Here is a 109,354-nt window from a genome sequence, read left to right as displayed (position 1 = left end):
CCCCCCCCCCCCCCTTCTTCTTGTGGCCCGCGTCCCGGCCCGCGCCGGTGCGGCGGCCTTCCGCCCCTCGCCCCCCCCCCCCCCCCCCCCCCCCCCCCCCCCCCCCCCCCACTTCTCGACTTCTCGACTTCCGGAGAGGGACCTCATGACCACCGCCCTGGACACGGGAACGTACGAGGTGCTGCGCGACCGCCTCACCGCGCAGGCGGCCGAGCTGGCCCGCCGCGCCGAGGCGCTGAACGCCCGCCGCGTCGAGGAGTTCGGCTCCCTGCGCCTGGAGCTGGCCGGCACCGAACAACTGCGCACGGGGCCGGCGTGCGTGCCGCGCGACCTCGTGTCCGTCGGCGACGTGCTGCTCTTCGGCTACAACACCGTCCCCGGACGCGGCGCCGAGACCGCCGTCGGCGACGTCTTCGCGCTGCACGACCGCACGCTGGACCGGCTGTCCGACGACGCCGTGCCCGGCCTGCTCGACGACCCCGCCTTCGTCCGCGAGTTCGCCGCCCTCCACCGCTACTTCCACCAGGCCCGGCTCCTCCGGCTCCGCCGCGTCGACGACAAGGTGCTCGCCGTCTTCCGGACCGGCGAGAAGGCCGACGACATCCGGGTCCTGCGCTGGGCACTGTCCGACGACGGCCGGGCGTCCTTCCTGGACGCGCGCGGCGACCGCGACCACGTCCTGCCGCCCGCGCACGACTTCACGTGGACGGTGACGACCCGCGAGGACCACGTCCTGGGCCGGCACCCGCACGTCTCCCTCGAGGGCGAGGTGTTCGTCGAGACGCTGGGCGGGACCCTGACGGTCAAGACCGAGGACGACACCGAGACCGGCGAGGGCGTGTACGCCGAGCCGGTCGCCGAGCCGCTGCAGTCGCTCGCCGACGCGCACATCGCGTACGCGCGGGTCGGCGCCCTGATCCTGATGGACGTCCTCCCGTACAAGGAGGACACCCACCGCTACCTGGTGTTCAACACCCTCACCGGGACCGTCGTCCGCCTCGACGGCATCGGGCAGGCGTGCCGCCGGCTGCCCGACGACCAGGGCATCGTCTTCCCCGGTGGCTACTGCCTGGCCACCGGCACCCACCGGACGTTCGACGGCGTCGACACCGAGGGCATGGAGTTCGAGCGGGCGGTCCGCTCCCCGAACGGCGAGGACGTCCTCTTCGCCTTCCACGCCCGCGTGGCGGGCCGCAGCCTCCTCCTGCCCTACAACATCATCCGCAAGGAGGTCGCCACCCCGCTGTCCTGCCACGGCTGGGCCCTGTTCGACGACGGAGCCCTCCTCACCCTGCGGGCGGCCGGCACCGAGCCGCAGCGCGTGCACCCGGTGCAGCGGTGGACCTCCCCGTACGTCTCCGACACCCACGCCGCCGCCCGGCCGGCCGGCACCGGCCCGCTCGCCCGCGTCGGCAACGCCGACCTCGTACGCGGCATCTCCGACTGCCTGTCCGTCACGCGCGCGGTCACCGGGACCACCCCGACCGGCGAGGTGTACGAGGCGCTCGTGGCGGCCTGCGCGCGGGTCGCGGACTCCCACCACTGGCTGGCCGAGGCGGACCTCGGCGCCCTGCACGAGCCGCTCACCCAGGTGAGGGACACCGCCGAGCAGGTGCTGTCCGAGTTCGAGACGGTGCAGACGCTCACCCGGCAGGCGGCCGACGCGCTCACCGAGGCGACGGCACGCGTCACCACCGTCGTACGGCGGCTGCGCGGCGAGGCCCCGCGCGGCGCCGCGGCGTGGGTGTCCGGGCTCACGGAGCTCCGGCAGGCGCAGGGACACCTGCTCACCCTCAAGGACATGCGGTACGCGGACACCGACCGCGTCGACGAGCTGGCCGCCGACGTCGAACGCGACCTCGCCTCCTTCGGGCAGCGGGCCGTCACCCACCTGGCGCACGAGGACGCCTTCGCCGACCACCGGGCCGACATCGAGCGGCTCGTCGCCGACGCCGAGGCGATCACCACCGTCGCCGAGGCGGAGCCCCTCACGGCCCGCCTCGACGAGCACGCCGACGACCTGCGCACGGTGACCGACGTCGTCTCCGGCCTGGACATCGGTGACGCCACCGTCCGCACGTCCGTCCTGGAGCGGATCGCCGAGGTCCTCGGGGGCGTCAACCGCGCCCGCGCCACCCTGGACGGACGCCGCCGCGCCCTGCGGGACCGCGAGGGCCGGGCCGAGTTCACCGCCGAGTTCGCGCTGCTCGGCCAGGCGGTCACCGGCGCGCTCGCCGCGGCCGGCACCCCCGAGGAGTGCGATGAACAGCTCGCCCGACTGCTCGTGCGGGTGGAGGACCTGGAGTCCCGGTTCGCCGAGTCCGACGGCTTCCTCACCGAGCTGGCGGACAAGCGCGACGAGATCCACGAGGCGCTCTCCGCCCGCAAGCAGACCCTCGCCGACGCCCGTGCCCGCAGGGCCGAACGCCTCGCCGAGTCGGCCGGCCGGGTCCTGACCACGCTCGTGCGCCGGGCGTCCGCGCTCGCCGACGCCGACGCGGTCACCACGTACTTCGCCTCCGACCCGATGCCCGCCAAGGTCCGCCGCACGGCCGACGAACTGCGCTCACTCGGCGACCAGGTCAAGGCGGAAGAACTCGACGGCCGCCTGAAGTCCGCCCGGCAGCAGGCCCTGCGCGCCCTGCGCGACCGCACCGACCTGTACGCCGACGACGGCCGCACCGTCCGCCTGGGCGGCCACCGCTTCGCGGTCAACACCCAGCCCCTCGACCTCACCCTCGTCCCCCAGGGCGAGAACCTGGCCTTCGCCCTGACGGGCACCGACTACCGCGCCCCGGTCACCGACCCCGACTTCGCCGCGACCCGCCCGTACTGGGACCGCCCGCTGTCCTCGGAGTCCCCCGGCGTCTACCGCGCCGAACACCTCGCCGCCCGCCTGCTCGACGAGCACGGCCCGGCCGCCCTCGCAGCCGCCGAGGACCTGCCCGCCCTGGTCCGGCACGCGGCGGAGGAGGCCTACGACGAGGGCTACGAGCGCGGCGTCCACGACCACGACGCGGCCCTGATCCTCACCGCCCTGCTGCGCCTGCACGAGGGCGCCGGCCTCCTGCGCCACGAGCCGGCCGCCCGCGCCGACGCCCAGCTCTTCTGGGAGCACCGCACGACGGCCGGGGAACGCGACGCCTGGACGCGCCGCGCCGTCTCCCTGGCCCGGGCCCGCGACACCTTCGGACTCGCGCCCGCGATCGCCGACCTGGAAGCCGAACTCGCCGACGCGATCGGCACACGAGCGGCGGCCGCCTACCTCTTCGAGGAGCTGACGACCGGCCCCGACGGCTTCGTACTCGGCGCGGGCACCCGCACCCTGCTCGACAAGTTCCGCCGCACGGTGGGCGCCCGCGCCTACGACGACGACCTCACCGCCCTCACCGACCCGGCCGCCCGCAGACAACTCGTCGAGGCGTGGCTGACCTCGTACACCACCGCGACCGGCACCGACCTCGCGCCCGGGGACCTCGCCGAGGCCGTGGCCGCGGAGCTGTGCCCCGGCCTGCCCCGCTACGAGTCGGACGCGCCCCTGACCGAGACCGTCGAGGGCCTGCTCGGCACCCACCCGCGCGTCCACGACCGGACCCTGACCGTCCGCGTCGATGAACTCACCGCCCGCGCCCGCGAGTTCCGCGCCCGCGAGGTTCCCGCCCACCGCGCCTACCAGCGCCGCCGCGCGGCACTGGTCGCAGCCGAGCGCAGCCGCCTGCGCCTGGACGAGTACCGGCCGCGCGTGATGTCCGCGTTCGTGCGCAGCAGGCTCATCGACGAGGTCTACCTCCCCCTGATCGGCGACAGCCTCGCCAAGCAGCTCGGCACCACGGGCGACACCAGACGCACCGACACCGGCGGCCTGCTGCTGCTCATCTCCCCGCCGGGCTACGGCAAGACGACCCTCGTGGAGTACGTCGCCGACCGGCTCGGCCTCCTGCTGGTGAAGGTCAACGGCCCGGCCCTGGGCCCCACGGTGACCTCGCTCGACCCGGCCGAGGCCCCGAACGCCACCGCCCGGCAGGAGATCGAGAAGATCAACTTCGCGCTGGAGGCGGGCAACAACACCCTCCTCCACCTCGACGACATCCAGCACACCTCGCCCGAGCTGCTGCAGAAGTTCATCCCGCTGTGCGACGCCACCCGCCGCATCGAAGGCGTACGCGACGGCGAGCCGCGCACCTACGACCTGCGCGGCAAACGCTTCGCGGTGTGCATGGCGGGCAACCCGTACACCGAGTCCGGCAGCCGCTTCCAGGTCCCCGACATGCTCGCCAACCGCGCCGACGTGTGGAACCTCGGCGACGTCCTCACCGGCAGGCAGGACGCCTTCGCCCTCAGCTTCGTCGAGAACGCCCTGACCGCCAACCCGGTCCTCGCCCCGCTCGCCGGCCGCGACCGCGCCGACCTGGAACTCCTGCTCCGGCTGGCCGGGGGCGACCCGGCCGCGCGCGCCGACCGTCTCGCCCACCCGTACGCGCCCGCCGAACTGGACCGGATCACCGCGGTCCTGCGCCACCTGCTCACCGCCCGCGAGACCGTCCTCGCGGTCAACGCCGCGTACATCGCCTCGGCCGCCCAGTCGGACACCACCCGCACCGAGCCGCCCTTCCGGCTCCAGGGCTCCTACCGCACCATGAACAAGATCGCCCAGCGCATCCAGCCGGTCATGAACGACACCGAGCTGTCCGCCCTGATCGACGACCACTACACGGCCGAGGCCCAGACCCTCACCACCGGCGCCGAGGCCAACCTGCTGAAACTGGCCGAGCTGCGGGGCACCCTCACCACCGGCCAGGCCGCGCGCTGGTCCGAGCTGAAGGCGGCGTACGTCCGCACCCAGACCCTCGGCGGCCCCGAGAACGACCCCCTCACCCGTGCCGTCGCCGCCCTCGGACTGCTGGCCGACCGGGTCGCGGCCGTCGAGTCGGCGATCAGCCGCGCCGCCGACCCGCGCCACCTCGTCGCCAACCCGGCGGCCCGGCACGCCGCCCGCCCGGGGCCGGGGACCCGGGCGGACTGACCGGTCCGCGCGGTGGCGGCACGGGAACCAGTCCGAGGCGTCGGACACGGTCCCGTGGCCGGGAGCGTGGTGTACGTGCGGCCCGGCCCCGGCGTGCCCTTGCCGCCGCCGGCGGTCGCTTCGGCCGGCCGGCGCCACGCCGGGCACCCCGGCCCATGCGCCCTGCGCGGCGACGGCGCTGACCGCGCTCTACAGCGCTCTGCTCGTCGTCCACGCGGTCAAGGCATCCGCGGCGACGCGCCCGGGACGCGCAGGAGAGGGGCCGGTCGCCGGCCGGAGCGGCCGCCAGGCCCGCCCGGAGCCGCGGAAACGAGCACGGTGCGCGTACGCGAACGGGCCCGTGCTCACCAAGGCGCGAGGTGAGTACGGGCCCGTTCAGGAGCCGGTCCGCGTGAGGCGGGTCAGACGGTGGTCTTCACCGACTCCTGGCCTTCGTCGCCCCCGGTGTCCTCACCGGCGTTGCGGGCGCGGACGTACTCCAGGAACGAGTTGAGTTCGCGCTTGACGACGGGGGCGAGGAGGTACAGGCCGATGATGTTGATGACGGCGAGCGAGAAGAGGACCGCGTCGGCCAGGTCGATCAACGTCTGCAGCGTCAGCAGCGAGCCGGTGATCGCGAACAGCGTGTAGACGACCTTGTACGTCACCTCGCTGGTCCGGCTGCGGCCGAAGAGGTACGTCCACGCCTTGAGGCCGTAGTAGCCCCAGGTCAGCACGGTGGAGATGGCGAACAGCATCACCGCGACGGTCAGGATGTACGGGAACCAGGGCAGCACCGTCTCGAAGGCGTCGGAGGTGATGGTGACGCCGCCGATGTCCTTGCCGAGGCTGGCCGGGTCGGCGATGACGATGGTCAGCGCGGTCATGGTGCAGATGACGACGGTGTCGATGAACGGCTCCAGCAGCGCGACCAGACCCTCGCTCGCGGGGTGCTTGGTCTTGACCGCAGAGTGGGCGATCGGCGCGGAGCCCAGGCCCGCCTCGTTGGAGAAGGCGGCCCGCTTGAAGCCGATGATCAGCGCGCCGAGCACACCGCCGGCGACACCCTCGGGGTTGAAGGCGCCCTCGACGATGGCGGCGACGGCGTCCGGGACGGCGGTGACGTTGACCAGGATCACGGCCAGGCACGCGACGATGTAGATGCCGGCCATGGCGGGCACCAGCCTGCTGGTGACGTTGGCGATGGAGCGGATCCCGCCGAGGAGCACGATGCCGACCAGTGCGGCGACCAGGATGCCGAAGAGCAGCGCGCCGGCGGAGGAGCCTACGGCGCCGTCCTCGCCGCCGGTGACGGAGACCAGCTGCGCGTAGGACTGGTTGACCTGGAAGAGGTTGCCGCCGAAGAGGCCGAAGAAGAGGATCATGAAGGAGGCGAGGACGGCGAGGACCTTGCCGAGCATCCTGCCGTTCTTGCCGAAGCGTTCGGCGAGGCCCTTGGGCAGGTAGTGCATCGGGCCGCCGGACACGGTGCCGTCGGCGTGCACCTCGCGGTACTTCACACCGAGGGTGACCTCGACGAACTTGGTGGCCATGCCGAGCAGGCCGCACAGGACCATCCAGAACGTGGCGCCGGGGCCGCCGATGGAGACGGCGACGGCCACGCCGGCGATGTTGCCGAGGCCGACCGTGCCGGAGACCGCGGCGGTCAGCGCCTGGAAGTGGTTGACCTCGCCGGCCGAGTCCTTGTCGTCGTACTTCCCCCTCACCACGTCGACGGCGAGCCGGAACTTGCGGAGCTGGACGAAGCCGAACCATCCGGTGAAGACCAGACCGGCGACGACGAGCCAGGCGACGATGAGGGGCAGGTCCGTGCCGCCGACGGGAACGGCGTAGAAGACGACCTCGCCCAGCCACTTGGCTATGGGTTCGAAGAATCCGCTGACGGCTTCGTCGACGGACTCGGTAACGGATTCGAGTGACACTTGGCTACCTCTGGAGCGGTGCCGGCGGGCCGGGGAGTCTCGCCGGGTGAGCGGTCTCTGAGCGAACGTCGTTGTCCGGTGATCGAACCCGTGCGCACGGTCCGGTTCCGGACCGTGATCGTCCCGGGCTGTGGTGCGCGTACAGGCCGACCTTCCACGGAACGGCAGTCGGCCGATCCACCTGCGGAGTTGCGCAGTTCTACCACGCCTTTGCCAATCATTGAGTGACGCAGATCACATGACGGCCCGTGACGGGTGAAAGCCCCAGCTGGTGATATCGGACTGTTATACGACTCCGGGATGAGTGTCATGGGCACGTATCCGCCGGTCGGCCGGCGTCCCCCGGGGCCACCGACAGCACGCACCGTCCTGCCGCCCTCCGGGCGGCGACCGGCATGGAGGGCGTGCAGAAGACTGCCGGAAGCGGGCAACGCGCGAGGTGCTCTGCGTCGGCACCATGGGACGCGAGGGGAGCACACGGCCAGGTCCTGATGCCGGATACCGGCAGGTGGCGGCATCAGGACCCTGACGTGTCAGGACGGGAGCGAGCTCGACCGGCAACTTGCGAGGCTATGCGGGATTCCGGAAGTCGCCGCCGTCTGGCGCGGGCTCAAGAGGTACTGGAAGACATCCAGTCGTCGGTGTTTCGATGACGGCCCAGTCCCAAGGCCTCGAATTCGTCTCCACCGAGGCTCCTCTTCACGCCGAGCTGCTGAAGAGCCTGCGAGATCGGGCTGACCGCCCGCACCATCCACTTTCTCGCCGGCACATCCAGTGGCCCCACCGCCAGCGCCCCGTCAGCCCAGACGGCAGCCCGCTGCTCGCCGACGCCACCGAAGTACTCGGCCTCGACATAGGCGACAGGCCCTGCAGCGGACCACCGGGCGAGTGAGATCTCGAAGCCTCCCGGCAGCTTCCAGAATCCCAGAGCCCTCACGGCGCTGCCGTCCGTGACGGCACCGAAGACCTCATCCGTCATCGGCATCAGCGACAGGCCCTGCCGGAGAGGCACCACCCGAGCGCCGGCGACGCCCCGTGACGCGGCACGCAGCAACTCGTCCCCCGCGATCACTGCCTGCAACTCGTAACCCACCCCAGGGCCCTCCCCCCACTGATCGGATACCTCATCCTGCCTGACGCACCCCCGCGCGAACCCCGCGTGCCTCCTCACGCCAAAACCCGCCCCCGCCGGCGCGTTCCTGCCCAGACAGTCTTCGGCTTCCGCGAACCCGCTGGTTTCGGTGTTCCGGTGGCGTCCGGCCCCGGACAGGTGCGCCACCCGCCGCCAGCTCCGCGCACACGGATTGCGGCCCGGCGGTCAGGGCGTGGCCACGACGGTCGAACGGCCGCGCCGCCGCCGGGCCCGCTGATCGCCTACCTCGCCCGGACCGCGCGATTTCGGCCAACACGAAGAGACTGGAGACGGTCCGCCGGGGCGAGCGGTGGCCGCTGAACGGCAGGGCGCCGGGCCATGGCCCCCGCCCTTGCTCAGCGGAACCAGGCGACTGACCACGAGGCGTGATCGGAACCCTTTGGCCCTCTGTTTGGCCCCCGAACATGACAGAGGGCCTGGTGTCACTTGCACACCAGGCCCTCTGACCAGCGTCGGGGTGGCGGGATTTGAACCCACGACCTCTTCGTCCCGAACGAAGCGCGCTACCAAGCTGCGCCACACCCCGATTGTCGCTGCTTGTCGCGGCGACGTCGTTTACTCTAGCCCACCGGCGGCCGGAGGTGAAATCCGGTTTATCTGCGGGGGCGGAGCGGGTTCGGGCGGATGTGGTCCAGTGCCACGAGGAGGACGCCCAGGGCGTAGAGGGACAGGCCCAGGAGGAGGGCGTTGCCGAGGACGCCCTTGTAGCCGTGCCGGTCGACGTCGAGGAAGGGGTAGAGGTAGCGGTCCTGGGTGCCGGGGAGGAGGAGCTCGCCGCGGGCCAGGGAGAAGGCCAGGTAGGCCAGGGGGTAGAGGAGCCACGCGGCGGCCTGGCGCAGGTGCAGGCGGCCGGGGGTGGTGAGCAGGAGCCAGTCCAGGGCCGCGGCGACGGGGACGGCCGTGTTCAGGATGTGGGCCGCGGCCGTGTGCCAGCCCGTGCCCGTGCCGTCCGTCACGGAGAACGGGCTCGCCGCGTCGGCCAGGAGCAGGTGGTGGACGAGGCCGCCGGCGGCGACGTACAGCAGGACCGCGCCCGTGAGGGCGCCCGGCAGGGGATGGCGGGCGGACCAGGCGCGCCGGGCGGAGGCCGTCATGACCAGGGCCAGCACGATGCTGCTCTGGACCGTGAAGTGACTCAGGGGACTGGTGGCCGGGCCGCCGCCCACCAGCAGTTCGATGGTCACGCCCGTCAGTGCCAGGAGTGCGGTGAGGGCGCGGAAGCCGGCGACCAGCGGGCGGCGTACGGGGGTCAGGACGGCCGTGGCCGGGACGGGGGAATGCAGCAGTCTGGGCGGGCCCGGGAGCGCGGGGAGGTCCGGGAGGTCCCTGGGTATCGGGGCTGTCATGGCCCCAAGCTAGACAGACCGGACATGGCGGGCTATGCGGGAGGGCCGTGTGGGTTACCCGGCCCGCCCTCGCCCTCGGCCGGCAGTCAGCGCTCCCGTCCCACCAGCGTCAGCAGCGTCGCCTCTGGCGGGCAGGCGAAACGTACCGGTGTGTACCTGTTCGTGCCGCATCCCGCTGATACGTGGAGGTAGGCCGTACGGCCCTCGGCCGTGTGGGTGGACAGGCCCTTCACGCGCTCCGTGTCCAGGTCGCAGTTGGTGACCAGGGCGCCGTAGAAGGGGATGCACAGCTGGCCGCCGTGCGTGTGGCCGGCGAGGAGCAGGGGATAGCCGTCCGCCGTGTACGAGTCGAGGACGCGCAGGTACGGCGCGTGGACCACGCCCATCGAGAAGTCCGCCGTGCCGGACGGGCCGCCCGCCACCTCCGCGTACCGGTCCCGTTTGATGTGCGGGTCGTCCAGTCCCGTCAGCTCGACGGACACACCCTCGACCTTGAGCATGCCGCGCGTGTTCGTGAGGTTCTGCCAGCCGGCCGCGTCGAAGCCGTCGCGGAGGTCCTCCCACGGGTTGTGGACGACTCCGACGGCGGGCGCGTTGCCGTTCAGGCCGTGACGGCCCTGGGCCTTCTCGATCAGGTACCGGGCGGGGTTGCGCAGCTTCGGGCCGTAGTAGTCGTTGGAGCCGAAGACGTAGGCGCCCGGGAACTCCATCAGGGGGCCGAGGGCGTCCAGGACCTCCGGGACGCCTTCCGGGTCGGACAGGTTGTCGCCGGTGTTGATCACGAAGTCGGGGCGCAGGCCGGCCAGCGACTGCAGCCAGCGCTGTTTCTTGCGCTGGCCGCCGACCATGTGGATGTCGGAGACCTGCAGCACGCGCAGGGGGCGCATCCCGGGGGGCAGGACGGGGACCGTCACCCGTCGGAGGCGGAACGAGCGGGCCTCGAAGCCCGCCGCGTAGACCAGACCGGCGGCGCCAACCGCCGTGATTCCCAGGGGTACTCCGTATCGCGCGCGCATGCAGCCATCGTGTCAGAAGCGGTGGTGGGAGCCGACCGCACGGGGGCCGACCAAGGCACTCGCCGGATGCTCGCCGGCGGTCGTGGCGGAGGGCCCTTAAATGAGCAGGCGCTCTTCCTTCCGCACCTGCGACAATCACCCCATGACCACGCTCAAGTCGAAGCTGCACGACGACCTCAACGCCGCGATCAAGGATCGTGACGAGCTCCGCTCCTCGACGCTCCGGCTGACGCTCGCCGCGATCACCAAGGAAGAGGTCGCGGGGAAGGAGAAGCGGGAGCTCTCCGACGACGAGGTGCAGAAGGTGATCACCCGCGAGGCGAAGAAGCGCCGCGAGGCCGCCGATGCCTTCGCCCAGGGCGGTCGCCCGGAGCAGGCCGAGCGGGAGAAGGCGGAGGGTGTCGTGCTCGCCGCCTACCTGCCCCAGCAGCTGTCCGACGACGAGCTGACCGCGATCGTCGCGCAGGCCGTCGAGGAGGCGAAGGCGGCCGGCGCCGAGGGGCCGCGGGCCATGGGTGCCGTCATGAAGATCGTGAACCCGAAGGTGGCCGGGCAGGCGGAGGGCGGCCGGGTGGCCGCGGCGGTGAAGAAGCTGCTGGCGGGCTGACTCGGGTTCCGAACCGGCTGGGGTTCGGTTCCGGGCCGGCCGCGGTCCCGAGCCGGCTGAGGTCTTGGTTTGGCTGTGGTCCGAGTCGCTGAGGTCTTGGTTTGGCTGCGGTCCCGAGCCGACCGAGGTCTAGCTGGGTCCGGCTGCGGTCCCGAGCCGGCTCTGGTCCCGAACGGAGACGGTCCCTCCCCTCATGTCGAGGGAAGGGACCGTTCGTCGTGTCCGTGCCGCCCTGCCGGGGTGGCGGAGCGTCGGGTCAGCGGCGTCCCCCGGGGCCGTTGCCCGGGCCCTGGATGAAGCCCTCCGGGATGGTGATGCCCGGGTTCGGCGGGGTGCCTCCGTTGCCGCCCCCGTCGTTGTTTCCGTCGCCGATCAGGCCGCCGATGACACCACCGTCGGCGTTGCCCCCGTCACCGTTGCCGCCGTCACCGTTGCCGCCGTCGTCCCGGTCGCCCTCGTCGCCGCCCGGGCCCTTGTCCTTGTCCTTGTCGGCCTTCGGGATGTCGACGATGTTGAAGTCCGGGGATTCCTTGCCCGACAGGGCGCCGGTCATGGCGTCCTTCCAGATGGGGCCCGGGACCGCGCCACCGAAGACGAGTGCGTGGGTGACGCCGCCGATCGAGATGTTCTTCATCTCGACCTCCTGGGAGGCGCTGCCGACCCAGACGGCGCCCGACATGTTCGGCGTGTAGCCGGCGAACCAGGCGTTCTTGCGCTCGTCGGTCGTACCCGTCTTACCGGCGTTGTGCCGGTCGCTGAGGCCGGCCTCCTTACCCGTACCGGAGTCGACCACGCCCTGCAGCAGCGTGTTGACCGTGTCCGCGGTCTTCTCGCTCATGGCCCGCGAGCACGTCGACTTCGGCACCTCGAGCGACTTCTGCTGGTTGCCGACCTTCTGCGTGATCGACTCGATCGCGACCGGCGTGCAGTACATGCCGCGCGAGGCGAAGGTCGCGTACGCGTTCGCCAGCGTCAGTGGGGACATACCGACCGAACCGAGGGCGAGGGCGGAGGGGCTCTGCGGCAGCTTCTCGCCGTTGCCCTGCCGGACGTGCAGCTTGTCGGCCATGTTGGACACCGTGCACAGACCGATGTCGGAGAGCATCTGCACGAAGTACGTGTTGACGGAGAGGGCCATCGCGTCCTCCAGGCGGTACGGGCCGACCTCCGTCTCGTTCTCGTTCTCGACGCGGTAGCCGCTGTCGTTGATCCAGGGCTTGCCACAGGTCTGGACGGGGCTCGGGTACTCCATCTCGTACGGCGACGAGTACTCCTTCGTCGCCGGCACACCCTCCTCCAGCGCCGCGGCCGCGAGGAAGGGCTTGAACGTCGAGCCCGTGGGGAAGCCGAAGTTGGAGCCGCCGTAGGCCGCGTCGACCGAGTAGTTGATCTCCGTCTCGTTCTTGCCGTAGCCGTACGGCTTCGACTGGCCCATGGCGAGGATCTTGCCGGTGCCCGGTTCGACCAGCGTGGTCGCCGCGGACACCGAGTCCGACTGGTAGATGTGGTTCTTCAGGGAGGCCTGCACCGACTCCTGGGCCTGCGGGTCGAGCGTCGTGCGGATGGTCAGGCCGCCCTGGTTCCAGATCTTGGAACGGTCCTTGCGGGTCTTGCCGAAGACCGGATCGTTCAGGAACACCTCGCGCACGTAGTCGCAGAAGAAGCTCGAGTTCTTCACGGCCGTGATGCACCCGTTCTTGGGCCGGCTGACCTTCAGCCCGAGCGGTGCCGCCTGGGCCTTGTCGGCCTCCGCCTGGGAGATGTCACCGACCTGGGCCATGCGCTGCAGCACGGTGTTGCGCCGCTCGGTGGCCTCCGCCTCGTCGTTGACCGGGTCGTACCGGCTGGGCGACTGGACGATGCCGGCCAGGAGAGCGGCCTCCTGGAGTTCGAGGTCCTTGGCGGACTTCGAGAAGTAGCGCCGGGAGGCCGCCTCGACGCCGTAGGCCTGCTGGCCGAAGAACGTGATGTTCAGGTAGTTCTCGAGGATCTGCTTCTTGCCCAGTTCCTCCTCGACCTGGATGGCGAGCTTCAGCTCGCGGATCTTGCGGCCGAGGGTCTGCTGGGTGGCCTGGGCGACCAGCGTCGGGTCGTCGCCGGCCTCTTCCACGAAGACGTTCTTGACGTACTGCTGCGTGAGCGTGGACGCGCCCTCGGACACCCCGCCGCTGCGCGCGTTCTTGTTGAGCGCGCGCAGTACGCCCTTGAGGTCGACCGCGCCGTGCTCGTAGAAACGAGAGTCCTCGATGGCGACGATCGCCTTCTGCATGTACGGCGAGATGTCCTTCAGGTCGACCACCGTGCGGTCGCGCGAGTACACCGTGGCGATGGTGCCGCCGTCGGCGTCGAGGATGGAGGTGCGCTGGCTCAGCGGGGGAGTCTTCAGGTTGGCCGGGAGTGCGTCGAAACTCTCCACCGACCCCTTGGCCGCCAGGCCCAGCGCGCCCACCGCTGGCAACGCGATGCCGGCCAGCACGGCTCCCGCGAGGACACTGACACCGAGGAACTTGGCGGCCTGCTGCGTTGGCGACAGACCACCGCCCGAGCGCTTCTTTGGCATGGAGGCAGCCTAATCCGTAGTTGTGAACGATCCGCCGGAGCGGGTGTTCCCCGGAGCGTTCGAGTACCAGACTGTGACATCCGCAGGCGCCGGGCCCGGCGCGAACCCCTCGGCCAGGTCCGCCAAGTACGCAGGCCAGAAGCCCGGCTCAGCCAGGAGCGGGTGCCCGTCCACGACGGGCGACGAGGAGTACCAGTGCCGTGCCATCACCATGCCGGGGTTCTCTCCAAGCCCGGTCGGTACTGTTCGAAGCCCCCGGCCCCCACGGCCGACCGGCTCGACGGCACAGCGACGCGAGGTGTCTACGTTCTCATTCGCCGGACACGCGTCTATGCCTTGGCCTAAGCTGCACTCAACTGTCACAGCAGTGAGGCCACGTATCAATACGTCCGGCGACCCCGAATCGTTCCGGATCCGCTCGACTTTTTTCTGAAGGGCCCCGCTGGGGGCGCGTTGGTGTCTACGGGCGCGTGCCACGGCGTGCGGGATGCGCGTCCGAATCCGCCTCGTGTGTCAGCCGGTGTCCGTTGTGGCGTAGTAGGCATGACCCGAATGCCGGGATAATCACGCATGTCGCCAGCTCACTCCCCCGGGTGATCTGCCGCTTACCCATAGTCCGTTCGGGCCATTCAAGATTGGGCCCGAAGGGGGTGTTGCGCTGTGCCCGCCTTCCGTAACGTCCTCAACTGGCGGCGGTGAATATGCCGCTGCCGCCGTGGGGGAGCCTCGATTCGGGAGAGGACGGCGCCGGTATGGGCTGGGTAACCGACTGGAGTGCGCAGGCCGCCTGCCGCACTACCGATCCGGACGAACTGTTCGTTCAGGGAGCAGCGCAGAACAGGGCCAAGGCGGTGTGCACCGGATGCCCGGTGCGTACCGAGTGCCTGGCCGACGCGCTCGACAACCGCGTCGAGTTCGGCGTATGGGGAGGCATGACGGAGCGGGAACGCCGCGCACTGCTGCGCCGGCGGCCCACCGTCACCTCCTGGCGCCGTCTGCTGGAGACGGCGCGGACGGAGTACGAGCGAGGGGCCGGCATCATGCCTCTCGACGACGAAGAGATCTACGAGAACTACGTGGCGGCCGTGGGCTGAGCCGGCCCGGGAGCTCCTCCGGCGGCGCCTCGGTTCAGGCGTGTCGTCCGGGCGTGTCGTCCGGGCGTGGCGTTCGAGTGCTCCGGTTCGGACGCCGCGGCTGGATCAAGCACCCGTCCCGGGCAGCTCGGGCCGGTCCGTCGCGAGACGGACGCCGATGTCCCGCAGCCCCGCGAGGTCGTGCACGTCGCCCGGCAGCGCGGCCACTTCGGTGACCGCCACCTCGGGATGACGCGCGGTGAAGCGGTCACGCGTGCGCTGCTCGCGGGCGAGCAGATGCATACGGTCCGCGTGCAGCCGCAGCAGGCCCGCGGTGAGCTGGTCGACGGACTGATCCGGTGTGCCGGGAGCCTCGGGAGAGTGCTCAGGCTTCGGACCGGGGTCGGGATCAGGGTCGGGGTCGGGGTCGGCCTTGGATTCGGGATCGGACTTGGCCTCGGTTTGGGTTTGGGGTTGGGGCGCGGGCTCGGAAGAGTCGCGCTCGACAAGGTCAGGTTCGACAAGGTCGGGCTCGGGAGAGCCTGAACTGCCGTGCGTTTCAGGAGAGTTACGAACTCGAGCTTTCCCGCCGTCCTGATCCACAATGCGGGGTTCCTCAAGATTTTCCGCGGCGGCGAGCGCCCGCTCGGCCGACAACCGGTCGGCGCCGCTGCCATGGACCCGGTTGAGCACCAGGCCGGCGAGCGGCATGTCCTCGGCCGCCAGCCGCTCCACGAAGTACGCGGCCTCACGCAGTGCGTCCCGCTCCGGGGCCGCGACCACCAGGAACGCCGTCCCGGGCGCCTGCAGCAGCTTGTACGTCGCGTCCGCGCGCGTACGGAACCCGCCGAACATCGAGTCCATCGCGGCCACGAAGGTCTGCACGTCCTTCAGGAACTGCCCGCCCAGCACCTTCCCCAGAACGCCCGTCATCATCGACATGCCGACGTTCAGGAACTTCATGCCGGCCCGGCCGCCGACCTTCGCCGGGGCCAGCAGGACGCGGATCAGCTTGCCGTCCAGGAAGGACCCCAGACGCTTGGGGGCGTCCAGGAAGTCCAGCGCCGACCGGGACGGCGGGGTGTCGACGACGATGAGGTCCCACTCGTCCCTCGCCCGCAGCTGCCCCAGCTTCTCCATCGCCATGTACTCCTGCGTGCCCGCGAAGCCCGCCGAGAGCGACTGGTAGAAGGGGTTGCCCAGGATCGCCGCCGCCCGCTCCGGATCCGCGTGCGCCTCGACGATCTCGTCGAACGTGCGCTTCATGTCGAGCATCATGGCGTGCAGCTCACCGCCCGCCGAGTCGTCGACGCCCTTGACCCGGCGCGGGGTGTTGTCGAGCGAGTCGATGCCCATGGACTGGGCGAGCCGCCGGGCCGGGTCGATGGTGAGGACGACCACCTTGCGGCCGCGCTCGGCCGCGCGCAGGCCGAGGGCCGCCGCAGTGGTCGTCTTGCCGACCCCGCCCGACCCGCAGCACACCACGATGCGGGTTTCCGGGTCCTCCAGCAGAGGGTCGACGTCGAGCGTCCGCGCGGGTGTCAGGCGCCGCGCGCCCTCCTGGTGGCGGGCCGGGTCCGGACTCATGCGATCCCCTGCTTCCGCAGCTCGGTGGCGAGTTCGTACAGGCCCGCCAGGTCCATGCCCTCGGCGAGCAGCGGGAGTTCGTGCAGCGGCAGGCCCAGCTCGCCGAGGACGGTCCGCTGCTCCTGCTCCAGCGTGTACCGCTCGGCGTACTCCTCGGCCTGCGCCAGCAGGGGGTCCACCAGCCGCTCGGCGTGTCCGCCCCGCCGCGCCCCGCCGAGCCCGGCCCCCGACAGGGAGCGGGCGAGTGCCGTACGCGGCGTGCTCCGTACGAGGTCCAGGGCGGTCGCGTCCAGCACCTCGGGCCGGACCATGTTGACCATGACCCGCCCCACCGGAAGGCGCGCCGACCGCAGCTCGGCGATGCCGTCCGCGGTCTCCTGGACCGGCATCTCCTCCAGCAGCGTCACCAGGTGCACGGCGGTCTCCCGGGACTTCAGCACCCGCATCACGGCCTGCGCCTGATGGTGTATCGGCCCGACCTTCGCGAGGCCGGCCACCTCGTCGTTGACGTTGAGGAACCGCGTGATGCGCCCGGTCGGCGGGGCGTCCATGACCACGTAGTCGTACGCGAACCGCCCGCTCCTGTCCTTGCGCCGCACCGCCTCGCACGCCTTGCCGGTCAGCAGGACGTCCCTGACACCCGGCGCGATGGTGGTCGCGAAGTCGATCGCGCCGAGCTTCTTCAGGGCCCGCCCGGCACTGCCCAGTTTGTAGAACATCTGGAGGTAGTCCAGAAGTGCCAGTTCGGGGTCGATGGCCAGGGCGTACACCTCCCCGCCCCCGGGAGCGACGGCGATCTTCCGCTCCTCATAAGGCAGCGCTTCCGTCTCGAAGAGCTGCGCGATGCCCTGGCGGCCCTCGACCTCGACGAGAAGCGCGCGCTTCCCCTCGGTGGCCAGGGCCAGCGCGAGGGCCGCGGCCACCGTGGTCTTGCCGGTTCCGCCCTTGCCACTGACGACCTGGAGCCTGCTCACGTATTCGAGCGTAACCAGTCCGCGCGCCGAGTACGCCCGGGGCTGTGGACAACGTCGTCGCGGTCGGCCCGCCGAGGCGTCCCGGGCAACGGCTAGAGTCGGCCACATGACCAAGTGGGAATACGCAACCGTGCCGCTGCTCGTCCATGCCACGAAGCAGATTCTGGACACCTGGGGCGAGGACGGCTGGGAGCTCGTCCAGGTCGTGCCCGGGCCGAACAACCCCGAGCAGCTCGTGGCCTACCTGAAGCGGGAGAAGCAGGCGTGAGCGCCGTCGAGGCGAAGCTGGCCGACCTCGGTCTGACGCTGCCCGAGGTCGTTCCGCCGCTGGCCGCCTACCAGCCGGCGGTGCAGTCCGGCCCGTACGTGTACACCTCCGGCCAGCTGCCCATGGTGGAGGGCAAGCTCCCGGTCACCGGCAAGGTGGGTGCCGAGGTCACCCCGGAGGAGGCCAAGGAGCTGGCACGCGTCTGCGCGCTGAACGCCCTGGCCGCCGTGAAGTCCGTCGCCGGTGACCTCGACCGCGTCGCGCGCGTGGTGAAGGTCGTCGGCTTCGTCGCGTCCGCGTCCGACTTCACCGGCCAGCCGGCCGTGATCAACGGTGCCAGCGAACTGCTCGGCGAGGTGCTCGGCGACAAGGGCGTCCACGCCCGCAGCGCGGTCGGCGTGGCCGTACTGCCGCTGGACGCGCCGGTGGAGGTCGAGGTCCAGGTGGAGCTCGTCCAGGCGTAGGACGGCCCCGTACGGGCGGCATTGACCGCCCGGCGCCCCACGGGGCCGCGGTGCGTTGCCGGCCTGGCAAGAAACCTCGCCTCGCCGGCCACGCGCCCGCAGGATCGCTTCCGGTGCTCCGTGCGGAGCGGGAACCGGCCCGGTGCCGGCCCTGGCCCGCGCCGGCACCGGACCGACCGCACGTGCCAGGAGGAGCCATGCCCATGCCCATGCCCCAGCCATCCGTGCCCGACGGCCAGCAGTCCGCCGACGGGGCGGCCTCCCAGCCGGTCCACGGGTCAGCCGTTCAGCCGGTCCACCGCCTGGTGCCCGGTCCGGCCGGCCGGATCCACCTGGTGGAGCAGGGCAGCGGACCGCTGGTCCTGCTCGTCCACGGCTTCCCCGAGTCCTGGTACTCCTGGCGCCACCAGCTCCCCGCGCTGGCCGCCGCAGGCTTCCGCGCCGTCGCCGTCGACGTGCGCGGCTACGGCCGCTCCTCCCGGCCCGACGCGGTGGAGGCGTACCGGATGCTCGACCTGGTGGCGGACAACGTCGCTGTGGTGGAGGCGCTGGGCGAGCGGTCCGCTGTGATCATCGGTCACGACTGGGGTGCGAACATCGCCGCGCACTCCGCGCTGCTGCGGCCCGACGTGTTCCGCGCGGTCGGCCTGCTGAGCGTGCCGTACACCCCGCCGGGCGGCCCGAAGCCCAGCGACGTCTTCGCCGGCATGAGCGACCCCGCCGGCCCCTTCGCCGGGCAGGAGTTCTACGTCTCCTACTTCCAGGAACCGGGCCGTGCCGAGTCCGAGATCGAGCCCGACGTGCGCGGCTGGCTCGCCGGCCTCTACGCCGCCCTGTCCGGCGACACCATGCCCGCCCCGGAGGCGCCCGACCCGCACTTCGTCGCCCCCGGCGGCAGGATGCGCGACCGGTTCCCGGACGGCCCGCTGCCGTCCTGGCTGACCGAGGAGGACCTGGACGTCTACGCCGGGGAGTTCGAGCGCACCGGTCTGACCGGCGCCCTCAACCGCTACCGCAACATGGACCGCGACTGGGCCGACATGGCCGCCCACCAGGGCGCCCCGCTCACCCAGCCCTCCCTCTTCCTCGGCGGCGACCGGGACGCCTCCACCACCTGGCTGTCCGACGCGATCGAGGCGTACCCGGCCACCCTGCCCGGCCTGACCGCCTCCCACCTCCTCGGCGGCTGCGGCCACTGGCTCCAGCAGGAGCGCCCCGAGGAGACGAACCGGCTGCTCACCGAATGGCTGGCCGCCCTTCCCGGCTGACCGCCGGCGCGGGCCTCTTCCGGCGCCCTCCGGCCCGGCGGCCACTCGAACATCCGCCCGTCACCGGATAGCCTCCGGCCATGGCGAACGGTCAGACGAATGTCCAGGCGAATGACCAGGCGAGCGTCCGGGCGAACGGGCAGTGGTACCCCCCGGAGTGGCCGGACCGCATCCGCGCGCTGGCGGCCGGAACCCTCACCCCGGTCGCCCCGAAGCGCGCGGCCACCGTCATGCTCCTCAAGGACACCGGCACCGGTACCGGCCCCGCCGTGCACATGCTGCGCCGCCGCACCTCCATGGCGTTCGCCGGGGGTGCGTACGCCTACCCGGGCGGCGGGGTCGACCCGCGCGACGACGACCGCGACATCGGCTGGGCGGGCCCCCCGCGCGCGTGGTGGGCGGACCGGCTCGGGGTCGACGAGGCGGGCGCCCAGGCGATCGTCTGCGCGGCCGTACGCGAGACGTACGAGGAGGCGGGCGTCCTGCTCGCCGGGCCGGCCGGCGACTCGGTGGTCGGTGACACGACGGGCGCGTACTGGGAGCAGGACAGGGCCGCCCTGGTGGGCCGTGAGCTGTCCTTCGCGGAGTTCCTGGACCGCCGGGGCCTCGTTCTGCGCTCCGACCTGCTGGGCGCCTGGGCCCGCTGGATCACCCCGGAGTTCGAGTCCCGGCGCTACGACACGTGGTTCTTCGTGGCCGCCCTCCCCGAGGGGCAGCGCACCCGCAACGCCTCCACGGAGGCCGACCGCACGGTGTGGATCACCCCTGCCGAGGCCGCGGCCGGGTACGACAAGGGCGAGCTGCTGATGATGCCGCCGACCATCGCGACCCTGCGCGGCCTCGCGGAGTGCGGTACGGCGGCCGAGGCGCTCGCGTCGGCTCGGGGCCGCGACATGACACCCGTCCTGGCCCAGGCGCGGCTGGCCGGCGACGAGATCGTGCTCTCCTGGCCGGGGCACGACGAGTTCACCAAGCACGTGCCGAGCGCGGCGCAGGCGCCGGCGACACCTTCCGACCCGACCGGGGGAGCCCTCGCATGACGGACGCAGCAGCACTGCCCGGCCAGCCGCGGGGCGGCGTTCTCTCGGGGCCGGCCACCGCGCGCGCGGTGAACGTCCTCGCGCCGAACGCCTCCGCGATGACCCTGGACGGGACGAACACCTGGATCCTCGCCGAGCCGGACTCCGGCCTGGCCGTCGTGGTCGACCCGGGCCCGCTGGACGACACGCACCTGCGGAACGTCGTCGACGCCGCGGAGCGGGCGGGCAAGCGCGTCGCGCTGACGCTCCTGACGCACGGTCACCCGGATCACGCGGAGGGCGCCGCGCGCTTCGCCGAGCTGACGCGGACGAACGTACGGGCCCTGGACCCGGCGCTGCGGCTGGGCGACGAGGGGCTGGCCGCCGGTGACGTGATCGAGGTCGGCGGCCTGGAACTGAGGGTCGTGCCGACCCCCGGGCACACGGCCGACTCCCTGTGCTTCCATCTCCCGGCGGACCGGGCGGTCCTGACGGGGGACACGATCCTGGGCCGCGGTACGACGATGGTGGCCCATCCCGACGGCCGCCTCGGCGACTACCTGGACTCCCTGCGCAGGCTCAGGTCGCTCACGGCCGACGACGGGGTGCACACGGTGCTCCCGGGCCACGGCCCCGTCCTGGACGACGCCCAGGGCGCCGTGGAGTACTACCTCGCCCACCGCGCCCACCGCCTCGCCCAGGTCGAGACGGCCGTGGAGGACGGCTACCGGACGCCGGGCGAGGTCGTCGCCCACGTGTACGCGGACGTCGACCGTTCGCTGTGGCCGGCGGCGGAACTGTCGGTGCGGGCACAGCTGGAGTACCTGGGCGAGCACGGGCTCATCCAGCTGCCCGACTGAGGCCTGCCGGACCCTGCCGGGCCGAGGCCTGCCGGACCGAGGGCCGCCGGACCCTGGGCTGCCCGGCTGAAACCGGCCCGGAGTGATTCCGGCCCGGAGCGAGGGCTGCCCGAGCGGTGTGCCCGATCGGGGCGTGCCGGCCGGGGCCGGTCAGCGGGAGCGCTTGGCCAGCCGCTCCACGTCCAGCAGGATCACCGCGCGGGCCTCCAGGCGGAGCCAGCCGCGCTGGGCGAAGTCCGCCAGTGCCTTGTTGACCGTCTCGCGGGACGCGCCGACCAGCTGGGCCAGCTCCTCCTGCGTCAGGTCGTGCACGACGTGGATGCCCTCCTCGGACTGCACGCCGAAGCGGCGGGACAGGTCCAGCAGGGCGCGGGCGACACGGCCGGGAACGTCCGAGAAGACGAGGTCGGACATGGCGTCGTTGGTCTTGCGCAGGCGGCGCGCGACGGCGCGGAGCAGGGCGGTGGCCACCTCGGGGCGGACGTTCAGCCAGGGCTGGAGGTCGCCGTGGCCGAGGGCGAGCAGCTTGACCTCGGTCAGCGCGGTGCCGGTGGCCGTGCGCGGGCCCGGGTCGAAGAGCGACAGTTCGCCGATCAGCTCGCTGGGGCCGACGACGGCCAGCATGTTCTCGCGCCCGTCGGGGGACGTGCGGTGGAGCTTGACCTTGCCCTCGGTGACCACGTAGAGGCGGTCTCCGGGGTCCCCCTCGTGGAACAGTGTGTCGCCGCGGGCGAGGGTCACCTCACTCATGGAGGCGCGGAGCTCCGCGGATTGCTCGTCGTCGAGCGCCGCGAAGAGCGGGTTGCGCCGCAGAACGTCGTCCACGAGTTCTCTCCTTGTCGACCGGCTCAGAGGATCTTGTTCCCCCGGTGTACCAGGGGTCCGTGGTGCCCATTTTGCCGGACAGTCCAAACAGTGTGATCTGTCACAAGGATGCCGCACTGGTGTCCTGGGGTACGCGGCAGGGGTCCAATTGGACGCCGATCTTCGGGGTCCGGGGCAGATGTCGGTGCCGGGCCGTAGGCTGGCCGGGTGTCCAAATCGCCGGTGAGAGCACAGGCCGAGGGGGCTGCGCGGGTGGGTGTACGTCGCGATTCCGCCGTGGGCGAACAGGGCCCCGATGGCGGTAGGAAAACGGCGAGAGCGACAAAGAGGGCGACGCCTGCCAAGAGGGTGACTGAGGAGAAGGGTGCCGTGGAGATGAACGCCGAGAACGACCCGGCACCCGAGAACGACCCGGCGCCCGCGAGGAAGACGGCGCCCGCCAGGAAGACCGCGTCCGCGAGGAAGACCGCGCCCGCGAGGAAGACCGCGCCCGCGAAGAGGACCGCGCCCGCGAGGAAGGCGGCCTCGGGCAGGGCCCCGGCGCCCGTGAAGAAGCAGGCGCCCGCCAAGAAGCCCGCCGTCGTCCCCAAGAGGGCCACCGCCGCCGTCAAGGGCGTGGCCCCGGCGAAGACCGTCGCCCCGGAGACGCCGGGCGGCGAGTCGCGCACGGCGCTGGTCCGCCGCGCCCGCCGTATCAACCGCGAGCTCGCCGAGGTCTACCCGTACGCGCATCCGGAGCTGGACTTCGAGAACCCGTTCCAGCTGGTCGTGGCCACGGTGCTGTCCGCCCAGACCACCGACCTGCGCGTCAACCAGACGACGCCCGCCCTCTTCGCCAGGTACCCGACCCCCGAGGACCTGGCCGCCGCCGATCCCGAGGAGGTCGAGGAGATCCTGCGCCCGACCGGCTTCTTCCGGGCCAAGACCAAGTCGGTCATAGGGCTGTCCAAGGCCCTGGTGGAGGACTTCGGCGGTGAGGTCCCCGGACGTCTCGAGGACCTCGTCAAACTGCCCGGCGTCGGCCGCAAGACGGCCTTCGTCGTCCTCGGCAACGCGTTCGGCCGCCCCGGTATCACCGTGGACACCCATTTCCAGCGTCTGGTGCGCCGGTGGCAGTGGACCGGCGAGACCGACCCGGACAAGATCGAGGCCGCCGTCGGCGCGCTCTTCCCCAAGAGCGACTGGACGGACCTCTCGCACCACGTGATCTGGCACGGCCGCCGGATCTGCCACGCCCGCAAGCCCGCCTGCGGGGCCTGCCCCATCGCACCGCTCTGCCCGGCGTACGGCGAGGGCGAGACGGACGCGGAGAAGGCGAAGAAGCTGCTGAAGTACGAGAAGGGCGGGTTCCCGGGCCAGCGCCTGAACCCGCCGCAGGCGTACCTGGACGCGGGCGGTACCCCGGCACCTGCGCTGGGGGCCGGGTGACGGAACGGTCTCACGGAACGATCTCGGGGGCGTCGGGCGTTGATATCGGCAGGACGGGGGTGGCGATGACACGGGCGAGCGACACGCAGGGGCATACGCGGGGCGGGATCCTCAGCAAGGAGGGCCTGCCCGGCTGGCTGGATCCGGTGGTGCGGGCCGTCGAGACGGTGCAGCCCGGACAGCTGAGCCGCTTCCTGCCGCCGGAGGACGGTGCCGGACGCCAGTCCGCCGTCCTGATCCTGTTCGGCGACGGCGACGGCGACGGCGGGCGCGGCCCGGAGCTGCTGCTCATGGAGCGGGCCGGCACCCTGCGCTCCCACGCCGGTCAGCCGGCCTTCCCGGGCGGCGCCCTCGACCCCGAGGACGGTGACCCCCAGGGCGACGGGCCGCTGCGGGCCGCCCTGCGCGAGGCGGAGGAGGAAACCGGGCTCGACCCGGCCGGCGTGCAGATCTTCGGCGTCCTGCCCAAGCTCTACATCCCGGTCAGCGGCTTCGTCGTCTCCCCGGTGCTGGCCTGGTGGCGCGAGCCCACCCCGGTCGGCGTCGTCGACCCCAACGAGACCGCGCGGGTCTTCACCGTCCCCGTGGCCGATCTCACGGACCCCGCCAACAGAGTCACCGCCGTCCATCCCCTGGGCCATCGCGGTCCGGCGTTCCTGGTCGAATCGGCGCTCGTCTGGGGCTTCACCGCCGGCATCATCGACCGGTTGCTGCACTTCGCGGGCTGGGAGCGGCCCTGGGACAGGGAGAAGCAGGTCCCGCTGGACCGGCGGTCATGACAGGGTGACCGGTGTGAGCGTACGACGACGAGGCGGGGCTTGAATCGGTGAACGTGCTGGACATCCTGTTGCTGCTGGCCGCCGTCTGGTTCGCGATCGTCGGCTACCGCCAGGGTTTCGTGGTCGGCATCCTGTCGGTGATCGGTTTCCTCGGCGGCGGTCTCGTCGCCGTCTATCTGCTACCGGTCCTCTGGGACGTCCTGACGGACCACGCGGAGGTGAGTACGACCGCCGCCGTCGTCGCGATCGTCGTCGTCATCGTCTGCGCGTCCGTCGGCCAGGCGCTGACCACCCACCTCGGGAGCAAGCTCCGCCGGTACATCACCTGGTCCCCGGCCCGCGCTCTGGACGCCACCGGCGGTGCCCTCGTCAACGTCGTGGCGATGCTCCTGGTCGCCTGGCTGATCGGCTCGGCACTGGCCGGCACCACGCTGCCGACGCTCGGCAAGGAGGTCCGCAGCTCCACGGTGCTGCAGGGCGTCTCCAGGGCGCTGCCCGCACGGGCCGACTCGTGGTTCACGAACTTCTCCTCCGTCCTCGCGCAGAACGGCTTCCCGCAGGTCTTCAGCCCGTTCTCCAACGAGCAGATCCCCGACGTCCAGGCGCCCGACCCGGCGCTGGCCGGCAGTCAGGTCGCGGCCCGCGCCAAGCGTTCCATCGTCAAGGTCATGGGCACCGCCACCGGGTGCGGCAAGGTCCTGGAGGGCACCGGCTTCGTCTTCGACGAGCGCCGTGTCATGACCAACGCCCACGTCGTGGGAGGCGTGGACGAGCCCACGGTGCAGATAGGCGGCGAGGGCAGGAAGTACGACGCGACGGTCGTCCTCTACGACTGGCGGCGCGACGTCGCCGTACTCGACGTACCGGAGCTGAAGGCACCCGCGCTGCGGTTCTCGGACGAGGACGCGAGCCGCGACGACGGCGCGATCGTCGCGGGCTTCCCCGAGAACGGGGCGTACGACGTCCGCGCCGCGCGCGTGCGCGGGCGCATCACGGCCAACGGTCCGGACATCTACCACCGCGGCACCGTGCACCGCGACGTCTACTCGCTGTTCGCGACGGTCCGTCAGGGCAACTCCGGCGGCCCGCTGCTCACCCCGGAGGGCGAGGTCTACGGCGTGGTGTTCGCCAAGTCCCTGGACGACTCCGAGACCGGTTACGCGCTCACCGTGGACGAGATCCGCGAGGACATCGCCAAGGGCCGCACCGCGAACCAGCAGGTGGACAGCGACGACTGCGCGCTCTAGGAACCCGGGGTTCGGCGGCGCGCGTGTCGCGGGGTGTCAGCTCGCGGGGCGGCCGCCGGGTACCGGCTCGCGGGTGTCAGCTCGGCTCGCGGGTGTCAGCTCGCGCCGCGTGGATGGCGCAGGCGCACGGAGACCCAGCGGGCCCGGCGGCGCAGAATGCGCGGGATGCCCACCCGTAGGTCCGCCCCCGCCAGTTGCGGGGTGCCTCCTCGCCGGTGGGTGCTTACGCCGCTCGTGGAGCGGCCGTCGCGTGCTACGTCACTGTAGTCGTGCGTCCAGCCCATACCCCGACGTGTGCCCCCGCCCCAAGGTCGATAACCGTTCTCGGGGCCTCCAATTGGCCTATGCGCCGGGCAAGTGGCCGTTCATAGGACAAGCGTTCTGACGTGCGTGCCGCACGTGGTCGTCCGGTCACCGATCGGTCACCTCGGTCACCGATCGGGTTCGGGGTCCTTCAGCCAGTTGATCAGTTCGGTGGAGAAGGCGGCCGGGTCCTCTTCGTGCGGAAAGTGCCCGAGACCGTCGAACAGCCGCCAGCGGTACGGTGCTTCGACGTACCGGCCCGACCCGGCCGCGCTCCGGGTCCGCATCACGGGGTCCAGCGAGCCGTGCAGATGCAGGGTCGGCACACGCACCGGCCGCTTCATGCGGCGGTAGAACTGGATGCCGTCGGGACGGGCCAGGGAACGCACCATCCAGCGGTACGGCTCGACCGAGCAGTGCGCCGTGGAGGGGATGCACATGGCACGGCGGTAGGCCTCCACCGCCTCGTCGTCCAGTGGTCGCGGCCCCGACCAGTCGTGGAGCAGACGGCCGACCAGCGCGCCGTCGTCCGCGGTCAGTTGGCGCTCGGGGACCCAGGGGCGCTGGAACCCCCAGACGTAGGAACCCGCCCGGGTCTGCCGGACGTCCCCGAGCATGGCCGAGCGCCAGCGCCGGGGGTGCGGCATCGACGAGACCGCGAGCCGCCGCACGAGCTTGGGCCGCATCGCGGCGGCCGTCCAGGCGAGGTAACCGCCCAGGTCGTGGCCGACCAGCGCGGCGTCCGGCTCGCCGAGCGAGCGGACCACGCCGGTGATGTCGAGGGCGAGGCCTGCCGGGTCGTAGCCGCGCGGGGTGCGGTCGCTGCCGCCGACGCCGCGCAGGTCCATGGCGACCGCGCGGAAACCGGCGTCCGCGAGGGCCACCAGTTGGTGCCGCCAGGTCCACCAGAACTGGGGGAAGCCGTGCAGCAGCAGAACCAGGGGTCCGTCACCCAGCTCCGCGATGTGGAAGCGGGCGCCGTTGGCGGCGACGTCCCGGTGGGTCACCTCGCGCCCGCCCGGGACACCGAGCCGTACGACCGAGGTGGGATGCTGCGCCGATGGGGGTTGGCCCATAGGAGTGGCGGGGTCCGTCATGAGGACGAGCGTGCCACAGCCTCGATGGCTTCGGGGGACCGGTCCGCGGGCAGCTCCGGCCGCGGGTGCGGCTTGGCGTTCTGCAGCACGCCCGCCGACTGCTTCACCGAGGCGGCGACCTTCTGCGGGCCGCGGCCCTTCTTGGCCTTCTTCGCGAAGACGATGCCGATCAGCGCGAGGAGGGCCGCCACGAGGACGTTCGCCGCGAAGGACAGCAGGAAGCAGACCGCGAGATTCCAGCCGCTCCAGGTCCGGATGCCGTAGGCCAGTGCGAAGCTCAGCATCGGCAGCGAGAACACCAGGACGGCCCCGGCCAGCGAGAACGCGCCGCCGCTCGTCGCCCCGCGCTTGACGTCCTGCCTCAGCTGCGCCTTGGCCAGCGCGATCTCGTCGTGCACGAGCGCCGACAATTCGGTGGTCGCCGAGGCGAACAGCTGGCCGATGCTGCGTTCGGTGCCGACCGGGCTGCCGTCGGGTGCGCTCATCGCGGTCTCCCTCTTCTGCTGGCTCATCTGCGTACGGTTCCGTGGCGGTCGAGTACTGCCTGACTACGGCGGCCCGACGGCGTACGGTCCGTCTTTTGTACCGTCTCGTCAGATCATGCCGGACCGTCGCCCTCATCGCCTGCCCCGCCCGGCACTTCGGCAAGCCGCGCCGACTCCATCTCCTCGGCGATCCGGCGGTGCTCGGCGGCCTTCTTCTCGTAGACCGCGGCCACGCGCAGGTGGTACGCGGGGTCGTCCTCCTCGTAGATGTCGGGGACGCCGCTGAGGTCGTCGTCGCGCTCCTCCTCCGCGATCAGCTTGCGGTACTTGGCGTTCCGTATCTTCAGCAGCACGGTCGCCACGGCCGCCGCGATGAGGGAGCCGGCGAGGACGGCGGCCTTGACCTCGCTCGTCATCGCCGCGTCGCCTTCGAAGGCCAGCTCGCCGATGAGCAGCGAGACGGTGAACCCGATGCCGGCCAGGGTCGCCACCGCGAACACGTCGGCCCATGCGAGCTCGTCGCTGAGCGAGGCCCGGGTGAAGCGCGCCGTCAGCCAGGTGCCGCCGAAGATGCCCAGGGTCTTGCCGACGACCAGCCCGAGCACGACACCGAGGGTCTCCGGCTTGGTGAACACGTCGGCGAGCGCACCGCCCGACAGCGCGACACCCGCGCTGAACAGCGCGAACAGCGGTACGGCCAGGCCCGCCGACAGAGGACGTACGAGGTGCTCGATGTGCTCGCCGGGGGAGTGCCGCTCGCCCTCACGGGTGTGGCAGCGCAGCATCAGGCCCATCGCGACGCCGGCGATGGTGGCGTGGACGCCGCTGTTGTACATCAGCCCCCAGATCACGAGGCCGAGCGGGACGTACAGGTACCAGCCGCGGACGCCCTTGCGGAGCAGCAGCCAGAAGACGACGAGACCGGCGACCGCGCCGCCGAGCGCGGCGAGGTTGATCGACTCGGTGAAGAAGACGGCGATGATCAGGATGGCGAACAGGTCGTCGACGACGGCGAGCGTCAGCAGGAAGGCGCGCAGGGCGCTCGGCAGGGACGTGCCGATGACGGCGAGTACGGCGAGCGCGAAGGCGATGTCGGTGGCGGTGGGTACGGCCCAGCCGGCCAGGGAGCCGCCGCCGGAGGCGGTGGTGACCGTGTAGACCAGCGCGGGTACGGCCATGCCGCACAGCGCCGCCACCACCGGGAGGGCGGCGGCCTTCGGGTCCTTCAGGTCACCGGCGACGAGTTCGCGCTTGAGCTCGATGCCGGCCACGAAGAAGAAGATCGCGAGCAGTCCGTCCGCCGCCCAGTGCGCTACCGACAGGTCCAGGCCGAGGGCCGCGGGGCCGAAGTGGAAGTGGCTGACGCTCTCGTAGCTGTCGCTCAGCGCCGGTATGTTCGCCCACACCAGCGCGGCGACGGCGGCGACGAGGAGCAGGACGCCGCCGACGGTCTCGGTGCGCAGCGCGTCCGCGACGTAGGTGCGCTCCGGGAGGGACAGGCGTCCGAAGACTTTGCGGGGGGTGCGGGGCGCGGGCACGGGGAGGACCTCCGGTCGATGGGCAGCACAGAACACATGCCGACCAGACTTCCCGGCGCACCATGAGGATCTTCGAGGTCATCGTTTCGAGGGACGTGCCCCGAGGGTCTTGTCCCGAGGACCTTGAGGATCTTGTTGAATTTCTTACCTGCTTTTTAGCCTACCTAACCTGCGGCGAGGACGCCGGGTGATCTCCGTGACGGTGCGTAACGTGACGTATCGGTGCGGCACCCGCCAAAAGGGCACCCGGCGGGTGTCTCGCCGGGTGCCCTCGGAGCAGGCGGTTCAGTCCTCGCTGGGCGCCGCGGGGAGCTGCGTCTGGATGAGGTCCATGACGGTGGAGTCGGTCAGGGTGGTGACGTCCCCGAGCTGGCGGTTCTCCGCCACGTCACGCAGCAGGCGCCGCATGATCTTGCCGGAGCGGGTCTTCGGCAGCTCGGCCACCGGCAGGATCCGCTTGGGCTTGGCGATCGGGCCGAGGGTGGTGCCGACGTGGTTCCGCAGGTCGGCGACCAGGTCCTCGGTCTCCGCCGCCGTGCCGCGCAGGATCACGAAGGCCACGATGGCCTGCCCGGTCGTCTCGTCCGCCGCGCCGACCACGGCCGCCTCGGCGACCGACGGGTGGGAGACCAGCGCCGACTCGACCTCGGTGGTGGAGATGTTGTGCCCGGAGACCAGCATCACGTCGTCGACGCGGCCCAGCAGCCAGATGTCGCCGTCGTCGTCCTTCTTGGCGCCGTCGCCGGCGAAGTACTTGCCCTCGAAACGCGACCAGTACGTGTCGATGAACCGCTGGTCGTCGCCCCAGATGGTGCGCAGCATCGACGGCCACGGCTCGGTGAGGACCAGGTAGCCGCCACCGCCGTCCGGGACCTCGTTGGCCTCGTCGTCGACGACGGTGGCACAGATGCCGGGCAGCGCGCGCTGGGCGGAGCCCGGCTTGGCGTCGGTGACGCCGGGCAGCGGGCTGATCATCATGGCGCCGGTCTCGGTCTGCCACCAGGTGTCGACGACCGGGGCGGCGTCCGCGCCGATGTTCTTGCGGTACCAGATCCACGCCTCGGGGTTGATCGGCTCGCCGACCGAGCCGAGGACGCGCAGGGAGGACAGGTCGAACTTCGCGGGGATGTCGTCGCCCCACTTCATGAACGTCCGGATCGCGGTGGGCGCGGTGTAGAGGACGGAGACCTTGTACTTCTGCACGATCTCCCAGAACCGGCCCTGGTGCGGGGTGTCCGGGGTGCCCTCGTACATGACCTGCGTGGCGCCGTTGGCGAGCGGGCCGTAGACGATGTACGAGTGGCCGGTGACCCAGCCGACGTCGGCGGTGCACCAGTAGACGTCGCTCTCCGGCTTGAGGTCGAAGACGGCCCAGTGCGTGTACGCCGTCTGCGTGAGGTAGCCGCCGGAGGTGTGCAGGATGCCCTTGGGCTTGCCCGTCGTGCCGGACGTGTACAGGATGAACAGCGGGTGCTCGGCGTCGAACGCCTCCGGCGTGTGCTCGGCGGACTGGCGCTCGACGGTCTCGTGCCACCACTTGTCGCGGGAGTCGTCCCAGGCGACGTCCTGGCCGGTGCGGCGGACCACGAGGACGTGCTCGACGGTGCCGGCGCGCTCGACGGCCTCGTCGACGGCGGGCTTGAGGGCGGACGGCTTGCCGCGCCGGTAGCCGCCGTCGGAGGTGATGACGACGCGGGCGTCGGCGTCCTGGATGCGGGTGGCGAGGGCGTCCGAGGAGAAACCGCCGAAGACGACCGAGTGGGCCGCGCCGATCCGGGCGCAGGCCAGCATCGCGATCGCCGTCTCGGGGATCATCGGCATGTAGACGGCGACCCGGTCGCCCTTCTGCACGCCCAGTTCCAGCAGGGCGTTGGCGGCCTTGGACACCTCGTCCTTGAGCTGGGCGTAGGTGAGGGCGCGGCTGTCGCCGGGCTCGCCCTCGAAGTGGATGGCGACGCGGTCGCCGTTTCCGGCCTCCACGTGCCGGTCCACGCAGTTGTAGGCGACGTTCAGCGTGCCGTCCTTGAACCACTTGGCGAACGGCGGGTTCGACCAGTCGAGGGTCTCGGTCGGCTCCTCGGCCCAGGTCAGCCGGCGGGCCTGTTCGGCCCAGAAGCCGAGCCGGTCAGCCTTGGCCTGTTCGTACGCCTCCGCCGTGACGTTGGCGTTGGCGGCCAGGTCGGCGGGGGGCGCGAACCTGCGCTCTTCCTTGAGCAGGTTGGCCAAGGATTCGTTGCTCACGACATCTCCCGTTCTCAGGGTTGTCCGTTGTGTCCCAGGCCACAGCTCATCAGACCCGGGGGGCCGATGACAAGGGTCGACGGACAATTGGTTTAGACCTGTCTGGTGGTCGTTCGTCCTCGTGGCCAGTGGTCATCAGTACCCACGGACGCCGGCGGCGCGGGGTTCAGCGTCTGTTACGACGCTCACACTCCCGCGCCCCGGCTCCCTGTACGGCTCAGGCGGTCAGGTCGGTCTCGAGGACCAGCTCGAACACCGCGTCCTCGGCGTCCTCGGAGAGCAGGTACGCCTGGGCCTCGCCCACGTGGAAGTACATGCCGTGCAGTTCCAGCTCGCCGGAGCGCAGGGCCCGGGACACCGCGTCGTGGGCGCGCAGGTGCTCCAGCTGCTGGACCACGTTGGCCAGGCAGAGCTGCTCGGCCGCGTCGGTGGGGCGGCGTCCGGCCAGCCGGGGCCGGGCACTCTCGTCCTCGGGCATGCGCTCCAGGCTCGGCAGCCCGTGCCGCAGCCACCGCTTGAGCGGCGTCCCCGCACCCCCGGGCTCGGCGCTGAGCAGTGCCTGCATGGCCCCGCACCCGGAGTGTCCGCACACCGTGAGGGACCGCACCTTCAGGATGTCCACCGCGTACTCGATCGCGGCGGCCACCGAATCGTCTCCGCTCTCCTCGCCGGGCAGCGGCACGAAGTTGCCCACGTTGCGCACGACGAAGAGGTCACCGGGGCCGCTGGAGGTGATCATCGAGGTGACCACCCGCGAGTCGGCGCAGGTGAGGAACAGCTGGGAGGGCTGCTGTCCCTCACGGGCCAGCCGGGCCAGTTCGCCGCGTACCAGCGGGGCGGTGTTGCGCTGGAACGCGCTGATGCCACGCGCCAGTTCCCGTCCGCTGGATCCGGTGGGCCCGCCTGGGCCACCGGGCCCGGTGCGGCTGGCCGGACCGTCGGTGCCGCTCGGGCCGGTGATCGGCCCGGACGGCTCTCCGGTGCCGTCCTGCCGGCCGGTGCCGGGCGGGGGCGCCGGCTGCGGGCGCTCGCACTGGTGGTTGCGCCAGGGTGTCCAGGGGCGGCAACGGCAGCCGTCCGCATCGGCCGGTTCGGAGATGCGGGTGCCGGGACGGCGGCCGGTGATGTCGACGGAGCCGCCCTGCGCGGTGTGCGTCTTCTGCCAGTCCTGCAGCGTCTCGTACGCCGCGTGGTCCATGAACGACCCGTCCAGCTCCACGACGGTGTCGGCTCCCTGGGGGACGTGGTGCAGGACCCGGCTGAGTCTCGGCACGGCGAGGAACGTCAACTGGCCCCGGACGTGGACATGATGGACTCCTTCCGTCTCGTCATGCGTGATCCGGGTGCGGGACAGGCGGTGCAGGGCGACGCCGACGGCCACGGCGATGCCCAGCGCGACGCCCTCCAGGACGCCGAAGAACACCACGCCGCAGGTGGTGACCGCGTAGACCAGCGCCTCGCGGTGGCGGGTCACCGTGCGGATGTGGTTCAGGGACACCATTCTGAGGCCGACGGACATGACCAGGGAGGCGAGTGCGGCGAGCGGGATGAACTCCAGGGCCGGGACCATCAGCAGTGCGGCGACCACTACGAGAACGCCGTGCAGCATCGTGGAGTTCCGGCTGACGGCGCCCGCGCCCACGTTCGCCGAACTGCGCACGGCCACACCGGCGATGGGCAGTCCGCCGAGCGATCCGGAGACGATGTTGGCGGCGCCCTGCCCGAGCAGCTCGCGGTCGAGGTCGGAGCGTTTCACCCGGCCGCTCAGACCCGGCCGGGCGGCGACCAGTTTGTCCACGGCGACCGCGCCGAGCAGGGACTGCACACTGCACACCAGGGTGGTGGTGAGGACGGCGGCGACGAGGCCGAGCACCGGGCCGTCGGGCAGCGTGGCCAGGGCGTGGCTGCTCCAGGACGGCAGGTCGACCTTGGGCAGGCGGAGCCCGGCGAGGGCCGCGACCACGGTGGCACCGGCGACGGCGACCAGGGCGGCGGGGACCTTGCCCAGGAGCTGCCCGGCCCGGCCGGGAACCCGCGGCCAGAGCATCAGCAGGGTCAGGGTCAGCAGGCTCACCGCCAGGTCCGCCGGTCTCGGGCTCGCCAACTGGGCGGGCAGGGCCCGCAGATTGTCGGGCACGGAGCTCTGCGGGGTGCCGCCGAGGACGATGTGCAGCTGGGCGACGGCGATGGTGACGCCGATGCCGGCGAGCATGCCGTGCACGATGGCGGGGCTGACGGCGAGCGCGGAGCGTGCCACGCGCAGGCAGCCGAGGCCCAGCTGGGCGAGTCCGGCGAGCACGGTGATGGCACAGGTCGTACGCCATCCGTAGCGCACGATGAGGTCGGCGGTGACCACGGTGAGTCCGGCGGCGGGACCGCTGACCTGGAGTGGGCAGCCGCCGAGCCGTCCGACGACGATCCCGCCCACCGCGGCCGCGACGAGGCCGGCCTGGAGGGGGGCGCCGGTGGCGAGGGCGATCCCGAGGGAGAGCGGCAGGGCGATCAGGAAGACCGCGATCGAGGCCGACAGGTCGGCGCCCGCGACGCGGAAGCGCCGGGGGCCGTGGGGCGGTGGGCTGTGGGGCGGATGGACGTGCTTGGTTCGGGCCGAATCGGCCCGGGCGGGTACGCAGGCTGACATGTTTCCCGTCTCCTCCGGGGCTGCGCGGTCGCGGTCATGGTGGGTCCACCGCTGGGCGGGGACGGTCGCGGCCGTGGGTCACGGCGGGATGCCGAGCACTCACCGAGCACTCGCCGAGCGCTCAATCGTCGCGCTCGGTAAACGGATCGTAATGCAGAGTAAAGGGACGGCATAGATTTTTAGCGCAAATGGAGTAATAGGCCGCTCAAGAGAGTGAATGGGTTATTTCATCGGCTTGTCGTACTAATTCCTTCTCGCTTTCGTGCCACCTTGACGGCGCTGACGGCACATCCCGGCTCAGCACCCGACATCGCCTCGTCGGCGTTGGCCCGAGAGAAGGAAGAAGGTGGGCGGAACATGGCCGCCACCCACAGGATCGCCGCGCGTACCGCGATCGCCGCCGCGGTCTGCGCCGCGTCGCTCGCCGGTTGCGCGATCGGCAGCGGCTCCGGTTCCGGCGAAGGGACGAACGGTCCGCGGAAGGAGAAGGGGAAAGCGGCGCCCGCACCCGAGAACACGGTCCGGCTGATCGGTGACGGTTCGACCGCGTACACCGGGGCCCAGCCGCATCTTCCCGTACCCGAACGCCTCAAGCCCGGCCGGCGGCCCCCGCAGTTCGTGGTGTTCTCCTGGGACGGCGCGGGCGAGGACAGCCAGCGGCTGTTCTCCCACTTCCGTGAAGTGGCCAAGGAGAACGACGCGACGATGACGTACTTCCTCAGCGGCGTGTACATGCTGCCGGAGGAGAAGCGGGATCTGTACCGGCCGCCGCAGCACTCCCCGGGCCGCTCCGACATCGGCTTCAACGACGAGCAGGGCATCGCCGACACCGTCGAGCAGCTGCGACTGGCGTGGCTGGAGGGCAACGAGATCGGCACCCACTTCAACGGTCACTTCTGCGGCAGCGGCGGCGGCGTCGGCGAGTGGTCCGTCGAGGAGTGGAAGCAGGAGATCCGGCAGGCCAAGCAGTTCGTGAAGACCTGGAAGACCAACACCGGGATGAAGAACGCGGCGCCCCTCCCCTTCGACTACGACAAAGAGCTGATCGGGGCCCGCACCCCGTGTCTGGAAGGCCAGGAGAACTTCGTGCGGGCCGCCGGGGAGATGGGCTTCCGCTACGACAGCAGCGGAGTGAACAACCAGGTCTGGCCGAAGAAGAAGCAGGGGCTGTGGGACGTGTCGATGCAGCTGGTGCCGTTCCCCGGGCACACCTTCGAGCAGCTCACCATGGACTACAACTTCATGGTCAACCAGTCGGGCACCACGACGCAGGGCGACCCCGCCAAGCACGAGCTCTGGGGCGACCAGATGCGCGACGGCCTGCTTCAGGGCTTCCGGCGGGCCTACGACGGCAATCGGGCGCCCCTGATCATCGGCAACCATTTCGAGTCCTGGAACGGCGGTACCTACATGCGTGCCGTCGAGGAGGTCGTCGAGGAGGTGTGCACCAAGGACGAGGTGCGCTGCGTCTCCTTCCGGCAGCTCGTGGACTGGCTGGACGCCCAGGACCCCAAGGTTCTGAAGAAGCTGCGCACGCTGGACGTCGGTGAGGCCCCGAAGAAGGGCTGGGCGTCCTTCCTCGCGGCCGGTCCCGCACCGGCGCCGAAGGGCGTGCCGGGGGCGCCGGCCGCCAAGCACTGACCGTTCCGGCGGAGCCGGCGGGGGAGTCGGCAGGGGAGCGGGCCCGGTGGAGCGTGGGGCCGCTGTCCGGCGTGGGAACCGGGCCCGGCGGAGGCGGCGCGGCGGAGGCGGTGGTTCCGCCGGTGGCGGTGGGCGTGGGGTCGCCGAGGCTGTACCCGGTGGAAGAGGTGAGGGCGGCGGCAGCGGTGGTGGGGGTGGCGAGGGTGCCGTCACACCGGCGCGGAGACACCCTCGCCGAGGACGAAGCCGGGGTCGATCTGCGCTGCCAGGTCGTCCCCGGTGAGCTCGTTGCCCCAGCTGCGGGCGTTCTTCAGGTGGAAGTGGGCCATCTGGCGCGTGTAGCGCGCCCAGTCCCGCAGCTCGTAGGTCGCGGTGACGGCCGTGTGCAGGGTGTGCAGCGCACGGCGGTTGGGCTCCTCCAGGAGCTCGAACCGGGGCGGCCGGCCCTTCTCCATGGCGCGCACCCAGTCCGAGTGCCCGACGGCCACCAGCAGGTCGCTTCCGACCTGTTCGCGGAGGAAGTCGAGGTCGTCCCGCCCCTGCACCTTGTTGCCGACGACCTTCAGGGTGACGCCGAAGTCGCGGGCGTACTCCTTGTACTGGCGGTAGACGGAGACCCCCTTGCGGGTCGGCTCGGCGACGAGGAACGTGATGTCGAAACGGGTGAACATGCCGGAGGCGAAGGAGTCCGAGCCCGCGGTCATGTCGACCACGACGTACTCGTCACGGCCGTCGACCAGGTGGTTCAGGCACAGCTCCACCGCTCCCGTCTTGGAGTGGTAGCAGGCGACTCCCAGATCGGCGTCGGTGAAGGGCCCGGTGACCATCAAACGGACGGCCCCGCCGTCGAGTTCCACCGGCCGGGCGCAGGCGTCGTAGACCGGGTTGTCCTCGCACAACCGCAGCAGACGCGAGCCGTCGCCGGGCGGAGTCGTCTTGATCATCTTTTTCGCGGAGGGGATGCGCGGGTTGGTCCCGCGCAGGTAGTCCTTGATCAGCGGGAGATGGTCACCCATCGCGGGCAACGAGGCCGCCTCCTCCTCGTCGAGCCCCAGCGCGGCCCCCAGGTGCTGGTTGATGTCGGCGTCGACCGCGACGACGGGCGCACCGGTGGCGACGAGATGACGGACGAACAGGGAGGACAGCGTGGTCTTGCCGCTGCCGCCCTTCCCGACGAAAGCAATTTTCATGTTCACCAAGAGTAGTGATGTGATGGCTGTACGTGGTACGCGGTCCCAGGCGCACGTGAAGAAGACCACTCATTCGTGGGGTGTGGCGTCGGGATGCGTAGGGTCGTACTCATGAGTACGACAGGCGCGACCGCTGATCCGCTCGCGGCGCTCGGTGCACTGCCCGGCGTGGCCGAGTCCGTGGAGTCCGTGCGCAAGGCCGTGGACCGGGTGTACGGCCACCGGATCATGCGGCGCCGCAGCAACGAGATCACCTCCGAGGCCGCACTGCGCGGCGCCCGGGGCTCGGCGGCGCTGTCCGGGGCGGACTGGGCGCTGGAGGAGGTGCGCAGGCGGACCGACTTCAGCGGTGACGACGAGGCACGTGCGGTGGGTGCGGCCCTGCGGTTGACCGCCGAGGCGGGACAGCTGCTGTCCGTCTGGCGGCAGTCTCCGCTGCGGGTGCTGGCCCGGCTGCACCTGGTTGCGGCCGCGGCCAAGTCCGATCAGGTGGGACGGCCCCGCCAGAAGGGCGAGCCGGTGGACGAGCCGCTGGTCCGGCTGCCGCTGCCGGGCGCCGAGGAGGCGCACGGCCGCCTGGACGGCCTGGCCGGGCTGGTCATGGCGGGCGGTTCCGCGCCGGCGCTGGTGACCGCTGCCGTCGTGCACGGTGAGCTGCTGGCGCTGCGTCCCTTCACCTCGCACAACGGCCTAGTCGCGCGCGCGGCCGCGCGCATCGTCCTGATCAACAGCGGCCTCGATCCCAAATCCGTCTGCCCCGCCGAGGTCGGCCATGCCGAGCTCGGGCGCGCCGCCTACCTGACGGCGCTGGACGGCTACGTCTCCGCGACCCCGGAGGGGGTGTCCGCGTGGATCGCCCACTGCGGCAGGGCGGTCGAGCTGGGCGCGCGCGAGTCGACGGCGGTGTGCGAGGCGCTCCAGCGCGGGGCCGCGTAGGAACGCGGGCTGCGCCGAGGGGCGGGGAGCCCCCGGGAGTCGTCTCAGGGCCGACCCCGGGAGTCGTCTCAGGGCCGAGGAGCAGGGGTCCCGGAGCCGTGTCAGGCGCGCGGCGTGCCGGGCGGGACGGAAATGCGGCGGTACGAGTACTCGTACCGCCGCTGGCACGACCACCGGGTTACCAGGCGTCCTCGATATGTGCCCATCAGGTCGGGAACTTCGCCCGTCACCTGGTGCGGCTGGCCCGTAATCGACGGGTCGACGTCGCGTGGGTGCCCGATGTCCGTGCTCGGTCCGTGGGGCCAAATGCGGTTCTGAGGTGATCCTTTCGGATGTCCTTGGTCTCGCGGGCCGCTGAGTCCTTTGTACTCCTGGCCCGGGGCAAGCGGAAGGGCACGCTGCACTTCTTTACTTTCCCGCTCATACGCGGGTGAAAGGGCGTCTGCCGGGCCGGACCGCGGCGGACCGCCGCCGGCTCGCGTACCAGACGAGACCCGCGGTGGCCGCCGCGGCGCCCACCGCGGCGGCGGCCACGAGCGCCGGGCGCGGCGGTACGGAGAAGCCCCGGATCCGTTGCTTGAGCCGTACCGGACGATGGAAGTCGAGAATCGGCCACTCGCGCGCGAGAGCCTCGCGGCGCAGGGCCCGGTCCGGGTTCACCGCGTGGGGGTGGCCGACGGACTCCAGCATCGGCAGGTCGGTCACCGAGTCGCTGTAGGCGTAGCAGCGGGCCAGGTCGTACCCCTCGGACGCGGCCAGCTCGCGGATCGCCTCCGCCTTGGTCGGGCCGTACGCGTAGTACTCCACTTCTCCCGTGAAACAGCCGTCGTCGCCCACGATCATGCGGGTCGCCACCACGCGGTCGGCGCCGAGCAGCTCGCCGATGGGTTCGACGACCTCGGCGCCCGACGTGGAGACGATCACGACGTCCCGGCCGGCGGTGTGGTGCTCCTCGATCAGGGAGGCGGCCTCGTCGTAGATGATCGGGTCGATCAGGTCGTGCAGGGTCTCGGCGACGAGTTCCTTGACCAGCTGCACGTTCCAGCCGCGGCACAGTGCGGAGAGGTACTCGCGCATCCGCTCCATCTGGTCGTGGTCGGCTCCACCCGCGAGGAACACGAACTGGGCGTATGCGGTACGCAAGACAGCCCTGCGGTTGATCAGCCCGCCTTGGTAGAACGACTTGCTGAACGTGAGTGTGCTCGACTTCGCAATGACCGTCTTGTCCAGGTCGAAGAAGGCGGCAGCGCGGGGCATGGAGTGCGGCACGGAGTGGTTTTCCACGACCCCGAGCATAGGCGCAGCCCATTCGGCGTAAGGTGGGGCGCGTGGGTTTGCCTGAGATGGCTCTCGGGTACACCATGGAAGTCACGGATCGTTCGCGACCGTGCTAACCCGGTCCGACTCCTCCCCCCCCCGAGTCGGCCGTGGAGACGACCCCCGCTCTCCCCCCCGGCGGGGGTCGTCGCATGTCCGGGTGGGTTTTTCTGCTCATCTCATGTTCCAGGGCCGTGTGCCGTGACGGTGCCGGACGTGAAGTGTCATGCCCCTGACTCATGACGGACGGTAGTCGCCGCACTGCTCTCCGGGATGTGTGGGTGGGGTGGAGGGGGGGAGGGGCGAGGCTCCTCGGTTTGTGGGAGCGATATTCACAACCGTCGAGTTGTCCACAGTTTTTGACCAAGATCCACACGATTTCCCGGATCGCTGCACCGTGTTTCCCATGCGTCCGGGCCGCGCCGAGTTCTACGGCCGGTTCTGTTTGCAGGACGCGTATGGCCGGGATCGACCGAAGTTCGAGCCGACGTACAAGTCGGTGTTCACATCGGGCGTTCACGTCGGCCGTTCACGTGAGAACCGGTTTCCGGTTCTTCACGCGATTGCGAATCGCGGGGCCGCGAGGGCCCCGCGAGGCAGCCACGGATGTCGGGCGCGACCGCGGAAGTCGCAGCGAAGGGGGACGCACGTCATGACCGGAACCATTTTCGACGACCCGCCGCCTGCCGCCGAGGAGCGGCGGAGCGGGCCGTTGATCGTCACCGAGGACACCGAACTGCTCGACGACCTGTTGCGTCTGTGCGCGGCGGCCGGTGCCACGCCGGAGGTGCACCACTCGGTGCCGTCGGTACGGGCCGCCTCCGGAGGGCGGGGCAGCTGGGAAGCCGCGCCGCTCGTCCTCGTCGGCGACGACGCCGCGCGGCGTGTGCGCGGAGCCGTGCGGAGACGAGGGGTGGTCCTCGTGGGCCGTGACCAGGACGATTCGGGGGTCTGGCAGCGGGCCGTCGAGATCGGCGCCGACCACGTCCTGATGCTGCCCGACGGCGAGCAGTGGCTGGTCGACCGCATCGCCGACGTCGCCGAAGGCGTCGGCCGGCCCGCGCTCACCGTCGGCGTCATCGGCGGTCGGGGCGGCGCCGGAGCGTCGACACTGGCCTGTGCGCTCGCCGTCACCTCCGCGCGCCAGGGGATGCGCAGCCTCCTCGTGGACGCCGATCCGCTGGGCGGCGGCCTCGACGTCCTCCTGGGGGGCGAGACGGCCGAGGGGCTGAGGTGGCCCGCGTTCGCGGCCTCGCGAGGACGGGTCGGCGGCGGCGCCCTGGAGGAGTCACTGCCCGAGCTGCACTCGTTGCGGGTACTCAGCTGGGACCGGGGGGACCGCGTCACAGTGCCGGCCCAAGCCGTACGGGCGGTGCTCGCGGCGGCGCGGCGCAGGGGCGGCACGGTCGTCGTCGACCTGCCGCGCCGGATCGACGACGGCGTCGCCGAAGTCCTCGCCCAGCTCGACGTCGGCCTCCTCCTCGTCCCGGCCGAACTGCGGGCCGTCGCGGCGGCGGACCGGGTGGCCGCAGCGGTCGGCATGGTCCTGCGCGACCTCCGTGTCGCGGTGCGCGGGCCGTACGCCTCCGGGCTCGACGACCGCGAGGTGGCCCGGCTGCTCGGACTGCCCCTGGTCGGTGAGGTGCCCGTCGAGCCCGGGCTCCTGCGCGCCACCGAGAGCAGGCGCCCCCCGGGCACGTCCGCACGAGGGCCGCTCGCGCGTTTCTGCCGGGAGTTCTGGGAGCGGGCGCTGGCGGAGACGGGTGGGGCGGCATGAGGGCGCCTGTGGACCTCGCGGGAGCGGGTGGCGGCATGCCGAGTGGTGGCGTGCCGGCCGAGAGGACCGGAGCCGGGTGCACGGAGCCGGGCGCCGGGGAGTCCGCGGTCGTGTCGACCTCCCCGGTGCCCGGGGGGACGGGCTCCGGTGCGGCACCGGAGCCCGCCGACGCGCAATTGCCGCGCGGGGTTCCCGGAGGATGCGGAGGACCGACCGCGGGAGGGGCGCAGACACCGAGCCACCGGCTTCCCGGGACGGACGCAGGACCGACCGGGCGGGTGGCCCCGCGCTGGGCCTCACGGACGTCCTCCGGATCGGCTTCCCGGGTGGCTTCGGGACCGGACGCCGGGGGGTCCGCCTCGGGACCGGACGCCGGGGGGTCCGCCTCGGGACCGGACACCGAGAGCCCCTCCTCGGGACCGGTTTCGGGCGGGCGCTCGGGAGCGGTTTCCCAGGTGGCCCCGGGACGGGACTGCGGCTGGCCCTCGGGACCGGACTCCGGGTGGTCCCCGGGACCCGTGCCAGGGGAGCGCTCGGGATCGGCCGCCGGAGCGACCTCCGCGACGGCCAGTGGGCGGCCTACGGGGCGGACCGGGGGGCGGACCGCGGGGCGGCTTTCGACGGCTGTCTACGGGCGGCTTCGGGGACCGGCGTCCGGGCGGCCTCCGGCACTGGCGTCCGGGCGGCTTCCGGCACTGGCGTCCGGGCGGCTTCCGGCACTGGCGTCCGGGCGGCTTCCGGCACTGGTGTCCGGGCGGCTTCCGGAACCGGCGTACGGGCGCCCTCCGGCACCGGCTTCCGTGAGAGACCCGGGCCCCGCTCCCGGGATGCTCGACGGTGTCCGGCGATGGCTTGCCGAGAGTGGGGCCGAGCCGACGCCCGCTCGCGTGGCGCAGGCCCTTCGGGAGCAGGGGCGGGTGCTCGGGGACGCCGAGATCCTCGGTGCCGCCGAGCAACTGAGGTCGGAGCTCGTCGGCAGCGGACCGCTGGAACCGCTGCTCGCCGACCCCACGGTGACCGACGTCCTGGTGTCCGCCTCGGACCGGGTCTGGGTGGACCGGGGCGGCGGCCTGGAGCTGACGACGGTTTCCTTCCCGGACGCCGGTGCCGTACGGCGACTCGCGCAGCGCCTCGCCGCAGTCGCCGGGCGCCGGCTCGACGACGCCCGGCCGTGGGTGGACGCCCGGCTGCCCGACGGCACCCGGCTGCACGCGGTACTGCCACCGGTCTCCGTCGGTTGCACGAGTCTGTCGCTGCGGGTGGTACGGCCGCGTGCGTTCACGCTCGACGAACTGGCGGCGGCGGGCACCGTGCCGCCCGGTGGCGACCGCGTCCTGCGCGCGCTGCTGGGAGCACGGCTGTCCTTCCTGGTCAGCGGCGGTACCGGCAGCGGAAAGACGACGCTGCTGAGTGCGTTGCTGGGGCTCGTCGGGCCGGACGAACGCATCGTCCTCGCCGAGGACTCGGCGGAACTGCGGCCGGACCACCCGCACGTGGTCCGTCTGGAGACCAGGCCCGCCAACCAGGAGGCCGCGGGCCTCGTCACCCTGGAGGACCTGGTTCGGCAGGCACTGCGCATGCGCCCGGACATGCTCGTCGTCGGCGAGGTGCGCGGCGCCGAAGTCGCCCACTTGCTGGCGGCACTGAACACCGGTCACAGCGGCTGCGGGACGGTGCACGCCAACGCCGCTGCCGACGTACCGGCCCGGCTGGAGGCACTCGGTACGGCCGCAGGCCTCGATCGGGCGGCCCTGCACAGTCAGCTTGCGGCGGCGCTCTCGGTGGTCCTGCACCTGGTACGGGACCGAACCGGACGGCGCCGGATCGCCGAGGTGCACGTACTGGAGCGCGACCCGGCGGGGCTGGTGCGGGCGGTGCCCGCGCTGCGGTGGGGCACGGAGGCCTTCGTGGCCGAGCGCGGTTGGGACCGATTGCGGGAGCTGCTGCGCGGTGGCGGTCTCGAGGCGCGCGCCGACGGACGGGAGGCGTACAGGTGACGGGGACGGGTGAGCTGTCGACGGGTGTGGCCCTTGTCTGTCTGGCGACGGCGGCGTGGCTGGCCGGGAGCGGGTGGCACTCCGGGGCGCGGCGTGCGCGACGGGTGCTCGCCGACGGCGGGACGGCCGGTACCGGACCGCCCACCGTGCGCCTGGTGACGGACAGGCTGCGGTGCGTCCGCGGCCGGCTGAGGCCCGAGTGGTGGTCGTTGACGGTCGGGGTGGCGCTGGCGGTACTGGGCAATTCGGTGCTGCCGGTCGTCGCGGGTGCGGCCGGGGTGCCGGTGCTGCGCCGGACACGGCTCGCAGGCCGCGCGCGGCGGGCCCGGGAGTGCCGGCAGGACGCGGTGATCGCGCTGTGCGGGGTGCTCGCCGGGGAGGTGCGGGCGGGACGGCAGCCGGGCGAGGCACTGCTGTGTGCGGCGCACGACTCCGGAGGGCTCGGTGACGCCCAGGCGGCGGTGCTGGCGGCGGCCCGGTTCGGTGGGGACGTCCCTGGAGCGCTCGCGGCGGCGGCGCGGCAACCGGGTGCCGAGGGGCTGCGGGGGCTCGCGGCGTGCTGGCGGGTCGCCGTCGACCAGGGTGCCGGTCTCGCGGCCGGGCTCGACCGGCTGGAGGGCGCACTGCGCGCCGAACGTGATCAGCGCTCCGACCTGCGAGCCCAGTTGGCGGGTGCTCGCGCCACGGCGGTGATACTCGCCGGCCTGCCGGTCCTGGGCCTCCTGCTCGGAGTCGCCCTCGGTTCCGACCCGTTGCGCGTCCTGCTGCACACCGGGGCCGGGTTGGGCTGCCTGCTGGCCGGCGGGTTCCTGGAGGGCCTGGGCGTGTGGTGGGTGTCGCGGATCGTGCGTGGAGCGGAGTCGGTGTCGTGAACGGGGACGTGGTCCACGGGCTCTGGTCCGTGGTGTGGGCAGGGGCGGTGCTGGTCGCCGGATGGCTGGCGCGCGGGTTGGGAGCCGTGCGGCGGGAGCGGACGGTGCGCAGGCGGCTCACCGGGCTGCTGGCCCCCGAACCGGCCCGCGCCACCCCACGGCGTGCCGAGCTGCTGGACGCCGTCCGCGGAGGGCTGCCGCTGGTGGGCACGGTGGGTGCGGGGTGGGCTCTGGTCGGGGGTGTCGCCGGCGCCGTGGTGGGGCTGGTGGGCGCGGCAGTGCTGTGGCGTTGGCGCTCCCGGCGGTCGGCCTCCGGGACGGAAACGGCGGAGGCCGTGGCCGCGGACGCCGCTCGCCAACTGCCGCTGGCAGCCGATCTGCTGGCGGCCTGCATCGCGGCTGGTGCCGGTCCGGTGGCGGCGGCCCAGGCGGTGGGCGACGCCCTGGGCGGACCCGTCGGGGACGCGTTGGGGCACGGTGCGGCGGAGGTCCGGCTCGGCGGCGAACCGGGCGGTGCCTGGCGCGGCTTGGCCGCGCTTCCGGGCGCCGGTCCGCTGGCGCGGCTACTGGAGCGGGCCGACGTGTCCGGCCTGCCCGCGGCCGGTCCGGTCGCCCGGCTCGCGGCTCAGGCCCGTGCCGACTGGGCTCGCGCCACGACGGCCCGGGCCCGCCGGGCGGCCGTCATGGTCACCGCTCCGGTGGGGCTGTGCTTCCTGCCCGCGTTCATCGCGGTGGGCGTGCTGCCGGTGGTGATCGGCCTTGCGGGCGGCGTGCTGGGAGAGGGAGGGGGTGGTGGCTGACGGACCGGAGCGTGCGGGCGCCGAGCCCACGGGCGAGTGAGAGACGAACGAGTGAGCGAGCAACGACAACGGACCTTACGGGGGTTGTGATGTATCAGACGTATCAGGTGTGCCGGGTGTATCGGGCAGTACGGGCACGGCTGAGCGCCCGGGTGCGCGGAGCGGTACGTACGGCACGGCGGGACGCGGGAATGGTCACGTCCGAGTACGCGATGGGGATCGTCGCGGCGGTGGCGTTCGCCGTGGTCCTCTACAAGGTGGTGACGAGCGGTGCGGTCAGCGCGGAGCTGCAGGGCATCGTGAAGCAGGCACTCGATGCGCGGATGTGAGCGGGCAACGGGGACGGGATCCCGCCGAGGGACCGGCAGCGGCTGCGGCAGTGGCTCCGGCAACCGCCTCGGCGGAGGCTCGGACAGGGGGTTCGTGACCGCGGAGACGGCCGTGGTGCTGCCGGTGCTGGTGGTGTTCGCGCTGGCGCTGGTGTGCGGGCTGCTTGTCGTGGCGGCTCAGATCCAGTGCGTGGACGCGGCACGGACGGGCGCCCGTGCGGCGGCCCGGCAGGATCCGGCCGACGCGGTCGTCGAGGTCACCGAACAGGCGGCACCGCGCGGAGCGCGGGTCACGGTCAGGCGGGAGGAGGGCCGCGTCCGTGTGGTCGTGGTGGCCGAGCCACCGGCGTTTTTGCACGGTCTGCCCTTCGAGGTACGGGAGGAGGCCGTGGCTTCGGTGGAGCAGACGGTGGGGGCGGGGCCATGAGGGACGATGTGTCGCTCGGCTCGGCGACCGCCCAGGACCCTGGGCCCGGCCCTGAGCCCGGCCCTGAGCCCGCCTCTGAGCCCGCCCCTGTGCCTGTTCCTGGCTCGGTGCCTGGCTCGGGGTCTGGCTCAGGCTCCGACTTCGGCTCAGAAGACTCGGGCTCGGGCCTCAGCCCGGGCTCGGGCTCCGGCCTCAACGGTGGCTCGGATTCGGCCGCGGGGCCCAGCCCCGGATCAGGTGCGGGCTTGGGCGCAGGCCTCGACCCTGGCTCGGCTTCGGGCTCGGGCTCCGGCCTCGACCCGGGTTCGGGCCTCGACCCGGGTTCGGGCCTCGACCCGGGTTCGGGCATCGACCCGGGTTCCGGCATCGGATCGGTCCCCGGTCCCGGTGAGGGCTCGGGCATCGCCTCCGCCCCCGCCTGCGACCAGGGGTCCGCCACGGTGTGGAGCGTCGGCGCCATCGCTGTCCTGTGCCTGGTGTTCGGCATCGTGCTGGCCCTGGGCCAGGCTGTCGTGGTCCGGCACCGCGCGGCCGGCGGTGCCGATCTGGCGGCGCTCGCGGCGGCGGACCACTGGGCAGAGGGCGGCAGGGCGGCGTGTGCCCGGGCGGACCGGATCGCGCGTGCCCAAGGGACACGGTTGGTGCGATGCGTGCTCACTGGGCAGACCTCGGACGTGACGGCGGCCTCGGGCCGCGGGCCGTTCGCGGCGGAGGTCCGGGCGAGGGCAGGCCCGGGTACGGGCGTGCCGCCGACCGATGCCGCCCGGGCCGGTGCCGCTCCGACCGGGACCGTCCCGACCGGGGCCGTGCCGACCGGGGGCCCGCCGACGGGGCTCATGGCGGAGTTCCCGCCTACTCCGCCCCCGTACCCGCGGCAGGACCCGTCTCCGTCTCCGGCTTCGTATCCGGCGCCGTCCTCGGCTCCGCACCCCGTCCCGGCCCCTCCGGCGCCCCACGCAACAGCACCGTGAGCAGCCGTACGGCGCCCCGCTTGTGCAGCGGCTCGTTGCCGTTGCCGCACTTGGGGGACTGGATGCAGGACGGGCAGCCGGCGTCGCAGTCGCAGGAGGCGATGGCCTCCCGGGTGGCGGTGAGCCAGTCGTGGGCCGTGCGGAAGGCGCGCTCGGCGAAACCGGCGCCGCCCGGGTGGCCGTCGTACACGAAGACCGTCGGCAGCAGCGTGTCCGGGTGCAGGGGGACCGACACGCCGCCGATGTCCCAGCGGTCGCAGGTCGCGAACAGGGGCAGCATGCCGATCGAGGCGTGCTCGGCGGCGTGCAGGGCCCCGCCGAGGATCTCCGGGTTGATCCGGGCCGCGTCCAGCTGGTCCTCGGTGACCGTCCACCACACCGCGCGTGTGCGCAGCGTCCGAGGGGGGAGGTCGAGTTTGGTCTCGCCCAGGACCTCGCCGGTGATGAGGCGCCGACGCAGGAAGGAGACCACCTGGTTGGTGACCTCGACGGAGCCGTAGCACAGGCGTCCGTCGGCCCAGGGAACCTCGGTGTCGGTCTCGAGGACCGAGATCGCCGTTGTGTCGCGGGCGACCGTGGAGTACGACGGGGTGGCCTGCTCGACCAGCGCGACGGAGTCCTCCAGGTCCAGGGAGCGGACGAGATACGTGCGGCCCTGGTGGAGGTGGACGGCGCCCTCGTGGACCGTCGTGTGGGCGGCGCCGGCGTCCACCGTGCCCAGCAGCCGGCCCGTCCCGGCCTCGACGACCTGGACCGGACGTCCGCCCTCCCCGCGGATGTCGGTCAGGTCGGCGGCTCTCTCCCGGCGCGTCCAGTGCCAGGCCCGGGTCCGGCGGCGCAGCAGCCGGGCTTCCTCCAACTGGGGGAGCAGCTCCTCGCAGGCGGGGCCGAACAGCGTCAGGTCCTCGTCGGTCAGGGGCAGCTCGGCCGCCGCCGCGCACAGGTGGGGGGCGAGCACGTAGGGGTTGTCGGGGTCGAGGACCGTGGACTCCACGGGCTGGTCGAACAGGGCTTCGGGGTGGTGGACGAGGAAGGTGTCCAGCGGATCGTCGCGGGCGACCAGCACCGCGAGGGCCCCCTGCCCGGACCGTCCCGCCCGGCCCGCCTGCTGCCACAGGGAGGCCCGAGTGCCCGGGTAGCCGGCGATCACCACGGCGTCCAGGCCGGAGATGTCGAGGCCGAGTTCGAGGGCGTTCGTCGCCGCGAGGCCGAGGAGGTCACCGGAGTGCAGGGCGCGTTCCAGGGCGCGGCGCTCCTCGGGGAGGTAGCCGCCGCGGTACGCCGCCACGCGCCGGGCCAGCGAGCGGTCGACCTCGGCCAGGCGTTCCTGGGCGATCACCGAGATCAACTCGGCGCCGCGCCGGGACCGGACGAAGGTGATCGAACGCATGCCCTGCACGGTGAGGTCGGTGAGCAGGTCGGCGGCCTCGGCGGTGGCCGTGCGGCGGACCGGCGCGCCCTTCTCGCCCGCCAGGTCGGTCAGCGGTGGCTCCCAGAGGGCGAACACCAGTTCACCGCGCGGTGAGGCGTCGTCGGCGACCTCGACCACCGGCAGTCCGGTGAGCCGCCGGGCCGCGACAGAGGGCTCGGCGGAGGTGGCGGAGGCGAGCAGGAACACGGGCGACGCGCCGTAGCGCGTACACAGTCGGCGCAGCCTCCGCAGCACCTGGGCCACATGGGACCCGAAGACGCCCCGGTAGGTGTGGCACTCGTCGATCACGACGTACTTCAGCGACTTCAGGAAGGCGGACCAACGGGGATGGGACGGCAGGATGCCGCGGTGCAGCATGTCCGGGTTGGTCAGTACGTAGGTGCCGTACTGGCGGATCCACTCGCGTTCCTCGAACGGCGTGTCGCCGTCGTACACCGCGGTTCGCACAGATGTGCCGAGAGGTTGTGAAAGTTCCTTCACCGACCGGCACTGGTCGGCGGCCAGCGCCTTGGTCGGTGCCAGGTAGAGGGCGGTGGCGCCACGCCCGTTGGGGGCCTCCGATCCGTCCAGGAGCGTCGACAGCACCGGCACCAGGTACGCCAGGGACTTGCCGGACGCGGTGCCGGTGGCGACGACCACCGAGTCGCCGTCCAGGGCGTGCTCGGCCACGCGTGCCTGGTGGGCCCAGGGATGTTCGATGCCCGCGGCCCGTACCGCCGTGACGACCTCCGGCCGAATCCGGTCCGGCCAGGCGGCATGACGACCCGCACGCGGGGGCAAGTGCTCCGTATGAGTGATGCGCGCAGCCCGGCTCGGTCCCGCGGCGAGCCGGTCCAGGAGCATGCCCGGATCCGGCCGGGAGCCGGGCTCCGCCGGGGGTCGATCGGGTCGGTGATTCTTGGCCATCGGCACCGAGTCTGTCACTGGCGTGACGGACAATGGGACCAAGGCGTCGTGCACGCCTGCCGGTAAGTGATTGAATGCCATCGCGGCTGGCGAACCGTCCTGGGGGCTTCAAGCCGAGGTGTCCCGAGGGACGACCGCTCGATAGCAAGGTGCTGGAGGATCCGTGGACCTGTCCCTGTCGACCCGTACCGTCGGCGATCGTACGGTCGTCGAGGTCGGTGGCGAAATTGACGTATACACCGCGCCCAAGCTGCGAGAGCAGCTGGTCGAGCTCGTGAACGACGGGAGTTTCCACCTCGTCGTCGACATGGAGGGCGTGGACTTCCTCGACTCCACCGGGCTCGGCGTGCTGGTCGGCGGACTGAAGCGTGTGCGTGCCCATGAGGGTTCGCTGCGCCTGGTCTGCAACCAGGAGCGCATTCTCAAGATCTTCCGTATCACCGGCCTCACCAAGGTGTTCCCCATTCACACCTCGGTCGAGGAAGCGGTGGCGGCCACCGACTGACGACCGGCCCCGGGCCCCTGGGCCCGGGATCGCAGCAGTACAAGGGAGGTCCGGGCCGTCGGCGGCCCGGACCTCCGAAAGCACGCCCGTAGTTCCGAGGGGGATGCATGGCCACCGTCGAACTCCGCTTCAGCGCGCTGCCCGAGCATGTCCGCACCGCTCGTCTGGTGGCGGCGGCGGTGGCACGCAGGGCCGGAGTGGACGAGGCCGTCCTCGACGAGGTCAGGCTCGCCGTCGGCGAGGCCTGCAGCCGAGCCGTGGGGCTGCATCAGCACGTCGGCATCACCGCGCCGGTCACGGTGTCGCTGATCGAGGAGGAGAAGCAGTTCTCCATCGAGGTCGGCGACGAGGCGCCGCACGCGGTTCCCGGGGCCGGAAACCCGGGCCCCGTCGACGACGCGGAGGCCGAGGAGGACGAAATGGGTCTCGCTGTCATCAGCGGACTCGTCGACGACGTGGAGGTCACGGCCGGCGAGAACGGCGGACTGATCCGCATGACCTGGCCGACCGCACCGGCGATACTGCCGCCGGTCTGACACCCGCCTGGGCCCCCGGGCTCCCGGGACTCCGACCACCCCACCCCCCTGGGCTCCGGGCCATCAGCCCCAGCCCTGGGGCCACCTGCCCCGGTCACCCGGAACCCCGCCCCAGGCCCCCCGCCCGGGACACCGGCCCGGGACCCGCCGCCCTGGGCCCCCCGCCACGGTCACCCGGGAGCGCCCACCCCGGGCCTCACCGGGCCTCGCGCAAGTCACCCGCACGTCACTCGAAGGGCCCTGCCTCGTAGGGCCCTTCGTCATGTGCGGAAGGCGAGGCCCACGCATACAGTGGTGCCGTACGGACGTTAAGTGAATTCATTCACGATCGATCGTGCAAGAAAACGGATCACGGGCAATGCGAACGCCAGGTGATCGCCACTAATGCCGGAAGGGCATTACTACTTCTGGGCCCTTCGGGTTGACAGGTCAATTCCTTTTGTCGTGCACTGTTTTGATCAGGTTCCGGTACCTACAATCCCGTCCACATCTTGAGCTCAGTCCAAGCGTCAAGGAGGACGAATGGCGGAGCTTTCCACCCCTCATCAGCTGGGTGACACCTCGACCGTCGCAGCCGCCGTCCTGACCGATTCGAACCGTGCCCTGGTCGCGGTGATCGCGGTCGTCGCGCTGGCCGCGCTGGTGCTCGCGGGCGTCCTGGTGCGCCAGGTGCTCGCGGCGGGCGAGGGAACCGACAGCATGAAGAAGATCGCGGCGGCCGTCCAGGAAGGCGCGAACGCCTACCTGGCCCGGCAGCTCCGCACGCTCGGCGTATTCGCCGTCGTCGTGTTCTTTCTGCTCATGCTGCTGCCTGCGGACGACTGGAATCAGCGGGCCGGACGATCGATCTTCTTTCTGATCGGCGCGGCGTTCTCGGCGGCCACCGGTTATATCGGCATGTGGCTCGCGGTGCGCAGCAACGTACGCGTCGCCGCGGCGGCGCGGGAGGCGACACCCGCTCCCGGGGAACCGCAAAAAGACCTCACCCTCGTCTCGCACAAAGCAACGAAGATCGCTTTTCGTACGGGCGGCGTGGTCGGCATGTTCACGGTGGGACTCGGCCTGCTGGGCGCCTGCTGCGTAGTGCTGGTGTACGCGGCCGACGCCCCGAAGGTCCTGGAGGGCTTCGGCCTCGGCGCCGCGCTGATCGCGATGTTCATGCGCGTCGGCGGTGGCATCTTCACCAAGGCCGCCGACGTCGGCGCCGACCTGGTCGGCAAGGTCGAGCAGGGCATTCCGGAGGACGATCCGCGCAATGCCGCGACCATCGCCGACAACGTGGGCGACAACGTCGGCGACTGCGCGGGCATGGCGGCCGACCTCTTCGAGTCGTACGCCGTGACCCTGGTGGCCGCGCTGATCCTCGGCAAGGTGGCGTTCGGCGACGCGGGACTGGCGTTCCCGCTGCTGGTGCCGGCGATCGGCGTGGTCACGGCCATGATCGGCATCTTCGCGGTGGCACCCCGACGGTCCGACCGCAGCGGCATGAGCGCGATCAACCGGGGCTTCTTCATCTCCGCGGTGATCTCCCTGGTGCTGGTGGCGTTGGCCGTCTTCGTCTACCTGCCCGGAAAGTACTCCGACCTGGACGGCGTCACCGACGCGGCGATCGCGGGCCGGGACGGCGACCCGCGGATCCTCGCACTCGTCGCGGTGGCCATCGGCATCGTGCTCGCCGCCCTGATCCAGCAACTCACCGGCTACTTCACCGAGACCACCCGACGCCCCGTCAAGGACATCGGCAAGTCCTCCCTCACCGGCCCCGCCACCGTCGTCCTCGCCGGCATCTCGATCGGTCTCGAATCCGCCGTCTACACCGCCCTCTTGATCGGCCTCGGCGTCTACGGGGCGTTCCTGCTCGGCGGTACGTCCATCATGCTGGCGCTGTTCGCCGTGGCACTGGCCGGCACCGGCCTGCTCACCACGGTCGGTGTCATCGTCGCCATGGACACCTTCGGCCCGGTCTCCGACAACGCGCAGGGCATCGCCGAGATGTCCGGCGACGTCGAGGGCGCCGGCGCCCAGGTCCTCACCGACCTGGACGCCGTCGGCAACACCACCAAGGCCATCACCAAGGGCATCGCCATCGCCACCGCCGTACTCGCCGCCGCGGCCCTCTTCGGGTCGTACCGCGACGCCATCACCACCGGCGCGGCGGACGTCGGCGAGAAACTCAGCGGCGAGGGCGCGCCGATGAGCCTGATGATGGACATCTCGCAACCCAACAACCTGGTCGGGCTCATCGCGGGCGCGGCGGTCGTCTTCCTCTTCTCGGGGCTGGCGATCAACGCGGTGTCGCGGTCGGCGGGCGCCGTGGTCTTCGAGGTGCGGCGGCAGTTCCGGGAGCGGCCCGGAATCATGGACTACAGCGAGAAACCCGAGTACGGCAAGGTCGTCGACATCTGCACCAGGGACGCCCTGCGCGAACTCGCCACGCCCGGGCTGCTCGCCGTGATGGCGCCCATCTTCATCGGGTTCACGCTCGGCGTGGGCGCGCTCGGTGCCTTCCTGGCGGGCGCGATCGGCGCGGGCACGCTGATGGCGGTGTTCCTCGCCAACTCCGGTGGTGCCTGGGACAACGCCAAGAAGCTCGTCGAGGACGGTCACCACGGCGGCAAGGGCGGTGAGGCCCACGCCGCCACCGTCATCGGCGACACGGTCGGCGACCCCTTCAAGGACACCGCCGGCCCGGCGATCAACCCCCTGCTGAAGGTCATGAACCTGGTGGCGCTGCTCATCGCTCCGGCGGTCATCAAGTTCTCCTACGGCGCCGACAAGAGCATCGGCGTACGGGTGGGGATCGCCGTCGTCGCGTTCGTCGTCATCGCCGCGGCGGTCTACGCCTCCAAGCGGCGTGGAATCGCCATGGGCGACGGGGGCGACGCCGATCAGGAGCCCAAGTCGGCCGACCCGGCGGTGGTTTCGTAGATCCCGGCCGGGAGCCTTCCCGGAGGAGCAGGGCAAATGGCGGGCGTACGCCGCGTATTGACGCGTCGTACGCCCGCGTCGTGCGCGTGTGCGCCCTCCACCGTGAGCCTTCTCTCTCTTGATGCAAATGGCTGCAATACGGTCTTAACGGATGTTAGTCCTGCGGAGGTCCCCCGTCCGGCGTGTATGTTCCGGGGCCGAGAGCCATGGAAGGGACCAATCCGGTGAACAAGAAGCTCGCGGCCGCACTGTCCGGCGGTGCGGTACTGGTACTGGCGCTGACGGGATGCAGCAGCAGCAGCGACGACAACGACAAGCTGGACTCCTGGGCGAAGGAGGTCTGCGACGGGGTGCAGCCGCAGGCCAAGAAGATCGAGGCGGCCAACGCGGCGATCCAGAAGGAGACCTCGGACAACAGCACGCCGGACGAGGTCCAGAAGACCGACGCCAAGGCGTTCCAGGACATGTCCGACGCCTACAAGGCGATGGGCGGCGCCGTCCAGAAGGCCGGGGCGCCGGACGTCGAGGACGGCGAGAAGAAGCAGAAGGACGCGGTCGCCGAGCTCAACGGCCTCTCCTCGTCGTACGCCTCCCTGAGGAAGCAGGTGGAGGCCCTCGACACCAAGGACCAGGCGAAGTTCGCCGATGGCCTCAAGGACATCGCCACCGAACTGAACAAGCTCAGCAAGAGCGGCAGCGACGCGCTGAAGACCCTCGAGGAGGGCGACGTCGGCCAGGCGATGGCCAAGCAGGCCAGCTGCAGGTCGGCCTCGGTGACGCCGTCGGCCGCGGCCGGCTGACCTCCCGCCGCACGGACCCGGGGCGGGGCGCGGGCCGCAAGGCCCCGGCGGGATGCGGGCGCAGGACCGCGGCGATGTGCGGGCGCAGGACGCGGCGAGATGCGGGCGCAGGGCTCCAGCGAGGCGCGGGACTCCGGGCCACAATGGGGGAGTGAGTAACGCCAGCCTGTCCCCCCTGCCCTCCGCCGACCGCCTCGACGTCACCGCCCGGTTGCGGGACGCCCTGCTCGGAGCCTCCTTCACCGCCGACGGACTGCTGGAGCTGCTCGGCGCCCCCGCCTACGCGGCGCTGTCGCGCAGCGAGACCGTGCCCGCGCTCCGGGCCACCCGCGGCGACACGCCGCTGGAACTGCTCGTACGGCTGTTCCTGCTCCAGCAACCCGTCCTCCACGCGCGCGTGGGGGAGGTGCTGCCCGTCGACGCGTGCCTGGAGAGCGGATGGCTCGTCCGCGCGGGTGACGACGAGGTGGCGGCCACCGTGGACGTACGGCCGTACGGAGGACCCGGGGGCGAGGACTGGTTCATCGTCTCCGACCTGGGCTGCGCGGTCGGCGGAGCGGGAGGGGTGCGCGTCGGTGCTCCGGGGAGGGGCGACGGCGCGCGCCGGGCGGGCGGTACCGGCAGTCACGCCCAGGGCGTCGTCCTCGGTGTGGGAGGCGCCTCCATGACCCTCGCCGGCCTCACCGTCCGTACGCCCGTCTCCGCGGCCCTGGACCTCGGTACCGGCTCCGGCATCCAGGCCCTGCACGCCGCCGCGCACGCCACGCGCGTGACGGCGACCGACGTCAACCCGCGCGCGCTGCACATCACCGCGCTCACGCTCGCCCTGTCCGGTGCCCCGGCCGCCGAGCTGCGCGAGGGATCCCTCTACGAGCCGGTCCACGACGACGAGACGTACGACCTGATCGTCTCCAATCCGCCGTTCGTGATCTCGCCGGGAGCCCGCCTCACCTACCGCGACGGCGGGATGGGCGGGGACGATCTGTGCCGCTCGCTCGTTCAGCAGACGGGGGAGCGCCTGAACGAGGGCGGGTTCGCGCACTTCCTCGCCAATTGGCAGCACGTGGAGGGGGAGGACTGGACGGACCGGCTGCGCTCCTGGGTGCCGCGCGGCTGCGACGCCTGGATCGTGCAGCGCGAGGTGCAGGACATCACGCAGTACGCAGAGCTGTGGCTGCGGGACGCGGGCGACCACCGGGGCGACGCGGCCGATTACCAGGCGCGCTACGACGCCTGGCTGGACGAGTTCGAGGCGCGCAAGGTCAGGGCCGTCGGCTTCGGCTGGATCACGTTGCGCCGGACCGCGGCCGCCGAGCCCTCCGTCGTGGTCGAGGAATGGCCGCACCCGATCGAGCAGCCGCTCGGCGAGACCGTGCGCGCGTACTTCGACCGTGTCGACTACCTGCGCGCACACGACGACGCGGCCCTGCTCGAAGCCCATTTCACGCTGGCCGGCGAGGTCGTCCAGGAGCAGGTCGGCTTGCCCGGCGCCGAGGACCCGGAGCACGTCGTCCTGCGTCAGAACCGCGGGATGCGGCGGGCCACCCGGGTCGACACCGTCGGCGCCGGTTTCGCGGGCGTCTGCGACGGCACCATGAGCGCGGGCCGCATCCTGGACGCCATCGCCCAGCTGGTGGGCGAGGACCCGGTGGCGCTGCGCGACCGCACGCCCGCGCAGATCCGGCTGCTGGTGGAGCAGGGATTCCTCGAACCGGCGTAGAGACGGGGCCCGCGATCACCGCCGACGCCGTACGGGAACGAGCCACGGGCGGGGGACCGCCGAGCCGTCGGTTCCCCGTTCACCTCGGGTTCGCCTGCCCGCTGCCGTCGCGTGACAGCCTCCCGGGGGCTGGACACGCGCAAGCTGGAGAAAAGGGGCACGGGGACCATGGAGAGCGGGCCGGCGATCTTCGCTGGAATGGTGTTCGCCCTGTTCGGGGCCGGTCTGCTGGTGTGGACCGCGACGCGGGTCCGGCACGGCCGGCCCGTCGCGCACGGTGTGAGCCCCGTCGCATCGGCGACCGTGGCGAGCGTCGCCGGGGTGGTCGCCCTCGCTCTCGGGGCATGGTGCCTGACGCACGTGTGAGAGGCCGGTTCCGGCCCCCGGTCGCACCCCCGCCCGACTGATCGGGGGATCGCGCTCCGGATGCGCACATCAGGGCAGGTAAACACTCCGGGCGGCAGGAACGGGGTTCGTCGGGTTACCGTTCGAGTGGCCGTTGCGGGCTTTTCCCGTTTGACACGGGGGCGGGAGGTACCGTCACACTCCGCAGCGTCACGACCGAAATGCAGCACACCCCGACCCCGGGACCACGGCCTGGGGAGGCCCAGCGTCGACCGGAGAGAAGAGCGAAGTTGTCCCCGACCAGCGAGACCGCGAAGGGCGGCCGCCGACTCGTCATCGTCGAGTCGCCTGCCAAGGCGAAGACGATCAAGGGCTATCTCGGCCCTGGCTACGTCGTCGAGGCGAGCGTCGGGCACATTCGCGACCTTCCCAGCGGCGCCGCGGAGGTGCCCGAGAAGTACACCGGTGAGGTCCGCCGCCTCGGTGTCGACGTCGAACACGACTTCCAGCCGATCTATGTGGTCAACGCTGACAAGAAGGCGCAGGTCAGGAAGCTCAAGGACCTGCTGAAGGACTCCGACGAACTCTTCCTCGCCACCGATGAGGACCGCGAGGGCGAGGCCATCGCCTGGCACCTGCAGGAAGTCCTCAAGCCGAAGATCCCCGTGAAGCGCATGGTGTTCCACGAGATCACCAAGGACGCGATCCGGGCCGCCGTCGCCAACCCGCGCGAGCTCAACCAGAAGCTCGTCGACGCCCAGGAGACCCGCCGCATCCTCGACCGCCTCTACGGCTACGAGGTGTCGCCGGTCCTCTGGAAGAAGGTCATGCCGAAGCTGTCGGCCGGCCGTGTGCAGTCCGTCGCCACGCGGCTCGTCGTCGAGCGGGAGCGCGAGCGCATGGCGTTCCGTTCCGCCGAGTACTGGGACCTGACGGGCACCTTCGCGACCGGCCGGGCCGGTGACGCGTCGGACCCGTCGTCGCTGGTCGCCCGCCTGCAGACCGTCGACGGCCGGCGGATCGCCCAGGGCCGCGACTTCGACTCGCTGGGGCAGATCAAGAGCGCGAACACCCTCCACCTCGACGAGGCGAACGCCCGCGGGCTCGCCGCCGCCCTGGAGAACACCCGCTTCGCGGTCCGCTCCGTCGAGTCCAAGCCGTACCGCCGCTCGCCGTACGCCCCGTTCCGTACGACGACGCTCCAGCAGGAGGCGAGCCGCAAGCTCGGCTTCGGCGCCAAGGCGACCATGCAGATCGCCCAGAAGCTGTACGAGAACGGCTACATCACCTACATGCGTACGGACTCGACGACCCTGAGCGACACGGCGGTCACCGCCGCCCGCGCCCAGGTCACGCAGCTGTACGGCGCCGACTACCTCCCCGCCCAGCCGCGGACGTACGCCGGCAAGGTCAAGAACGCGCAGGAGGCGCACGAGGCGATCCGCCCCTCGGGCGACCGCTTCCGCACGCCCGCCGAGACCGGTCTGACCGGCGACCAGTTCAGGCTCTATGAGCTCATCTGGAAGCGGACCGTCGCCTCCCAGATGAAGGACGCGACCGGCAACAGCGTCACCGTGAAGATCGGCGGCACCGCCTCCGACGGCCGGGACGTCGAGTTCAGCGCCTCCGGCAAGACGATCACCTTCCACGGCTTCCTCAAGGCCTACGTCGAGGGCGCCGACGACCCGAACGCCGAGCTGGACGACCGCGAGCGCCGGCTGCCGCAGGTCGCCCAGGGCGACGCGCTGACGGCCGAGGAGATCACGGTCGACGGCCACGCCACCAAGCCCCCGGCCCGCTACACCGAGGCGTCGCTGGTCAAGGAGCTGGAAGAGCGCGAGATCGGCCGCCCGTCGACGTACGCGTCGATCATCGGCACGATCCTGGACCGCGGCTACGTCTTCAAGAAGGGCACGGCCCTCGTCCCGTCCTTCCTCTCCTTCGCCGTGGTCAACCTCCTGGAGAAGCACTTCGGGCGGCTCGTCGACTACGACTTCACCGCCAAGATGGAGGACGACCTCGACGCCATCGCCCGCGGCGAGGCCCAGGCCGTGCCGTGGCTGCGGCGCTTCTACTTCGGCGAGGGCGACGGTGCCGGCAACGGCGGCGCCGCCGACGCCGGCAACGGCGACGGGGACCACCTCGGCGGCCTCAAGGAGCTGGTGACCGACCTCGGCGCCATCGACGCCCGCGAGGTGTCCTCCTTCCCCGTCGGCAACGACATCGTGCTGCGCGTCGGCCGCTACGGCCCGTACGTCGAGCGCGGCGAGAAGGACGCCGAGAACCACCAGCGCGCCGACGTCCCCGAGGACCTGGCGCCGGACGAGCTGTCCGTCGAGCTGGCGGAGGAACTGCTCGCCAAGCCGAGCGGCGACTTCGAACTGGGCACCGACCCGGCCACCGGCCACGCCATCGTCGCCAAGGACGGCCGCTACGGCCCGTACGTCACCGAGGTGCTGCCCGAGGGCACCCCGAAGACCGGCAAGAACGCCGTGAAGCCGCGTACCGCCTCGCTGTTCAAGACGATGTCGCTGGACACGGTGACCCTCGACGACGCCCTGAAGCTCATGTCGCTGCCCCGCGTCGTCGGCACCGACGCCGAGGGCGTCGAGATCACCGCGCAGAACGGCCGCTACGGGCCGTACCTGAAGAAGGGCACGGACTCGCGGTCCCTCACCTCCGAGGAGCAGCTCTTCACGATCACGCTGGAGGAGGCGCTGGCGATCTACGCCCAGCCCAAGCAGCGTGGCCGGGCCGCGGCCAAGCCGCCGCTGAAGGAGCTGGGCACCGACCCGGTCAGCGAGAAGCCCGTCGTGGTCAAGGACGGCCGCTTCGGCCCGTACGTCACCGACGGCGAGACCAACGCGACCCTGCGCTCCGGCGACAGCGTCGAGGAGATCACGCCGGAGCGCGGCTACGAGCTGCTCGCGGAGAAGCGCGCCAAGGGGCCCGCCAAGAAGACGGCGAAGAAGTCCGCCGCGAAGAAGGCCCCGGCCAAGAAGGCGACGGCGAAGAAGACCGCGGCCAAGAAGACCACGGCCGCCAAGACCACAGCCGCGAAGAAGACCGCGGCCAAGACGACGGCCAAGACCGCGGTGAAGAAGACGGCCACCAAGAAGGCGACCGCCTCCAAGGTGTCGGAGGACTGAGCCCGCTTCAGGAGCCGCTCGGCGCTCCCTGCGCTCGGCACGCGCTTCTTCGCGAAACGAACGCCCCGGCACCATCTCGGTGCCGGGGCGCGCGTACGTCCGGCCGGGCACACCGGACTGTCGGCGACGGCAGATAGGCTGAACGCATGACGCGAGCCGAGCAGCCAACGGCCACTCACCCCGCCCCGGACGACGCCCTGGTCGCGGACTCCCGCGAGCGCGCCGTCCGCGCCCTGCTGCGCCGCCCGCAGTTGAGGCGGTTGTGGAGCGCACAGCTCGTGGGGGGTGTCGGCGACATCCTCGCCCTCCTGGTGCTGGTCCTCCTCGCCGTCCAGGCCGCGATCGGCGCGGGCTCGTTCGGCGGGGGCTACCGGGGCGTGGCGTTCGCAGTGGCGACCGTTTTCGGCGTACGCATCCTGGCGACGCTGCTCTTCGGCGCCGTCCTGCTCGGGCCCCTCACCTCGCTCACCTCGCAGGACGGCCCGCTCGACCGGCGCTGGACCATGGTCGGCGCCGACGGGCTGCGGGCCGCGCTGCTGATCGTCGCTCCGCTGTGGATCGACTGGACGCCGGACGACGCGCTCGCCGTCCTCCTGGTGACCGCCTTCGTCACCGGCGTCGCCGAGCGCTTCTGGACGGTGTGCCGGGAGAGCGCGGCCCCCGCGCTGCTGCCCGCGCCGCCGCCGGAGGGCGCGACGGTACGACCGCTGCCCGACCACATGGACGCGCTGCGCCGCCTGTCGCTGCGTACGGGCTTCGTGGCGATCCCCCTGGCCGGCGCCGTGCTGGTCGTCGCGGGACTGCTGAACAACCTGCTGGGTGCCGGCATCGACTGGTTCGCCGAGCACCAGGCGGCGCTCGGCTCGTACGTCGCGGCCGGGCTGTTCGCCGCGTCCCTGTCCCTGGTGGCCTTCCTGGAACTGCCCGGCGTCCGCACCCCCCGCGCGCGGTCGCCGCTGGAGGGCATGCGCCGCCCCAGGAGCGGCACCGGCGTCGACAAGGGCCGCACCGGAGTCCTCCCCCTGCTGGTGCTCGCCTGCGCGGCGGTCGCCGCCGTGGTGTCCGCCGCGGTCGCCGTGGCGGTGCTGCACGCCAAGGACCTGGGCGGCGGCCCCGTGCTGTACGGGCTGATGGTGGGCGCGCTGACCGGCGGAGTCGTCGTCGGCATCCGCACGGCCCCCGCCCTGCTGCCGTCCCTGTCGCGCCGACGGCTGCTGGCCCTGGCGATCGCCTTCGCCGGCGTCGCCCTGCTGGCCGCCGGGCTCGTCCCCGACGACACCACCGTGCTGCTGCTCCTCGCCCTGGCCGGCGTCGGCGCGGGCGTGACCGCCAACACCGGGCACACGCTGCTCGACCAGGAGAGCGAGGACGCCCGCCGCACGCGGACGACCGAGCACCTGCACGCCGTCGTCCGCGTGTACGTGGCACTCGGCGCGGTCGTCGCGCCCGTGATGGCGGCGTTCATCGGACCGCACCGGCTGGAGAACGGCAGGTTCGTCTTCGCGCACGGCGGCGCCGCGTTCATCCTGATGCTGGCGGGCGCGCTGCTGCTGCCGCTGGCCGCGCTGGTGCTGGCCAAGGTCGACGACCGCTCCGGCGTGCCCCTGCGGCACGACCTGCGGGACGCGCTGCTCGGCGGCGACGACCCGGCGCCGACACCCGTGGCGAACGGTTTCTTCATCGCCCTGGAGGGCGGCGACGGCGCCGGGAAGTCCACCCAGGCCGAGGCCCTCGCCGAGTGGATCAGGGGCAAGGGGCACGAAGTCGTGCTGACGCGCGAGCCGGGGGCGACGCCGGTGGGCAAGCGCCTGCGGTCCATCCTGCTGGACGTGTCGAGCGCCGGTCTGTCGCACCGCGCGGAGGCACTGCTGTACGCCGCCGACCGCGCGGAGCACGTCGACACCGTCGTCCGGCCCGCGCTGGAGCGCGGCGCCGTGGTCATCTCCGACCGGTACATCGACTCCTCGGTGGCCTACCAGGGCGCCGGCCGCGATCTGTCGCCGACCGAGATCGCCCGCATCAACCGCTGGGCGACCCACGGGCTCGTACCGCACCTGACGGTCCTGCTGGACGTCCCGCCGGAGACCGCGCGCGAGCGGTTCACCGAGGCACCGGACCGGCTGGAGTCGGAGCCCGCCGAGTTCCACGCGCGCGTGCGCTCCGGATTCCTGACCCTCGCCGCTGCCGACCCCGGGCGCTACCTCGTCGTCGACGCGGGCCAGGAGCCCGAGGCCGTCACCACCGTCGTACGCCACCGGCTCGACCAGGTGCTGCCGCTGTCCGAGGCCGAGATCAAGGCCCAGGAGGAGGCACGCCGCAAGGCCGAGGAGGAAGCGCGCCGCAAGGCCGAGGAGGAGGCCGCGCGCAAGGCCGAGGAGGAGCGCCTGGAGCGCGAGCGCCTCGAACAGCTGGAACGGCTGCGCGCCGAGGAGGAGGAGCGCAAGCGGCGCGAGCTGGAGGAGGCGCAGCGGCGCGAGGCCGAACGGCAGGCGGAGGAGGCCCGGCAGCGGGCCGAGGAAGCACGCCGGAAGGCCGAGGAGGAGCGGGCGCGGCTCCTGGCCGAGGAGAAGGCACGGGCCGAGGAGGAGGCGCGGCTGCGGGCCGAGGAGGAGCGGCGCCGCAAGCAGGCCGAGGAGGAGGCGCGACTGCGGGCCGAGGCCGAGGCCCGGCGCCTGGAGAAGCAGCGCAAGGCCGAGGAGGCCCTGATGCGGGCCGAGGAGGCACGCCGGGCGGCGGAGCAGGCGGCGGCAGCGGCGGCGGCGGGTCCGAAGCCGACGGCACCTCCCGCGGCGGCCGCGCCCCGCCCGGCGCCGGTCGCTCCGGCCGTCCCGGACCCCTCGGACGCGATGACCGTGCCGACCCCGGTCGTGACCCCGACGGACGTCTCCGGCGGGCCGGTGGAGGACACGGCGGTACTGCGGCCGGTGCGGGAGCCGGCTGTCTCCGAGCCTGGGCCCCAGTCCGAGTCCGACGTGTCCGAGTCCGACGTGTCCGAGTCCGAAGTGTCCGAGTCCGAAGTGACGGCCGAGCTGCCCATGCCGCCGGTGCCGCCCGGTGCGGCGGACGAGACGGCGGTGCTGCCGGCGGTGGATCCGAGGGCCGCCGACGAGACGGCGGTGCTGCCCGCCGTACGCGAGGAAGACCCAGCCGACCGGGTGCCACCGGGCTACTTCCGCGAGGACGGCCCGGCCGCTCGCTCCGACCGGCCCGGACAGACCCAGGAGGACCGTACGCGGGAGCTGCCCCGGATCGACCCGAACCAGGCGCCGCCCCGCAGGCGACGCTCGGACTGGGCCGAGGAGACACCGCTGGACGACCTGCCGACGCTGGCGGACGAGCTGCTCGGCCCGCACGACGGCGGGGGAGACGGCCGGGGCGACGGCCGAGACGGCGGCGGTGGCGACGGTGGCCGCCGGGGCAGGGGCAGGGGCCGGGGCAGGCGCTGAGCGGGGCCCCTGTCCCAGGCGTTCCGGCTCGTACGTTCAGGCGTCCCGCCTCGTTGTCGGTGCCGCCCCGCACAATGGAAGGCGCGACGCGACGCGGACCGGCGCGGACCGGCGCGGCGCGGACTGGCGCGGACCGGCGCGGCGCGGACCGTCGCGGTGTGCCGGCGGAGAGCAACGAAAGCGAAAGGACGGCGTGACCCATGACCGTGTGGGACGACCTCGTCGGGCAGGAGAGGGTGAGCGAGCAGCTCACCGCCGCCGCCCGGGACGCCGACGCCTTCGTCACCGCCGCCGCGGCCGACGGCCCGCTCCCCGAGACGTCGAGCATGACCCACGCCTGGCTGTTCACCGGCCCGCCCGGCGCGGGAGTGACGCAGACGGCGCGGGCCTTCGCCGCCGCGCTGCAGTGCGTGAGCCCCGACCGCGCCCTCGGCGGCGTCCCCGGCTGCGGCTTCTGCGACGGATGCCACACGGCGCTCGTCGGCACCCACGCGGACGTCAGCACGGTGGTCGCGGTGGGCGCGCAGATCCTCGTGGAAGCCATGCGCGACACGGTCCGCAAGTCGTTCACCTCACCCGCGAACGGCCGCTGGCAGATCATTCTCGTCGAGGACGCCGAGCGGCTGAACGAGAAGTCCGCCAACGCCGTCCTCAAGGCCGTCGAGGAGCCCGCCCCGCGTACGGTCTGGCTGCTGTGCGCCCCGTCCGTCGAGGACGTCCTGCCCACGATCCGTTCCCGCTGCCGCCACCTGAACCTGCGTACGCCGTCGGTCGGTGCCGTCGCCGACATGCTCGTACGGCGCGAGGGCATCGAGCCGGACGTCGCCGCCGGCGTGGCCCGGGCCACCCAGGGCCACGTCGACCGTGCCCGCCGCCTGGCCACCGACCCGGCCGCCCGCGAGCGCCGGGCCGCCGTGCTGAAACTGCCCCTGCGGGTCCAGGACGTCGGCAGCGCCCTCAAGGCCGCCCAGGAACTGGTCGACGCCGCCGCGGAGGACGCCAAGCAGCTCGCCGAGGAGACGGACACCAAGGAGACCGAGGAACTGAAGGCCGCCCTGGGCGCGGCCCAGGGCGGCCGGCTGCCGCGCGGCACGGCAGGCGTGATCAAGGACCTGGAGGACAACCAGAAGCGCCGCAGAACGCGCACCCAGCGCGACAGCCTCAACCTCGCCCTGACCGACCTCACCGCCTTCTACCGGGACGTCCTGGCCCTCCAGCTCGGCTCCCGCGTGGCGATCGCCAACGCCGACGCCGAGGACACCCTGGAGCGTCTCGCCCGCGCGGGCACACCGGAGTCGACCCTGCGCCGCATCGAGGCGATCGCTGCCTGCGGGGAGGCCCTCGACCGCAATGTGCCGCCGCTGCTCGCGGTGGAGGCGATGGCGATGGCGCTGAGAGAGGGCTGACACCCCGGGAGGGCCGGAGGCCGGGTCCGCGGTTGACGAGATAACTCTTACGAGGCACGACGAGTACGCACGGCGTTGATGCGGTCGCGGAGAGTTACGCTCGCTCAATGCACACAAGGCGCACTCATCGCAGGACCCGTACCGGAACCACGCTGCTGGCCGCCGCGCTGCTCGCCACCGCCTGCTCGGCCGGGGGCGCGTCGACGTCCGCCGGTGCGGCGGCGGACGCGGCCGGAGCGACGGAAGCGGCGAAGGCGGCCCTGGCCGCGCTGCCGCAGGCCACGCCCGCCGCGTTGACGCCGTACTACGAGCAGAGGCTGAACTGGCGCGACTGCGGCGTCCCCGGCTTCCAGTGCGCCACCATGAAGGCCCCGCTCGACTACGCGAAACCGGACCGGGGGGACGTCCGGCTCGCCGTGGCCCGCAAGAAGGCCACCGGCCCGGGCGAGCGGCTCGGCTCGCTGCTGGTGAACCCGGGCGGACCGGGCGGCTCGGCGATCGGCTACCTCCAGCAGTACGCCGGCATCGGCTACCCGAAGGCGGTCCGCGCCCAGTACGACATGGTGGCCGTCGATCCTCGGGGCGTGGCCCGCAGCGAGCCCATCGAGTGCCTCGACGGCCGCGAGATGGACGCGTACACGCGGACGGACGTCACCCCGGACGACGAGCGCGAGGCGGACAAGCTGGTCGGCGCCTACAAGGAGTTCGCCGAGGGCTGCGGAGCGGACGCGCCGAAGCTGCTGAGGCACGTGTCGACCGCCGAGGCCGCCCGGGACATGGACGTCCTGCGGGCGGTGCTGGGCGACAAGAAGCTGACCTACGTGGGCGCGTCGTACGGCACGTTCCTCGGCGCGACGTACGCCGGCCTGTTCCCGGACCGGGTGGGCCGGCTCGTCCTGGACGGTGCGATGGACCCGTCCCTGCCCGCACGCCGGCTGAACCTGGAGCAGACGGCCGGCTTCGCGACGGCGTTCCAGTCCTTCGCCAAGGACTGCGTACGGCAGCCCGACTGCCCCCTCGGCGGAAAGGGGACCGCCCCCGGCCGGGCCGGCGAGAACCTGAAGGCCTTCTTCGAGGACCTGGACGCCAGGCCGATCCCCACCGGTGACGCCGACGGCCGCAAGCTCACCGAGTCCCTGGCCACCACCGGCGTGATCGCCGCGATGTACGACGAGGGCGCCTGGCCGCGGCTGCGCGAGTCGCTGACCGCGGCGATGAAGGACAACGACGGCGCCGGCCTGCTGATGCTGTCCGACAGCTACTACGAGCGCGAGTCCGACGGCGGCTACAGCAACCTGATGTTCGCCAACGCCGCCGTAAACTGCCTGGACCTCCCCGCCGCCTTCTCCTCCCCGGACGAGGTGCGCGACGCCCTCCCCGACTTCGAGAAGGCGTCCCCGGTGTTCGGCGAGGGCCTCGCCTGGTCCTCCCTGAACTGCGCGTACTGGCCGGTGAAGCCCACGGGTGAGCCGCACCGCATCGAGGCCGCCGGCGCCGCCCCGATCGTCGTGGTCGGCACCACCCGCGACCCGGCCACCCCGTACCGCTGGGCCGAGTCGCTGGCCGGCCAGCTCTCCTCCGGCCACCTCCTCACCTACGAGGGCGACGGCCACACCGCCTACGGCCGCGGCAGCACCTGCATCGACTCCGCGATCAACACGTACCTCCTGCGCGGCACCCCGCCGAAGGACGGCACACGCTGCTCGTAGCCGCCCCGCGCCCGACCCGCGCCCGCCCCGGAATCCACCCCTCCGGGGCGGGTGCGAAGCATCCCGGGAAACTGTGTAGACTTACCGACGTTGCTGATCGCACCATAGGTGCGCGGCACGCCGCCTTAGCTCAGATGGCCAGAGCAACGCACTCGTAATGCGTAGGTCTCGGGTTCGAATCCCGAAGGCGGCTCCATTGAACCCCAGGTCATATAGCCCGTGACCTGGGGTTTTCTGTTGCTCGGGGCATGACGGGTCTCACGGCCGGGTTGCCGTGACTTTGCCCGCGTGAGCGATGCGTGAGCGGAGCCGCCCGGGAACCTACTTCTGGGACTTGCCGTGCTTGGGCTTCTTGGCGCCCTTGCCTGGGGCGTTCGCCTTGGTCTTCGGCTTGCCGCCCTTCGCCTTGCCGGCGTTCTTGGCCGCAGCCTTCTTGGCCTTCTCCTTCTTCGCGGCCTTGCGTGCCGCCTTCTCGGCCTCGGCCTTGCGCTGAAGGGGGACCAGCTTCGCGGTCGCCTCGGCGGCGCTCCTGCCGACCTGGGGCAGGACGCTCTGGTAGATGTCCCGAGTGATCCGGGTATCACTGTGACCGAGGGTGTCCGACACGATCTTGATGTCGATGTCCGCGGCGAGCATCAGGGTGGCGGCGCCGTGGCGGAGGTCGTGCAGACGGATCGGCGGAAGTCCGGATGCGGCGACGAGACGCTCGAAGAGATCGGTCACCTTGCCCGGGTGGAGCCAGGACCCGTCCTCCTGGGTGAAGACGTTCCCCGTCTCGACCCAGGCGGTGCCCCACTCCTGGCGGTCGGCCTCCTGCCGCGCACGGTGCCGCTTCAGGACGTCCACGGTGTCGTCGTCGAGGGCGACCACGCGATACCCGCTGTCCGTCTTGGGATCGGACGCCTCGACCACCCAGCCGTCCTGCACGAGTTGGGACGAGACGGTCAGGGCGTGCGTGTCGAGGTTCGTCTCCGACCACGGCTGCCCGCACGCCTCGCCACGGCGAAGGCCACGGAAGGCGATCAGGTGCCACATCGCGTACAGCCGGTCTTCGGCGACGACGTCGAGGAACGCTCCTGTCTGCTGCGGCGTCCAGACCATCACCGGTGACGGCTTCTCGCCCGTCTGCTCCCACTTGGCGACCCGCTCGTCCGTCCACACGAGCGCCTTCGGCTTGCGCACGGGATCGATCTCGACGTGGGCGGCGGGGTTGAAGGTGATGATCTGCTGCCCGATCGCTTCGTTCAGGGCCGCACGGAGGGTGGCCTTGACGTGCTGGCGCGTGGCGGGGCCGGTGATACGGCGGAAGGGTGGCATCTCGTCGATCGCGGTCTTCATCGCCTTGCGGCGGGCGCGATTCTCCCCGCCCTTCCACGGCACGGTCGCCAGCTCGTCGAGTGCGGCGCGCCGTTGAGCGTTGTCCTCCAGGATCTGGGCGTTGGCGTCGCGGATGTCCGTGAACATCTCGCTGAGGTGGCTCACGCGGAGCCGGTCCAGGCGGCGGTTTCCGGTGCGAGGCTTCAGGTGCACGCGGATGTCGGTCTCGTAGCGGTTGAGGCCGGACTTGCGTATGCGCTTGCCGGCCAGCCACCGGTCGAGCCACTCGGCCACGGTCAGGCTGCCGATGAGGTCCTGGCCGGAGTTGAGACGCCGCCTCGTCTCCTCGACCTCGGGCAGAGGCGACCGCTCGCGGCTGACCTCGGCCAGCATCTCGGCGATGAGCTCGGTGCCCTCAGGATCGTCCGACTCGGCCAGCCCGAGGAGGGCGCGCACGTGGTCGAGGTCGGCCTGGGCCGCCTTCAGGCTGCCGTACCCGCCCCGGGCGAAGGAGCGCCGACTGCCGTCCTCGCGGGGCGAGAGCTCCTGGCGTACGGAGTAGGTGCAGTGGTTCCTGCTGTTGCGCTTGGGGCAGGAAGTGCCGAGTTCCTTGCCGGACTTCGGGTCGCGGCAGGAGCAACGGCGGTAGGTGGAGCCCTTCAAAGATCATTCTCCTCGGTGGTCTCGGGATCGCTCCCAGGTGAGTCGATCGCGGTGGCCACATCTGGCCACAGGGACGGGGGAGTGACGCCCTCTTCCCGGATGAACGCGCGGATTCTGCGCAGGGTGCTGGCGGCGTCGTCGGCCGCCTCGGCGGCACGGGCCTGAGAGCGGAGGGCCTCGGCCTTACGGTCGGCGTTCGGAGCGGTCTCGGCGTGGTAGCGCGCGTGGTCCTCGTCACGGCGCGCCTTCCGTAGCCGCTCCTCGGCGGCGTGGTGGGCGCGGAAGTAGCGGAGCATGTCGTCGTCCATGCCGAGGTCGGTCTCCTCCCCGGTGAAGCGGCGCAGCGCGTCCAGCGAAGTGGTGTGGTGCTGAAGCGGGAGTCGCTGCACGTCGTCGACGTAGCCGACCGGGTAGACGAGGCAGATGGGCGGGGTGTTGAGCGCTTCGGCCAAGACGATGACGTCGACCAAGGGCAGGTTGGAGCGGCGTCCGGACTCCATGTTGGCGATCACGTTGCGGGGGATCGGGTGGCCGATCTCGTCGCACTTGTCCGCCAAGTCCTGTGCACTCCAACCCAGTTCCTTCCGTCGTCTGCGGACTTCGGCGGCCACGGTGGCCATGACCTGATCCACCCACTCCGGGACGTCGTCCTCGTCGTCGACCTTCTTGGATCCAGGATCGCTACGGCGTTGTGTCATTTAGACACAGTAGCTCGCTTAGCGTTGATTCCAAGACCTGGAGACGGGCGCGATGGGCGCGTTCGCCGTGGGCTCAGTCATGGATGGAGCGCGCATGCGCGAGAAGGAAGAGGCCGGCCGAGCGAAGGGGATGAGCCGCGAGGAGCTCCTTGAGCTCCCTGCGGCCGTTGACCTGGAGACGGGCAATCGGGCGCTGGGGCTGGGTCGGAGCAAGGGGTACGAGCTTGCCAAGCGCGGCCAGTACCCGTGCAAGGTGCTCCGTCTCGGAAGTGCCTACCGGGTGGTGACCGCGGACTTGTTGGCTCTGCTGGGGCTGGCAGCGTGAAGCGCCTGACGCGTAGCAGATGGTTCTGCGCTGAGCTGACACAGAAACGCTGGACTGTGGCACGGCGTGGACGTACTGTCCGTGGTCGCTCGCGGTGCCGAGAGACCCGCGAGCAGAGAGGGAGCCTCCGGCGGTGCAACGCCGGAGGCCCCGAGACTCCCCAGCAATCCCGTGAGAACCGACCCGGCGGCAGGGGTGTGCAAACCCGAAACCGCCAGACGAGGAGCCGCCGAGTGCAACCCGAGAACTCCGAGTCCTATTCCGCCCCCGTACGAGCGGCTTGGCCCGCCACAGCCATCCCCGGCCGGCCCGGCGCCCACCTGAGTCCCGCGCAGGCCGACGGCAGGGTGGACCCGAGCGACGGTACGGACGATGACAGCGCCAACGAGGCGGACCCGGCGATCGGCCTGGAGGCCATGCCCGACGCGGAGCCGACGGCCGACTCACGGGCGCTAGACGAACTGCGCTCGCAGATAGCCCAGTTCGTGATCCCGCCCTCCTCTGAGGCACTGGACGCGATCACCCTGTGGGTGGCAGCGACACATCTCCAGCCGGCGTGGCAGCACGCCCCCCGGTTGGCAGTGGTTGGGCCGGCGAAGCGCTGCGGCAAGTCGCGGTTGCTGGACGTGCTGACCGAGACGGTCCACGAGCCCATGCTCACCATCAACACCACACCGGCGGCCATCTTCCGCTCGATCCACGAGGACGAGCCGCCGACGTTGCTGGTGGACGAGGCCGACACCATCTTCGGCCCCAAGGTCGCGGAGAAGAACGAGGAGACGCGCGGCCTGCTCAACGCCGGCCACCAGCGCGGGCGGTACGTCACCCGGGTCGTTGGCAACGACCACACCCCGCACAAGTTCGCCACCTTCGCGATGGCGGCCATCGCGGGAATCGGGGACCTGCCCGACACGGTCATGGACCGGTCGGTGGTCATCCGCATGCGGCGCCGGGCCGAGGGCGAGAAGGTCAAGCCCTTCCGCTCCCGCCGGGACATCCCCGCCCTGCACGAGCTGCGAGACCGTATCCACGCACTGGCCAGGCCGCTGCTGGAAGACGCCGCGAACCTGGAGCCTGACATGCCGGTTGAAGACCGCGCCGCCGACACGTGGGAACCCTTGGTGATCGTCGCCGACCTGGCGGGCGGCCGCTGGCCCCGGCTGGCGCGGATCGCCTGCGCGCGGATGGTCGCCGCCGAAGTGGCGGCAGAAGAGGACCACCCCAGCGGGGCGCGCATCCTGGCCGACATCCGTCGGGTCTTCTTCGCCCAGAGGGAGGCGGACAGCCTCTCCACCGAGGATCTTCTGCACTACCTGAACGCGGACGCCGAAGCCCCGTGGGGAGAACGAGGCCGCTACGGCCTGACCGCCCGCGAACTCGGCGCGATGCTGCGCGATTACGACATCCGGCCCGGCAATGTACGCATGGCCGACCGGTCTCAGCGCAAGGGCTACATGCGCCACAAGTTCCTCGACGCGTGGCGGCGGTACTGTCCGGCCGTCCACCCAGTCGACGCCCGCCGCTGCGAGAGCTGATCCGCGGCTCCTGGTTGCCGTACTTGCTGTCCCTGCCGTGATCTCGCAGGTCAGACGGCACGCCGGCAAGACGTCAGCCAGGGGCAAGACGGCAACGCAGGCGTTTCCAGGCGTGATGCCCGCCGGAGACGTTGCCGAAATCCGTCTTGCCACGTCCCAGGCGTCCATGCCGTATCGCCGCAGCTCACAGCCCTGCCTACTGGGACGGACGGTGCTGCGCAGCCGTCCCTTCAGGGGACACACCGACCCAAGCAAGGCCCGTCCCGAAGGCACCGCGTTCTTGTCCCGAGTCGGGACAAGACGCCAGCACCCGCCGGGACGGCACATCAGGAGAGCTGCCGTCCCGCCCTGACCTGCACGTGCAACGGCCGAGACGGCAAAGACGCCGCACACCGCTACCCCCAGGAGCCTTCCGCTTGACCACTCCGCCCCTCACGCAAGCCCCACAGCCGCACGATGACGTCCCCAGCGAAGGGCTACCGAAAAGGAAGGCTGACGCCGAGCAGTTCGCGCTCGGCGCGGCCGGCGTCGTCATCGTCGCCCTGACCGCCGGAGCGTTCTGGCTCTCCTACGCGCACCTGGCTGACGTCGCCGGCCAGCACGGGCTCGGAGCGTCGCCCATTCGCCGCTGGGCCTGGCCCGCCACCCTGGACGCGTTCATCGTCGCGGGCGAACTGCTCATGCTGCGCGCGGCACTGCGCCGCGTCACGGACCCGTGGGCGATCGCCGTGACCGCCGTCGGATCGGTCGGCTCCATAGCCCTGAACGTCGCCGGGGTCAGCGGCACGGGCAACGCACGCACCGTCCCGTTCCTCGACTACGTGGTCGCCGCCGTCCCTCCGGCCGCCGCGATGGTCGCCTTCGGCGTCCTCATGCGACAGATTCACCAGCTCGTCGCGCCGTCCGACGACTCCCCGAACACCGGTTCCGTACAGACGCCGGAGCAAGTGGTCGGCGACTTCAGTCACAGCCACCTGCCAGACGTCGGTCCCGCCGGTTCACGAGCCTCCGGTGCTGAGCGGACGGAACCTGCGGCACAGGCTCCGGAGGGCAAACCGAGCGGCGGCCGTCCGGCGAAGGCGACCATCGCGGAGCTGGCGGACATCGGCCGGGCCGCCGGTCACCAGCACGGCAAACTCACGCGCGGCCTGCTCCGAGCGGCAGTGAAGGACCGGGACCTGACGATCGGCAGCGAGCGGCAGACCGAGGTGATGGAACTGCTTCGGCCGGAACTAGAAGCCGCCGGGATCGAAATCTCCAAGCGCTGACCGCCACCTGCTCGGGTGACCGGAACCTTTCCGGTCGCCCGAGCAGACGGCCAACCGCTCAGCCAATCTCCACACCCTGTGGACAGCACGACGACCCTGCCGGGCAGGCATCTCCGCTCCGCCTGCCGGCCGTACCTGGAGCAGCTTCCTTGACGCACGACGAGCACCCGCCTGAAGACACCGACGCTGAGACACCTGTGTCGTCGCACTCCCCAACGCTGCTGGGACGTCTGCGGCGGGCGTTCGGACGGACCGCCCCTGGCGGAGCCAGTAGTACCCCGAGTCCGACTCAAGGCCGGTCTTCGGGGGTCTCCGCCCCGGGGGTGGCGGAGACGGCCCGACGCCAGGGGGCGCCGGACCAGGAGGTCGGGGCCGAGGGCAGCCCCGATCCGGACACTCTGCACGCTGTCCAGCAGCAGATACTCCGCCCCGAGTCCGCAGCCACCCCGGCGGCCGTTGAGGGAGACGTGCAGAGCGTTCAGCCGGCGATCCGTCGTTTCAGCGGCATGAAGCGGGCCCTCCGTGTCGGTCCGATGCGGTTCACCAGCGACGAGCACGTCAGGCTCCAGGAGGCCGCCGCCGAGCACGGCTACAAAGGGGAGTCCGGCTTCGCCGCCGACATCGTCCTCGCCTTCATCAGCGGCCGGTTCACGGCGAATCTGCCGCTGTCCGAGGACCGCCGCCGTACCCATATGTTCCGTGCCCAGGTGCTGCGTGAGCTCAATCGCATCGGCGTCAACGTCAACCAGATCGCCCGTGCCCTCAACAGCGACCTGACTCCGCCCGACATCCGTCACCGTCTCGGCGAGCTGGACCGCCTGCTGGAGCTGATCGCCGAGGCCCTGCGTGAACCCGCTGGTACCAGGAAGGACCAGGTAGCGTGATCGCCGCCATCAAACCGGCCGGGTCCAACACCCGTGGCCTACTCGCCTACCTCTACGGCCCCGGTCGCCACGACGAGCACACCGACCCGCACATCGTCGCCGGCTTCGCCATGCTCGGCATGCCAGACCCCGGTCGTGACCAAGACGCCACCCTCACCCAGCTCGCTCGCCACCTCGACGAGCCTGTCCAGCTTCGGAACAGCGAGTTCGGCAAGAAGGTCACCGACCATGTCTGGCACTGCCCCGTCCGCGCAGCCCCAGAAGACCGCCGCCTCTCCGACGCCGAGTGGGCCGAGATCGCCCAGCGGATCGTCGAAGCCGCCGGAATCGCCCCTGCCGGAGACGACCTCGGCTGCCGTTGGACCGCCGTACGCCACGCCGACGACCACATCCACATCCTTGCCACCACCGTCCGCGAAGACGGCCGCCGCCCCAGGCTCCACGACAGCGGCGTCCGCGTCGGTGACGCCTGCCGCCAGATCGAGAAGGACTATGGCCTACGGCAGCTGAAGAAGGGCGACCGCACCGCCGGACGCCGGCCCACCCAACCCGAGATGCACAAGGCCGAACGGCTCGGCTGGGAGCAGACCAGCCGCGACTGGCTCCAGGACCACATCCGCGCTGCCATTCCCCACGCCGGCAGCGCCGAGGAACTCCTCGCCTACCTCGAAGCAGACGGCATCGCGGTCAAACCCCGCCGCGGACCGTCCGGAGACCTCCTCGGCTACGCCGTCGGCCGCCCCGGCGACCTCAATAGCGACGGCGAACAGATCTTCCACCCCGGCGGAAAGGTCGCCCCCGACCTCACGCTCCCTAAACTGAAGGTCCGCCTCGAAACCACCGCGCCGGAGGAGCACCCCACCGCCCGCCGCGACCAACCTGCTACCCCCTGGCACCAGGCAACCGACGCCCTTGACGGTCTCCGCACCGACATGGCCGACGACACTCATGCCCAGGCCCGCATCACCGCGCTTGGCGAACTCATCGAGGCGGCCGCCCAGAAAGTCCCCACTCACCTCCAAGCTGAACTCCGAGCCGCATCTCGAGCTTTCGCTCGCGCCCAGCGCTCCCAGATCCGCGCCGAGAACCAGGCCGCCCACACCCTGCGCACCGCCGCCCGCGACATCGCCCACGGCACTACCGGTCCCGATTCAAGCGCCCTGGCCACCCTGCTCGCCGCCCTCGTATGGGCTACGGTGCTTGCCGCCCAATGGCACAACGCGAAGGACCACGCCCACCAGACCGAATCCGCCCGCCAGGCCCTTCACCACCTTCAGGTGGCAGCCGATCAGGCCCTTACACCCGTTCTCGACGGCCTCGCCACCCGTCAACCGAGCGAGCAGGCTCGCCGGACCCTCGTCCACGACGTCCGCGCCGCCATCCCCAACCACGCCGACCACATTCTCAGCGATCCCGCCTGGCCCGCCCTCGCCGCCGTCCTCGCCGATGCTGAAGCCGGCGGCCACAAGCCCCACCAGCTCCTCAAGGAAGCCGCCGCCCAACGTGAACTCACCACCGCCCGCCAACCCGCACGGGTCCTGATCACACGCATCCAGCACACGAGCCGCAACCCGGCGCCGAATCTCCGAGCCGAAGCCGCCCGCCGACGGACCACCATGCGGCTATCCGCGCTTGGACCCGCACTGGATGGGGCACAGCCCGCCTCGCCATTGGTGTCCGTGCACCCGAACAACCGTCCACGGCGGTGAGGGCGCGGGCTCAGCCATCAAGCCCGGTCCGCGCACTTTTCCCTGAGAGGCTTGCTGTCAGGTGCGGGCTGGGCGACGCGGCCGGGGCTGTCCAGGAACTGCACACCCCCGACCACCGCGGTCTTCGCCGTCCTCACGCGGCCGTTGGCTTGGTTTTCGTGCGGGCCTGTTGCAGCAGCTCCCGTAGCCAGCCCATCACACCCGCAGAATCCTGGGTGCGGTCGATCTCGCTGAGGACGATCTCCCAAATTTCCCGAACGCCCGCCGCATCTTCCTTGTAGTAGGCGTCGCGGACGCCCTCGCGGATCGAGTCCTCGGTGAAGGTCGCGTAAATACCGAGGAACTGGCGCGTCATGAGCCCGCTGGTCTGCCGCGGGTCGTAGACGATGTGGTGGCCGTCGTTGTCGAGCCGGTGAGTGAAGTACTCATCCGGGCCGAGCGGGGCCTGCTCGATGTGGAGGTGCTGGCTGCCAAGCCCGTTGGGCAGCCGCCCGAAGTGGTCGCACATGCGGTCACGGAAGGCATCGAAGCCAGCACGTGTGGTCAACGTCGTCATACCGTCACCTCCGTCGACTCGCTGAGGACGTTACGCATCGCCGCTTCGACGGCGGCCCTCGGGGATCCGCAGACGATGATGCCGACGATCACGTCGTCGGCGAACTTCTCCACGGCAGGGGAGCACGAGCCGATTTCCCGCATCTTGGTACGGAACGCTTCCACCTCGGCGATGGCGCGTTCGGTGACGGACGTGGCTTTCATGCTGCCACCCCCGGAAGGTTGACGTACTCGGTGCGGACGTTGACGAGCTGGGCGTGGGCCTCGCGCAGGGAATCGACCCGCTTCTGCAGGCGGCCGATGATCACCTGCAGTGTGTCCGGTTCGAGGTACTCGATGTAGTGGTCATCGAAGACCTCAATGGCCACGAAGGGCAGCCTCTCCGCTGGCCTGGCCGAGAAGGGGTGGGACTGGATCTGCCAGCTGAGGAAGCGGAAGTCCTCCGGGCCTCGCGTGGTGCACAGCGGGCCGTAGAGGGGTAGTTCGTCGGCTGTGCCGGGTATGTCGCAGTAGATGTCGTGCGGGTGCGTGGGCGTGTCGCTGTCTGCCTTGTGGTCGACCATGCAGCCGGGCATGCAGGTCACGGTCACTTTTTCGCCCGTGACGGTGCTGGTGAAGGTGAATGTCCGCTGGACAGGGGACCCGCCCACGGCGGGCTCGCTGTCGGACGGGGCTGCGGGGACGGGGTGGAGCCTGGCAGCCTGGCCAGCACTCCCGAGAGGCTGGCTGGTGTGGCCCTCGTGGCCGTCGCCACTGGTGGCCGTTGGCGTGTCTTTCATGCTTTGTCTCCTCCGTCACGGGAGTCGGGCTATGGCCCCACCTCCGGTGTTGAACCCGTCGGCCGGGACCCTTGCTTTGGTGATACGCGCCCTGCCGAACGGTGGTCGAGGGAGCTGTCCCGTTCGAGGGGACCAGGCCGGACTAGGTCCTCTTCGCGTAATTGGTGCGTAGAATGCCCCCTTTCACCTGGCGGGGTGACCCGCTGGGTACCTCCTCGGCCAGGGCCTCGCAGGAGCGACCGGGGTCGCTTACGTCTCAGGCGAGACGTCAACCCCCCTGTGGTCATCGAGTCGTCGAGGGAAGTTGCGGTCGAGGGCGGCCAGAATCTCGACGGCTGCGGTGATGTACCGGTACGAGGTCATGGCCCCGATGCCGAACCCGGCCGTGAGCTAGGCAAACGGGTGGCCGTTGCGGAGATGGAGAACGAGCGTCTGCGCTCGAAGGCGCCAACTGAAAGCGAACCCACTTCAGAAGGAGCGGGCTCCTATCGCAGCCCGGTTGGGAGTTTCCAAGGGCAGCGATTCAGACTTGGGTCCTGGAAGCTCTGCCTCACTCGCTTGCGAGCAGCTCATAAGCTTCCCCGGCACAACCCCATGACAGCGTGACGCCAGCGCCTCCGTGCCCATAGTTGTGCACGACCAAGGTGCCGTCCTCCTGCCGGTCAGCGCCCACCCGGACCGTAGCCCGGGTGGGCCGGGCACCGATCCGATGCTCCAGAACGCGGGCTGTGGCGAGACGGGGTTCGACCTCGGCGCAGCGGGCCAGGATGCCGGCCGCCGCCGTGTCGTCGGATGCTAGGCCACCCTCACCGTCGATGGCCGTGCCGCCCAGGACGACGGTGTCGCCGTGTGGGTAGAAGCACAGCAGGTCCGGTGAGAGGCCGGTGTCCTCGGAAAAGAACTCGGTCAACCCTGGGTTGGTGACGACGACGTGCTGGCCGCGGATGGGCCGCAGGTCAGGGTCAGGGAGTAGATCCTTAGCACCGAGGCCCGTGGAGTTGACGATCACGGTGGCCGGGCCGGCGTCCGAGAGTGAGGCCAGGCGTCGCCGCTCGACTGTTCCACCAGCGGCATCGAGCCGATGCAGGAGGTAGTCAAGGTAGGTGGGCATGTCGATCAGCGGCACGGTGAACCGGTAGCCGGCCGAGAAACCGGCCGGTAGTTCAGCCGGCCCGCACGGCCGGAAGCCGGGTAGGGCGGTTGCCCAGGCCGGTGGCGCCTCGGCTGTGCGGGATGCCTCGATACCGCTGGTGAGCCGGACGCCCGTGGCCGGATCCTCGGCCAGCCTACGGAAGATCTCCAGCGACCGTTGTCCCCACTGGTCGACCTTGTCCTTCGGTTCGACCAAGTACGGACCCCACATCGCTCCAGCCGCCAGCGACGTGACGCCCGGCACCTCCTCGGCGATGACATGCACCGAAACGCCGGCCTCGGCGAGAACGACGGCGGTGGTGAGCCCTGCCACCCCAGCCCCGACAACGACAACACGCTCCCCTGCGGCCATGATCCTGACCCTAACGGCCGGGTGGTGTCGACGGGACATGTTGAGCGAGGGCGTGCTCCAGGGTCGGCAGGAAGCTGCGAACGTGGGCGTTGCGCTGTCGGCGGCGCAGGTCTGCGGCGAGCTGGTGGAGCAGGGCCGCGCTGCGTGGCGAGCGCACGACGTCGAGGCGGTCGGTGACGATCTGGCCGACCTCGCAGGCGGCCTCCAGATCACCATGGGCGCTGTAGCCCAGGGCCAGCCAGGCCCCCTCGAACATGGCCCTGCGCTGGCTGGGGTCACCGCGCGGGACGTCGTACGCCCCGGACCGGAGCATCTCCGCACCCTGGGCGAGGAAGCGTCGTCCCCGCGTACCGCCGTCCGCCTTCAGCTGGGCGCGGCCCATCTGGACAAGGCCGTAACCGGCCTGGCAGTCCAGGTGGTTGTCGGTGAGGAAGTACATCCAGCGGGGTTCCTCCTGGCCGCCGTCGCGGCTGGTGATCAGTTCGCGTGCGGCCCCACGGGTGTGGGCGAAGTCGTTGTCACGGTCGGCGGTGGCGTACGCGTACGCGAGCCGGGATAGGACGGATGCTCGGACGACCGGCGGGGCGGCGTCGCTGGCGCGGCGGGCGGCCTCGCCGAGGGCGATGGCGTCCGCCGGGTGGCCCCGGCTCGCGGCCTGGAACGAGAGGTCGCCGAGGATGTGGGCGCACAGGGGCAGGTCGTTGACCTGATGCGCCGCGCGTAGCGCCGTGGCGAAGTAGCGCTGCGCCAGACCGTGATCGGCAGCGTCGAAGGCCATCCAGCCGGCCAGCTGACCGATCTCCGCGAGCGCGCGAATGAGACGGCTCGCGACGGCTGGAGCGTGACCGCCCTCGCGGATCAGAAGGCCGACCGCACGGAACTGGGCACCTACATAGGGGAGATGCCGTGCCCCACCGTGCTCGTCATCGAGTGCGGAAAGCATGGGCAGGTGCTGTTCGACTTGGTCCACGAGTGGATCGGCGCCCACGGACGGCGTGATCCGATGCGTGTACTGGCCGCGCCCCGCGGTGCCGTCGAGGTACTGGGCGACGATCGCGAGGAGCCCCGCGCCCGAGATCGCGAGGAACCGGCGTCGGTCGACGAGCCCTCCCATCACCCAATCCTCCACGGTCGCCTCCATGCCCTGCACGGTCCAGGGCCGTGCGAGATCCGTGTCGGCCGGAACGAGCGTCGAGGAGTCGCCCATGCGGCCCTGCCAGAGTTCGGCCACCGACACAGGTCTACCCAGTTCCTGGGAGAGCACGTAGGCGGCCATCATCGGTAACGGCGAGCGCGGCAGCGAGCCGGCGTCCCGCCAGTGGTAAGGCGCCGACTCAGCTACCGTCCCAGCTCCGAACACCCTGTTGAGCTTGCGAGCGAGCGCCTTCGGGCTCCACCCGAGTTCATCGAGGCACCCCGCCAGTACGGCGTTGGGTTCCCCTGCCTGCGGTGCCACGTGCGACCACCTCTTGCTCCAGTGGTTCGTCCATCACTTCTCGCGCTCCCTCATGGTGACGTCCTCGGGCCGCTGGTTCACCTGCTTCTCAACGAAGTTGACCGAGTTGACCCGTTGATCGGGTCCTGTGCGACCCCCCTCCTCCGGTGTTCTTGGGTCCCGGCGGAAGGCGCCGCCCTCGGTGCCGACGGAAAGAGGTGGGCCTTGAGATACCGCACGAGCACCGTGCGAAGCCGTCTCGGCAGTGTGTTGGACCACGACACCGAGCGTCCGGCCTGCGGCCCGGCGTCCGAGCACACCGACGGCGCCGGCGCGACGATGCTGATCACAGATCTGCCGTACGGGCCGAAGGCGGCCGAAATCGCCCGGAAGGCTGTGGCCGTCGCGCTCCACGGAGTCGAGGAGGTCCTCCTCGATGACGCCCGCCTCATCACGTCGGAGCTCGCGACGAACGCGTTCTCCTCGGGCAGCCCGCCTCTGGTCCTGTGCGTCGATCGCACAAACCCGACCACCGGCGGTCTGGAGGTCGAGATCACTGTCACCGACGGCGGCTGCTCTCAACGGGCACCGTCTTCCCCTCAGGCTCCGGGCGAGGAGGCCGAATCGGGACGAGGTCTGGTCATCGTCGAGGCCCTGGCCGACGCCTGGTCGTTGACGACCGGCGCCCACGGCACCCGCGCCTGGTGTCGGCTCACCCGCGAGGCCCGGCCCTCGACCCCCAGCACCTGATGCCCACGCCCGCGACACCCCTCTTCGAAGGAGGCACCACCCAGTGCGCATCCACCATGCAACTTCACCGCCCCCACCCACGGCCGCACCGGAGGCGGTCCGGCGGCCCCGTATCATCGTCGCCCTCCACGAGGGCTTCTACGGCGCAGCGTCGGGCACGGGATTCAGCAACCGCGCCTTCCTTACGTCGCTCGCCCGCCTCCTGCCGCCGGGCCGTCTCTCCGTCATCACCCCGCACGTGCCGGAGACTGCGGGAGCACACGACCAGCGGTGGGCCGAAGAGGTCCAGCAGATGCTTCGTCAGGCCGAGGCCGACGTCATCACGACCCCGGAGGTCCAGGCGGCGCCGGAGTCGATCCACGGTTCCGTGCAGCTGTGCGACTTGGCGGGCGAGGCGGCCGTACGCATCGCTGAGCGAGCGAACCGGTGCCTCCTCATCGGCCTCGACATCCCGTTCCTCGGGCTGGCGCCCTACACGTCGCCGACCATGGACCTGCTGCTCGTTCCCCGTTCCACGACGGCGCTGACGCGGCCCAAGGATGTGTCCCGCGTTCGCTGGGAGCGGGATGCCCTGCGGGCGGCAACGATCCGTGGTGGGCGCATCGGCGCCATCTCCTCCCACATGCGGGGCCATCTCCTCGTCAACTACGCCGTCCCTCGGGGAAGCATCGTGAGCGTCCCGAACGGGCTGATACAGGAGGAGATGGCCAGGCCGGCCAGCGCGCCGCCCCTGCCCTTCAAGGCCCGCGCCGGATTCCTTCTCGCCATGGGCCGTGCCGTGCCGACGAAGGGCTTCGATGACCTTCTGGAGGCGCTGCTCCTCCTCAAGCAGCGCGGGGTCCGCGCTCCGCACCTGGTCCTGGCGGCGGTGACCTCGGACGAACACGAGCGCCCGACCTCGTACCAGGAGGACCTGGCGGCGCGCATCCGCGTATGCGGCCTGGACGCGACCCTGATCACGCGCTTCACCCCGGCGATCCGCGCCTGGCTGCACAACCCGGCCCTGCGCGCAGTCATCGTTCCCTCACGCGAGGAGCCCTTCGGGCGGATCCCCCTGGAGGCGTTCGCGGCCGGAGCCGGCCCAGTGGTGGCGACCACGGCCGGCGGACTCGCCCAGACGGTCGTCGAAGGCGAGACCGGCTTCACCGCCGCACCACAGGACGCCAAGTCTCTGGCCTCCGCGCTCCACCGCGCCCTGACCGTCCTGCCCCGAGAACGTGACCGGCTACGGAGCGCCGGGGCGGCCCTGGTGCGCTCGCGCCACGACTACGAGGCCAGCATCGCTTCCGTCATCGAGCGCATCGCCCCTTGGGCCCTGGAGCCCGCGTCAAGCGCGGAAGGACGATCGCGATGAACCGGCCGGTCGTGTTGATCAGCCTGGAGTCCCCGCACTGCTTCTGGCGGCTGTCCGCCGAGCACGAGCGGGCGCTGTCGGCCGCCTTCCCCGGAGTCGAGTTCCGTACGGCGACCGAGGAGGCCGTGCCGCGCCAGCTGGCCGAAGCGCACGTCTATTTCGGCTGGACGTTCAAGCCGTCGTGGCTGTTCGGCGCCCCTCACCTGAGGTGGATCGCCTCCCCGGCAGCCGGCACCGACCATCTGCCCGTCGCCGAGGCCCACTCCGTCGGAGTCGCTCTGACCCGCTCGTACGGGTTCCACGGCAGGCCCATGGCGGAGCACGCCATGGGGATGGTCCTGGGATTCTCACGTGGCCTGTTCATGAGTCAGCGGGTCCAGCGGAACCGGTCCTGGTGGAAGAACGACCTGGCTGAGGAGTTCTTCGACCTGGCGGGGGCGACGATGACCATCGTCGGCTGTGGCAGCATCGGCGAGCACCTCGCTCGTGCGGCCCGCTCCTTTGGAATGGACGTCGTCGGCGTACGGCGCACGCCGCCGGTGGCCGTCGAGGGCGGGATCACGTGGATGCACGCGTCGGCAGTGCACCAGGCGGTCGCCGTCGCCGACGTAGTGGTCGATCTGCTCCCCGCCACCCGGGCCACTGACCGCTTCTTCGACCACCACCTCTTCACGGCGTTCAAGCCGAAGTCCCTCTTCCTCAATATCGGCCGCGCGACGACCGTCGACCAGGCGGCCCTCCTGACCGCCCTCAACGCCGACCACCTTCGCGGCGCCGGCTTGGACGTCTTCGACCCGAAACCGCTGCCCGCCCGCCATCCATTGCGGCTCCACCCCCGGGTCGTCCTCTCGCCGAAGAGTTCCACGCTCAGCCGCACATACATGGACGAGGCGGTCGCGTTCTTCGCCGACAACCTGCGCCGCTACCTCACCGACCAGCCACTCAACGGCCTCGCCGAGGTGCCCGCTGCCCGTTCTCCACTCGTAGGAGGCTGACCGATGCCCACCACACGCCACCGCGACCTGGCCGCCGCCTTCGCCGCGAACGGCCGCAACCACCCCTACCTGGCCTTCACCCTGAACTCGCTCTGCAACCTGGACTGCGTGTTTTGCAAACCCCGCTGCATGCCGGACTACGGGCACAAGGACCGTCCCCTGACCGCCTCCGACTACGCGGGCATCGCCGCCGAGGCCGGCGCCTGGAAGATCGAGAAAGCGCACTGCTCCGGCGGCGAGCCGACCCTCCGGGCGGACATCGTCGACGTGATCGCGGGCTTGGCGGACGGCCTCGGGGCCGATGCCGCGATCGGCATGACCAGCCACGGGAACCTGCGCCGCGGTCTGAGCGTCGAGAAGCTCCACCGCGCCGGCCTGACGTACCTCAATCTCAGCCTTCACAGCCTCGACCCCGACCGGTCCGCCGAGATCATGGGCGGCGGCGACCCGCGCGTCACCCGGCGCACCCTCGACACCGCCCTCGCCCTCGGCCTGCGTGTGAAGATCAACTGCGTCCTCCAGCGCACCTACCTGGATGACGCCTTCGCCGTCGCCGAGCTCGCCCGCGACCTGCCCATCGCCGTCCGGCTGATCGAACTCCAGAACATCGGCCCCGCCCAAGCGCTCTTCGACACGGAATTCATCAGCGAGGCGGAGGTCCGAGACCGTCTCCACGAATGGTTCGCGAACGCCGGCGAGGTGCGCAGGGACGAGCTCGGGGTCCGCAGCCCCGGGCAGTACCTTCGCCCCGACGGCTGGGCAGGCTCGATCGGCTTCATCTCCAACTCCAGCTGCGCCACCTGCTCCGACGCCAACCGCATCAAGATCACCCCCACGGGCGTGGCCCGCCCCTGCATCCTCCACAACCGCGACATCCCCCTGAAGCCCCACCTCGCCGACGGCACCCTCGGCAAAGCCTTCGCACACCTCTTCCAGGCCATGCTCGACCGCAACACCAACGACGCCTGGCAGGGCTTCCACTACGTCGACTACGACCTGCGCTGGGACCGGATGGAGCGCCCCGAAGGCACCCCGGTCCTGCCGCTTCTCCCCCTCCTGACCACGGAAACGGCCCGGCCTTCCTGCGCCCGCGCATCCACCGAGGAGCGGTGACGGTCATGGTCGAGATGCCCCTGTACCCGGGGCTCGGAGTGCTGTACGAACGCGAGCTGGACGCTCACGGCGTCGGCGCGGTGATGCTGACCCACAAGTGGCAGCCATCCGACCTGCTGGCTCCCCACTCCGACATCGACGTACGGGTCCTCATCCCCCAGTCGCCGGCTGACTGGGAGGAGTGGAACCACCGACTGGCCGCCGCACACGCCGCCGCGGTCAGCCGGGAGGGCTCCCACCGGCGTCTCCTGGAGCATCCGCCCGGCTTCGCGTTCACCGTGGCCGAGGCAGACGGACGGCTTGTCTCCGCGCCCGAGCTCGCGACCTGGTCGCTGATCAGCGGGAACGCCCGGGACTTCCAGCGCTGGAAGTCCCGGGCCCAGATGGCGCCGTGGTGCGAGGTCGACGAGCGGTTCTACCGGGGAATCCTCCGGGCGCGGCTGGGCGGCCGGTACCAGTTGGCGGCGGACAGCACCGACAACGTGATGGGGGACGTCGCCGCGTACCGGCGCCACTGCGTGGCCTGGCACTACCTCGCCCCGTGCTGGTTCGCCGCCGCCGCGCTTGCGACACGGACCCGCTGCCCCGGCAAGACGGCCGCCCTCACGCAGTGGCGTCCGGACGGGCTGGACGGGTACGCCGAGCTGTTCCTCCGGCATGCCGACGACGAACCCGACGCTCACCCTCGCGGCCCGCGTCACCTGCTCCGCACGGCCCATGTCGCCCTGGGGGCGGCGATGCGCCGCGTTCCCGATGCGGCCAGCACTGCCAGCAAGGACAAGGAGCACACCCATACCGACTGGGTGATGACAGCCGGGATGCTCCGCGTACGCGTCGCCCGCTGGCTGTACTACCTCGATCCGCCGCCCGGTGTGGCGACCGAGTACCTGATCCGGCGCGAGGCGAAGGAACTCCGATCCGCCGCAGGGACCTTGAACGCGCTCGCGGCGGACGAGACCACTCCCGCCCAGCGGCTGGCCGCCCGGATGACGACGCTGATCCCCACCGGCCCGACCACCGCCGGCACCCTGCGTGCGGCCCTCGCGCTCTGGCACCGGCAGAAGTCCACCGTGCAGGACTTCCTTAGCCACACCCCCGGTGACGCCCACCCCTGACACAAGGAGTCCCGCCATGCCCGCGCGTGCACCCCTGCCCCGCACCCTGAAGACGGCCAAGGTCAAGATCACGACCAAATGCAACCGGTCCTGCGACTTCTGCATCTTCGCCGACGGCGCCCAGGGCGAGAACATGTCCATGGAGCTGTTCTCCACCATCCTGGCCAGGCTGGAGACCATTCCGTTCCAGCAGCTGCACATCAACGGCGGCGAGCCCACCGTGCACCGAAACTTCCCCGCCCTCAGCGACGCGGCCCGCACCCGCCTGCCCGACAAGGTCATGGTCCTGGGCACGAACGCCATCACTCTGGCCCGCAACAAGCGGATCATGGACGCCACCCTCCGTTCGTACGACCAGGTCCTCATCGGCTGCGACGACGAGCACGAGAACTACGACGAGGTCCACGCCGTAGTGCCCCGCCTCCGCGAGGCCGGCAAGACCGTGGTCATCAACAGCGTCTTGGAAGGCATCAGTTCCCCCCGCCTTACGCAGCTCGTGCGGCTGTGCGACACGTACGGCGCCATCCACGTCACCAACCACGTGCACCACGTCGACGTCGGCCAGCCGGCGAACGAGCTGCGTGGCCTCTGCGACCGCTATCTCGACCAGCACCTGATGATCGAGATGGATGGGTCCTGCTACCGCTGCTTCAACGCCATGGCGAAAGACGACAGCGAATTCAACATCTGGGACGAGGACTTCGCGGCGAAGGTCTTCGCGCCCCGAGGCCACCACTTCCGATTCTGCCTGCGCTGCCACGAGTACACCGACTCCGGCGCCGCTCTCCTCCCCGCCCCGGCCCTCACCGTCTGACCCCAGACCGGAGGTACACGACCATGCCCGCAGTCCTCGGACTGAACTTCCACCACGACACCAGCGCCGCCTTGGTCGTCGACGGCCGCCTCTACGCGGCCGAAGAGGAACGCTGGAGCGGCGTCAAGCACAATCACCCCACCCGCAAGGGCACGCTCACCAACCCGACCCGCGCGCTCCAGTGGTGCCTGGAGGCCGCCGGCCTCGAACCGCAGGACATCGACGCCGTCTGGGCCGCTTCCATGCGCCCCAACCCCGCCGCCGGCTGGTGGCTGGCCGAGGAGCGCGACGAACTCGCCGCCCTCCTGCCCACCCCGCTCGGCGAACACCTCCGCCTCCTCTCCCACCACACGGCCCACGTGCTCTCCGGCTATCTGCTCTCCGGCCACGAGCACGCAGCGGGCCTCGTCATCGACGCCGGCGGCTCCTCCCTCGGCTCCGACTTCGGTCCGGGCCGGGAGCGCATCACCGGGTACGACCTGCGGCCCGATCGCATCGACCGCCTCCACCAGGGCATGCCGACCGTTGTCCCCAGCCCGGCCGGGCCCCGGCGTGTCCACTCCTCCCTCGGGCATTTCTACCGGAACCTCGCCCGGCGGGTGATCCCACCCGGCGACGAGCCGGAGGGCAGCATGATGGCGCTCGCGGCGTTTGGCGATCCCCAGCGCTACGCAGCCCAGCTCCGGGATCTCGTACGGCTCGGAGACGGCGGCGAGGTCCGCATCGATCACCCCTGGGGCTCGGCGGACAGCAGCACACCACTGCTGCTCGGTGGCCGGGCCTGGACCGCCGGCAACGTCGCCGAGCAGCCGGAACACGAGCGGGCCGACCTGGCCGCCGCCGTCCAGGGGGTCTTCGCCGAATCGGTCATCCACATCGCTCGCCACCTACAACGGCTCACCAGGGCCTCGGTATTGGTTTTCTCGGGCGGGTGCGCCCTGAACTCCCACCTCAACGGCCAGCTGGCCGTCGACAGCGGCTTCGGCACCCTCTTCGTGGCGCCGGCCCCGCACGACGCGGGCACCGCCGTGGGCGCCGCGCTCTACGGCTGGCACTACCAGCTCGGGCAGGAGCGCCTCCCAGTGCCGACCGACGCGGCCTGGGGCCCGGACGCAGGTGCCGTGCCAACGACGGCGGTGCCGACTGGGTACCGTGCCCTGACCGGCCTCGGGCGGGGACTGGAGCCCACCGTGGCCGCGCTGCTCGCGGAACAACACATCGTCGGCTGGGTGCAGGGGCCGCTCGAATTCGGGCCGCGTGCCCTCGGGCATCGCTCGATCCTCGCCCACCCCGGACACACCGCCACGCGTGACCGACTCAACGCGATCAAGAAGCGAGCGACGTACCGTCCCTTCGCCCCGGCTGTCCTGGCCGAACACGCCACGGAGTGGTTCATGTCGGAGGGCGACCCTTTCATGAACCGGGTCGCCCACGTCCGACGGTGCCGGGCCGACCGTATCCCCGCGGTCACCCACCATGACGGCACCGCCCGCGTCCAGTCCGTCGCCGCCGACCACCAGGGCCTGCGCGAGCTCCTGGAGCAGTTCCACGAGCGCACCGGGCTGCCGCTGCTGCTGAACACCTCGTTCAACCGAAAGGGGACCCCGATCCTGCGGACCGCCGAGCAGGTCGTGGCAGCGGCGGCGGACCTCGGCCTCGACGCTCTGGCGGTCGGGGACACTCTCCTGCTCGCCGACCATGTGCCCGACCCCCGTGCCACAGCCCTCCGTACGAGGTGAGGCGGATGAACCCCACCGACCTGGACCACGTCCTGACCGTGCTCGGCGCCGCCGCGTGGAGCACGGACGAGCAGTCCCGCGCCGACGCCGCCGGCACCCTCGCCCTCACCGTCTACGACGGCCACACCCGCGACCAGGGCACCCCGTACCTGGAGCACCCACTGGCCGTCGTCACGCTCTTGCGCACCGAGATCAGGGTCATCCACCCCGAGACCCTCATCCTCGCCCTCCTCCACGATGCGCTAGAAGTGGCTCCCGAATCGGAGGCACTGCTCGTCCAGCACCTCGGCGCCCCGTTCACCGCCCGCCTGCGTGCCATGACGGCCGACCACCGCCTCGAACAGCGTCCCAAGGCCGCCGGCGACGAAACCAACTGGCGCTTCAAGCAGGCCGCGCTCCCACCCGAGGACCTCCTCGTCCGGCTCGCCGACCGCCTCCACAACCTGCGCGATCTTGCCGTCTCGCCCAACCTCGCCCGGCGCCGACGGTTCCTCCAGAGCCTGGAGGACTTCTACCTCCCGCTCGCTGACGCCACCTGCGGCCTCAGCCCTCACCTGGCGGCCATGCACGCACTGCTCCACGCCGAACACGTCCAACACCAACAGGAGGTAGGTCCGTGAAGCGGATCGTCTACTCGATGGAGCCGGTCGGCCGGACCGGCGGCCGGGTCTACCTGCGCATGCTCCACGAGGCGACGGCCGACGACGTGGAGTGGCGCACGGTCCCGGACCACAAGCGCACCTACCGCGTCCGCCGCTGGCGCAAGCTCCGCCACCTCGCCCGCCTGGCCCCGACAGTCCGGGCCCTGGACGACGCCAGCGGCACCTTCGTGTGGGACGACCTGAGCCTGCTTCTCTTCACCCCGGAGATGCGGGCCCGCACGGTGTTCCTCCTCCACCACTACGAGCCGCTGCAGCACGACTCCGCCCCCATCGAGGCCATGCTCTGGGAGCACCTGTTCCGGGTGCTGCCGCAGTGTGCCGCCGTGGTGTGCGTCGCCCCGTACTGGGCGGACTTCCTCCGGGCCCGAGGCGTCCGCAACGTGCGGGTGATCTACAACGCCTTCGACATGACGGAGGTCGAGCGGGCACGCGGCTTCGACCGCGCCGAATGCCGCGCCGAGTTCGACCTGCCCCCGGACGCGATAGGCGTGTACACGGGCAAGGCCGTGCACTGGAAGGGCACCGAGGAGGTCTCGGCGGCTCTGGCTGGCGCCCCCAGGCTGCGGGTGATCACCAGCGGCAGCAACACCATCGGCTTCGACGGTGCCCACTACGACGTGGAACGTGAGCGTTACCTGCGGCTTCTCTGCGCGTGCGACGTCGGCGTCTTTCTCCCCCGGATGCGGGAGGGCTGGAGCCGCTGCGCGGCCGAGGCCCTGCTGCTTGGCCTGCCCTGCCTGATCCGCCCGGTGGCTGGCCTGGGCGACCTCGCCGCGCTGACCGGTCAGCCGGCCCCGGACCTCAGCCGCCTGCCGACGCAGGTCCGGGAACGCGCGGCAGCGCGCCAGACCGAGGACAAGGCGGGGTACGAGGCCCTGGCCCGGTTCGATCTGAACTACTTCGGCAACGCCTGGAGCGACCTTCTCGCGAAGGTCGCCTGACCAACGGCTACGCCTGCGCGGCAGCCAGCTTCTTGGCCGCCGCGTCCAGACGGGCCAGCACGCGGTCCCGGCCGAGCAGCTCCATGGACTCGAACAGCGGGAGTCCGATCGTCCGGCCGGTGACCGCGACCCGGATGGGCGCCTGGGCCTTGCCCAGCTTGAGGCCGTGCTTCTCGCCGACGGCGAGCAGGACGGCCTTCAGGTCGTCCGCCTTCCAGTCCGCGACAGCGGCCAGTTCGGCACGGGCGTCGGACAGGATGTCGCCGGCACCGGCCTTCATCGCCTTGTTCCACGACGCCTCGTCCTCGACCGGCTCGTCGAGGAACAGGAAGTCCACGTAGCTGGTGATCTCCGACAGAAGCGCCAGTCGGGTCTGGGCCAGCGGGGCCGCCGCCTCGAAGAGGTCCTTGTCGAACGCCTCCGGCGCCCACGGCGCGTACGGAGCGACGAGCCACGGCGCGCAGGCGTTGGCGAACTGCTCCGGCGAGAGCGCGCGGATGTAGTCGCCGTTGAACGCCGTCAGCTTCTTCACGTCGAAGAATGCCGGCGCGGTGTTGACGTCCTCGATCCGGAAGAGCTGCTCCAGCTCCTCGTACGGCATGATCTCCCGGTCGTCGCCGGGGCCCCAGCCCAGGAGCATGAGGTAGTTCACCATTGCCTCGGGCAGGAAACCCTCGGCGAGGTAGTCCTCCAGCGCGACCTTGTCACGGCGCTTCGAAAGCTTCTGCCGCTTCTCGTTCACGATCACAGGCAGGTGCGCCCACACTGGCGGCTTCGCACCGAGCGCCTCCCACAGCAACTGCTGCTTCGGCGTGTTCGACAGGTGCTCCTCACCGCGAATGACCTGCGTGATTCCCTCGTCCAGGTCGTCGACCACATTCGCGATCAGGAAGACCGGGGACCCGTCACCGCGAGCGATGACGAAGTCCTCGATCGCGCTGTTCGGGAACGCCGGCTCCCCGCGGACCAGGTCGACCACGATGGTCTCGCCCTCGTCCGGCGTCCGGAACCGCAGCGCCCGGCCCTCCTCAAAAGCCAGCCCCCGGTCACGGCAGAACCCGTCGTACCCGAGGTGGTCCGACCCGGTGCGCTCCTTCAGCTGCTCCCGGGTGCAGTCGCAGTAGTACGCCCGACCGGCCGCGAAGAGCTGCAGGCCCGCTTCACGGTGCCGATCGGCGTTGTGCGACTGGAAATACGGCCCTTCGAAGGCCGCGTCCTCACTGTGGATGCCGATCGCCGCGAGCGCGCTGATGATGCCGTCGATCCACTCCGGCTTATTCCGGGCCGCGTCCGTGTCCTCGATCCGCAGCACGAACGTGCCGCCGGACTGTCGCGCCACCGCCCAGTTGTAGAGAGCGGACCGCGCACCACCGACATGAAACATGCCGGTCGGGGACGGGGCGAAACGAACGCGAACCGGGGCAGTAGACATGCGCTCCAGGGTACCGACGCCGGGCACTGGCTTCGGCCACTCCACCTGCCCCAGTGCCGACGTTTTCCAGACGTCCCAGCTCGTGGCCCATCGCACGTAGGCTCAGCACCGACGATCCGCGAGAAGCGAGCTGAACTAGGGTGACAGCGCGGCTTCACCCAGCAGACTGTGCTGGTACGCACCACCTGCACAACAATGGCCAACGGGACGACGTCCCTTCGCTGCTCTTTACACCTTGACGCTCTTGGAGCTCTCGCCGTGACGCTCTCAGTCCCGCCTTCGCCGACCGCACTCGAAACCGTGTTTAAGCGGGTTATCGAGCGCAAGGCTGTCCGCGCCGAAGCAACTTTGCAGGCGGACATCCGCCAGTTCCTGCTGGATGCGGATTTGAACCTCGGTGAGCAGGATGTCCTGACCCCCGTGCTGGAGGCACAGGTGGGCGGTGGTACGGGCCACCGCATCGATATTGAAATGGGCGCGACCGTCATAGAGGTCAAGAAGGACATCAGCCGTCCAAAGATCCGCAAAGACGCGGTCGCGCAACTGGCGAAGTATGTACGAGCCCGTACCGAGCAGCGCGAGCGGCGGCACGTCGGCATTCTCACCGATGGTGCTGACTGGCGCGCCTACACGCTGGTCAACAACGAGCTGGACGAGGTCAACCGTTTCGATGCTCGGGAGCGCAACGTTAAGTCGCTGGACCTGGTCCGGTGGCTCGAAGGCGTCCTAGCGACGTCCGAGGGCGCGATCCCTACGCCAGATGCCATCGCAACCCGGCTTGGAGCGGACAGTGTCGCCCACTCCATCGACAAGGCGGTCTTGACCGCGCTGTACGAGGAGAACAAGAGTCTGCCGACCGTTCAGCTCAAGCGCGATCTGTGGTCGCGGCTGCTGCGCAGTGCCTTGGGCGCTCAGTTCGAGGACAGCGACGACTTGTTCATCGAACACACGCTCCTAGTGAACACCGCCTCGATCATCGCCCACGCGGTGATGGGCATCGATGTGAAGGACACCCCGCCCGCCTCGCTGGTCAATGGCCAGCTGTTCACGCAGGCGCGGATCTGGGGTGTGGTCGAGTCAGACTTCTTCGGCTGGCCACTGGAGATCGAAGGTGGCGAGGGATTTGTTCAGGACCTGTCTCGTCGCCTGGCCGGCTTCGACTGGTCACGGGTCGAGCATGACGTGCTGAAGGTTTTGTACGAGTCGGTGATCGCCGCGGAGACCCGCAAGAACCAAGGGGAGTACTACACGCCGGACTGGCTGGCGGAAGCGACAGTGGCCGAGGCGGTCCCTGATCCGCTGAACTTGCGGATCATGGACCCCTCGTGTGGTTCCGGCACGTTCCTCTTCCACGGCGTCCGCCGTTATCTGGCGGCTGCGCGGGACAGCGGACTGCCCCTGCGAGAGGCGCTGGACGGGCTCCACGACCATGTTGCGGGCATCGATCTCCACCCCGTCGCCGTGGCGCTTGCCCGCGTCACCTATCTCCTCGCTATCGGTCGCGAGACGCTTACCTCTGAGGAGCGCGGCCCGATAAGCGTCCCCGTCTACCTGGGCGATAGCCTTCAGTGGGATCAGCGCACTGACCTCATTGACCATGGCCACCTTGTCATCCAAACCGGCACGGGCAACCAGCTTTTCACCAATGAACTTCGCTTCTCAGAAGCCTTGTTGCAAGATGCCAGCCGATTTGACGCGATCGTCAATGAGCTCGCTGACAAGGCTGCCGACCCGCACCGGGGTGAAGGTAAGATTCCCTCCCTTAGTGCGCTCTTCAACCGACATGGGGTCTCTGGCTCGGATGACCGAGAAGAGCTGACGGACAACTTCCGTGTCCTGTGTGACTTGGTCGACGAGGGCCGTAACCACATTTGGTCCTACTATGTTCGTAACCTGGCCCGTCCTATGTGGCTGTCCCGCGCCGAAAACCGTGTTGACGTCCTCGTCGGAAATCCGCCCTGGCTGTCCTACCGGCACATGCCAAGCGATATGCAGACGACCTTCAAGGAGATGATGCAGGCCCGCGGCCTGTGGAAGGGCTTTGAGGTCGCTACCCATCAGGACCTTTCTGGCTTGTTCATCGCTCGCGCTGTGCAGCAGTACCTGCGCGAGGGCGGTTCCTTCGCCTTCGTCGTCCCCAATCCCGTGCTGGATCGTCCCTACTGGACGGGCTTCCGAAGCGGAGAATGGACAGACCCTGATCACCCCGTCAAGGTCAACTTCACCGGTTCCTGGGACCTGCGCCGGCTACGTCCGCACTTCTTCCCTCGTGCGGCCGCCGTCATCTTCGGCCGCCGCCGCTCACTTGCCATCGGTCAGCAGGGAAATAGCGCCGTCGCTCTGCCCAGGCAGACTGAAATTTGGACTGGGAAGATCGCCAAGAGCGCCGCTCGTTGGGAGCGCGCCAGGGGCTGGATCACCCGGAAGGCAGGTGAGCTGCGCTACCCCAAGGACGGGCTGATCACCTCGCCGTACCGGGACCGGTTTGGGCAGGGGGCTACCGTCGTTCCCAAGGTCCTCTTTTTCGTCCAGGAACAGGCTGCCAGTCCCCTCGGCCTCGGCGGCGGTCGCGTCTCGGTCCGCTCGCAGCGCAGCACGATGGAGAAGAAGCCCTGGAAGGAACTGCCCGACCGGGAAGGAACGGTCGAGAAGCAGTTCGTTCGCCCCATCCTGCTCGGGGAGCACGTCGTTCCCTACAGGATCATGGGTGCCGACAAGGTCGTCCTGCCTATCGAGGGGACGAATACCATCATGGATGGTGAGCATGACCACCTCGACCGATACCCGGACCTGGCCAAATGGTGGCGCGACGCCGAACGTCTCTGGGATGAAAACCGCTCCAGCGCCCGCCTTTCCCTGGCCGAACAGCTCAACTTCCGGAAAAAGCTGACCGAGCAGCTTCCCGGTGCGCCTCTACGAGTGGTGTACGGAGCCTCTGGAATGCACATGTCCGCCGCGCTGGTGGAAGATCCGAATGCAGTCATTGAGCACTCCCTGTACTGGGCTACGGTCGCCACCCGACAGGAGGGTATGTACCTCCTTGCGCTACTCAACACCTCACGCCTCACCGAAGCCGTGCGCCCGCTGATGTCCTACGGCAAGGATGAGCGACACATCGACAAGGCCGTATGGGAGCTGCCCATCCCGGACTTCGATCCGACCGACGCCAAGCACGTACGAATTGCGGAGATCGGTGAGGCGGAGGCCCAGCGGATCGCGGAGCTGAAGTTCGAGGGCGGTAAGAGCTATATTCAGATCCGCCGGGCCCTGCGTGACTTTCTCCTCAGCTCTACCGACGCCGAAGAACTGGAACAACTGGTCATCGAACTAATCGGATGAAATCGCTGGTCTTCGATACTTCGTCCCTCCGTCGTCCTCATGCGACTGAGGGACGAAGGAACACTTGTCCGGCCCTGAGTCGGGCGGTCTTCGTGGCTTCCCGCCGCGGGACTGGCATGTGAGGGAAGGCGTCCTTCGTCTAGCGTGGCCAATAGGGCGGCGGTGAGACGGACGGGTCCACACGCTCGAAGCGGTGCTTGCTTGCTGGGTTCAGGCCTTTGATGTGAATCAGCTGCTGTGTGTCTGCTTCGTTGAGCTCGCCGACGATCGCGGGCACGGCTGCTACCACCGCTCCCATAGCCAGACCCAGACCGGCCATGCCCTTGTGTCCCTGGCTGAAGCGGATGTGGTGCATGGCCGACTTCTTGATGGCCTCCGTCTCCAACGGGTCCTCCAACTGTCGGGCGTCCCTGGTCAGGAAGACATCGAAGCCCTTTCTCGCGGCATCGGGGAGAAGCGCGAGATCCTTCTTGCCTGCCCATTTGATCTCGCTGACGTGCTTGACCTCATGCCCGGGGAGGAGCCGCCTGAGTATCTCCAGCACCTGTACGGGGACGTTCTCATCGATGAGGATCCGCATCAGGCAGCGCGCGCTCCCGTGCTGTAGCTGTCCACGTAAAGCGCGAAGGAAGCAGCGTCGCGTGCTGCTTCGGCGGTGACACCGGGGTAATAGTCGGCGATCTCCTCCGGCGGGATGCCGTCCTCGATCAGCTCGGCGACGGTGTCGAAGGGGGTCCTTGTGCCCGTGATCACGGGCTGTCCCCCTTGGGTCTCGGGATCGACAGTGACGTGCTGCTTCGGCTGGAGCAGGTGGGGGACAACGACGCCAGCCCTGGGAGCGAACTCCTGGAGGATGTCGGCCATGGTGGCAATCACCCGTTGGCCAGGGCGTTTGACAAGGTCGGTGCCGTGGTCATCGTGTCCGGCGAGGGCAATTGAGTCACCCTCGACCACCAGGGAGTAACTGGATAGATGTTCGACCTCCCCGATCTTTTTCAGGGTGGCCAGGGCTATGCGGATCTTCTGGAGCGACACGTCCTGGCGAAGGTGGGCGAACGCGCGCAGCGCGAGTACGTCGCGGAAGGAGTACAGGGCCGGCCTGGCTGCCAGCTCGGGCTGGAGAATCGGTCCGTTGCCACGGTCCTGTCGCCACGTGCGCAGTTGTCCAACTGTCGCTCCCGAGAGGGCGGCAGCCATGCGGGTCGAGTACGCCATCTGCTGCCTCCCATCCTGGTCGAGTGCTGTGGGGCTCCATCATCCCAGTTGCCCGAGCAGGAACGCTACAGAATGACGAGGGCCCAGACACTCCAGATCCTCTGCGGCGAAGCGGTGAAGCACCCTGGCTGCGTGAGCTGTGCGTGAGCGGACAGGCTGGCACGGGCCGAACCGGACGAGCACGTGACTCTCGCCTGCGTGGCGCTGACCAGCAAAAACAGGATTCAGCGCCACGACTCGGCATCCATCGTCATGATCTTGCAGGCCCTCGTAATGCGTAGGTCTCGGGTTCGAATCCCGAAGGCGGCTCCATCAAACCCCAGGTCGCGTAGTCCGTGACCTGGGGTTCTGTGCTCTCAGGGCAGGACGTGTCACGGGGCCGAGGTGCTGTGGCCACGCTTGCGTGAGCCGAGGGGCAGGCCGGGTGCGGCCTACGGGACCACGTACGGGGACAAGGCCGTGCAGACAGTTCGTGGCACCAGCCCGCCTCAGCCATTCGTTCCCCTGTTGGGGCGTCAGGACGCTCCCGGCGGACGGAAAGCTCAGGCCCAGCCGGCCTCCCGGTTCATGGGCTGTCCGCTGCGAGGCGGCCGAGCTTCCGCAGTCCTGCCGCCGAGGTCTGCGGCGGTGACAGCCGGGTCCGCCGGTCACGTGGCGTCCGCGTAGCACTCGACCACCGCCGTCGTGAACGGGAACCGCACCGGCGTCCGCCCGAACGTCAGCCGGCCCGCCAGCTCCGCCGCCTCCCGGATCGCCGCGACGACGGCGTCGGCCTCCTCCCGCGGACAGTGCACGATCACCTCGTCGTGCTGGAAGAAGACCAGCTCCGCCGCCTTGTCCGCGAGGGCCTGCCGTAGCGCGGCGAGCAGCAGCAGGGCCCAGTCGGCGGCGCTTCCCTGGACGACGAAGTTACGGGCGAAGCGGCCTCGGGCGCGGGCGTCGGTGCTGGCGTAGCCGGGCACCCACTCCTGCGTCCGGCCCGCGGTGCCGGAGGGAGCGTCCTGCGGCATGCCCGCCTCCTCGGCACCGTCGGCCGCGCCGGCCGCCGGCGGGCAGGTGCGCCCCAGCCAGGTGCGCACGAGCCGTCCCTCCTCGCCCGCGCGTGCCGCGTCGTCGACGTACGCCACCGCCCCGGGGAAGCGGCGTCTGAGCGTGGCGAGGTTCTTCAGGCCGTCGCCGGAGGTCTGGCCGTAGACCGCGCCGAGGACGGCGAGTTTGGCCTGGGCGCGGTCACCGGAGAAGGCGCGGTCGGACACCGACTGGTAGAGGTCGGTCTCCCGGCCGGCCACCTGCATCAGCCCGGGGTCGCGGGAGATCGCCGCCAGCACGCGCGGTTCCATCTGGTCGGCGTCGGCGACGACCAGTCGCCAGCCCGGGTCGGCGACGACGGCCCGCCGGATCACCTTGGGGATCTGCAGGCCGCCCCCGCCGTTGGTCACCCAGCGTCCGGTGACGGTGCCGCCGGCCAGGAACTCGGGGCGGAACCGTCCGTCGCGCACCCAGTCCTGCAGCCAGGACCAGCCGTGGGCGACCCAGATCCGGTACAGCTTCTTGTACTCGAGCAGCGGCTTCACGGCCGGATGGTCGACCGACTCGATCTCCCACCGGCGGGTGGAGCCGACCTTGATGCCGGCCTGCGCGAACGCCTTGACCACGTCCGCGGGCAGGTCGGGCCGCACCCGGCGTCCGAACGCCGCGGACACCTCCTCCGCCAGCTCGGCCAGGCGGCGCGGCTCGCCCCCGCCCGCGTACCGCTCGCCGAGCAGCGAGTGCAGAACCTCGCGGTGCACGTCGGCCCGCCAGGGCAGTCCGGCGCGGTTCATCTCGGCGGCCACCAACATCCCAGCCGACTCGGCCGCCGTCAGCAGCCGCATCCGATCGGGGTGCGCGGCCCGGTCGTGGCGGCGCTGCTGCTCGGCGTAGACGGCGAGCAGGTCGTCGAGGGGCAGGTGGACGCCCCGTGGCTCGAACAGCGGGGACTGGGCGCCCGGCTCGGCGGAGCGCTGCGGCGGGTCGGGCGGCACGGGGCCGCCGCGCAGCCGGGCCAGGGCGGCGGCGGCCGAGCGCGGCTCCCCGTACCGCCCCTCGTGGCCGAGCAGGAGGGTCTCGGCGGCCTCCACGTCGTAGCACCGCTCTACTCGCACCCCCGCGGCGAGCAGACGCGGAGCCACCTCGGCGGTGGACCGCCACACCCAGCGTGCGACATCCGGCCTGCTCCGCACGGCCTCGGCGGGATCGGCCTCCCACCGCACCGGGCCGGCGGGCAGGCCGTCGGGGCCGAGGGCGGCGACCTCCACGCCACCGTCCTCGGCCACGGCGAGCGCCCACCGGTCGGCCATGACGCGAGTGTCGCAGGGGGGTCTGACAACGGCCCTCGCCCTGGCCGGGGCAGTCCTCGCCCTGGCCGGGGGCAGTCCTCGCGGTGGCCGGGGCGCAGGCCTTTCCTGCCCGGGGTCCCAGCCCTTGCCGTGGCCGGCGGTCGGTTCCGGGGTCGTCGTCAGGTGTCTCCCGACGGCTGACGGTCGGTTCCGGGGTCGGCGTCAGGTGTCTCCCGACGGCTGACGGTCGTCCCCGGGGTGGGAGAGCGGGCCGGGCGGGCCGTGGCACCATCGCCGGGTGAGTACGCCCCGCACCGTCGACCGTGCCTTCGAGACCGCCCTGTACGACGCCGCAGACGACGCCCTCGACACCGCCGCCTCGCTGCTCGCGGCCGACCCGGCGGCCGACGCGGAACTCGCCCGGCGGGGTGAGGAGTTCGTGGCGACCGCCTGGCGGCGCGGCTGGCAGCCCGCCGACCTCGTACGGATCGTGCGGCGCGAGCTGGACGACGTCCACGTACGGCTGGTCGCGGCGCTGATCCGCGCCCAGGCCCCGCAGGACCGTCCGCGAGGCCCCCGCTGGGCCGCGCAGCTCGCCGACGTGCCGGGCCAGGCGCCGGCCCGCACCGACCGCTTCTCGCACGCCACGGCCGTACTGGAGCTGTACCGCCTGCTGCTGCGTCTGCCCGCCCTGGAGCCCTTGGAGGCGGGGGAGCCGGGTGAGGGGCTCCGCCGGGAGGGCCGGCCCGAGTCCCGTGCCCTCGCCCGCATCCGCGCGCTGCTCGCCAAGGCGGAGGCGACCGGGTATCCGGAGGAGGCGGAGGCGCTCAGCGCCAAGGCGCAGGAGCTGATGGCCCGGCACAGCGTCGACGAGGCGCTGCTGTCGGCCCATGCTCCCTCGCCCGACGCCCCGGGCGCCTGCCGGATCGGGGTGGAGCCGCCGTACGAGCAGGCCAAGGCGGTGCTGCTGGACGCGGTGGCCGACGCCAACCACTGCAGGGCCGTGTGGAACGAACCCCTCGGCTTCTCCACCGTCGTCGGCTTCGAGGCCGACCTGGAGGCGGTCGAACTCCTCTACACCTCGCTGCTGGTGCAGGCCGAGGCGGCGATGGCGAAGGCGGAGGCGGCGCAGCGGGCCGGCGGGCGCAAGCGGACCAAGACCTTCCGTCAGTCGTTCCTCGCCGCCTACGCCCACCGCGCGGGGACCCGGCTCCGGGCAGCGGCGGAAGCGGCCACCGCCGGGGCCGGCACGGCTGCGGACGTGGACCTCCTGCCGGTCCTCGCCTCCCGCGAGGTCGCGGTCACCGACCGCCTGGAGCGCATGTTCCCGGAGACGACGACGACCCGCCTGCGCGGCGCCGCCGACGCGGCGGGCTGGACGGAGGGGACCCGAGCGGCCGACCACGCCCGGGTCGGCCGTCGGCGACCACTGCCTTAGACGCCACCCGGGCGAGGGCTCTCATGCCGCGTCGGCGGGCGCCCGTGCCGCGTCGACGGGCGCCCCTGCCGCGTTCGCGGGAGCCCGTGCCGTGCCGACAGGCGCCCAAGCGTTGTCTACGGCCGTGCGCGCGTCGGCTACGGCCGTCCGGCCGTCCGCGTTCCGTTCAGGAGCCGAGACCGGCGGTCGGCAGACCCGGCGGCGGGGACCCGCCCTCCGACCTGGTGTAGGTCTCCTCGCCGAGGCCGCCCTGCCACGCCACCTTGAGTGATGCCCCGTCGACCGACTCGACGGTGCCCGTCGCCCGGTCGTCACTGCCGTCGGTGCACTTCAGGCGGATCGTCCGGGTGCCGGAGTCCTCGCCGGCGGTGCCACTGCACACGGTCCCGCCCGTGGCGAAGAGGGCGGCCTTGTCACCGGTGACCATCAGGGCGACGGCCTGGCCGTCGGTGGTGGCCAGCCAGCTGCCCTCCAGTTCACCCGCGGTCGCGGACGGCGACCCGCCGCTGCCGCCGCCGCTGCCACCGCCCGTGCCGGCGCTCGCGGTCGCGCCGGGCGCGGCCGAGGACCTGTCACCACCGCCCGTGCCACCGTCGTCGGAGTCGCCTCCGTCGGTGCACGCGGTCAGCGTCAGCGCGCCCATCAGCCCGACGGCCACGGCGGCGGCCCGCACGGGCCGACGGGCCGCCCGTCGGCGCGGTTCGCGCGCACCCGCAGCCGTGCTTGCCGTACTTGCCGTACTCGTCGTGCTTGCCGTGCTCGCCGTACTCTCCGCAGTCACCAGCGTCACCGCAAGCTCCAAGCTGTAGCCGGACGGCCGGGTCGGCCCCAGGACAGGACAGCCGCAAGTTACCAGCAAGTCACGCCAGGACGGCCTACCAGGACGACTTGCGGACTCCCGGCAGATGCCCGGCGTGTGCCTGCCCGCGCAGGTTCACCCGGGACAGTCCGAAGACGCGGAAGTAACCGCGCGGGCGCCCGTCGATCTGGTCGCGGTTGCGTACGCGCGTGGGGCTCGCGTCGCGGGGCTGCCTGCGCAGTTCCTCCTGGGCGGCGAGCCGTTGGGCCGCCGTCGAGGACGGCTTGCGGATGATCTCCTTCAGTTCGGCCCGTCGCGCGGCGTACCGCGCGACGGTCTCCTGCCGCTGCTCGTTCTTCGCGATCTTGCTCTTCTTCGCCATCGGTTGCCCAGCCCTTCAGATCTTGACTCCGCGCGCGCGGATGCGCGCCACGGCCGCCTCGACGCCGATCGCGTCCACCGTCTTGATCGCCTTCGTGCTCAGCCGCAGCCGTACGTGCCGGCTCTCGCTCGGCAGCCAGTAGCGCTTGGTCTGGATGTTGGGGTCGAAGCGGCGGGAGGTCCGCCGGTGGGAGTGGGAGATGCGGTTGCCGAAGCCGGGCCGGGTGCCGGTCAGCATGCAGTGGGCGGACACGGTGACGTACCTCTCCTTCGGGTCGTACGACCCCTAGCTGGTAATGGAAGTCATTTTCAGTAAGATAGCAGCCATGGCACGCAACGAACTCCGTCCGGTCATCAAACTCCGGTCCACCGCCGGCACCGGCTTCACCTACGTCACCCGCAAGAACCGCCGCAACGACCCGGACCGGCTGACCCTGCGCAAGTACGACCCGGTCGCCGGCCGCCACGTCGACTTCCGAGAGGAGCGCTGACCCGCCATGCGCAAGGGAATCCACCCCGAGTACCGCCCGGTCGTCTTCCGCGACCGCGCCGCGGACTACGCCTTCCTCACCCGCTCGACCATGACCAGCGAGCGCACCATCGAGTGGGAGGACGGCCACACCTATCCGGTCGTCGACGTCGAGATCTCGAACGTCAGCCACCCCTTCTACACCGGCACCGCCCGCGTCCTGGACACGGCCGGCCGCGTGGAGCGCTTCGAGCGGCGGTACGGGAAGCGGGACGGGGCATGAGCGGGCCGGACCGCCCGGCCCTGCCGGTGGTGATCGTCGGCGGACTGCACGCCGACGCCCGCAGGGCGGCCGTGGCCCGGCTGCTGAACGACGTGCCCGGCAGCGTCGTCCTCCATCACGACCTGGCGACGGCCACCGAGGGCACGGTCGTACGGACCGTCCGGGACGCCACCGGCATCCTGTCCGCCGGTGAGGCGCCCCTGGTCAACGACTGCGCCTGCTGCGCCCTGCGCGAGGACCTCGTCCCCGAACTGGAGCGGCTCGCGGACGCCGGGGGCGTCCCGCTGGCGGTCGTCGAGCTGTGGGACTCCGTCGAGCCCAAGGCCATGGCGGAGGTGGTGACGGCCGGCGGCTTCACCGTCACCGGCGTGATCACCGCCGTCGCCCCGGCGCTGGTGCTGCCCTACCTCGGCAACGGCGACGACCTCGCCGAGGGCGGCCTCGCCGCCGCGGCCACCGACCAGCGCACCGTCGCCGACACCTTCGCGCGCCAGCTGGAGTACGCCCCCGTCCTCGCCCTCGTCGATGCGCCGCCCGGCTCCCCGGAGGCCGACGACGAGGACCGCGAACTGCTGGCCCAGCTGCATCCGACGGCCCGCCGGGTCCCGATCGGCCACGGTGACCCGGCGGGCGCACCACCCGCGCCCTCACCCGCCTCCGGCTCCGTACCCGCCTCCGGCTCGGTACCCGCCTCCGCACCCGCGTCCTCCGAACTGGCGCGGGCCGCCCTCGCGGGCTTCGACGTGGAGGCCGCGGCGGCGGCCCAGCACCCGGCCTGCGCCCTGCTGCCCGCCGAGGCCGACGCGCACGGCGTCGCCACCCTCGTCTGGCACCGGCGCCGCCCCTTCCACCCGGAGCGGCTGTACGCGGCGCTGGAGGACCTGACCTGCGCCGCCGCCCGCAGCCGGGGCCGGTTCTGGCTCGCCGGCAAGGGGGACACGCTGTTGCACTGGGACGCCGCGGGCGGGGCCCTGTGCGTGGAGAGCGCGGGGCCGTGGCTCGCGTCGCTGCCCGACGCCGCCTGGGAGCTGGTTCCTCCGGTGCGCCGCGCCGCCGCCGCGCTGGACTGGCATCCCGAGCACGGTGACCGTTGCCAGCACCTGGTCTTCACGTCCCCGGGCCTCGACCGCGACGGCCTGGAGCGACTCCTGGAGTCGTGCCTGCTGACCGACGCCGAGTACGCCGCGGGGCAGGCCGCCTGGGAGCGGCTGCCGCCCGCCTTCGACACCCTCCTGGAGGTCTGACCCCATGCCCCGCAAGAGCGACCGCAAGAGCGACGGCAGGTCCGCCAGGCACCGGCCCAACCCCCTGGACCGGGCCGAAGTGACGTACATCGACTACAAGGACACCGACCTGCTGCGGAAGTTCATCTCCGACCGCGGCAAGATCCGCAGCCGCCGTGTCACCCGCGTGACGTCCCAGCAGCAGCGGCAGCTGGCCAGGGCGATCAAGAACGCGCGCGAGATGGCGCTGCTGCCGTACACCGTGCGCTGATCCGCGCCACCCCGCACCGGGGGCCCGCTCTCACGAGCGGGCCCCCGGTGTTGTTGCATGTTGATGCATGTTCTTGGAATGCGGGGGCATACGGGGAACGACTTGCTGGGAGCGGGCGTCAGAGAGAGCAAGGACTTCCGAGTTGAGTGGCCGTCAAGGCTGTAACCACGGGAGCACCGCGCGTGCACGTGCATTTGCTCATGCATCTGCACGGGAACAGGGTTATGATCCGGATCAGTTGACCACAGCATCAATGGCCACATCAGCCAGTGCACCACCGGGGAGCGACCTGTGGACCACGACGTGTACAACGGCATGGCCGCCACGCAGCTGCACGACGCGGCCTGGCAGAAGAGCCGGCACAGCAACTCGCAGGGCTCCTGCGTGGAGTTCGCGCGGCTGCCCGACGGTGCCGTGGCGGTGCGCAACTCCCGCTTCCCCGACGGTCCGGCACTCGTCTACACGCGCGCCGAGATCGAGGCCATGCTGCTGGGCGTCAAGGACGGCGAGTTCGACCACCTGATCGCGAGCTGATCGCGAGCAGATCGCGAGCTGCGTGCGAGCCGGCCGCGAGCCGGTCGCGGTTCGTTCGCAAACGGTGCCGCGCGTCGACGGCGGGCCGCCCCACCGGAGCCGCGGCGCGGAACGGCGCCGCGGCTCGTCGTCACCGTTATTCGTAGGCGGGCCGGTCCGTCATGTCGTCGGGCTTCCGGAGCCGGAACAGTGCCCAGACCACCTTGCCGTTCAGCGTCCCGGCGAGCGGGTGCCAGCCCCAGCTGTCGCTGAAGGAGTCGACGAGGAACAGCCCCCGGCCGGACTCCGCCGAGAAGTCGTCCGTCTCACGGGCCACCGGGCTGTCGTGACTGGGGTCGCGCACCGCGCAGACCAGGCGCTCGGTCCAGCGCATCAGGTGCAGCCGGACGGGGCCGTTCTGCTCGCCGTGCCGCGGGGTGTCGGCGGGCAGCGCGTGCCGCAGGGCGTTGGTGACGAGCTCCGAGACCACCAGGCAGACGTCGTCGAAACGGTCGCCCGTGTCCCAGCCGTCGAGCGTTCTGCGGGTGAACCTCCGGGCCTCGCGCACCGCTTCGTAGCGCGGCGGCAGGGCGCAGGAGGCGGCGTTGGACACGGCCGCGGGGTCGAGTGGCGGAAGGCCCTGCCGTAACGGCTCGAGCATGGTCGATCCATTCGTCCCCATGCGAGGCACTCCCGGGAATTCGCGGTCGTAGCGATGCGGCGCGGTGGTGCGGGACCATGGTTTCCGATGCGTACCGCAGATGCAAGGGCAGATGCACGTGCACGTGACCGAAATGGACCTGCCCGTACCGCTTGTTGGTCAATTTTTCCGCCGTCTTCGCCCCTCCTTCACCTCGCTCGGCGACCGCTTTCCGCCCCCTCCGTGCATGATCCTGCGCGCTCCCGCTGGCTCGATTCCGTTTCCGTAATCGGGCGAGTACTGCTCGGAGTGTTTTAGTGGCAGACTTCGGGCCCTGGAGACGGTTGGGGAGGCTGGCGAAGGTGAGCGCGGGAGAGCCCGGATCGGTGGTGCGGCGCATGCTGCTCGGATCACAGCTCAGGCGGCTGCGTGAGGCGCGGGGGATCACGCGGGAGGCGGCGGGCTACTCGATCCGCGCCTCGGAATCGAAGATCAGCCGCATGGAGTTGGGCCGGGTGAGCTTCAAGACGAGGGACGTCGAGGACCTGCTGACGCTGTACGGCATCACGGACGAGCAGGAGCGCGCCTCGCTGCTGTCCCTGGCCAAGGAGGCCAACGTCGCCGGATGGTGGCACAGTTACTCCGACGTACTGCCCAGCTGGTTCCCCACCTACGTGGGACTGGAGGGTGCGGCCGCACTCATCCGCGTGTACGAGGTGCAGTTCGTGCACGGCCTGCTCCAGACCGAGGAGTACGCCCGCGCGGTCGTCCGGCGCGGCATGAAGGGCGCCGGCGAGGCGGATGTCGAACGGCGGGTGGCGCTGCGCCTGGAGCGGCAGAAGCACCTCGTCGCCGAGAACGCCCCCGAGTTCCACATCGTCCTGGACGAGGCCGCGCTGCGCCGCCCGTACGGTGGCCGCGAGGTGATGCGCGGCCAGCTCCAGCACCTGATCGAGATGTCCGAACACCCCCATGTGCGGCTGCAGATCATGCCGTTCGGCTTCGGCGGGCACTCCGGCGAGAGTGGCGCGTTCACGATCCTCAGCTTCCCCGAGTCCGACCTGTCGGACGTCGTGTACCTGGAGCAGCTCACCAGCGCGCTGTACCTGGACAAGCGCGAGGACGTCACCCAGTACGAGACGGCGCTGAAGGAGCTCCAGCAGGACAGCCCGGGGCCGGACGAGAGCCGCGACCTCCTGCGGGGGCTTCTCCAACTCTCCTGAAACATAAGTACGATGACGATCCATCAGGCGGCTCGCTGGCGGCGGCTGCGGCAGCTAGGGGATTGAGGGATCACATGTCGTCGTACTTCACCGACCTCGCCCAGCAGTACATCGACGGGGAGTGGCGCCCGGGCACCGGCTCCTGGGACATCATCGACTTCAACCCGTACGACAACGAGAAGCTGGCCTCGATCACGATAGCCACCGTCGACGAGGTCGACACCGCCTACCGGGCGGCCGAGCGCGCGCAGAAGCAGTGGGCGGCGACGAACCCGTACGCGCGCCGCGCGGTGTTCGAGAAGGTGCTGCGACTCGTGGAGGACCGCGAGGCGGAGATCAGCGAGGCGATCACCGCGGAGCTGGGCGGAACCCGCCTGAAGGCCGCCTTCGAGCTGCACCTCGCCAAGGAGTTCCTGCGCGAGGCGGTGCACCTGTCGCTGGCGCCCGAGGGCAGGATCATCCCGTCCCCGGTCGACGGCAAGGAGAACCGCGTCTACCGGGTGCCGGTCGGTGTCGTGGGCGTCATCAGCCCCTTCAACTTCCCCTTCCTCCTCTCCCTGAAGTCGGTCGCCCCGGCCCTCGCCCTCGGCAACGCCGTCGTCCTCAAGCCGCACCAGAACACGCCGGTCGTCGGCGGCACCCTGATCGCGAAGCTCTTCGAGGAGGCCGGCCTGCCGGGCGGCCTGCTCAACGTCGTCGTCACCGACATCGCGGAGATAGGCGACGCCTTCCTGGAGCACCCGGTCCCGAAGGTCATCTCCTTCACCGGCTCCGACACGGTCGGCCGCCACGTGGCCACCGTCTGCGCCACCAACTTCAAGCGCTCGGTCCTCGAACTCGGCGGCAACAGCGCCCTGGTGGTCCTCGACGACGCCGACGTCGACTACGCGGTCGACGCCGCGGTCTTCAGCCGGTACGTCCACCAGGGCCAGGTCTGCATGGCCGCCAACCGTGTCCTGGTCGACCGCTCGGTCGCCGACGAGTTCACCGAGAAGTTCGTCGCCAAGGTGAAGACCCTCAAGGCCGGCGACCCGCGCGACCCGTCGACCGTCATCGGCCCGGTGATCAACTCCTCGCAGGCGGACGCCCTGTCCGGTGTCGTGGAGCAGGCGCTCGCCGAGGGCGCGACCGCCCTGGTGCGCGGCACGACCACGGACAACCTCGTCGAGCCCTCGGTCCTGACCGGCCTGCCCGCCGACTCCGCCCTGCTGCGGCAGGAGGTCTTCGGCCCGGTCGCCTTCCTCGTTCCGTTCGACGGCGAGGAGGAGGCCGTACGCCTCGTCAACGACACCCCGTACGGCCTGAGCGGCGCCGTGCACACCGGGAACATCGAGCGCGGCGTCAACTTCGCCAAGCAGATCGACACCGGCATGTTCCACGTGAACGACGGGACCGTGCACGACGAGCCGATCGTGCCCTTCGGCGGCGAGAAGCACTCCGGCGTCGGCCGCCTCAACGGCGACACCATGCTGGACGCCTTCACCACACAGAAGTGGATCTCGGTGCAGCACGGCCGGAGCGGGTTCCCGTTCTGAGCTTCTGAGCTTCTCCTCTCCGGACGGGCCCTTGCGGACAGAAGCTGACCGCAAGGGCCCGTAGCGTCGTCGGTGCCGGGGGAGAGGTCCCCGGACCCGACGAAAGGCGGCCCGTCATGGTCACTCACGTGCGACCCGAAGCGCAGGGCGACGAGCGCGGAGCGCTGCTCTCCTTCCTGGCGGAGCAGCGCGACGGCATCCGCCGCTCGGTGCTGGGCCTGACGGACGAGCAGGCGGCGTCCCGGCCCAGCGCCAGTGAGCTGTCCCTGGCCGGACTGGTCAAGCACGTCGCCGAGGTCGAGCAGGGCTGGATCGCCCGCGCGAAGCAGGAGCCGCCGGCCGTCGCGCGGGACGAGTCGAACTGGCACGAGTGCTTCGTCCTGGTCGGCGACGAGACGGTCGCCTCGCAGCTGGCGTACTGGGAGGAGGTCGCCGCCGGGACGGAGGCGTTCGTCCGCTCGGTGTCCAGCCTCGACGACACCTTCCCGCTGCCGAACGATCCCTGGTTCCCGCCGGACGAGCGCGTCTCGATGCGCTGGCTCTGTCTCCATCTGATCCGGGAGACGGCCCGGCACGCCGGCCACGCCGACATCATCCGCGAATCGCTGGACGGTGCCACGGCCTGGGACCTGGTGGCGAAGGAGCAGGGCAGCTCATTCGAATGACCGGGCGCGGCCTAACCTGGGCCCATGTCAGTGATCCGTCTCCTCGTGCTCGGAGCGGTCCGCCAGCACGGGCGGGCCCACGGCTACCAGGTGCGCAACGACCTGGAGTACTGGGGCGCGCACGAGTGGTCCAACGCCAAGCCCGGTTCGATCTACCACGCGCTGAAGCAGATGGCCAAGCAGGGCCTGCTGCACGCCCACGAGATCGCCCCGTCGACCGCCGGCGGCCCGCCGCGCACGGAGTACGAGATCACGGAGCGGGGCGCGGAGGAGTACTTCGGCCTCCTCCGCGCGTCCCTCACCGCCTACGACCAGAAGCCGGACGTGCTCTCGGCGGGACTCGGCCTGATGGTCGACCTGGAGCGCGAGGAGGTGCTCGCCCTCCTGGAGGAGCGGGTCCGGGCCATCGGGCAGTGGCGCAGGTCCGTCACCGAGTACTACACGCCCGAGGCCGGCCCCGGGCAGCTCGGCCACATCGGCGAGATCATGAACTTCTGGGTGCACTCCGCCGACACCGGCGCCGAGTGGACCCGCGCGCTCATCGAGCGCATCCGCGGCGGCGCGTACACGTTCGCCGGGGAGGGCGAGCCGTTCGTCGGCGTCCTGGGGGAGGGGGAGCAGAACCCGTACGCGACGCGGGAGCGGCACTCCGAAGACCGCGACTGACCGGCAACGGCGGCCGGTCGGAAAACGTCGGCTAATCAAGTTTGACTAAACCCTTCGGCGGGGATACGGTCCTGGGCAAGTAGTCAAGTTTGACTAACCGGGAGGTGCAGTGGCCGACGCAGCGATCACCGTCGAACGGGCACGCAAGAGGTACGGCAGCAAGAACGCGCTGGACGGACTCGACCTCACCGTCACGCGCGGCACGGTGCACGGCGTACTGGGTCCCAACGGCGCGGGCAAGACGACGCTCGTCCGGGTCCTGTCGACCCTGCTGCGGCCCGACGCGGGCCGGGTCGAGGTGGCCGGGCACGACGTCGTGACCGACCCGTACGCCGTACGGCTGCGCATCGGCCTGCTCGGCCAGCACGCGGCGCTCGACGAGGAACTCGGCGGCCGGCAGAACCTGGAGATGTTCGGCCGCCTCCACCACCTGGGCGCCCGGCGGGCACGCGCGCGTGCCGACGAACTCCTGGCGCGCTTCGACCTCACCGACACCGGACGCAAGCCGGTCAGCGCCTACAGCGGCGGCATGCGACGCCGCCTGGACCTGGCCGCCTCCCTGATCACCGAACCGGAGGTGCTCTTCCTGGACGAACCGACCACCGGCCTCGACCCACGTGGCCGCGCCGAGGTGTGGGACTCGGTCCGCTCCCTGGTCGGCGGCGGCACGACGGTACTCCTGACCACCCAGTACCTGGAGGAGGCCGACCAGCTCGCCGACCGCATCTCGGTCGTCGACGCCGGCCGGGTCGTCGCCGACGGCACGGCGGACGAACTGAAGGCCGCCACCGGCGGCGACCGCGTCGACGTCGTCCTGCGCGACGCCGGCCAACTCGGCGCCGCCCTCGCCCTGCTGCCGCTCACCGGCGTCCGCGTCGACCCCGACCGCCGACTGCTCAGCGCGCCGGTCACCGACCGCATGGCGGCGCTCTGCGGCGTCGTATGGGCGCTGGAGGAGGCGGGCCTGGAGGCGGAGGACGTGGCCCTGCGCCGCCCGACCCTGGACGAGGTGTTCCTGCACCTCACCGACCGCACCAAGGAGGCCGTGTGAGTACCGGCGTGAACACGGGCACCGTCCCGAAGCCCATGACGTACGCCCTGACCGACTCGTGGACCATGACCCGCCGGGAGCTGGCCCGCTGGGGACGGCAGCCGGTCACGGTCGTCGTCAACCTGGTCTTCCCGGTCATGCTGCTGCTGATGTTCGGCTACCTGGTCGGCGGTGGCCGGGGTGTGAGCGGTGACTACGTCGACTACCTGGTCCCCGGGATGCTGGCCCTCACCATGGCCTTCGGCCTGGAAGGCACCATGATCGCCGTCACCCAGGACCTCAACAAGGGCGTCGTCGACCGCTTCCGCTCCCTGCCGATGATCAACGGCGCGGTCCTGGTGGGCCGTTCGGCCGCCGACATGCTCCAGTCGGCGCTCGGTCTCACCGTGCTGATCGCGGTCGGTCACGCGCTCGGCTGGCGGGCCCAGGGGGGTCCGGGTGCCTTCCTGGGCGCGGTGGGCCTGCTGCTGCTCTTCCGGTTCGCCATGCTCTGGATCGGCATCTTCCTGGCTCTGGTGGCGGGCAAGCCCGAAATGGTGCAGGCGGTGCAGATCCTGGTCTGGCCGGTCGGCTTCCTCTCCAACGCCTTCGCCACGCCCGACTCCATGCCCGGCTGGCTGGGCACGGTCGTCGAGTGGAACCCGATGTCCCAGACCGCCACGGCCGTCCGCAACCTCTTCGGCGGCCCCGGCGGCGAGTCCGGCCACGTATGGGCGGCGATCGCCTGGCCCCTGGCCCTGCTCGCGGTGTTCTTCCCGCTGGCGGTGGGGAGGTTCGCGCGGCTCAGCCGGTGAGCGCGGGGACGTCAGCGCCCCGCCCTGGCGTCCGCCTGCGCGAGGAGCCGGGCACCTCTGCTCTCCGCGATCCGCCTCACGTCGGTCAGGGCCTCGCTCAGGCGGGCAAGGACGTAGCGGAGCTGGCCGGACGTCACGTCCGGGTCGTCCAGCATGTCGGCCACGTGGTCGAGGAGGTCGCCGGCCATGCCGAGTTGGACGCTTTCGACGGTGTCGGCGGCTCGGGAGAGGCGCCCGCTGCCGTCGGTCAGGAGATAGCAGGGCTTTCCCTCGGGTCCTGCCCAGGGCAGGAGTCGGGCGGGAGTGGGGGCGTGGTGCGTCATGCGGTCAGTCCCAGGCAGTGCGTCGGGTACGGGCGCGGGGGCAGGTGGACCCCCTGTGGGGCGATCAGCAGGGAACGGCGTCGGGCTTGTCGACGCCGTTCCTGTTCTCGGCGCTCGTGCGCGATGACGTAGGGGCGAACGAGGTTGTGGTCCTCACCGCGAAGAGGACGTGTGCCGAACTGGCGCGGGAGCGGTCCTTCGGTGGGCGGGGGCGAAGAGTCGTATCCGTCCCGCGCGTCGAGCCGGCGTCGTCCCGTACCGGGAGCGACGAGACCGAGCAGCGGTTCGAAGAGGCGGGCGATGAGGCCGAGCATGTGTGACTCCGTGGTCGATGTCGCGTTCTGTAGCGATCGACATACAGAGTGAGACGGTCGGGATTAGGCTCGCCAGGGGGCTGGTAGTGACAGTGCATTTGTCACAAAGGAGTTGATCTCGTGGGCACCAACTACGGCGACTGGCTCAAGGAGCAGCGCGAGGCGGCGGGGCTGACGCAGCAGCAGTTGGCCGAGGCGGCGGTCATGACTCGAACGCACATCGCGCATATCGAGGCGGGACGCCGGGTCCCGTCGCGGGAGGACGCACGACGGCTGGACAACGCGTTGGGCACGGGGAATGTGCTGAGCCGGTTCCTGCCGCAGGAGGACGTAGCGGTCGCCGACTACTTCGAGGCGGCCCGGCTACTCGAACAACAAGCGGTGATGATCCGGGAGTTTGCCCTGTCCTTCGTCCCGGGCATTCTTCAGACGGAAAGGTACGCGCGTGCGGTTCTGAGCACGTCGTTCCCTCCGGTGAGTGAAGAGGAATGTGACAGGCTCGTCGTCACACGCCTGCAGCGGGCGAAGGTCCTGGACGATCCGGTGACGCCCGTAGTGTGGGCGCTGCTGGACGAAGCGGTGCTGCGGCGCCGGATCGGCGGGCCAGGCGTTATGACGGAGCAACTCCATCACCTGGTGCGCCTTGCCGAGACCGGGCGGATCCAGGTGCACGTCTTGCCATTTGCCCTGGGAGTTCACCCACTGCTGAGCAATATGCTCACGCTGATGTGGTTCGAGGACCAGCCGCCGGTGGCCTACGGTGAAGGCCTGTGGATGGGAAGGGTGCATGACTCTCCGTCCATCGTCCGGGAAATTCAGCATCGCTACGATTTCGCGCTGGGCAACGCCCTGCCTCTGAAGGAATCCCTGGCTCTGCTCAGGGCGACAGCAAGGGACTGCGAACGTCATGACCGACCGAGTCATACCGAGCACGGCAGCGCTGGCGGGCTGGCGTAAGTCCTCCTACAGCAACGACCAGGGCGGCAGCTGCCTCGAAGTCCTCGACGGCCACCGCCAGGGCGTCCCCGTACGCGACTCGAAGAACCCCCACGGCCCCGCGGTAATCGTCCCCGCCCCGGCCTGGTCGGCCTTCGTCACGGCGGTCAGGAGCGGCGAGTTCCCCTCCTGACCGCCCGCTGACGTACGCGGTCGATCGCGTCCGGGGCCCGGCCCTTGACGCGCCGGTCGACGATTGGCTCATGTCCAGCGCGCAGGGTACGAGAATCTCGCCACCGCTCGTAGCTGAGCGGGGCGAGATCTCGTGGTCGGCAGGCTCCGGGTGGTCAGCCCTGCCCGCGGCGCATGGGGACCAGGTTGCCGCGCCGGTGGGCGGCGATGAGCATGGGGATCGCGATCAGCACGCTGATGATGACGGGCACGATCGACGCCTCGAGGCCGAAGTCTCCGCCGGTCACCAGGTCGGGGCCGGTCGGGGTGGTGGTCA

92 protein-coding genes, 2 tRNA genes and 3 pseudogenes are annotated in these 109,354 nt (G+C 71.0%); 61 read left to right on the top strand and 36 right to left on the bottom strand.

Annotated elements, in window-relative coordinates; translation table 11 throughout:
- Window positions 1-145 precede the first annotated feature (145 nt).
- Window positions 146-5,023 (top strand): DNA repair ATPase, encoded by a 4,878-nt coding sequence (locus ACP4IX_RS27450; RefSeq protein ID WP_426557146.1) that lies wholly within the window; start codon window positions 146-148, stop codon window positions 5,021-5,023.
- A 401-nt stretch (window positions 5,024-5,424) separates the two neighbouring features.
- On the opposite strand, the gene ACP4IX_RS27445 is transcribed toward ACP4IX_RS27450, so the two are convergent.
- The gene (locus ACP4IX_RS27445) at window positions 5,425-6,945 is read right to left on the bottom strand and encodes an alanine/glycine:cation symporter family protein (RefSeq protein WP_426523927.1); all 1,521 of its coding nucleotides are present in this window, start codon (window positions 6,943-6,945) and stop codon (window positions 5,425-5,427) included.
- 610 nt (window positions 6,946-7,555) lie between these two features.
- Window positions 7,556-8,038: a hypothetical protein gene (locus tag ACP4IX_RS27440; protein WP_426557144.1), complete on the bottom strand. Its 483-nt coding sequence runs from the start codon at window positions 8,036-8,038 to the stop codon at window positions 7,556-7,558.
- A 148-nt stretch (window positions 8,039-8,186) separates the two neighbouring features.
- Here ACP4IX_RS27440 and ACP4IX_RS27435 point away from each other — a divergent pair.
- A pseudogene (locus ACP4IX_RS27435) lies at window positions 8,187-8,356 on the top strand (RRQRL motif-containing zinc-binding protein); the annotation flags it as partial.
- 194 nt (window positions 8,357-8,550) lie between these two features.
- Here ACP4IX_RS27435 and ACP4IX_RS27430 read toward each other — a convergent pair.
- From ACP4IX_RS27430 to ACP4IX_RS27420, 3 genes are all read right to left on the bottom strand, one after another.
- Window positions 8,551-8,624: transfer RNA gene (locus ACP4IX_RS27430), tRNA-Pro, on the bottom strand.
- A 67-nt stretch (window positions 8,625-8,691) separates the two neighbouring features.
- On the bottom strand, window positions 8,692-9,444 hold the full coding sequence (locus tag ACP4IX_RS27425) for a Pr6Pr family membrane protein (protein WP_426557142.1): 753 nt from the start codon (window positions 9,442-9,444) through the stop codon (window positions 8,692-8,694).
- An 86-nt stretch (window positions 9,445-9,530) separates the two neighbouring features.
- Complete coding sequence (locus ACP4IX_RS27420; RefSeq protein ID WP_426523924.1) at window positions 9,531-10,460, bottom strand: metallophosphoesterase; 930 nt, start codon at window positions 10,458-10,460, stop codon at window positions 9,531-9,533.
- Between the two features lie 142 nt (window positions 10,461-10,602).
- Here ACP4IX_RS27420 and ACP4IX_RS27415 point away from each other — a divergent pair, with 142 nt between their 5' ends.
- Complete coding sequence (locus ACP4IX_RS27415; RefSeq protein WP_426523923.1) at window positions 10,603-11,067, top strand: GatB/YqeY domain-containing protein; 465 nt, start codon at window positions 10,603-10,605, stop codon at window positions 11,065-11,067.
- Window positions 11,068-11,323: 256 nt separating this feature from the next.
- On the opposite strand, the gene ACP4IX_RS27410 is transcribed toward ACP4IX_RS27415, so the two are convergent.
- Window positions 11,324-13,627 (bottom strand): transglycosylase domain-containing protein, encoded by a 2,304-nt coding sequence (locus tag ACP4IX_RS27410; RefSeq protein WP_426557140.1) that lies wholly within the window; start codon window positions 13,625-13,627, stop codon window positions 11,324-11,326.
- 752 nt (window positions 13,628-14,379) lie between these two features.
- Between ACP4IX_RS27410 and wblA the strand changes: the two genes are divergently transcribed.
- Window positions 14,380-14,721, top strand: coding sequence for a transcriptional regulator WblA (gene wblA / locus ACP4IX_RS27405; protein ID WP_426523921.1), 342 nt, complete (start codon window positions 14,380-14,382; stop codon window positions 14,719-14,721).
- A gap of 105 nt (window positions 14,722-14,826) precedes the next feature.
- Here the strand turns inward: wblA and ACP4IX_RS27400 are convergent, their stop codons facing one another.
- Both ACP4IX_RS27400 and ACP4IX_RS27395 read right to left on the bottom strand, forming a co-directional pair.
- Window positions 14,827-16,287 carry an ArsA-related P-loop ATPase gene (locus tag ACP4IX_RS27400; protein WP_426557138.1) on the bottom strand — a complete coding sequence of 487 codons (1,461 nt, stop codon included), beginning with the start codon at window positions 16,285-16,287 and terminating at the stop codon, window positions 14,827-14,829.
- Window positions 16,284-17,261 carry an ArsA-related P-loop ATPase gene (locus tag ACP4IX_RS27395; protein ID WP_426523919.1) on the bottom strand — a complete coding sequence of 326 codons (978 nt, stop codon included), beginning with the start codon at window positions 17,259-17,261 and terminating at the stop codon, window positions 16,284-16,286. Before ACP4IX_RS27395 ends, ACP4IX_RS27400 begins: the two co-directional genes overlap by 4 nt.
- Window positions 17,262-17,367: 106 nt before the next feature.
- On the opposite strand from ACP4IX_RS27395, the gene ACP4IX_RS27390 reads away from it, so the two are divergent.
- From ACP4IX_RS27390 to ACP4IX_RS27370, 5 genes are all read left to right on the top strand, one after another.
- A complete protein-coding gene (locus tag ACP4IX_RS27390; protein ID WP_003975360.1) occupies window positions 17,368-17,529 on the top strand; it encodes a DUF4177 domain-containing protein in 162 nt (53 codons plus the stop codon).
- The gene (locus ACP4IX_RS27385) at window positions 17,526-17,993 is read left to right on the top strand and encodes a RidA family protein (RefSeq protein ID WP_426523918.1); all 468 of its coding nucleotides are present in this window, start codon (window positions 17,526-17,528) and stop codon (window positions 17,991-17,993) included. Before ACP4IX_RS27390 ends, ACP4IX_RS27385 begins: the two co-directional genes overlap by 4 nt.
- A gap of 203 nt (window positions 17,994-18,196) precedes the next feature.
- Window positions 18,197-19,261 carry an alpha/beta fold hydrolase gene (locus tag ACP4IX_RS27380; RefSeq protein ID WP_426557136.1) on the top strand — a complete coding sequence of 355 codons (1,065 nt, stop codon included), beginning with the start codon at window positions 18,197-18,199 and terminating at the stop codon, window positions 19,259-19,261.
- Window positions 19,262-19,341: 80 nt separating this feature from the next.
- Window positions 19,342-20,301 (top strand): NUDIX hydrolase, encoded by a 960-nt coding sequence (locus ACP4IX_RS27375; RefSeq protein ID WP_426557134.1) that lies wholly within the window; start codon window positions 19,342-19,344, stop codon window positions 20,299-20,301.
- A complete protein-coding gene (locus ACP4IX_RS27370; protein WP_426523916.1) occupies window positions 20,298-21,140 on the top strand; it encodes an MBL fold metallo-hydrolase in 843 nt (280 codons plus the stop codon). The genes ACP4IX_RS27375 and ACP4IX_RS27370 overlap by 4 nt, the downstream gene beginning before the upstream one ends.
- Before the next feature lie 150 nt (window positions 21,141-21,290).
- Here the strand turns inward: ACP4IX_RS27370 and ACP4IX_RS27365 are convergent, their stop codons facing one another.
- Complete coding sequence (locus tag ACP4IX_RS27365) at window positions 21,291-21,965, bottom strand: Crp/Fnr family transcriptional regulator (protein WP_003975365.1); 675 nt, start codon at window positions 21,963-21,965, stop codon at window positions 21,291-21,293.
- Between the two features lie 276 nt (window positions 21,966-22,241).
- Between ACP4IX_RS27365 and nth the strand changes: the two genes are divergently transcribed.
- From nth to ACP4IX_RS27350, 3 genes are all read left to right on the top strand, one after another.
- A complete protein-coding gene (nth, locus tag ACP4IX_RS27360) occupies window positions 22,242-23,393 on the top strand; it encodes an endonuclease III (protein ID WP_426523915.1) in 1,152 nt (383 codons plus the stop codon).
- A 65-nt stretch (window positions 23,394-23,458) separates the two neighbouring features.
- A complete protein-coding gene (locus tag ACP4IX_RS27355; protein ID WP_426523914.1) occupies window positions 23,459-24,172 on the top strand; it encodes an NUDIX hydrolase in 714 nt (237 codons plus the stop codon).
- A 47-nt stretch (window positions 24,173-24,219) separates the two neighbouring features.
- Window positions 24,220-25,419, top strand: a complete 1,200-nt coding sequence (locus tag ACP4IX_RS27350; RefSeq protein WP_426523913.1) for a MarP family serine protease — start codon at window positions 24,220-24,222, stop codon at window positions 25,417-25,419.
- A 95-nt stretch (window positions 25,420-25,514) separates the two neighbouring features.
- Here ACP4IX_RS27350 and ACP4IX_RS27345 read toward each other — a convergent pair whose 3' ends face one another.
- The 6 genes from ACP4IX_RS27345 to ACP4IX_RS27320 all read right to left on the bottom strand — a co-directional run bounded on the left by ACP4IX_RS27345 (window position 25,515) and on the right by ACP4IX_RS27320 (window position 33,724).
- Complete coding sequence (locus tag ACP4IX_RS27345) at window positions 25,515-25,703, bottom strand: hypothetical protein (protein WP_426523912.1); 189 nt, start codon at window positions 25,701-25,703, stop codon at window positions 25,515-25,517.
- Between the two features lie 147 nt (window positions 25,704-25,850).
- On the bottom strand, window positions 25,851-26,819 hold the full coding sequence (locus tag ACP4IX_RS27340) for an alpha/beta fold hydrolase (RefSeq protein ID WP_426523911.1): 969 nt from the start codon (window positions 26,817-26,819) through the stop codon (window positions 25,851-25,853).
- On the bottom strand, window positions 26,816-27,304 hold the full coding sequence (locus ACP4IX_RS27335; RefSeq protein ID WP_426523935.1) for a phage holin family protein: 489 nt from the start codon (window positions 27,302-27,304) through the stop codon (window positions 26,816-26,818). Before ACP4IX_RS27335 ends, ACP4IX_RS27340 begins: the two co-directional genes overlap by 4 nt.
- A gap of 113 nt (window positions 27,305-27,417) precedes the next feature.
- The gene (nhaA, locus tag ACP4IX_RS27330; protein ID WP_426523910.1) at window positions 27,418-28,842 is read right to left on the bottom strand and encodes a Na+/H+ antiporter NhaA; all 1,425 of its coding nucleotides are present in this window, start codon (window positions 28,840-28,842) and stop codon (window positions 27,418-27,420) included.
- Window positions 28,843-29,127: 285 nt separating this feature from the next.
- A complete protein-coding gene (acs, locus tag ACP4IX_RS27325; RefSeq protein WP_426523909.1) occupies window positions 29,128-31,083 on the bottom strand; it encodes an acetate--CoA ligase in 1,956 nt (651 codons plus the stop codon).
- A gap of 217 nt (window positions 31,084-31,300) precedes the next feature.
- Window positions 31,301-33,724, bottom strand: a complete 2,424-nt coding sequence (locus ACP4IX_RS27320) for a SulP family inorganic anion transporter (RefSeq protein WP_426557132.1) — start codon at window positions 33,722-33,724, stop codon at window positions 31,301-31,303.
- A 357-nt stretch (window positions 33,725-34,081) separates the two neighbouring features.
- On the opposite strand from ACP4IX_RS27320, the gene ACP4IX_RS27315 reads away from it, so the two are divergent.
- A complete protein-coding gene (locus ACP4IX_RS27315) occupies window positions 34,082-35,365 on the top strand; it encodes a hypothetical protein (protein ID WP_426523907.1) in 1,284 nt (427 codons plus the stop codon).
- 209 nt (window positions 35,366-35,574) lie between these two features.
- Here ACP4IX_RS27315 and ACP4IX_RS27310 read toward each other — a convergent pair whose 3' ends face one another.
- Window positions 35,575-36,555: an ATP-binding protein gene (locus tag ACP4IX_RS27310; RefSeq protein WP_426557130.1), complete on the bottom strand. Its 981-nt coding sequence runs from the start codon at window positions 36,553-36,555 to the stop codon at window positions 35,575-35,577.
- A gap of 111 nt (window positions 36,556-36,666) precedes the next feature.
- On the opposite strand from ACP4IX_RS27310, the gene ACP4IX_RS27305 reads away from it, so the two are divergent.
- Window positions 36,667-37,491 carry an oxidoreductase gene (locus ACP4IX_RS27305; protein ID WP_426557128.1) on the top strand — a complete coding sequence of 275 codons (825 nt, stop codon included), beginning with the start codon at window positions 36,667-36,669 and terminating at the stop codon, window positions 37,489-37,491.
- Between the two features lie 420 nt (window positions 37,492-37,911).
- On the opposite strand, the gene ACP4IX_RS27300 is transcribed toward ACP4IX_RS27305, so the two are convergent.
- The gene (locus tag ACP4IX_RS27300; RefSeq protein WP_426523904.1) at window positions 37,912-38,787 is read right to left on the bottom strand and encodes an HAD family hydrolase; all 876 of its coding nucleotides are present in this window, start codon (window positions 38,785-38,787) and stop codon (window positions 37,912-37,914) included.
- A 673-nt stretch (window positions 38,788-39,460) separates the two neighbouring features.
- On the opposite strand from ACP4IX_RS27300, the gene ssd reads away from it, so the two are divergent.
- The 7 genes and pseudogenes from ssd to ACP4IX_RS27265 form a co-directional block, all read left to right on the top strand.
- Window positions 39,461-40,585, top strand: coding sequence for a septum site-determining protein Ssd (gene ssd, locus ACP4IX_RS27295; RefSeq protein ID WP_426557126.1), 1,125 nt, complete (start codon window positions 39,461-39,463; stop codon window positions 40,583-40,585).
- Between the two features lie 827 nt (window positions 40,586-41,412).
- A complete protein-coding gene (locus tag ACP4IX_RS27290; RefSeq protein WP_426523902.1) occupies window positions 41,413-42,582 on the top strand; it encodes a TadA family conjugal transfer-associated ATPase in 1,170 nt (389 codons plus the stop codon).
- Window positions 42,579-43,454: a type II secretion system F family protein gene (locus tag ACP4IX_RS27285; protein WP_426523901.1), complete on the top strand. Its 876-nt coding sequence runs from the start codon at window positions 42,579-42,581 to the stop codon at window positions 43,452-43,454. The genes ACP4IX_RS27290 and ACP4IX_RS27285 overlap by 4 nt, the downstream gene beginning before the upstream one ends.
- Entirely contained in the window at window positions 43,451-44,254 is an 804-nt protein-coding gene (locus ACP4IX_RS27280) for a type II secretion system F family protein (RefSeq protein ID WP_426523900.1), read from the top strand. The genes ACP4IX_RS27285 and ACP4IX_RS27280 overlap by 4 nt, the downstream gene beginning before the upstream one ends.
- Window positions 44,255-44,370: 116 nt before the next feature.
- A complete protein-coding gene (locus tag ACP4IX_RS27275; RefSeq protein WP_426523899.1) occupies window positions 44,371-44,583 on the top strand; it encodes a DUF4244 domain-containing protein in 213 nt (70 codons plus the stop codon).
- Window positions 44,584-44,677: 94 nt separating this feature from the next.
- Complete coding sequence (locus ACP4IX_RS27270; protein ID WP_426523898.1) at window positions 44,678-45,010, top strand: TadE family type IV pilus minor pilin; 333 nt, start codon at window positions 44,678-44,680, stop codon at window positions 45,008-45,010.
- 365 nt (window positions 45,011-45,375) lie between these two features.
- Window positions 45,376-45,798, top strand: a pseudogene (locus tag ACP4IX_RS27265) (Rv3654c family TadE-like protein); the annotation flags it as partial.
- Window positions 45,799-45,862: 64 nt separating this feature from the next.
- On the opposite strand, the gene ACP4IX_RS27260 reads toward ACP4IX_RS27265, so the two are convergent.
- Window positions 45,863-48,400: a DEAD/DEAH box helicase gene (locus ACP4IX_RS27260; protein WP_426523896.1), complete on the bottom strand. Its 2,538-nt coding sequence runs from the start codon at window positions 48,398-48,400 to the stop codon at window positions 45,863-45,865.
- A gap of 82 nt (window positions 48,401-48,482) precedes the next feature.
- Between ACP4IX_RS27260 and bldG the strand changes: the two genes are divergently transcribed.
- From bldG to ACP4IX_RS27205, 11 genes are all read left to right on the top strand, one after another.
- Window positions 48,483-48,824 (top strand): anti-sigma factor antagonist BldG, encoded by a 342-nt coding sequence (bldG, locus tag ACP4IX_RS27255; protein ID WP_003975386.1) that lies wholly within the window; start codon window positions 48,483-48,485, stop codon window positions 48,822-48,824.
- Window positions 48,825-48,931: 107 nt separating this feature from the next.
- Complete coding sequence (locus ACP4IX_RS27250) at window positions 48,932-49,360, top strand: ATP-binding protein (protein ID WP_426523895.1); 429 nt, start codon at window positions 48,932-48,934, stop codon at window positions 49,358-49,360.
- 522 nt (window positions 49,361-49,882) lie between these two features.
- Entirely contained in the window at window positions 49,883-52,288 is a 2,406-nt protein-coding gene (locus ACP4IX_RS27245; RefSeq protein WP_426523894.1) for a sodium-translocating pyrophosphatase, read from the top strand.
- Between the two features lie 206 nt (window positions 52,289-52,494).
- Window positions 52,495-53,088: a small secreted protein gene (locus ACP4IX_RS27240; protein WP_426557124.1), complete on the top strand. Its 594-nt coding sequence runs from the start codon at window positions 52,495-52,497 to the stop codon at window positions 53,086-53,088.
- 151 nt (window positions 53,089-53,239) lie between these two features.
- Window positions 53,240-54,808, top strand: coding sequence for a DUF7059 domain-containing protein (locus ACP4IX_RS27235; protein ID WP_426557122.1), 1,569 nt, complete (start codon window positions 53,240-53,242; stop codon window positions 54,806-54,808).
- Between the two features lie 168 nt (window positions 54,809-54,976).
- On the top strand, window positions 54,977-55,174 hold the full coding sequence (locus tag ACP4IX_RS27230) for a hypothetical protein (RefSeq protein WP_426523933.1): 198 nt from the start codon (window positions 54,977-54,979) through the stop codon (window positions 55,172-55,174).
- 269 nt (window positions 55,175-55,443) lie between these two features.
- Window positions 55,444-58,302, top strand: a complete 2,859-nt coding sequence (gene topA, locus ACP4IX_RS27225; protein ID WP_426523891.1) for a type I DNA topoisomerase — start codon at window positions 55,444-55,446, stop codon at window positions 58,300-58,302.
- Window positions 58,303-58,448: 146 nt separating this feature from the next.
- Window positions 58,449-61,748, top strand: a complete 3,300-nt coding sequence (gene tmk, locus ACP4IX_RS27220) for a dTMP kinase (RefSeq protein ID WP_426557119.1) — start codon at window positions 58,449-58,451, stop codon at window positions 61,746-61,748.
- 200 nt (window positions 61,749-61,948) lie between these two features.
- Window positions 61,949-63,154, top strand: a complete 1,206-nt coding sequence (locus ACP4IX_RS27215; RefSeq protein ID WP_426557117.1) for a DNA polymerase III subunit delta' — start codon at window positions 61,949-61,951, stop codon at window positions 63,152-63,154.
- 107 nt (window positions 63,155-63,261) lie between these two features.
- Window positions 63,262-64,863, top strand: a complete 1,602-nt coding sequence (locus tag ACP4IX_RS27210; RefSeq protein ID WP_426557115.1) for an alpha/beta hydrolase — start codon at window positions 63,262-63,264, stop codon at window positions 64,861-64,863.
- A 119-nt stretch (window positions 64,864-64,982) separates the two neighbouring features.
- Window positions 64,983-65,059, top strand: a tRNA-Thr gene (locus ACP4IX_RS27205).
- 125 nt (window positions 65,060-65,184) lie between these two features.
- Here ACP4IX_RS27205 and ACP4IX_RS27200 read toward each other — a convergent pair.
- Complete coding sequence (locus ACP4IX_RS27200; RefSeq protein ID WP_426557113.1) at window positions 65,185-66,843, bottom strand: tyrosine-type recombinase/integrase; 1,659 nt, start codon at window positions 66,841-66,843, stop codon at window positions 65,185-65,187.
- Window positions 66,840-67,541, bottom strand: a complete 702-nt coding sequence (locus tag ACP4IX_RS27195; protein WP_426557111.1) for a helix-turn-helix domain-containing protein — start codon at window positions 67,539-67,541, stop codon at window positions 66,840-66,842. The genes ACP4IX_RS27200 and ACP4IX_RS27195 overlap by 4 nt, the downstream gene beginning before the upstream one ends.
- A 94-nt stretch (window positions 67,542-67,635) precedes the next feature.
- Between ACP4IX_RS27195 and ACP4IX_RS27190 the strand changes: the two genes are divergently transcribed.
- The 5 genes from ACP4IX_RS27190 to ACP4IX_RS27170 all read left to right on the top strand — a co-directional run bounded on the left by ACP4IX_RS27190 (window position 67,636) and on the right by ACP4IX_RS27170 (window position 73,262).
- Window positions 67,636-67,866: a hypothetical protein gene (locus tag ACP4IX_RS27190; RefSeq protein WP_426557109.1), complete on the top strand. Its 231-nt coding sequence runs from the start codon at window positions 67,636-67,638 to the stop codon at window positions 67,864-67,866.
- A gap of 233 nt (window positions 67,867-68,099) precedes the next feature.
- Window positions 68,100-69,401, top strand: coding sequence for a DUF3631 domain-containing protein (locus ACP4IX_RS27185; RefSeq protein ID WP_426557108.1), 1,302 nt, complete (start codon window positions 68,100-68,102; stop codon window positions 69,399-69,401).
- A gap of 416 nt (window positions 69,402-69,817) precedes the next feature.
- Window positions 69,818-70,669, top strand: coding sequence for a DUF2637 domain-containing protein (locus tag ACP4IX_RS27180; RefSeq protein ID WP_426557106.1), 852 nt, complete (start codon window positions 69,818-69,820; stop codon window positions 70,667-70,669).
- Window positions 70,670-71,136: 467 nt separating this feature from the next.
- A complete protein-coding gene (locus tag ACP4IX_RS27175; protein ID WP_426557104.1) occupies window positions 71,137-71,553 on the top strand; it encodes a MobC family plasmid mobilization relaxosome protein in 417 nt (138 codons plus the stop codon).
- Window positions 71,550-73,262, top strand: coding sequence for a relaxase/mobilization nuclease domain-containing protein (locus tag ACP4IX_RS27170; RefSeq protein ID WP_426557102.1), 1,713 nt, complete (start codon window positions 71,550-71,552; stop codon window positions 73,260-73,262). The genes ACP4IX_RS27175 and ACP4IX_RS27170 overlap by 4 nt, the downstream gene beginning before the upstream one ends.
- Window positions 73,263-73,395: 133 nt before the next feature.
- On the opposite strand, the gene ACP4IX_RS27165 is transcribed toward ACP4IX_RS27170, so the two are convergent.
- The 6 genes and pseudogenes from ACP4IX_RS27165 to ACP4IX_RS27140 all read right to left on the bottom strand — a co-directional run bounded on the left by ACP4IX_RS27165 (window position 73,396) and on the right by ACP4IX_RS27140 (window position 77,556).
- Window positions 73,396-73,818 carry a hypothetical protein gene (locus ACP4IX_RS27165; protein ID WP_345593329.1) on the bottom strand — a complete coding sequence of 141 codons (423 nt, stop codon included), beginning with the start codon at window positions 73,816-73,818 and terminating at the stop codon, window positions 73,396-73,398.
- The gene (locus tag ACP4IX_RS27160) at window positions 73,815-74,021 is read right to left on the bottom strand and encodes a hypothetical protein (protein WP_125490174.1); all 207 of its coding nucleotides are present in this window, start codon (window positions 74,019-74,021) and stop codon (window positions 73,815-73,817) included. The genes ACP4IX_RS27165 and ACP4IX_RS27160 overlap by 4 nt, the downstream gene beginning before the upstream one ends.
- Window positions 74,018-74,596: a DUF6907 domain-containing protein gene (locus ACP4IX_RS27155; protein WP_426557099.1), complete on the bottom strand. Its 579-nt coding sequence runs from the start codon at window positions 74,594-74,596 to the stop codon at window positions 74,018-74,020. The genes ACP4IX_RS27160 and ACP4IX_RS27155 overlap by 4 nt, the downstream gene beginning before the upstream one ends.
- Window positions 74,597-74,908: 312 nt before the next feature.
- Window positions 74,909-75,019: pseudogene (locus tag ACP4IX_RS27150) on the bottom strand (IS5/IS1182 family transposase); the annotation flags it as partial.
- A gap of 127 nt (window positions 75,020-75,146) precedes the next feature.
- Window positions 75,147-76,100 carry an FAD-dependent oxidoreductase gene (locus ACP4IX_RS27145; protein ID WP_426557098.1) on the bottom strand — a complete coding sequence of 318 codons (954 nt, stop codon included), beginning with the start codon at window positions 76,098-76,100 and terminating at the stop codon, window positions 75,147-75,149.
- Window positions 76,101-76,110: 10 nt separating this feature from the next.
- A complete protein-coding gene (locus ACP4IX_RS27140) occupies window positions 76,111-77,556 on the bottom strand; it encodes a carph-isopro domain-containing protein (RefSeq protein WP_426557096.1) in 1,446 nt (481 codons plus the stop codon).
- A gap of 204 nt (window positions 77,557-77,760) precedes the next feature.
- On the opposite strand from ACP4IX_RS27140, the gene ACP4IX_RS27135 reads away from it, so the two are divergent.
- The 9 genes from ACP4IX_RS27135 to ACP4IX_RS27095 are packed head-to-tail and all read left to right on the top strand — an operon-like array spanning window position 77,761 to window position 87,018.
- Window positions 77,761-78,285, top strand: a complete 525-nt coding sequence (locus ACP4IX_RS27135) for an ATP-binding protein (protein ID WP_426557094.1) — start codon at window positions 77,761-77,763, stop codon at window positions 78,283-78,285.
- Between the two features lie 43 nt (window positions 78,286-78,328).
- Complete coding sequence (locus ACP4IX_RS27130) at window positions 78,329-79,639, top strand: glycosyltransferase family 4 protein (protein WP_426557092.1); 1,311 nt, start codon at window positions 78,329-78,331, stop codon at window positions 79,637-79,639.
- On the top strand, window positions 79,636-80,634 hold the full coding sequence (locus ACP4IX_RS27125; protein ID WP_426557090.1) for a D-2-hydroxyacid dehydrogenase: 999 nt from the start codon (window positions 79,636-79,638) through the stop codon (window positions 80,632-80,634). Before ACP4IX_RS27130 ends, ACP4IX_RS27125 begins: the two co-directional genes overlap by 4 nt.
- A 3-nt stretch (window positions 80,635-80,637) precedes the next feature.
- Entirely contained in the window at window positions 80,638-81,747 is a 1,110-nt protein-coding gene (locus ACP4IX_RS27120; RefSeq protein WP_426557088.1) for a radical SAM protein, read from the top strand.
- A 5-nt stretch (window positions 81,748-81,752) separates the two neighbouring features.
- Window positions 81,753-82,862 (top strand): hypothetical protein, encoded by a 1,110-nt coding sequence (locus tag ACP4IX_RS27115; protein WP_426557086.1) that lies wholly within the window; start codon window positions 81,753-81,755, stop codon window positions 82,860-82,862.
- Between the two features lie 16 nt (window positions 82,863-82,878).
- Window positions 82,879-83,676: a radical SAM protein gene (locus tag ACP4IX_RS27110; RefSeq protein WP_426557084.1), complete on the top strand. Its 798-nt coding sequence runs from the start codon at window positions 82,879-82,881 to the stop codon at window positions 83,674-83,676.
- 23 nt (window positions 83,677-83,699) lie between these two features.
- Complete coding sequence (locus tag ACP4IX_RS27105; protein WP_426557082.1) at window positions 83,700-85,415, top strand: carbamoyltransferase C-terminal domain-containing protein; 1,716 nt, start codon at window positions 83,700-83,702, stop codon at window positions 85,413-85,415.
- 5 nt (window positions 85,416-85,420) lie between these two features.
- Complete coding sequence (locus ACP4IX_RS27100) at window positions 85,421-86,035, top strand: HD domain-containing protein (protein ID WP_426557080.1); 615 nt, start codon at window positions 85,421-85,423, stop codon at window positions 86,033-86,035.
- Window positions 86,032-87,018 (top strand): glycosyltransferase, encoded by a 987-nt coding sequence (locus tag ACP4IX_RS27095; RefSeq protein WP_426557078.1) that lies wholly within the window; start codon window positions 86,032-86,034, stop codon window positions 87,016-87,018. Before ACP4IX_RS27100 ends, ACP4IX_RS27095 begins: the two co-directional genes overlap by 4 nt.
- A 7-nt stretch (window positions 87,019-87,025) precedes the next feature.
- On the opposite strand, the gene gltX is transcribed toward ACP4IX_RS27095, so the two are convergent.
- Window positions 87,026-88,402 carry a glutamate--tRNA ligase gene (gltX, locus tag ACP4IX_RS27090; RefSeq protein ID WP_426557150.1) on the bottom strand — a complete coding sequence of 459 codons (1,377 nt, stop codon included), beginning with the start codon at window positions 88,400-88,402 and terminating at the stop codon, window positions 87,026-87,028.
- A 306-nt stretch (window positions 88,403-88,708) separates the two neighbouring features.
- Here gltX and ACP4IX_RS27085 point away from each other — a divergent pair, with 306 nt between their 5' ends.
- Window positions 88,709-91,789, top strand: coding sequence for an N-6 DNA methylase (locus tag ACP4IX_RS27085; protein ID WP_426557076.1), 3,081 nt, complete (start codon window positions 88,709-88,711; stop codon window positions 91,787-91,789).
- 139 nt (window positions 91,790-91,928) lie between these two features.
- Here ACP4IX_RS27085 and ACP4IX_RS27080 read toward each other — a convergent pair whose 3' ends face one another.
- From ACP4IX_RS27080 to ACP4IX_RS27070, 3 genes are all read right to left on the bottom strand, one after another.
- On the bottom strand, window positions 91,929-92,369 hold the full coding sequence (locus tag ACP4IX_RS27080) for a DUF5615 family PIN-like protein (RefSeq protein ID WP_426557074.1): 441 nt from the start codon (window positions 92,367-92,369) through the stop codon (window positions 91,929-91,931).
- Complete coding sequence (locus ACP4IX_RS27075) at window positions 92,369-93,004, bottom strand: DUF433 domain-containing protein (RefSeq protein ID WP_426557072.1); 636 nt, start codon at window positions 93,002-93,004, stop codon at window positions 92,369-92,371. Before ACP4IX_RS27075 ends, ACP4IX_RS27080 begins: the two co-directional genes overlap by 1 nt.
- Window positions 93,005-93,651: 647 nt before the next feature.
- Window positions 93,652-95,343 (bottom strand): bifunctional 3'-5' exonuclease/DNA polymerase, encoded by a 1,692-nt coding sequence (locus tag ACP4IX_RS27070; RefSeq protein ID WP_426557070.1) that lies wholly within the window; start codon window positions 95,341-95,343, stop codon window positions 93,652-93,654.
- 277 nt (window positions 95,344-95,620) lie between these two features.
- On the opposite strand from ACP4IX_RS27070, the gene ACP4IX_RS27065 reads away from it, so the two are divergent.
- Entirely contained in the window at window positions 95,621-96,760 is a 1,140-nt protein-coding gene (locus ACP4IX_RS27065; RefSeq protein ID WP_426523886.1) for a DUF2786 domain-containing protein, read from the top strand.
- Window positions 96,761-96,926: 166 nt separating this feature from the next.
- Here the strand turns inward: ACP4IX_RS27065 and ACP4IX_RS27060 are convergent, their stop codons facing one another.
- The 3 genes from ACP4IX_RS27060 to rpmB form a co-directional block, all read right to left on the bottom strand.
- A complete protein-coding gene (locus ACP4IX_RS27060) occupies window positions 96,927-97,433 on the bottom strand; it encodes a hypothetical protein (RefSeq protein WP_426557068.1) in 507 nt (168 codons plus the stop codon).
- Between the two features lie 202 nt (window positions 97,434-97,635).
- Window positions 97,636-97,941: a 30S ribosomal protein S14 gene (gene rpsN / locus ACP4IX_RS27055; protein ID WP_426523884.1), complete on the bottom strand. Its 306-nt coding sequence runs from the start codon at window positions 97,939-97,941 to the stop codon at window positions 97,636-97,638.
- 15 nt (window positions 97,942-97,956) lie between these two features.
- Complete coding sequence (gene rpmB / locus ACP4IX_RS27050) at window positions 97,957-98,193, bottom strand: 50S ribosomal protein L28 (RefSeq protein WP_426523883.1); 237 nt, start codon at window positions 98,191-98,193, stop codon at window positions 97,957-97,959.
- 73 nt (window positions 98,194-98,266) lie between these two features.
- Between rpmB and rpmG the strand changes: the two genes are divergently transcribed.
- The 5 genes from rpmG to ACP4IX_RS27025 all read left to right on the top strand — a co-directional run bounded on the left by rpmG (window position 98,267) and on the right by ACP4IX_RS27025 (window position 100,720).
- Complete coding sequence (rpmG, locus tag ACP4IX_RS27045; RefSeq protein ID WP_044382365.1) at window positions 98,267-98,431, top strand: 50S ribosomal protein L33; 165 nt, start codon at window positions 98,267-98,269, stop codon at window positions 98,429-98,431.
- A 6-nt stretch (window positions 98,432-98,437) separates the two neighbouring features.
- Complete coding sequence (locus ACP4IX_RS27040; RefSeq protein WP_055418647.1) at window positions 98,438-98,692, top strand: type B 50S ribosomal protein L31; 255 nt, start codon at window positions 98,438-98,440, stop codon at window positions 98,690-98,692.
- Window positions 98,689-99,936: a CobW family GTP-binding protein gene (locus ACP4IX_RS27035; protein WP_426557066.1), complete on the top strand. Its 1,248-nt coding sequence runs from the start codon at window positions 98,689-98,691 to the stop codon at window positions 99,934-99,936. The genes ACP4IX_RS27040 and ACP4IX_RS27035 overlap by 4 nt, the downstream gene beginning before the upstream one ends.
- Before the next feature lie 4 nt (window positions 99,937-99,940).
- The gene (gene rpsR, locus ACP4IX_RS27030; protein ID WP_426523881.1) at window positions 99,941-100,186 is read left to right on the top strand and encodes a 30S ribosomal protein S18; all 246 of its coding nucleotides are present in this window, start codon (window positions 99,941-99,943) and stop codon (window positions 100,184-100,186) included.
- 291 nt (window positions 100,187-100,477) lie between these two features.
- Entirely contained in the window at window positions 100,478-100,720 is a 243-nt protein-coding gene (locus tag ACP4IX_RS27025; RefSeq protein ID WP_279564253.1) for a DUF397 domain-containing protein, read from the top strand.
- A gap of 136 nt (window positions 100,721-100,856) precedes the next feature.
- Here ACP4IX_RS27025 and ACP4IX_RS27020 read toward each other — a convergent pair whose 3' ends face one another.
- On the bottom strand, window positions 100,857-101,381 hold the full coding sequence (locus tag ACP4IX_RS27020; protein ID WP_426523880.1) for an ATP-binding protein: 525 nt from the start codon (window positions 101,379-101,381) through the stop codon (window positions 100,857-100,859).
- 356 nt (window positions 101,382-101,737) lie between these two features.
- On the opposite strand from ACP4IX_RS27020, the gene ACP4IX_RS27015 reads away from it, so the two are divergent.
- The 6 genes from ACP4IX_RS27015 to ACP4IX_RS26990 all read left to right on the top strand — a co-directional run bounded on the left by ACP4IX_RS27015 (window position 101,738) and on the right by ACP4IX_RS26990 (window position 107,273).
- Entirely contained in the window at window positions 101,738-102,562 is an 825-nt protein-coding gene (locus ACP4IX_RS27015; protein WP_426523931.1) for a helix-turn-helix domain-containing protein, read from the top strand.
- Between the two features lie 74 nt (window positions 102,563-102,636).
- Window positions 102,637-104,097 (top strand): aldehyde dehydrogenase family protein, encoded by a 1,461-nt coding sequence (locus ACP4IX_RS27010; protein WP_426557064.1) that lies wholly within the window; start codon window positions 102,637-102,639, stop codon window positions 104,095-104,097.
- A 116-nt stretch (window positions 104,098-104,213) separates the two neighbouring features.
- Complete coding sequence (locus ACP4IX_RS27005; RefSeq protein WP_426557062.1) at window positions 104,214-104,762, top strand: DinB family protein; 549 nt, start codon at window positions 104,214-104,216, stop codon at window positions 104,760-104,762.
- A gap of 24 nt (window positions 104,763-104,786) precedes the next feature.
- Complete coding sequence (locus ACP4IX_RS27000; protein ID WP_426523877.1) at window positions 104,787-105,428, top strand: PadR family transcriptional regulator; 642 nt, start codon at window positions 104,787-104,789, stop codon at window positions 105,426-105,428.
- 109 nt (window positions 105,429-105,537) lie between these two features.
- Window positions 105,538-106,479, top strand: a complete 942-nt coding sequence (locus tag ACP4IX_RS26995; protein ID WP_426557060.1) for an ATP-binding cassette domain-containing protein — start codon at window positions 105,538-105,540, stop codon at window positions 106,477-106,479.
- A 35-nt stretch (window positions 106,480-106,514) separates the two neighbouring features.
- The gene (locus tag ACP4IX_RS26990; protein ID WP_426557148.1) at window positions 106,515-107,273 is read left to right on the top strand and encodes an ABC transporter permease; all 759 of its coding nucleotides are present in this window, start codon (window positions 106,515-106,517) and stop codon (window positions 107,271-107,273) included.
- An 11-nt stretch (window positions 107,274-107,284) separates the two neighbouring features.
- On the opposite strand, the gene ACP4IX_RS26985 is transcribed toward ACP4IX_RS26990, so the two are convergent.
- Both ACP4IX_RS26985 and ACP4IX_RS26980 read right to left on the bottom strand, forming a co-directional pair.
- Entirely contained in the window at window positions 107,285-107,596 is a 312-nt protein-coding gene (locus ACP4IX_RS26985) for a hypothetical protein (RefSeq protein ID WP_426557058.1), read from the bottom strand.
- Window positions 107,593-107,910, bottom strand: coding sequence for a hypothetical protein (locus ACP4IX_RS26980; protein WP_426557056.1), 318 nt, complete (start codon window positions 107,908-107,910; stop codon window positions 107,593-107,595). Before ACP4IX_RS26980 ends, ACP4IX_RS26985 begins: the two co-directional genes overlap by 4 nt.
- A 120-nt stretch (window positions 107,911-108,030) precedes the next feature.
- Here ACP4IX_RS26980 and ACP4IX_RS26975 point away from each other — a divergent pair, with 120 nt between their 5' ends.
- Window positions 108,031-108,867, top strand: coding sequence for a helix-turn-helix domain-containing protein (locus tag ACP4IX_RS26975; protein WP_426557054.1), 837 nt, complete (start codon window positions 108,031-108,033; stop codon window positions 108,865-108,867).
- Window positions 108,818-109,039, top strand: a complete 222-nt coding sequence (locus ACP4IX_RS26970) for a DUF397 domain-containing protein (RefSeq protein ID WP_426557053.1) — start codon at window positions 108,818-108,820, stop codon at window positions 109,037-109,039. The genes ACP4IX_RS26975 and ACP4IX_RS26970 overlap by 50 nt, the downstream gene beginning before the upstream one ends.
- The last annotated feature ends 315 nt before the right edge of the window (window positions 109,040-109,354 follow it).

Origin of the sequence: Streptomyces sp. WG5 (genome assembly GCF_049974565.1) — a bacterium.
Lineage (GTDB): Bacteria > Actinomycetota > Actinomycetes > Streptomycetales > Streptomycetaceae > Streptomyces.
Note: the sequence above shows the minus strand (reverse complement) of the source record. Positions and strands in the feature narration are given on the sequence as shown.

Coding starts and splice junctions, on each gene's coding strand:
- ACP4IX_RS27390 (WP_003975360.1), top strand. CDS start 17,368: ATGACCAAGTGGGAATACGCAACCGTGCCGCTGCTCGTCCATGCCACG.
- ACP4IX_RS27020 (WP_426523880.1), bottom strand. CDS start 101,381: ATGGGGACGAATGGATCGACCATGCTCGAGCCGTTACGGCAGGGCCTT.
- ACP4IX_RS27070 (WP_426557070.1), bottom strand. CDS start 95,343: ATGGCCGACCGGTGGGCGCTCGCCGTGGCCGAGGACGGTGGCGTGGAG.
- ACP4IX_RS27195 (WP_426557111.1), bottom strand. CDS start 67,541: ATGACACAACGCCGTAGCGATCCTGGATCCAAGAAGGTCGACGACGAG.
- ACP4IX_RS27015 (WP_426523931.1), top strand. CDS start 101,738: ATGCTGCTCGGATCACAGCTCAGGCGGCTGCGTGAGGCGCGGGGGATC.
- ACP4IX_RS27210 (WP_426557115.1), top strand. CDS start 63,262: ATGCACACAAGGCGCACTCATCGCAGGACCCGTACCGGAACCACGCTG.
- ACP4IX_RS27000 (WP_426523877.1), top strand. CDS start 104,787: ATGTCAGTGATCCGTCTCCTCGTGCTCGGAGCGGTCCGCCAGCACGGG.
- ACP4IX_RS27420 (WP_426523924.1), bottom strand. CDS start 10,460: ATGCGCGCGCGATACGGAGTACCCCTGGGAATCACGGCGGTTGGCGCC.
- ACP4IX_RS26985 (WP_426557058.1), bottom strand. CDS start 107,596: ATGACGCACCACGCCCCCACTCCCGCCCGACTCCTGCCCTGGGCAGGA.
- ACP4IX_RS27375 (WP_426557134.1), top strand. CDS start 19,342: ATGGCGAACGGTCAGACGAATGTCCAGGCGAATGACCAGGCGAGCGTC.
- ssd (WP_426557126.1), top strand. CDS start 39,461: ATGACCGGAACCATTTTCGACGACCCGCCGCCTGCCGCCGAGGAGCGG.
- ACP4IX_RS27315 (WP_426523907.1), top strand. CDS start 34,082: ATGGCCGCCACCCACAGGATCGCCGCGCGTACCGCGATCGCCGCCGCG.
- ACP4IX_RS27010 (WP_426557064.1), top strand. CDS start 102,637: ATGTCGTCGTACTTCACCGACCTCGCCCAGCAGTACATCGACGGGGAG.
- tmk (WP_426557119.1), top strand. CDS start 58,449: ATGACGCGAGCCGAGCAGCCAACGGCCACTCACCCCGCCCCGGACGAC.
- ACP4IX_RS27380 (WP_426557136.1), top strand. CDS start 18,197: ATGCCCATGCCCCAGCCATCCGTGCCCGACGGCCAGCAGTCCGCCGAC.
- rpmG (WP_044382365.1), top strand. CDS start 98,267: ATGGCACGCAACGAACTCCGTCCGGTCATCAAACTCCGGTCCACCGCC.
- ACP4IX_RS27080 (WP_426557074.1), bottom strand. CDS start 92,369: ATGCGGATCCTCATCGATGAGAACGTCCCCGTACAGGTGCTGGAGATA.
- ACP4IX_RS27290 (WP_426523902.1), top strand. CDS start 41,413: ATGCTCGACGGTGTCCGGCGATGGCTTGCCGAGAGTGGGGCCGAGCCG.
- ACP4IX_RS27425 (WP_426557142.1), bottom strand. CDS start 9,444: ATGACAGCCCCGATACCCAGGGACCTCCCGGACCTCCCCGCGCTCCCG.
- ACP4IX_RS26980 (WP_426557056.1), bottom strand. CDS start 107,910: ATGCTCGGCCTCATCGCCCGCCTCTTCGAACCGCTGCTCGGTCTCGTC.
- ACP4IX_RS27115 (WP_426557086.1), top strand. CDS start 81,753: ATGGTCGAGATGCCCCTGTACCCGGGGCTCGGAGTGCTGTACGAACGC.
- ACP4IX_RS27165 (WP_345593329.1), bottom strand. CDS start 73,818: ATGACGACGTTGACCACACGTGCTGGCTTCGATGCCTTCCGTGACCGC.
- ACP4IX_RS27340 (WP_426523911.1), bottom strand. CDS start 26,819: ATGACGGACCCCGCCACTCCTATGGGCCAACCCCCATCGGCGCAGCAT.
- ACP4IX_RS27245 (WP_426523894.1), top strand. CDS start 49,883: ATGGCGGAGCTTTCCACCCCTCATCAGCTGGGTGACACCTCGACCGTC.
- ACP4IX_RS27260 (WP_426523896.1), bottom strand. CDS start 48,400: ATGGCATTCAATCACTTACCGGCAGGCGTGCACGACGCCTTGGTCCCA.
- ACP4IX_RS27415 (WP_426523923.1), top strand. CDS start 10,603: ATGACCACGCTCAAGTCGAAGCTGCACGACGACCTCAACGCCGCGATC.
- gltX (WP_426557150.1), bottom strand. CDS start 88,402: ATGTTTCATGTCGGTGGTGCGCGGTCCGCTCTCTACAACTGGGCGGTG.
- ACP4IX_RS27120 (WP_426557088.1), top strand. CDS start 80,638: ATGCCCACCACACGCCACCGCGACCTGGCCGCCGCCTTCGCCGCGAAC.
- ACP4IX_RS27110 (WP_426557084.1), top strand. CDS start 82,879: ATGCCCGCGCGTGCACCCCTGCCCCGCACCCTGAAGACGGCCAAGGTC.
- ACP4IX_RS27190 (WP_426557109.1), top strand. CDS start 67,636: ATGCGCGAGAAGGAAGAGGCCGGCCGAGCGAAGGGGATGAGCCGCGAG.
- ACP4IX_RS27335 (WP_426523935.1), bottom strand. CDS start 27,304: ATGAGCGCACCCGACGGCAGCCCGGTCGGCACCGAACGCAGCATCGGC.
- ACP4IX_RS27005 (WP_426557062.1), top strand. CDS start 104,214: ATGGTCACTCACGTGCGACCCGAAGCGCAGGGCGACGAGCGCGGAGCG.
- ACP4IX_RS27355 (WP_426523914.1), top strand. CDS start 23,459: ATGACACGGGCGAGCGACACGCAGGGGCATACGCGGGGCGGGATCCTC.
- ACP4IX_RS26970 (WP_426557053.1), top strand. CDS start 108,818: ATGACCGACCGAGTCATACCGAGCACGGCAGCGCTGGCGGGCTGGCGT.
- ACP4IX_RS27160 (WP_125490174.1), bottom strand. CDS start 74,021: ATGAAAGCCACGTCCGTCACCGAACGCGCCATCGCCGAGGTGGAAGCG.
- ACP4IX_RS27240 (WP_426557124.1), top strand. CDS start 52,495: ATGGAAGGGACCAATCCGGTGAACAAGAAGCTCGCGGCCGCACTGTCC.
- ACP4IX_RS27400 (WP_426557138.1), bottom strand. CDS start 16,287: ATGAGTCCGGACCCGGCCCGCCACCAGGAGGGCGCGCGGCGCCTGACA.
- ACP4IX_RS27305 (WP_426557128.1), top strand. CDS start 36,667: ATGAGTACGACAGGCGCGACCGCTGATCCGCTCGCGGCGCTCGGTGCA.
- ACP4IX_RS27215 (WP_426557117.1), top strand. CDS start 61,949: ATGACCGTGTGGGACGACCTCGTCGGGCAGGAGAGGGTGAGCGAGCAG.
- rpsR (WP_426523881.1), top strand. CDS start 99,941: ATGCCCCGCAAGAGCGACCGCAAGAGCGACGGCAGGTCCGCCAGGCAC.
- ACP4IX_RS27450 (WP_426557146.1), top strand. CDS start 146: ATGACCACCGCCCTGGACACGGGAACGTACGAGGTGCTGCGCGACCGC.
- ACP4IX_RS27125 (WP_426557090.1), top strand. CDS start 79,636: ATGAACCGGCCGGTCGTGTTGATCAGCCTGGAGTCCCCGCACTGCTTC.
- ACP4IX_RS27345 (WP_426523912.1), bottom strand. CDS start 25,703: ATGGGCTGGACGCACGACTACAGTGACGTAGCACGCGACGGCCGCTCC.
- ACP4IX_RS27250 (WP_426523895.1), top strand. CDS start 48,932: ATGGCCACCGTCGAACTCCGCTTCAGCGCGCTGCCCGAGCATGTCCGC.
- ACP4IX_RS26990 (WP_426557148.1), top strand. CDS start 106,515: ATGACGTACGCCCTGACCGACTCGTGGACCATGACCCGCCGGGAGCTG.
- ACP4IX_RS27155 (WP_426557099.1), bottom strand. CDS start 74,596: ATGAAAGACACGCCAACGGCCACCAGTGGCGACGGCCACGAGGGCCAC.
- ACP4IX_RS27100 (WP_426557080.1), top strand. CDS start 85,421: ATGAACCCCACCGACCTGGACCACGTCCTGACCGTGCTCGGCGCCGCC.
- ACP4IX_RS27040 (WP_055418647.1), top strand. CDS start 98,438: ATGCGCAAGGGAATCCACCCCGAGTACCGCCCGGTCGTCTTCCGCGAC.
- ACP4IX_RS27310 (WP_426557130.1), bottom strand. CDS start 36,555: ATGAAAATTGCTTTCGTCGGGAAGGGCGGCAGCGGCAAGACCACGCTG.
- ACP4IX_RS27320 (WP_426557132.1), bottom strand. CDS start 33,724: ATGTCAGCCTGCGTACCCGCCCGGGCCGATTCGGCCCGAACCAAGCAC.
- ACP4IX_RS27075 (WP_426557072.1), bottom strand. CDS start 93,004: ATGGCGTACTCGACCCGCATGGCTGCCGCCCTCTCGGGAGCGACAGTT.
- ACP4IX_RS27300 (WP_426523904.1), bottom strand. CDS start 38,787: ATGCTCGGGGTCGTGGAAAACCACTCCGTGCCGCACTCCATGCCCCGC.
- ACP4IX_RS27145 (WP_426557098.1), bottom strand. CDS start 76,100: ATGGCCGCAGGGGAGCGTGTTGTCGTTGTCGGGGCTGGGGTGGCAGGG.
- ACP4IX_RS27230 (WP_426523933.1), top strand. CDS start 54,977: ATGGAGAGCGGGCCGGCGATCTTCGCTGGAATGGTGTTCGCCCTGTTC.
- ACP4IX_RS27410 (WP_426557140.1), bottom strand. CDS start 13,627: ATGCCAAAGAAGCGCTCGGGCGGTGGTCTGTCGCCAACGCAGCAGGCC.
- wblA (WP_426523921.1), top strand. CDS start 14,380: ATGGGCTGGGTAACCGACTGGAGTGCGCAGGCCGCCTGCCGCACTACC.
- ACP4IX_RS27035 (WP_426557066.1), top strand. CDS start 98,689: ATGAGCGGGCCGGACCGCCCGGCCCTGCCGGTGGTGATCGTCGGCGGA.
- rpsN (WP_426523884.1), bottom strand. CDS start 97,941: ATGGCGAAGAAGAGCAAGATCGCGAAGAACGAGCAGCGGCAGGAGACC.
- ACP4IX_RS27105 (WP_426557082.1), top strand. CDS start 83,700: ATGCCCGCAGTCCTCGGACTGAACTTCCACCACGACACCAGCGCCGCC.
- ACP4IX_RS27370 (WP_426523916.1), top strand. CDS start 20,298: ATGACGGACGCAGCAGCACTGCCCGGCCAGCCGCGGGGCGGCGTTCTC.